Genomic DNA, 96448 nt, shown 5'->3' with positions numbered 1-96448 from the left:
GCGGGCCGCCGAAGGCGAGCGGGCCGCCGAAGGCGAGCGGGCCGCCGAAGGCGAGCGGGCCGCCGAAGGCGAGCGGGCCGCCGAAGGCGAGCGGGCCGCCGAAGGCGAGCGGGTGGGTGGGTGCTGCGCGTCGGGAGGGCGGCTTGGAGATCGGCTTCGGCGACGGCCTGCTCCTCGCCGATCACCCGAGCCTTGGGTTCCGGCCGGTCGTCGGCGGCGGTGGCCGGCCGGGGGGTCGCGGGGGTGTCGAGCGGGGCCGGCGGGGTGTTGCCTGTGCGAGTAGCGCACAAAGGCGGGGCCCCGGTGGCTTGCGCCACCGGGGCCCCGCCCCCTGCTGCTGGTCGTGCTACTCGTCGGCGCCCGCCGCAGCGGTGCCGGCGGCGGTGCCACCGAGGTCGGCGGGGACGGCGTCCGGAACCTCGACCGGCTTGTCCGCACCGTGGAAGACGAGCTTGGACTTGTCGATGTCGTTCGGGTCGCCCTCGCAGTCCACCACGACGATCTGACCGGGGGTCAGCTCGTTGAAGAGGATCCGCTCGGAGAGGTTGTCCTCGATGTCGCGCTGAATCGTGCGACGAAGCGGACGGGCACCAAGCACCGGGTCGAAGCCCTTCGCCGCCAGGTACTTCTTGGCGTTGTCGGTCAGCTCCAGACCCATGTCCTTGTTGCGCAGCTGCGTCTCGATCCGCTGGATCATGATGTCCACGATGGAGAGGATCTCGGTCTGGCGCAGCTGGTGGAAGACGATGGTGTCGTCGATCCGGTTGAGGAACTCAGGCCGGAAGTGCTGCTTGAGCTCGTCGTTGACCTTCTGCTTCATCCGGTCGTAGTTGGACTCGGAGTCCTCCGACGCCTGGAAGCCCAGCGACACCGCCTTGGCCACGTCGCGGGTGCCCAGGTTGGTGGTCAGGATGATGACCGTGTTCTTGAAGTCCACGATCCGACCCTGACCGTCGGTGAGCCGACCGTCTTCCAGGATCTGCAGGAGCGTGTTGAACACGTCCGGGTGGGCCTTCTCGATCTCGTCGAAGAGAACCACCGAGAACGGCCGACGCCGCACCTTCTCGGTCAGCTGCCCGCCCTCGTCGTAGCCGACGTAGCCGGGAGGGGCACCCACGAGGCGGGACACCGTGTACCGGTCGTGGAACTCGGACATGTCCAGCTGGATGAGGGCGTCCTCGCTGCCGAAGAGGAACTCGGCGAGCGCCTTGGACAGCTCGGTCTTACCGACACCGGACGGGCCGGCGAAGATGAACGAGCCCGACGGGCGCTTCGGGTCCTTCAGGCCGGCCCGGGTACGCCGGATCGCCTTCGAGACCGCCTTGACCGCGTCCTCCTGGCCGATGACGCGCTTGTGCAGCTCGTCCTCCATGCGCAGCAGGCGCGAGGTCTCCTCCTCGGTCAGCTTGTAGACCGGGATGCCCGTCCAGTTGCCGAGCACCTCGGCGATCTGCTCGTCGTCAACCTCGCTGACGACGTCCAGGTCACCGGCCTTCCACTCCTTCTCCCGCTGAGCCTTCTGGCCGAGGAGCTGCTTCTCCTTGTCGCGCAGCTGGGCGGCGCGCTCGAAGTCCTGCGCGTCGATCGCGGACTCCTTGTCGCGACGCACCTGGGCGATGCGCTCGTCGAAGTCACGCAGGTCTGGCGGCGCGGTCATCCGACGGATCCGCATCCGGGCGCCGGCCTCGTCGATCAGGTCGATCGCCTTGTCCGGCAGGAAGCGGTCGGAGATGTACCGGTCGGCAAGCGTCGCCGCAGCCACCAGAGCGGCGTCGGTGATGCTCACCCGGTGGTGCGCCTCGTAGCGGTCGCGCAGGCCCTTGAGGATCTCGATGGTGTGCGCCAGCGACGGCTCACCCACCTGGATCGGCTGGAACCGGCGCTCGAGAGCGGCGTCCTTCTCCAGGTGCTTGCGGTACTCGTCGAGCGTGGTGGCACCGATGGTCTGCAGCTCACCACGGGCCAGCATCGGCTTGAGGATGCTTGCGGCGTCGATCGCGCCCTCGGCGGCACCCGCACCCACCAGGGTGTGGATCTCGTCGATGAACAGGATGATGTCGCCGCGGGTGCGGATCTCCTTGAGCACCTTCTTGAGGCGCTCCTCGAAGTCACCGCGGTAGCGGGAACCGGCGACCAGGGCACCGAGGTCGAGCGTGTAGAGCTGCTTGTCCTTGAGAGTCTCGGGCACCTCGCCCTTGATGATCTTCTGGGAAAGCCCCTCCACCACGGCGGTCTTACCGACGCCGGGCTCACCGATCAGGACCGGGTTGTTCTTGGTACGGCGGGAGAGCACCTGCATGACCCGCTCGATTTCCTTCTCGCGCCCGATGACCGGGTCGAGCTTGCCCTCGCGGGCGGCCTGGGTCAGGTTGCGGCCGAACTGGTCCAGCACGAGGCTGGTCGACGGCGCGGCCTCACCCGGCGCGGCACCCGCCGCGGCGGGCTCCTTGCCCTGGTAGCCGGAGAGCAGCTGGATCACCTGCTGGCGGACCCGGTTGAGGTCGGCGCCGAGCTTGACCAGCACCTGGGCGGCGACGCCCTCGCCCTCACGGATCAGCCCGAGCAGGATGTGCTCAGTGCCGATGTAGTTGTGGCCGAGCTGCAGCGCCTCGCGCAGCGACAGCTCCAGCACCTTCTTGGCCCGCGGCGTGAACGGGATGTGCCCGCTCGGCGCCTGCTGGCCCTGGCCGATGATCTCCTCGACCTGCTGACGGACGCCCTCCAGGGAGATGCCGAGGCTCTCCAGGGCCTTTGCCGCGACGCCTTCACCTTCGTGGATCAGGCCCAGCAGGATGTGTTCCGTACCGATGTAGTTGTGGTTGAGCATCCGGGCCTCTTCTTGGGCCAGGACGACAACCCGTCGCGCTCGGTCGGTGAACCGCTCGAACATGCCCTCGTGCTCCTCACGTGCCGTGCGCCTTGATGGTCAAGATCTTGGCGGGGCCGGTGCACGAACGTCCGGGACGGGCGTCCGTGCCTCCTTACTCTATCGTCGCTGACCGACTCAGCTGAGGTCGTGTCTCTCCGGTCTGGGTCAGTTCCACGTCGTTTTGCACAACCGTCCGCGCTCAGGAGGTGTTCCGGTACCCCTGGCGCTACGCGCAGAGCGAAATCCGACCGACCCCACGGAAGGCTCCGCAGGGCCCGGGGAGGGCCTTCGACGGCCTCCAGCGGGTGTCGTGGGGGCGAGCGCCGGTCGTCGGCACCGTTCGGGCTGCCGCACCCGACCCCTTTCGGGAAGTTGTCCACAGGTTGTGGATAGTTACTCCACCGCCTGTGGACAACGCCGGCCGGTCCGGGAAACATTCCGGCCGGCCCGTCCCGGGCGCGGATACGGCGACGCCGGCCCGGAGGATGCTCCGGCCCGGCGTCGGTGTCGCCCTTGCGGTGGCGGCTGCCACCGGTCAGCTGAACGGATCAGCGCTTGGCGTGGTACTCGTCGACGATCTCCTGCGGGATACGGCCCCGGTCCGAGATGTCCTTGCCGGACTTCTTGGCCCACTCCCGGATCGCCTTGTTCTGCTCCCGGTCGGCGGTGGCGCCACCCCGACCGCGGGCGGCCCGCCCACCGATCACCACGCCACCGCGACCCACCTTGGTGCCGGCGCCGATGTACGGAGCGAATACGTCGCGCAATTTCGCGGCGTTGGCACCGGACAGGTCGATCTCGTACTGAACGCCGTCGAGCGCGAACTTGACGGTCTCGTCAGCGTCCCCACCGTCCAGGTCATCGACCAGCTTGTGAATGATCTGCTTGGCCACGTCCCACATTCCTTTCGAGCAGGGCGCTCCTGCTAACGAGAGCACAATAACCCCCGCGCTGCTCGCCCCGTCAATAGGATGCCGTTACGACTCGCTGGGAGTCGGCGGGCGACTACTCCGGGCGGACCAACGGGAAGAGGATCGTTTCCCGAATTCCGAGGCCGGTCAGGGCCATCAACAGCCGGTCGATTCCCATTCCCATACCCCCGGCCGGCGGCATTCCGTACTCCATGGCCCGGAGAAAGTCCTCGTCGAGACGCATCGCCTCGTCGTCGCCACGGGCGGCCAACTGCGCCTGGGCCACCAGCCGTTCCCGCTGTACCACCGGGTCGACCAGCTCGGAGTACGCGGTGCCCAGCTCGAAGCCGAGAACGTAGAGGTCCCACTTTTCGGCCAGCCCCGGCTCGCTGCGGTGCGCCCGGGTCAGTGGGCTGGTCTCCTCCGGGTAGTCGCGTACGAAGGTGGGCGCCTGCAGGCCCGGGACGACCAGTTCCTCGAACAGTTCCTCGGCGAGCTTGCCCGGGCCCCACTTCGGGTCCACGGCCAATCCCACCTTGTCCGCGTACTCCACCAGCCGGGAACGGTCGGTGCGGACGGTGACCTCCTCGCCGAGTGCCTCGGAAAGGACACCGAACAGGGTCACCGATCGCCACTCGCCGCCCAGGTCGAACTCCCGCCCGTCGGCATGGGTCACCACCGTCGACCCGCTGACCGCGATCGCCGCCTGTTGCACGAGATTGCGGGTCAACTCGGCCATCGTGTCGTAGTCGCCGTACGCCTGGTACGTCTCCAGCATCGCGAACTCCGGCGAGTGCGAGGAGTCGACACCCTCATTACGGAAGTTGCGGTTGATCTCGAAGACGCGGTCCACACCACCAACGACCGCGCGCTTCAAAAACAGTTCCGGAGCGATTCGCAGATACAGATCGGTGCTCAACGCATTGCTGTGGGTCACGAAGGGTCGGGCGGCCGCGCCACCGTGCAGGAGTTGCAGCATCGGCGTTTCCACCTCGATGAAGCCCTGGCCGTGCAGTGAATCGCGCAGGCTGCGCACCGCCGCCGCCCGGGTGCGGACCATCTGCCGGGCCTGCGGCCGGACGATCAGATCGACGTAGCGCTGCCGGACCCGAGCCTCCTCGGAGAGCGGCTTGTGGGCCACCGGCAGCGGCCGCAGGGCCTTGGCCGTCATCTCCCACCGCTGGGCGAGCACGGACAGCTCGCCCCGCCGGCTGGTGATCACCTCGCCGGTCACGCCGACGTGGTCGCCCAGGTCGACCAGGCGCTTCCACGCCTCCAGTCCCTCCGGACCGACCCGGTCCAGGGAGAGCATGGCCTGCAACTCGGTGCCGTCGCCGTCGCGCAGGGTGGCGAAGCAGAGCTTGCCGGTGTTGCGTACGAAGATCACCCGGCCGGTGACCGACACCTGGTCGCCGGTGGCGGTGTCGGTGGGCAGGTCCGCGTACTTCGCGCGGATCTCGGCGAGCGTCGTGGTGCGGGGGAAGCCGACCGGGTACGGCTCCACGCCCTCGGCGAGCATCCGGTCCCGCTTCTCCCGGCGGACCTTCATCTGCTCGGGAAGGTCGTCGGCGGGGTCCACTGGCACGGCGTTCTGCTCGGTCACGGCACGCTTCCTCGTCACGAAGACTACGGGGGGTCAGGCCCGAGCGTACTCAAGCGCTCAGGTGGTCGTTATCGGATAACCTGCCCGCCATGGCGGATCACACTCAGGCGCTCTCGTTCGGCGTGGCCGCGGCCGACTATGACCGGTTTCGGCCCCGCTATCCGGTGCCGGCCGTGCGGTGGGCGCTCGACGGGCTGGACGATTCCGCCGAGGTCGTCGACCTGGGCGCCGGCACCGGCATCCTCACCCGGGGAGTGCTCGCTCTCGGCCACCGGGTGACCCCGGTGGAGCCGGACCCCAAGATGCGCGCCCAGTTGGACGCCGCCACCCCAGGCGTCACCGCTCTGGCCGGCGGCGCCGAGTCGCTGCCGCTGCCCGACGGACTCGCCAACGCCGTGGTGGTGGGCCAGGCGTACCACTGGTTCGACCGGGAGCTGGCGCACGCCGAGATCGCACGGGTGCTGCGGCCCGGCGGGACGTTCGCCCCGATCTGGAACATGCGGGACGAACGGGTCGACTGGGTGGCCGAGCTGGGTCGGATCGCCCACCTCGGTGACAACGCCGGCGACGTCGTCGGACGGTACGAGGACTTCGGCACGGCGTTCACACCTGTCGAGCTGGGCGAGTTCACGCACCACACGACGCTCACACCCGACGAGGTGATCGCGATGCTGCACACCCGCTCGTACTGGCTCACCGCCGGACCCGAGCGACGGGAGCGCATCGACCGGGAACTGGGCGACCTCTTCGCGGGCCATCCCGAGCTGGCCGGACGGGAAACCGTCGACCTGCCGTACCGCACGGTCGTGCTGCGGGCCCGGCGGCGCTGAGGGGCCGCCCGCAGGACGGCCCCGGCGGCGGCCGGGGTTCACAGGTTGCGGTCGTAGACCATCCGCAGGCCGATCAGCGTGATCATCGGCTCGTGGTGGGTGATGGTGCTGCACTCGTTGATCACCAGGGAGGCGAGGCCGCCGGTGGCGATCACCGCCTTCACCTCGCCCAACTCCTCGGTCATCCGCTCGACGATCCGGTCCACCTGCCCGGCGAACCCGAAGTAGAGACCGGCCTGCAGGCACTCCACGGTGTTCTTGCCGATCACCGAGCGGGGCTTGGTGGCCTCAACCTTGCGCAGCTGGGCGGCGCGGGCGGCCAGCGCGTCGAAGGAGATCTCGATGCCCGGGGCGAACGCCCCGCCCAGGAACTCGCCCCGGCCGCTGATCACGTCGAAGTTGGTGGTGGTGCCGAAGTCCACAACTATCGACGGCCCGCCGTAGAGGGTGAACGCCGCAAGCGTGTTCACCACCCGGTCGGCGCCCACCTCCTTCGGGTTGTCGATCGCCAGCTGCACCCCGGTGCGCACGCCCGGCTCGACGATCACGCTCGGCAGGTCGGCGTAGTAGCGGCCGAGCATGGTCCGCAGCGACCGCAGCGCGGCCGGCACCGTGGAGCAGGCGGCCACACCGGTGATCTCGACGTTGTCCCCGGCGAGCAGGCCCCGGAACATCAGGCCCAGCTCGTCCGCCGTCGAGCGGGCATCGGTCTTGATCCGCCAGGAGTGCACCAGCTTGTCGCCGTCGAAGGTCGCCAGCACGGTGTTGGTGTTTCCGATGTCGATGCAGAGCAGCACTGTCGCAGCCTAGACAACTACTCGGTGCGCAGGTCCATCGCGATGTCCAGGATCGGCGACGAGTGGGTCAACGCGCCCACCGAGAGGAAGTCGACGCCGGTCGCCGCGTACCTGGCGGCCACCTCCAGGGTCAGCCCGCCGGTCGCCTCCAGCTCCGCCCGGTCGCCCACCGCGGCCACCGCCTCGGCCAGCACCTCCGGCGTCATGTTGTCGCAGAGCAGGAAGTCCGCCCCCGCCTCCACCGCCTCCACCGCCTCGGCGACAGTGGTCACCTCGACCTGCACCGGAACCTCCGGAAACGCCTCCCGGACCCGCCGGTACGCCGCAGTGATGCCCCCGGCCGCCAGCTTGTGGTTGTCCTTGATCATGGCCACGTCGTAGAGGCCCATCCGCTTGTTGGTGCCCCCACCGGCCCGCACCGCGTACTTCTCCAGCGCCCGCAGGCCCGGCGTCGTCTTGCGGGTGTCCAGCACCATCGCCTTCGTGCCGGCCAGGGCGTCCGCCCAGGCACGCGTGTGGGTGGCCACCCCGGACATCCGGCAGAGCAGGTTGAGCGCCGTCCGCTCGGCCGTCAGCAGCAGCCGGGTCGGGCCGGTCACCGTCGCCAGCACGTCGCCGCGCGCCACCCGCTCACCGTCGCGGGCCAGCACCGACACCTCGACGGTACGACCGAAGCCGGTCACCTCGCCCACCAACTCGAACACGGCGGCGGCCACGGCCAGCCCGGCCACCACGCCGTCGGCGCGGGCCACCAGGTCGGCGGTGTCGGTCTGCTCCGCTCCGATGTTGGCCACGCTCGTCACGTCGAGGAAATCGGGCCCCAGATCCTCGACCAGCGCGCCCTCGATCACCCGCCGCACCTGCTCCGGGTCCAGCCCGGTCGCCCGCAACGCCGCCTCGGTCGACCCCGTCAACGCCACCTTGGTTCGCGACTCCGGGGCTCGCGAAACCGGCTCACTCCTCGCGCTCACTGGGCCATCTCCGTTCGCGACTGCGGGGCTCGCAACCCCGGCTCACTCCTCGCGCTCACTGTGCACTCCCCTCCCACTGCTCCGTCACCAGGCCCTGCGCCCCGACCGACCCGACCAGGTGGCCCAGCCACCGTTCGTCGGCCGTCGGGAAGTCCTCCCGCCAGTGGCAGCCCCGGGTCTCGGCGCGGGCGTACGCCGCCGCGACAAGCGACGACGCCACCGTGAGCAGGTTGGTCGCCTCCCAGTCGGCGGTGCGCGGTCGGCCCCGGGCCGCGCCCAGCTCGGTAAGCGTCCCGGCCGTCTCCGCCAGCGTCGCCGCGGACCGGAGCACCCCGGCCCCCCGGGTCATCGCCCGCTGGAGCGTCGGCGTCACCCCGGCCGGCACGACCCAGCCCGCACCGCCGCGCCATGCGCCGACGTCCGCCGGCTGGGCCTGCTCGGGCAGGCCGGCCGCGATGTCGTCGGCGATCCGCCGGGAGAACACCAGCCCCTCCAGCAGCGAGTTGCTGGCCAGCCGGTTCGCGCCGTGCACGCCCGTGCAGGCGACCTCGCCGCAGGCGTACAGGCCGGGGATCGACGTGCGGCCGCGCAGATCGGTGCGGACGCCGCCGGAGGCGTAGTGGGCGGCCGGGGCGACCGGGATCAGGTCGGTGGCCGGGTCCACGCCGATCGCCAGGCAGGACGCCACGATGGTCGGGAACCGCCCGGCCAGGAAATCGCCGCCCAGATGGCGGGCGTCGAGAAAGACGTGGTCCGCGCCGCTGGCCATCAGCACCCGGTGGATGCCCTTGGCCACCACGTCCCGGGGGGCCAACTCGGCCAGCTCGTGCTGGCCCACCATGAACCGCTTGCCATCGGAGTCCACCAGGTACGCGCCCTCGCCGCGCAGCGCCTCGGAGACAAGTGGCTGCTGCGCGTGCCCGGCGCCGGGCACCCCCGCGCCGGGCGGGGTGATCAGGGCGGTCGGATGGAACTGGACGAACTCCACGTCGGTCACCGCCGCGCCGGCCCGCATCGCCAGCGCCACCCCGTCGCCGGTGGAGACCGCCGGGTTGGTGGTGGCCGCGAAGATCTGCCCCATCCCGCCGGTGGCCAGCACCACCGCCCGCGCCAGCAACGCGCCGACGCCGTCCTCGCTGCCCTCACCGAGCACGTGCAGGGTGATCCCGCAGGCCGGACCGAGCCCGTCCGGGCCGTCGCCGGGCGCCCGCAGCAGGTCCAGCACCAGGGCGTGCTCGACCAGCCGGATCCACGGGTCGCGCTGCACGGCGGCGTGCAGGGCCCGCTGCACCTCGGCGCCGGTGGCGTCCCCGCCCGCGTGCACGATCCGGTCCGCCCGGTGTCCACCCTCCCGGGTCAGCATCAGCGAACCGTCCGGGTGGCGATCGAACTCGGCCCCGATCCGCATCAGCTCCCGCAGCCGGGTCGGCCCCTCCTCGACGAGCACCCGGACCGCCGCGGGGTCGCAGAGCCCCACACCGGCGATCTCGGTGTCCCGGGCGTGCGCCGCGGGGGTGTCCGCCGGGTCGAGCACGGCGGCGATGCCGCCCTGCGCCCACCGGGTCGAACCGTCGTCAATGTTGACCTTGGTGACGACGGTGACGTGCAGGCCCGCCTCACGCAGGTGCAACGCGGCGGTCAGCCCCGCGACCCCGGACCCCACCACGATCACGTCGGTGGTCTCCACCCAGCCGGGCTCGGGCGCGGCCAGCAGTCTGGGCAGGGCCGGCAGATCGACCGTCGGAACGTCCATCCCACCAGTCAACCCGAAGGATCCTCGCCGGGGGAGGCGGGGGCTCAACGAGTGGTTTGGGCTACCCCGTCCGGCCCGAACCGTGCCGCGCCGCTCACTTCGTCCGCACCGGCAGGCCGGCCGGACCGGCGCCCTTCAACGACGCGGTCACCGTACGGTCGCTCAGCCACAGGTAACAGCGGACTCCCCGGTCACCGACCCGCCAACGCCCCGCACCCGGCGGGCGCACCACCACCCCGCTGCGGAACCGCAGGTCGGAGTCGTCAGGCACGCCGACATAGCGGCCGAGGACGGTGCGGCAGCCGGTGTAGAGCGGCGCCCAGTCGGCATCCTTGGCCGGGTACGGCCGGTCCGGCGCGCGCCACACCCCGACGAACTCGGCGTCGTGCCGACCGCCGCACTCCACCGGGACCAGCGTCTGCACACCCCGGCCCGCCCCGGAGCGGGTCTGCTGGCAGCCCAACCGCAGCCCGGAGGCCCCCTTCAACGCGTCCCGCAGGCTGCCCGACCGGACCACCACCGTGGCGGCCGCCTCGACGGTCGTCAACTCGGTCAGGTCGCACCGGAACCAGCGGGAACCGGCTGCCCAGCCCGGCCCGGAGGGCAGCGCCACCGACAGCCGCAGCCGCCCGGCCCGCCAGTCGTCGCCCACGTACGCCGAGGCCCGGGTGTCGCACTCGGTGAACGCCCCGCGCAGCTCCACCGACCCGTTGGCCGGGGCGGCAGCCCGCTCCGGCGGGAACACCCCGACGTGCACGGTCTCCACCCGGTGCGGGCCGGCGCAGTCCATCGGTTGATAGGCGGCCAGCGTCACCACCTCGACGAAGTCGGCGGCCTGACACACCCCGACGGCCGGCGTGAACGCCATGGCCGGTGGCAGTGCCGCCCAGTCGTCGGTCAGGTCACCGTCCAGACCACCGGACCCGGCGCAGCCGACCAGCAACACTGCCGTGACGGCAGTGGCGAACAGGGTCGTCATGGCACGGCGCATCGCGGCCTCCCCCAGCCACCTACCGGCTTCCGCCAGCGTGCCCAGGGTAACCGCACATGACCTTCCGGTGACAGACCGGAATCGGCTCGCGCGAGATCAGACTCCGGACACGGCGAACGGGCTCGGCACCGGGTCGCCGGCCGTGCCCGGGGCCGCCACCGCCGGGTTCGCCCCCAGCTCGACGATCCGGTTGTCGGTGTCGACGTGCACCACCCGCGGCCGGTACGACCGGGCCTCGGCGTCGTCCATCTGCCCGTACGAGATCAGGATGACCAGGTCACCGGGGTGCACGAGGTGCGCGGCGGCCCCGTTGATGCCGATCACGCCGCTGCCCCGCTCGCCGGGAATGACGTACGTCTCCAGCCGGGCGCCGTTGGTGATGTCCACGATCGCGACCTGCTCCCCCGGGAGCAGGTCGGCGGCGTCGAGCAGGTCCTCGTCCACAGTCACCGAACCGATGTAGTGCAGGTCGGCCTGGGTCACGGTGGCCCGGTGGATCTTCGACTTGAGCATGGTCCGCAGCATCGGGCTCGCCTTTCGCGCGAAAGAAGTGGTGGTGGGGTGCGGCCGGGTCAGGGGCGAGGGGCGAGGTGGATCGCCGCGTTGTCGATCAACCGGGTGGCGCCGACCCAGGCGGCGATCACCAGTCGGGCCGGCCCGGACACCGGCCCCGGCTCCAGTTCGGGGTCGGTGAGCACCAGGTAGTCGAGCTGGGCGCCGGGCGTACCGGCGCCGAACGCGGCGTGCGCGGCGGACAGCACCTCCCCCGCGTCCAGGCCGTCGTCGGCGGCCCGGGCCCCCGCCCGCAGCGCGGCGGACAGGCTCAGCGCCGCCGCCCGATCGGGCTCGCTCAGGTAACGGTTGCGGCTGGACAGCGCCAACCCGTCCGCCTCCCGGACGGTCGGTACGCCGATCACCTCGACCGGCACGTCCAGGTCCCGGGCCATCCGCCGCACCAGGGTGAGCTGCTGATAGTCCTTCTCACCGAAGAAGGCCAGGTCAGGACGCGTGAGTTGGAGCAGCTTCAGGACCACGGTGAGCACCCCGTGGAAGAAGCCGGGACGGCTCGCGCCCTCCAGCTCCCCGCCCAGCGGACCCGGGTCGAGGCGTACGCGGGGCTGGCCGTCCGGATACATGTCGGCCACCGACGGCGCGAAGACGAGGTCGGCGCCGGCCCGCCGGCACACCTCCAGGTCGGCGTCGAGGGTGCGCGGATAGCGGTCGAAGTCCTCGTTCGGCCCGAACTGCAGCGGATTCACGAAGATCGTCACCAGTACGTGGTCGGCCTGCTCCCGGGCGGCGCGCAGCAGCGTCTCGTGGCCGGAGTGCAGGGCGCCCATGGTCATCACCACGCCGACGGTGCCCTTCAACGCCGCCCGGGCCTCGGCCAACTCGGCGCGCGTGTGGACAAGCTGCGTCATGCGGCCACCTCCCGGCTCGTCCCGGCGAGCACACCGAGCAGCGGCTGGGCGTCCACCGGACGCAGGCGGCCCGCGGCGATCGCCCGGTCGGCGGTACGCCGGGCCAGCGCCAGGTACGCGGGGACCGACTCCGGCGCGGTGGCGGCCAGCCGGGCCAGGTGCCGCTCGACGGTGCCCGCGTCGCCCCGGGACACCGGACCGGTCAGCGCGTCGTCGCCGAGGCGCAACGCGTTCTCCAGGGCGGCCCGCAGCAGGGGGGCGAGCACCTTCTCCGGACGGGCCACGCCGGCGTCGCGCAGCCGGTCGGTCGCCTCGTTCACCAGGGTCACCAGGTGGTTCGCGCCGTGTGCGAGCGCGGCGTGGTACAGCGGGCGATCCCCCTCGGCCACCCACTCGGGGACGCCACCGAGGTCGGCGACCAGCCGGGCGGCCAGCGGACGCAGGTCAGCCGGGGCGGTCACCCCGTACGAGATGCCGGCCAGCCGGGGCAGGTCGTCCGGCGTACCGGTGAAGGTCATGGCGGGATGCAGGGCCAGCGGACGGGCGCCGACCGCGGCGGCCGGCGCCAGCACGGCGAGACCGTGCGCGCCCGAGGTGTGCGCGACCACCTGGCCCGGGTGCAGGGCACCCCGGTCGACGAGGTCGGCTACCACTACGGCCAGCGCGTCGTCCGGCACCGCGATCAGCAGCAGGTCGGCGGCGGCGCGCGCGACGGCGGTGACCGGGCGGCGGGGCACCTCGGGCAGCAGCAGGGCCAGCCGTGCCCGGCTGGTCCCGGAGTCACCCGCCACAGCCACCACCCGGTGCCCGGCGGCCGCGAGCGCGGCGCCCAGGACGGCACCGACCCGGCCGGCGCCGACGACGCCGACAGTGAGCAGGCGGGACGTGGGGGTGCCGGTGACGGCGGAATCCCGCGGTGCGGCAGGCCCAAGCTGGGCGGCCGGACGCGGGCGCAGCGGTGCGCTCATGACGACGATCCAGTCCTCGAGAAGGGGTACCGGTCGATCGCAAGTATGCGCCCGCGCCACAGAGCCGAGACAGGATGTGTGAAAACGTTCACCGCCGAAGCAAGGGGCTCGGCGCAGGTCGGTCGGGCTCAGCCGGAGGCCGACGTGATCGCGCGTAGTTCGGTGGCCACCTCGGCGATCAGGTCGGTGAGCGGAACGTCACCGCCGGGCGCGACCCAGCGGGCGTACGCGACCCGGAAGACCGTGGCACCCGACTCGGTGGCCAGGGTGGCCGTGCTCTCGTCGAGGCCCTTGGCACGCAGGGCGGCGGTGACCGCGGCCACCAGCGAACCCGTCTTGCGCAGCTCACGCTCCTGGAGCTCGGGGCTGCTCTCGATGATGGCCTGTCGTGCCCGGACCAGTTCGAGGCGGTCGGCGAAGATCTCCTCCGCCACCCGGCGGAAGGCGGCGATGACCACCTCGAACGGGCCGGCGTCCGTCTCGGCCACCGTCCTGGCCAGGACCTCCTCCAGGTGCGCGCTGCCGCTGAAGAGCGCCTCGCGCTTGTCTCCGAAGAGCCGGTAGAAGGTGCGCTTGTCGAGGCCCGCGCGGCCGGCGATGTCGGCGACGGTGGTCTGCTCGAAGCCGCGCTCGCGGAACAGCTCGAAGGCGGCCGCCTCCAGGCGGCCGCGCGCGTCGGGTTGCCAGCGGGCCATGCGGCGAATCGTATCCGACGTCACACTGCGACATTACTTCCGCCGCGATGTCGCGCCGCGACATCGTGCGGGGTAGCGTGATGTCGCAAGGTGACATCGGCACTCACGAAGGAACCCGCCATGCGCGTATTCGTCACAGGCGCCTCCGGCCACGTCGGCTCCGCCGTCGTCCCGGAACTCCTCTCCGCTGGGCACGAGGTCGTCGGCCTCGCCCGCTCCGACACGTCCGCCGCCGCCATCGAGAAGCTCGGCGCCCAGGCACACCGCGGCGACCTTTCCGACCTCGACGTGCTCCGGGAAGAGGCGGCTGCCGCCGACGGAGTGATCCACCTGGCGTTCCGCCACGACCTCATGGTCAGCGGCGACCTGGCCAGCGCCGCCAAGGCCGACCTGGACGCCCTCACGGCACTCGCCGACGGCCTGGCCGGCTCCGGCAAGCCCCTGGTCGGCACCGGCGGGACGGCCATGCTCGTGATGGGCGGCGTCGTCGGCCGCCCCGGCACCGAACGCGACATCTTCCCCGGCGGCGGCTACCGGATCGACGCGGAGAACTTCGTGGCCGGCCTCGCCTCCCGCGATGTGCGCTCGTCCATCGTCCGACTCGCGCCCACGGTGCACAGCTCGCTCGACCACAACGGCTTCATCACCGCCGTCATCGCCGCGGCGCGACGCACGGGGTACTCCGCCTACGTCGGCGAGGGCGCCAACCGATGGCCGGCCGTCCACACACTCGACGCGGCCGTGCTGTACCGACTCGCTCTCGAAAAGGCCCCGGCCGGCACGCGCCTGCACGGCGCCGACGACGAGGGAGTTCCCTTCCGGGAGATCGCCGAGGCCATCGGCCACAAGCTCGACATCCCGGTCCGGAGCATCAGCCCCGCCGAGGCCGACGACCACTTCGGCTTCCTCGGATCGTTCGTCCAGCTCGACAACCCGACGTCGTCCGCCCTCACCCGCGAACTGCTGGGCTGGACCCCCACCCACCCCGGCCTGATCGCCGACCTGCACGAAGGGCACTACTTCCGGACGGCATGAGCGAGGAAGCCGCCCGGCGGGGATCGGGAGTCGTCGCCCCGCCGGGTGGCCGTAGGGTCGGCACGGTGACGCCTCCTGAACCCGGAGTGAGCTGATGCCGATCCCGTGGCGGGACGCGATGAGCCACGCCCTCTACGGGCCGGACGGCTTCTTCGTGGCCGGCGGCGGTCCGGCCGATCACTTCCGGACCAGCGTGCACGCCTCCCCCGCCTTCGCCACCGCGCTGCTGCGACTGCTCTCGCAGGTCGACGCGGCTCTCGGCCACCCTCCCCGCCTCGACGTCGTCGACGTGGGGGCTGGGCGGGGGGAACTCCTGCACAGCCTGCTCAGGCTCGTCGCAGCGGCACCGGCCGTCGGGGTTGCGGTGGGGGTTTCCGGGGAGCCCACCCACTCCGGGCGGTCAGGCTTGATCCCTGCGTGGGCGGGCTCCCCGGAAACCCCGACTTCCACGGCCTCCGTCCGTCGGTCGCCCGACGGTCCGTCGTCCGGCACCGTCCGTCGCTCGCTCGCGGAACGCGTGCGGTTCACAGCAGTCGAGTACGCCCACCGCCCCGAGAACCTGCCGGAAGAGATCAACTGGACCGCTGAGATACCCGACGAGATCAACGGACTGTTGATCGCTACCGAGTGGTTGGACAACGTCCCGTTGGACGTGGCGGTGCACACCACCGAGGGCTGGCGATATGTGCTGGTCGACCCCGACAGCGGCGTGGAGACGGTTGGCGAGTTGGTCAACGCTGCCGATGTTGACTGGCTGACCACCTGGTGGCCCAGTCCCGCGAGCCCTTCGAGTGCTACCGGTGACCCGGATCTGGGGTTGACCTGGTCGGACGCGACCAGCCCGGAAACCCCCCACAGCGACTACCAGCGAGCCGAGATCGGCCGAAGCAGAGACGAGGCTTGGGCCAACGCGGTGCGACAGATCAGCCGAGGGCTGGCGGTCGCTGTCGACTACGGGCATCTGCGGGAGGGTCGGCCGGTGGACGGGACGTTGACCGGGTATCGGGGTGGACGGCAGGTGCCTCCGGTGCCGGACGGGTCGAGTGATGTGACAGCGCACGTGGCAATGGACTCGGTCGCCTCCGCCGGTGCGGCGGTCGCCAGGTGTGCGTACTCCCTGATCTCGCAGGCCGAGGCGCTGCGGGCGCTCGGGGCCGACGGTGGGCGACCGCCGCTGAGCCTGGCCGGCACCGACCCGGCCGGCTACGTGCGGGCGCTGGCCGCGGCGTCGGCGGTGGCCGAGCTGACCGACCCGGCCGGGCTCGGCGGACACTTGTGGCTGCACCAACCGGTCGGCATCGGGCTACCGCCGGCCGTGGCACGATGACGGGCATGACCACCGACGCCGGGGCCCTTCGTGAACTGACCGTCGGCACCGGGGCCGGTCTGGTCGCCGGCACCGGCGATCAGCAGCTCGGCACCGACATGGTGCTCAACATCGGCCCGCAGCACCCCTCGACGCACGGCGTGCTGCGCCTGAAGCTGGTGCTCGACGGCGAGCGGGTCATCGCCTGCGAACCGATCGTCGGCTACATGCACCGGGGCGCGGAGAAGCTCTTCGAGGTGCGCGACTACCGGCAGATCATCGTGCTGGCCAACCGGCACGACTGGCTCTCGGCGTTCTCGAACGAGCTGGGTGTGGTGCTCGCTGTGGAACGCCTGATGGGCATGGAGGTGCCGGAGCGGGCCACCTGGCTGCGGATGGCCCTCGCCGAGCTGAACCGGGTGCTCAACCACCTGATGTTCCTCGGTTCCTACCCGCTGGAGATCGGGGCCATCACGCCGGTCTTCTACGCCTTCCGGGAACGGGAGACCATCCAGGCGGTGATGGAGGAGGTCTCCGGCGGCCGGATCCACTACATGTTCAACCGGGTGGGCGGGCTGAAGGAGGAGGTGCCGTACGGCTGGACCGGGCGGGCCCGCGCGGCGATCGGCGAGGTCCGTCGGCGGCTGCCCGACCTCGACCACCTGATCCGGCGTAACGAGATCTTCCTCGCCCGCACGGTGGGCGTGGGCGTGCTGTCCGCCGCCGACGCCGCCGCGTTCGGGGCGTCCGGGCCGGTGGCCCGCGCCTCCGGGCTCGACCTGGACCTGCGCCGGGACGACCCCTATCTGGCGTACGACGAGCTGGACGTGCCGGTGGTGACCAAGACCGCCGGGGACTGCCATGCCCGCTTCGAGGTGCTGCTCGACCAGGTGTACGTCTCGTTGGATCTCGCCGAGCGGTGCCTGGACCGGGTGGACCAGCTGACCGGGCCGATCAACACCCGCCTGCCGAAGGTGCTCAAGGCGCCGGAGGGGCACACGTACGCCTGGACGGAGAACCCGCTCGGCATCAACGGCTACTACCTGGTGTCCCGGGGCGAGAAGACCCCGTGGCGGTTGAAGCTGCGCACCGCCTCGTACGCGAATGTGCAGGCGCTTGCCACCCTGCTCCCCGGCTGCCTCGTGCCGGACCTGATCGCCATCCTCGGCTCGATGTTCTTCGTGGTCGGCGACATCGACAAGTGACCGTCGCCGGTGAGAGCGCCGGCGCCGGCGGTCGGTGACCGGGGCTGGTCGGGGCGTCAGCGCCAGCGGTCGCCGGGCGGGGCGCCGCCGGCACGCGGCACGTCGTCCTGCGGCGGGTAACCGTAGCGTTCCTCGACCCGGCGTCGGCCGGCCCGCTCGGGGGCCGGCTCCGGTTCGTGACCGCGCTGGCGCGGCGGGCGCCACTCGTCCGGCACGGGCACGCCGCCGACCGGCAGCGCGGCCCGGCCGCCCGGCTCGGACCGGTGGTACGACTCGCGCTCGTCCTGCCAGCGGGCTTCGTCGTGCCGGCGCGGGTCCTCGTGGCGGCGGGGATCCTCGTGCCGGCGTGGGTCGTCCTGCCGGCGCGGGTCCTCGTGGCGGCGCGGGTCCTCGTGCCGGACGGACGCCCAACGGTCCGCCATCCGGTACTCGGTCCCCGTGGCGTCGGCGTGCACCTCGGCCCGGCGTTCCCCGACGTGCAGCTCCCTGCCGTTCTCGTCGTCCCGGACGGCCGCCCACCGGTCGCCGGCCCGCAGCTGCGACCAGTACTCGCCGGTGTCGTCAGCTCGCAGGGCCGGACCGGGCTGCGGCGCACCGGCGTGGTCGGGCTCGGCCTGCTCCGACCAGCCACGGTCGTCGCGCGGCGAACGGCCGCCCCAGGCGGGTTGGTCGGCCTGGGCGTACCCGTCGCGCTGCCCGGTCCACTCCGGCTCGTCGCGGCGAGTCGTCCAGCCCGGCTTCTCGTCGCCGCGGTCGGGCCCGTTCCGGTCGGAGCCCGAGCCGTCCCGGGCGCCCCCGAAACCGGACTCACCCCGGGCGGCGGGCTGCTGACCCCAGGACCGGTCGTCGGCTGGGCGGGCACGGTCGTCGGCGTACGTGGACCGGGGGTTCTCCGGGTCGCCCCACGAGCGGTCGGCCGGGCGGGCACGTCCCTCCGTGCCACCGCCCCGGGTCCACTCCTGGGCCGACGGGTTCCACTGGCCGGCGTACCCGCCGCCGTAGCGCCCGCCCGGCTCGGCCGGTCCGCCGTCGACGACTGTGTGCCGGGTGGTGACGTGCACGGTCTCGGTGTGCCGGACCACGCCGACCGGCCGGTGCGCCGGCTCCGGACGGTCGTGCTCACGCGGGCGTTCGTGCTCACGAGGGCGGTCGTGCTCACGAGGGTGGTCGTGCTCACGAGGGTGGTCGTGCTCACGAGGGCGGGGAGTGGCGGCGTACCCGGGCGTGGGCCGTTCGGCGCCGTAGACACCGCCGGCGGTCGGCTCGGGTGGCACGTCGGCGGCGGCGCGGTGGCGGTACGCCGGTTCCTCGTCGGCGCGCTCGTCGCGACCCCACCGACCGGCGACCTCGTCCGGGGCCGGCGCCCGAACCCGACCGGCCACCTCGTCCGGCCCGCGTCCCGGAACCCGGCCGGCGTCATCCGGAGCGGGCACCCGGACCCGGGCGACCGGGGCGTCGCCGGGGACCGGTACGCGGCTGCGGGCGGGCGGAGTCTCGTCCACCTGATCGGCGGCCGGAACCCGCACCCTACCGGCACCGACGGGCTCGGCCGGCGGGGCGGCGCCGGCGAGGGCCGCTCCGGTGGCATCGAGGCGACGGCGGACCGCCGCGATCCCCTCCTGGGCTCGCTGCGCCTGGTCGAGCGCCTGGTTGCCGCGCTGCGCGGCGGCCACGATCTCGGCGCGCAACTCCCGGCGCAGCTCTTCGATCTCGTCCAGCAGCTCATCGGCCCGAGCGTCGTCACCGTCGGGGCGCAACGCGATGGAGAGACCGATCAGGACCACCGCCGCGATGGCGAGCACCGCCGCGAAGCGCAGCGGGCCGTTACCGTCGGCGACCAGAAGGATCAGCGCCGCCACCGGGGCCAGGGCCACGCCGCCCCAGAAGAGCACGGTCAGCAGCAGCGGTTGACGCCGGGCGTCGGGGGTGACCGGGGCTGGCATGGGTGTGCAGCCTACCGACGATCCCCAGCGGAGGGAACGGGTCCCGGGACGCGCGGACGCCCCCGCCCCGAGATGGGGAGGGGGCGTCCGCGGCACAACCGAGGAGGGCCTCAGCTGGTGGCGAAGGCACCGTCCGAGGAGAAGACCAGACCGACGCTGATCTTGCCCTCACGCAGACCGTTCTTGGTCAGCGGCCCGCCCTGGTCCAGCGAGGAGAACGAGCCCACCGAGAGCCCGTACGTCTTCTCCAGGCCCGGCTTGCAGAACGGACGCTGCTGGCACTCCGGCGGGCCGCCCAGCACAGTCGCGCTGCCGGAGCACTTCGCGGCCAGCTCGGAGAGGGTCCGTACGCCGTACTTGTCGGCGAACTGCTGGGTGACCGCGAACGCGTTCTGGTCCTGTGCGGCGGCCGGAGTGCCGAAGGTGATGCCCACCTTGTCGCCCTCGGCCTTGAGCTTGGTCACCGTCGCGTTGATGTCGGGCGAGGACACCGGCTGGGCGTTCTTGCCGTTGGCCTTGGTGTTGAGGAACTCGGCCATGGTCGACGCGTACTCCGGGACGACCTGGATCTCGCCCTTCTCCAGCGCCGGCTCGTACAGCTCCCGGTTGCCGATCTGCTGCACCTTGACCTGGTAACCGGCGGCGGTGAGCACGATCCGGTACAGCTCGCCCAGGGTCTGGCTCTCGCTGAAGTTGCCGGCGCCCACCACGATCTCGCCGCCCGGGCCCTTGGCGATGCCCGCGGTGATGTTGTTGGCGCTGGCGAACTCCTCGGCGGCCACCTTGGGCGTCTTGCGGTCGGCGTCGACGGCCTTGTTGAGCTGGATCAGCTTCGGGGTGTCGAGCGCCGCGGAGACCTTGTCCAGCGCGGCGAGCAACTGCGGGTTGGCCACCTTGCTGTTGACCGCCGGGATGACGTTGTCGGAGTTCTGGAGCTTCTTGTCGTCCGTCAGGGCGATGAGCTGCTGACCGGCGACCGGGGCGCACCCGGCGCCGGAGGCGCTCGTCTGGGGAGCGTCGGTGCCGGACGAGCCGGCATCGCCACACCCGGTGAGGAGTGCTGCCCCGGCGACGGCGCCGATGGCGCCGATGGCCAGACGTGTACGTGCGCGCATGTGCCGCCCGCCTTCCGTGTCCCGGCGCGACCCGTCCCGGGCCGGCCGCGTGTCCGACGGGCGAACCTGACTGTGGCCGCCCGCGACTTTCCACCCAACATCTTCCGGGAGCGACCGACAACCTGGGATGGGCTTCGTCACCGCATCGTCACCGAACGGCCCGCCGCTGGTCGCCGCTTCGGCGTCCACTCACCCGGACGGATCACGAAGGGGTGTCAGGCGCGGCCGGTGGCGTCGGCGGGCCGCGGTCGGCCCGCGCGCTGCCGCCCGCGCCGCAGCGGACGGGGAGTGACCAGGCGTTCAACGATCCCGAGGAGCAGCTCGGCCAGCAGTGCCAGCCCGGCCACCAGCACCCCACCGGCCACGATCTGCCCGCCACCGGCGGCGATGCTCAGACCGAATCCGGTACGGATGATCTCGCCGAGACCGCCACCGTTGACGAACGAGGCCAGCGCGGTCGTCGCGATGACCTGCACGGCGGCGGTCCGGAAGCCGGCAGCCAGATACGGCACCGCGAGCGGCAGCTCCACCCGACGCAGCAACTGCCCGCCGGACAGGCCCATCCCGCGGGCCGCGTCGCGCGCCTCCGGATCGGCCTGACGTACGCCGGTGTAGGCGTTGGCCAGCAGCGGTGGGACGGCGAAGACGGCGAGCGCCACCACCACCGGCGTACGCCCGAAGCCGAGGAAGGTCAGCGGCAGGATGGTCAGCAGCGCCAGGGTGGGAATGGCCAGGGTGGCGTTGGACACCAGCACCACCAGGCCACCGCCGCGGCCGGTGTGCCCGAGCCACAGCCCGACCGGCCAGGCCACCAGGCAGCCCAGCGCCACGGCCAGGGCGGAGATCGTCAGGTGCTCGCCGAGCCGGTCCAGGATGCCGCCCGGGTTGCTCCAGTTCAGGGGGTCGTTGAGCCAGAGCACGGCCTGGTGCACGGGGTTGGCCGCGGCGCTCACCGGACACCCCGGGCGGACCAGGGGGTGATCAGCCGGCCGACGAGGACCAGCAGCAGGTCCAGCAGCACCGCCAGCGCCACGCAGAGCACCGTACCGGTCATGATCTCGGCCTTGTAAAGGTTGTTCTGGAAGCCCGCGAAGATCAGTTGGCCGAGGCCGCCGTGCCCCACCAGCACACCGACGGTGACCAGCGCGACAGTCGACACGGTGGCCAGGCGCAAGCCGGTCAGGATGCCGGGGATCGCCAGCGGCAGGTCGATCCGGAAGAGCCGCCGCCAGCGGCCGTAACCCATTCCGTCGGCGGCCTCGCCGACCTCCGGCGGCACCTGGTTGAGCCCCGCCACCACGTTGCGGACGATCAGCAGCAGCGCGTACAGGACCAACCCGACCAGCACCGTGGTGGCGCCGGTGCCCAGGTACGGCGCGATGAACGCGAACAGCGCCAGTGACGGGATGGTGTAGATCACGCCGGTGACGCCGAGGATCGGGCCGGCCAGCGGGCGGACCCAGTACGCGAGCACGGACAACGGCAGGGCGATCAGCACCGCGATCAGCACCGCGCGTCCCGTGAGGGAGGCGTGTTCGCGCACGGCGGCGAGGATCGTGTCAGAGTTGTCCCGCACGTACTGCCAGGAGAACCAGGGGTTACCCGGGTCGGCCCGGTAGCTCAGGCGGAAGGACATACGTGGACGTTACCCCGGAGGCCGCCAGCGTGGCCGAATCCCCTCGCGCGGCGTCGATCTCCCTGCAGGGCATCCAGAAGCGCTACCCGAACGGCACCGAGGCCGTGCGGGACCTGAGCCTGGACGTCAAGGCCGGCGAGCTGGTGGTGCTGATCGGCCCGTCCGGCTGCGGCAAGTCGACAGTGCTCCGCATGGTCAACCGGCTGATCGAGCCGACGGCCGGGCGGATCATGCTCGGCGACGAGGACGTCACCGACGTCGACCCGGTGCGGCTACGCCGCCGGATCGGCTACGTGATCCAGAACGTCGGCCTCTTTCCACACCAGACCGTCCGCGCGAACGTGGCAACCGTCCCGGGCCTGCTCCGCTGGTCCCGGGATCGGACCCGGGCCCGCGTCGACGAGCTGCTCGACCTGGTCGGTCTGGATCCGAGCCAGTTCGGCCGCCGCTATCCGCACGAGCTGTCGGGCGGCCAGCGGCAGCGGGTTGGCGTGGCCCGCGCGCTCGCCGCCGACCCGGTGGTGCTGCTGATGGACGAGCCGTTCTCGGCAGTCGACCCGATCGTCCGGGCCCGCCTCCAGGAGGAGTTCCTCCGCCTCCAGGCCGAGGTCCGCAAGACGATCGTGCTGGTCACCCACGACCTCGACGAGGCCGTCCGGCTCGGCGACCGGATCGCCGTGCTGTCCCAGGGCGGGCATCTCGAGCAGTACGACACGCCGGCCGCCCTGCTCGGCGCACCGGCCACCCCGTTCGTCCGCGAATTCGTCGGAGCCGACCGGGGCATCCGCCGGCTGGCGGTCACCCCGCTCGACCGGGAGTCCCTGGAGCCGGTGCCCTCAGGCGCCGCCGCGGATCTGCCCACCGTGGCGCTGGACGGCACGGCGTACGACGCGCTGGCGGTGCTGCTCACGTCGGGACGGGACCAGCTCGTCGTGACCGACGACGGCCGTCCGGTGGGCGCGCTCAGCCGCCAACGTCTGCTCGACCTGGGCCGCTCGCCGAGCTGACCCGGGCCCGTGACCCGGCCGGCGTCGGCGGCACCCGCCCGGCCGGGTGTCGCTCTTCTCAGGCGCGACCACCGAGGCTCGCGGTGCCGATGATCCAGCCGGTGAGGAAGCCGTAGCCGGCGCCGCTGCTGGCGTCGCGCAGTGCTGCCAGCAGCGACGGGTCCGGGCCGAGCAGCGCCGCCAGCACGGCGGCGAGCCCGCCGGCCAGCACGTACGCGGCCCAGCCGGAGAAGAACTGGCTGACCGGACCGGGCACCCGGGCCACCTGGGCGGCCGGCAGCAGATAGAGCAGCGCCACCGCGAGGACCACCAGCGCCACGGCCCGCAGGTCGGCGGCGAACAGTCCGCCGGCCTGCCCGTCCGCGTCCAGCCGCCAGGCCGGCCAGGCGAGCAGGCGCAGATAGAAGCCACCTGCCGAGTCCGGGTCGGTGAGCGTGGCGGCGGCCCAGCCGGTGTACGCCGGACTGCCACAGATGCCGACCAGCAGCAGCACGGCGAGCGCGCCGGTGCCGGCGGCCGTCCCGTAGCCGCTCACCGGGCCCGTACGGACGAGTCCCATGATCCGCCCAGGTCCCGTGCCGGCCGGCCGGGCGGACCTGGGCTGCCCCGAACGGCTCAGTGCTTCAGCAGGTAGTCGATGAAGGCGGCCCGCAGCAGCGGCGCCGACTCCTCGTAGCCGTGCCCGGTCAGCTCCCGCCACAGGGCGTTCGCCTCGTCGATGGTCGGGCCGATCGAGTTCGGCGCACCGTCCAGCACCGTGGCCTCGTCCGCGTTCGGCAGGTGCCGCAGCACCGACCAGTAGAAGCCCACGTCGCGACGCTCCCGGGCCCGGGCGAACGCCCGCTCCCGCAGTTCCTCCGTGGACAGCGCGTCGAGTTCCTCGAACGAGGTTCCGCCGGGGGTGGCGGCAGGTGTGTCGGTCATGCGGCGAGCCTAACGGTCGAGATCAGCGCCGGCTCGGCGGACGGGACACGGCTCACCTGCCGTCGGCGTCCCAGTGCCGCGGGCCGGTCTCCCAGCGGGGGTCACGCCACGGGTCGGCCGGTTCCGGTGCGGGCGGTGTCGGCAGCGTCGGAGGCCAGTTTTCGGCCGGCGGTTGCCGGGGCACGTTCCATCCCGTGCTGATCGTGCCGTCGCCCACCGGCTCGATCCTCTCCACGCTGCCCGGCCGGGGTCGCCCGAACGTCTCGACCAGCCGGGTCACCAGCAACCCGACGCCGAGGGCCACGCCACCGAGCGCCCAGCGACTCACCGTCCAGTCGCGCTCCGGCGCGTACGCCTGGAAGACGGTGACCAGGCCGACGGCCAGCACCGTGCCGAACACCCCGCCGCGGCGGCCGTACGCGCTGGTGCCGCCGAGCAGGGACACGCCGATGGCCAGGACGGTCCAGTCCAGCCCGGAGGTGGGCGTGACCGCCCCGGGGCCGTTGGCGGCGAGCAGGACACCGGCGAGCGTGGCCAGCACCGTGGAACCGACAAGCGCGACGGCGGCTACCACGGCTGCCAGCGTGCCCCGGCGACGGGCCGGGTCGGCCACCGGCCGGTACCTACCCACCAGCCGGCGGATCGACCTGATCGTGCCGAACAGACCGCCGAGGACCGCGACGGCTGCGAACCCGACGAAGAGGTAGCCGGCGGTGCGCCTCGGGTCGTAGTCCCCCTGCACCAGAATCGACGTCGAACGGCGCTCGATGTACACCACGACCCCGGCCGCCGCGGCCAGGCTCGCCGCCCAGGCGGGCACCTGTAACACCACCACGGCCAGCGCCAACACGAGACCGCCCACCGCGGCGACCACGACAGCCGACCCGACTGACGCCGTCAGACCCCGGTCGCCCTGCTCCGCGTAGTGCAGCGCTGCGGCGACCGCGACCGGTCCGACGGCCAGGTTGGGGGTGGAGGTGCGCAGGCTCAGCCCGGCGGCGAGAGCGAGCAGCCCGAGGCCGACCGCGCCGACCAGCAACGCACGCAGGCCGGCGCCGCGCAGCGCGTCCGGGTCGACCCGCCAGAGTAGCCAGCCCAGGGCGGCGAGACCGACCAGCAGCAGGAATTCCCAGATCATGTGCACGCCGACGCGGTCCCGGCCCGGCTCGCCGTGGGTGGGATCGTCGAAGACGTTCTCCAGGACGGCGGCAGGAACCCCGGACGAGGGTTCGACCGACCGGTCCCGGCCCGTGTCTTCGTACCCCATGGCACCGCCTCCCCAGTGGCCGGCCGCCCCCGGTCCGGCGCACGGACGGATCGGGGGCGGCCGTTGCTCTCCGATCGGAGGCACCGTACCCGCGCCCGGAGCCGGGCGTAACCCCCTGCTCAGCGCTGGCCGGGACGGCTCTGACGCTGGTCGGGCTCGTGCTCGTCGTCCGGGCGCTCCGGGACCCGACAGGATCGCTCCAGCCAGAGCGCGGCCCCGACCAGCGCCAGCGACGCCAGCAACCCGCCCCCGGCGGCCGGCCGGTCCTCGATGGCGGCCCGGGTGGTCTCGACGAAGAGCCAGCCGCTGAGACCGGCGTAGAAACCGGCGAAGATGGCCCCGGCCAGCGCCGACGCCTTGGCCAGCACCACGAACCGGGCGACCATCAGCGGGTTCACCGGATCCCGGCCGGGCTTGCGCTCGATGCGACCACGGGTGTTGACGGCCGCGTAGGCCTCCAGCACCGCGAGCGCGGCCAGCGTCACCACCGGCAGCCACGGCAGACGGGGGATGCCGCTGTAGTAGAGGGTGCTGATCAGCAGCCAGGCGACAGCCGCCGCGCCCAGGGCGGCCACGACCAGGGTCGAGATGCGGGTGGGGCCCATCCGCGACCGGTCCGGGCCCGGCCCGCCCGGTGGTGGGGACTTCGCCTGCGTCATGCCCGCCGGCTCCACTGGGTCATGCCGTCGACTCTAACGCCAGTTCGGGCCGGGGACGCAGTTCCAGCGCGTCGTCGGCGACCGGACCGGCGGTGAGCAGGTCGGTCAACCAGCCGTGGCCGGGCAGTCGCCCGTACGGCTGGATGTCGATCCACGGTCGCAGCACGAACGCGCGCAGGTGCGCCCGGGGGTGCGGCAGGGTCAGCTCCTCGTCGTCGCTGAGCACCGGCTCGTCGTCGTCGCCCCAGACCGCGATCACGTCCACGTCGAGGGTCCGCGGCCCGAACCGCCGCCCCGGGTCACGGACCCGGCCGGCCGCACGCTCCGCGACCCGGGACCGCTCCAGCCAGTCGCGGGGCGTGGCGGCCGCGTCCTGGGCCAGCAGCACGGCGTTGAGGTACGCGGGCTGGTCGGCGTCCCCCCACGGTGGAGTCTCGTACACGCCGGAGACCACAAGTACGGTGTCGCCGAACGTGGCGACTGCCGTCCGGAGGTGTTCCAGGCGGTCGCCGAGGTTGCTGCCGAGCGAGAGCACGGCCCGGGTCATCGGGTACGCGTCCGGGTCATCGTGACTGCCACGTCGGTGAACGTGTGCGGCACCGGCGCCTCCGGCTTGTGCACGGTGACCGTGGCGGTGCGGACCCGTTCGTCGGCCAGGCAGACGGCGAGCAGCCGGTCGGCGAGGGTCTCGATCAGGTTGACCGGCTCGCCGGTCACCACCGCCACCAGACGTTCGGCCAGCTCGCCGTAGTGGACCGTGGCGGTGACGTCGTCGCTGGCCGCCGCCGGGGCGAGGTCCAACTCCAGGACGGCGTCGACCACGAAGTCCTGCCCCTGGGCCCGTTCGAAGTCGTACACCCCGTGCCGGCCGCGGGCCCGCAGGCCGGTCAACTGGATCCGGTCGCTCATCGGTCTCCCTCTCGTCGGCCGGCGGCTGCGCGCACGGTCGGCCCAGCCGGGCCGGCCGGCACCAGGCGCGGGCTGCCGGTGGCGGCCCAGACGGCGAGCGCGTCCACGGTGGCCCGCACGTCGTGCACGCGTACGCCCCACGCGCCAGCCGCTACGGCGAGCACGCTGGTGGCCACGGTGGCGGCCTCCCGTTCGGCGGTGGGTCGTGGTGTGCCGTCGGCGCCGGCGAGCAGTCGACCGAGGTAGGACTTGCGGCTGGCGCCGAAGAGCAGCGGGTACCCGAGGTCCAGCAGCTCCGGCAGTCGGGCGCTGAGTTCCCAGTTGTGGGCGGCCGTCTTGGCGAAGCCGAGGCCGGGGTCGATGACGATGCGGTCCGCAGTGACCCCGGCGGCCAGTGCCTCGTCGATCCGCTGGGACAGCTCGTCCCGCACATCTGTCACCACGTCGATGTAGCTGGCCAGGTCGCGCATCTGCCGGGAATGCCCCCGCCAGTGCATCAGGACCCAGGGGCAGCCGGCGTCGCGGACGACCCGGGCCATGTCGGGGTCGGCCAACCCACCGGATACGTCGTTGACCACGGCCGCGCCGGCACCCAGCGCGGCCTCGGCAACGCGCGCCCGGCTGGTGTCGATGCTGACCGGCACACCGGCGGCGGTCAGCTCGCGGATGACCGGTAGCACCCGTTCCGCCTCGGTGACCGCGTCGATCCGCTCGGCGCCGGGGCGGGTCGACTCGCCGCCGATGTCGATCAGGTGCGCCCCGGCCGCGCGCAGACGGACGCCGTGTCCGACTGCCGCGTCGAGGTCGGCGTACCGTCCGCCGTCGGAGAAGGAGTCCGGCGTGACGTTGAGGACGCCCATCACCACCGGGCCCGGAGCCCGCACCAGATCGGTCACGACTAGACGGTACCGGTCGCGGCGGCGGCACCCGGCGGCCCGGGTCGACCACCCCTGACGTGCTCATTAGAACAGGTGTACGATCGGTCATCCGGGCAGCATCAGGCAGTCCCTTCGCGGCTTGTCGCATAGCGGGGCGGCCCGTACGCTTTGGAATTGGCCAGCATCGAGATGGCGAAGCTTGGAGGGAGGGCCGAAGCGGGGGAAAACCGCCCAAACCTCGCCACCCTCCGTGGTGAGTAACGAACGCAGGGTCAAGAACGCTGCGCCCTGTGGAGCACATTTCCCGCCAGGCTCGTCCATTGCACCGCTGCGGCACCGCCGGCCGCGCTATGGGGAGGTTCCAGTGATCGCCTTCGAGCTCATGGAGACGGCGTCTTCCGGCGTCGCCCACGCGCTCTCCACTCTGGCGTCGGCTCCACTCGCGGAGCCGGCACCGAAGGGGATCGACACCAGCGGTGTCGTCACCTTCTTCGCCAGCAAGATCGCGCCGATCCTGCTCGCCGTCCTGGGCGTCATCTTCATCGGTCGCGCCAGCCGAGGCGAGATCTCCAAGGTGCTGACCAGCTCCGCGATCGCCATCGTCGGGCTCGCCTTCATCGCCGGCGCGGCAACACTCTTCTTCGTCGGCGATTACCTGATCGACCTGATCTTCGAATAGGCGCGTTCACCAGATGCGGCTACGCACCGACGACGACATCTACCGGGCCCGCCTGGTCTACCTCGGGCCGCCCGGCTACACCCTTCCGGTCCACCTGCCCTACGCCCAGTACGGGCTCTTCATGCTGCTCGTCCCCCTCTACATGTTCATCCACTGGCTGTTCACGTTGACTGTCGAGCTCTTCCCAGCGTGGGAGATCGCGCTAGCCATCGTGACCACGTCGTTCATCTTCCGGCACGTCGACCCCGACCGGCCGGCGCGGGTGGTCATCCGCACCGCGCTGACCGACTGGCGACGCACCCGGGAGCCGGCGATCGAGCAGCGCGACCCGCGTCTGGTCGGCAGCCGGATCAGGATCCGGGAGGAGCTGGCATGACCGGGCGTACGCCGAGCGGTCTGTTGCACGACGCGGGTGAGGCGGTCGCATGAGTCGCTCGTCCCCGCCGGGTCCCCCGGCCGGCCGCCCGGCCGTGCCGGCCAGTCACCGTGCGCAGTCATTTGATTACCCCGACGCCGAGGATGAGGTGGCGCTCGATCCCGCGCTGGTGACCTCGCCCGGCCACGGCGCGGTAGGTGTGTTCCAGGCACCTCGGCCGGTCACCCGCCGGACGCCGCCCGCCGAGCCCAGCACGGTCTCGGCCGGCGAGAACGCCGACATCGACTCGCCGTTCCTGGACCTGTTCGGTGGCGCGCGACCTGGTGGTCCACGGGCCGTGACGGCAGGCCCCGCGACCCGGAGCCAGCCGGCGATCCCGCAGCAGCCGCCCGCGGCCGCCCCGACGCCGGCCCGGCCGGCTCCCGAGTTGGAGCCACCGTGGACGCCCGACGACCGGTCCACCAGCGACCGGCAGGCCGTCGAGCCACGACGGGCGGACGTCTACCCGGCCGGTGAATCCCGGGTGCCGCATCAGGCGGGCGACCGCCACCCGATGCCGCACTCCTCGGACGACCCCGAGCCGAGCGCCGCAGCCATCGGCTCGGCACCTCGGACGTCCAGCACCGCGCCCGTCGCCCCACCGGCGGCATCGGTGCGGCGTCCGACCGCCCCGCAGGACCGGCCGACCGTGCCGGCGGAACGGCCGGCCACCGCCGCCCCGAGCGACCGGCCGGCGCTGGAGCGGGCGCCACGCCGCTCCGGGTCGGAGCGGTCCAGGGAGGCCGGGAAAGAGGTCGCACCGCCCCGTCAGCGGGCCGCGAGCAACCAGGACCGGCCGATCAAGCCGACCCGCGTCCGGGCTCCGAAAATCAAATTCGGCGACCGGGATCCGTCGGTCGAGCTGGCAATCACCGAGATCGCCGGCCACCTGACCTTCACCCCCAACACGGTCACCGCCTGGTACTGGCTGCCCGAGGTCCGCTGGGCCTTCCGCCCGGACGCCGAGCGTGAGGCGCTGTTGTCGGCGATCTCCGAGCAGTACGCGGGCCTGGCCGGCTTCCGGCTGCACCTGCGCCGGACCACCCGACCGTTCCCCGCCGACGAGTGGGCGCGCACCATCGACGCGCACACCCCGGCACCGCTGCCCGACGTGGCCGGCACCACCGGCTGGGCGGACCACCTGGTCGCCGCCCAGCGGCACCTGATGGCCGTCAACCACGCCGAGGGGCAGACCTACCTGGGCGTCACCTTCGCCCGCCGCTCCCTCGGCGACTCCATGACCGAACGCCTGCTCCGCACCTTCGGCCGGGGCACCGCCGAGGGCGAGCGCCGCAAGCTGGGTCGCACCGTGGAACAGTTCGACGAGGTGCTCGGCGCGTTCGGCATGCGCGGCCGACGAGTCACCGCCCAGGAGCTGGAGTGGCTGCTCTACCGCTCGGTGGCGCTGTGCATGGCACCCCCGGGCCGGCTATCTCCGGTGACCGACGGGCACTGGGAGCGCGGTGACCTGCTCGCGCTGACCGAGCAGGTCGAGCGCTACCGCACCCCGTACGGCTCGACAGTGAAACTGGTCAACCGGATGACCGGCGAGGAACGGCACGTGGCCGTGCTCGCCGTCGGCCGGATGGAGCCGCTGGAGATCCCGGAGCGGCACGAGCCCTGGCTGCACTTCCACGAGCGCCTGCCCTGGCCGATGGAGATCTCCACCCGGGTCGACATCCTCGGTTCCGGCGACTCGTTCCGCAATCTCGAACACCGGCTGCGGATGATCCGCTCCCAGCAGCTCGACTACGCCGAGCACGGCATCGACGCACCACCGGAGCTGGAACGCCTCGCCAAGCGGGCGCTGGTGATCGGCGACGAGATGACCACCGGGCTGCCCGTCGACTCGGCCCGCGCCCACGGCTGGCACCGGATCGCGGTCGGCGGCCGGACCAGGGAGGAGTGCCTGGAGCGGGCCCGCCGGCTCATCCAGCTCTACTCCCGGGAGCTGCGCATCTCCCTGCAGCACCCGAAGAACCAGGACTGGCTGGCTCGCGAGTTCATCCCCGGCGAGCCCATCGCCAACACCGGCTACGTCCGCCGGATGCCGGTCCCGCTGCTCGCCGCCGCGCTCCCCCAGGCCGCGTCCACCGTCGGCGACCGCAGGGGCGACCTCATCGGGCGTACCGCCGGCACCTGCCGCCGCCCGGTCTTCCTCGATTTGCACTTCCCCATGGAGGTACGCGAACGCTCCGGGCTCGCGGTCTTCGTGGCCGAACCGGGTGGTGGCAAGTCGACCCTGCTCGGCGCGCTGGGCTATCTCGCCGCCCGCCGAGGGGTCCAGGTGACCCTGCTCGACCCGTCCGGGCCGCTGGCCCGGCTCTGCGCCATGCCCGAGCTGCGGCCGTACTCCCGGGTGTTGAACCTGACCGGTTCGGAGCACGGCACCCTGGCGCCCTACTCGCTCATCCCGACGCCCCTGCGCAGTGAGTTCGCCACCGGTGCCTCCGGTGACCGCGAGTTCGAGATCGCGGTCTCCAACGCCCGGGCCGAGCGGCGCATGCTGGTCCAGGACATCTGCATGATGCTCGTGCCGCCGCAGGTGGCCCGGGAGGCGTCGACCGCCACCCTGTTCCGGCATGCGGTCCGGCAGGTTCCCGCCGAGGAGACGTCCACCCTGGACGACGTCGTGAGCTGCCTCGGGCGGCTCGACGACGACGCCGGCAAGGAGCTGGCCAACCTGCTCCTGGACACCGCGGAAATGCCGCTGGCCATGCTCTTCTTCGGTCGGCCGCCCGAGGGTCTGCTCGGTGCCGACGCAGCACTCACCGTGATCACGATGGCCGGGCTCCGGCTGCCCGACCTCAAGATCGAACGAGAGTACTGGTCGGCCGAGGAGGCCCTCGCCCTGCCGATGCTGCACACCGCGCACCGGCTCGCCGTCCGCCGCTGCTACGGCGGGTCGATGTCGTCCCGCAAGCTCGTCGGCCTCGACGAGGCGCACTTCATGGAGGGCTGGCGGTCGGGCCGGTCGTTCCTGGTCCGGCTCGCCCGGGACTCCCGCAAGTGGAACCTCGCCGCGCTGGTCGCCTCGCAGAACCCCCGAGACATCCTCGGCCTCGACGTGCAGAACCTGGTCTCCACAGTCTTCGTCGGCCGCATCGCCGAGGACGCCGAGATCGCCTCCGAAGCGCTGCGGCTGCTGCGGGTGCCGGTGAACGACGGGTACGAGGCCACCCTGGCCTCGCTCTCCGCCGCCGACACCAACTCGGCCAACCGCCTCGGATTCCGCGAGTTCGTGATGCGCGACGTCGACGGCCGGGTGCAGAAGGTCCGCGTCGACGTCTCGTACGTCGAAGGCCTGCTGGACCACCTCGACACGACGCCCGCCGCGATCGCCGCGGCGGCCGGAGTCCTGCCGAGCATCTCCCTGCCGGATCTGGAGGCGTGACATGGCTGGGCCCCGGGCACGGATCGCGTCGTTCCTGCTCGCGCTCGGCGTGCTGGCCGGGGCCACCCTCAGCTGGCCGCTGATCGGCGCGGAGGCGGCCGCGGCCGCCCCACCGGTCGCCCAGGCCCGCGCCGACCTCTGCACGACAGCCGAATGGCAGGCGGACTTCCGGGCCTGCGTAGGGAAGCTCCAGGCGGTCAGCGAGGACGAGGTCAAGTGCCGCAACGCGCCGACCCCAGGGACGCCGGACTCCGGCCTCGCCGGCTGGTTCGCCGCCGCGCCGCCGGCTGAGGCGGCGAACGGAGTAGCCGGTCGGTACAGCCTCTACGGATACGCGGGTTACAACTACAACACCTACGACATCGACGGCGGCTGCGCGTCGAGTGTGCTGCATCCGGATTACAAGTTCACCACGACGGTCGCGAACGGCGAATTCATGATCGCCACGTCGATCATCGGTGCCTCGAACGCGCTCAGGGAACGCGCCTGGGATCCCGGCTCGATGTGGGGTTGGGCGGACCCCCTGGTCGAGAAGGCCACCAAGTCCGTCTACGAGAAGGTGTTCAGCGTCTTCGGGATCGTCACGCTATGCGTGGTGGGGCTCTATCTGCTCTGGCGGTCCCGGCAGTCGGACATGAGTAACGCCATGACCACCGCCGGCTGGGCTCTGTTGGTGATGGTCGCGGTCACCGCGCTCGCCGCATGGCCGGTGAAATCGGCGAACATCGCAGACGGCGCACTCGTCACCAGCCTCGGGGTGGTGCACGACGCGGTGGGCCCGCAAGCGAAAGAACCCGCACCCGGCCGCTGCATCGATCCAGATCGCTGCAAAGACCTCAGAACCCCGGCCGTCCGCGCGAGCGACACCGCTACCGAGACCATGCTCTATCGGAACTGGGTCCGGGGGGTCCTCGGATCGGCGGACAGTGAGACGGCCCGCAAGTACGGTCCGGCACTTTACGACGCGCGATCTCTGACCTGGGGCGAAGCACAGTCCATGCGCGCCAACCCGGCCACCCGGGAGGCGACGATCAAGGCCAAGCAGCAGCAGTGGGCGCGGGTGGCCGAGCAGATTCAGACCGAGGACCCGGAGGCGTACGAGTACCTCCAGGGTGTCCGGGACATGGACCGGGTCGGGGCCGGGTTCATCGCGGTGCTGGCCTCGATCCTGTTCGCCATGTTCGACCTGACCGCGTCGCTACTGGTCCTGCTGGGCTTCCTGATCTTCCGATGGGCAGTGATCGCGGCACCCATCCTGGGCACTGTCGGGTTGCTCCGACCAGCCAGTGCCGGCCTGCGGCGGCTCGCGAACGCCGTGGTCGCCGCTATCTTCAACATCGCCATCTTCGGCACCGGGGCCGCCATCTACCTGTTCGCGGTCGATCTGATCATGAGTACGCCCACGCTGCCCGGCTGGCTCCAGGTGGTGCTGGTGTGGCTGTGCGGAGTGGTCGGCTGGTTGCTGCTGCGGCCGTACCGGCGGATCACCCAGCTCGGCGGCAAGGACAGCAGCGAGGCGGTCAGCTCGGCCGGGTCCTGGCACCGCCGGTTCTTCCGGGACATGCGGACGGCGGCCCGGCTCGACGTGGCCGAGCCCGGGGGGACGATGGAACCGGTGGGCGGACGCCGCCGATCGCCGGTCGCCGAGCAGACCCGACTGCGCCCGGAGGCCCGCCGGGAAGACCCGGCCCCGACGCCGACGCCAACCCCGGTCGGGGGCGTACGCGCCAGCGACGGTCGACCGGACGGTCAGGAACGCGCCGATGAGGCGCCGGCGAAGGAGACCGGCACCCGAGGTCGTCCGGTGCCGCCGCAGCCCCGTCGACGGCAGCCGGCGACGTGGACCGAACCGGACGTACCGTCGGAGAACCCGTCGTTCGTGGTCTACCGGCCGGGCTCCACCGAACGTGTGCCGGACCGCACCGGACCTCGGGTGCGCTCAGAGGCTCGGTGACAGCGATGCGACGGGCCCTGGAATTCCTCTTCACCCGGGCGTTGCGGTCTCGGCTGGGAGTGGCGGTGGTGATCGCGGTACTGGTCTTCGGGGTAATCGGGGCGGCCCGCCTCGCGTCCGGCCCGATGGACCCGGCGGACGGCTTGAGCAGCCGACCGAACCGGCCGATCACCACCGTCGACCCGACGGCCGGTGACGACGGGGTGATCTCCACCGAGGCTCCGCCGTCGCCGGTCACCCGGCCCGGCGCCCGCACGCCGGAGCAGACCGCCGACCGGTTTGCCTCGGCCTGGCTCGGTCGACCCGGCATGACCACCGAACAGTGGCAGGCCGGCCTGCGGCCGTTGTCGACCCCGGCGCTGACCGAGAAGCTGGCCGGCGCCGAGCCCGGTAGTGTGCCGGACGGGGAGGTGACCGGCCCACCATCGGTGCGATCGCGCACCGACACGTTCGTCGAGGTGCTGCTACCGCTCGACACCGGGCGGCTCCGGTTGGAGCTGGTGGTTGCGGACGAGGGTTGGCTGGTCGACGTGATCGACTGGGAGCGACAGTGACCGCCGGCCGAGCGGGCCGCGCTCTTCGCCGCCCGATACGGGTCGGCGTGATCGCCTCGGTGCTCACCGGGGTGTTGCTCCTGCTCTGCTGCACTGGAGGCACCGCGGCGTTCTTTCTCAGCGGTCTCGGCGGCGATGCGGAGAACGGGGACGCCCTGGCCGGCTGGGGCTGCGGACCAGTGCGCCCGGTGGACATTGTCGGCGAGCTGCCCCGGTTCGCCGAGTATGGCGACGCTCAGGTCCGCAACGCGGCGATCATCATCAAGGTCGGCCAGGACATGGGGGTGCCCTCGCGTGGCTGGGTGATCGCCCTGGCCACCGCCATGCAGGAGTCCGCGCTGCGTAATCTGGCGAACACCGGGGTGCCCGCCTCGCTCGCCCTGCCGCACGAGGGCGTCGGCGCGGACCACGACTCGTTGGGTCTGTTCCAGCAGCGGCCGGGATGGGGCTCGGTCGCCGAGCGGATGACTCCCGCGTACACGGCCCGGAAGTTCTACGAAAAGCTCGTGAAGGTGCGCAGCTGGCAGCGCCGACCGCTGACCGTCGTGGCCCAGCAGGTCCAGGTCAGCGCCTATCCGGACGCGTACGCCAAGCACGAGGAGCTGGCCAGCAAGATCGTGGACGCGCTGGCCGGTGGCGCGGCCCGCACCGTCGAGATCAACGGAAAGGCTGTGTGCGATGCGGCCGAGCGCGGCCAGATCGCCGCCTCCGGCTGGACCGCGCCGATCTCCGGTGACGTGGGCTCCGGCTTCCAGACCGCCGACCGACCCAGCCACAACGGCGTCGACATCGGAGCGGGCAAGGGCACCGAGATCCGTGCCGCGGCCGCCGGCCGGGTGCTCGTAGCCCGCTGCGACCCGGACAAGCGCGGACGGCGGAGCTGCGACGTGGACGGGTACCCCGGCAAGGGCGGCTGTGGCTGGTTCGTCGACATCCTGCACGCCGGCGGCTACATCACCCGGTACTGCCACATGGTGGTCCGCCCCCGGGTCACACCCGATCAGATCGTGCCGGCTGGCGAGGTGATCGGGCAGGTGGGCAGCAGCGGTAACTCGTCCGGTCCCCACCTGCACTTCGAGGTGCACCTGCGAAACGACAGGTCCAGCCGGGGCGCGACCGACCCGATTCCGTTCATGCGCGCGCGGGGCGCCCCGCTGCGCGCCGCGGAGTGAGGCTGTCGCGGGCATGACCGGACCGATGCCGGACCCGTTCGCCGACCAGCCCGACTGGGCGCCCCGGCCACCTCGCCCACTGGCCATCGTGCCCGCGACCGGGCGTGTGGAATTACGCGGGCAGCGGGTGCTCGTCGGGCTACCCGGGCTGGGCTGGCGAGGGGACCTGCGCGCGGACGACCGCGTCGTGCAGGGTGCCCGGACCTACGTGCCGGTCATCCCCGAGCACGAGTGGTACCGGGCCGAGGCCGACCAGGTCGAGGTGTTCGCGCCGCTGGTGCCGGTGGAGCGGGTCTGGGTGGAGACGGTCGGTGAACGGCCCGGATCGGACGACACCGGGGACACCGGCATCCGGCTGGTCTCGCTGGACGGGCCGTCCCACCGGTCCCCCACGCCGGTGTTCGAGGCGGACGCGGTCACCGGCCGCCGGGTGGTGCACGTCGAGGGTGGGCTGGAGCACCGGGACATGCGGGCCGTCACCGAGACCTACTCCGGGGCCGAGGGCGACATCTGCGTGCGGATCACGCCCGAAGTCGAGTGGTACCGCTGGGCCTGGCGTGGCCAGTCACCCACCACCCTGGAGGTGCCCGTACATCTGTTGTGGATCGAATGACTACTGGCTGACCCTGCTGCCGGTGCACACACGCCAGCCATCTCTGTCTTGAACATCGAACCGCCAGGTGTCAGCCAGACTTTGCTGAACTCCGTCGATTGATGCGCTACGGCGGATAACAGCGATAACCGAAGCGTCACGTGAACTGACCTTGGAAACGACGACGCCTTCGATGTTGATCGAAAACGATACATCCAGTTCTCGTTCTCGTTGGACTACCTGTGCGCCGAACTCATCCAGCGCCGGAACTGCACCGTCACAGGTGAATTGCTTGGCCCTGTTGACGTCGCGAGACACAAGCGCCGCCTGTAGGTAGTTGACGACAACCACGTCGGGGGCGCTGCGGTCGGGAGCGGCCGCCCGGTTGTACAACACGTACCCCGTCGCCACCGCACCGAGGCAGAGCAGGGCGAGCACCCCACCGACCACGGTGAGGACGGTTCGCAGTCGGCGACGGCGCGGTTGTGGTGCCGGCGCTGGCGGGGCCGGCGGCAGCTGCCCGGACGGAGTCCGTTGGGCCGGTACGCGGGAGACCTGGGAACCGGCGGGGGGCTGCACTGATTCCACCTCCTGAAGTTATCGGCTGGACGGCCCGGAGCCAATGCCTCAGATCCAGCGGATCGTGACGGACCCCTCCCCACCGGTGAGATCCGCGACAACACCGGCGCACCGCCGTGGTACCTCCCGGAGGAGCGGCTCGGGCTGGGATACCGTCACTGCTCGGGGAGGGGTTGCCAACCTCGGGTGAGGGGGTGGACACGGTGGCCGGTCCGAAGGCACGCACGAACCGAGCGGCGGCGCTGCACCGCCGGGCCGCAGCTGTCGTGACCGCCGCGGCCGGCATCCTCGATGAGACTCGACCGGCCCCCGCGGATCAGCGCCGCCAGTACGAGTTGGCCGACCGGCTGCGGGTGGTTGCCGCGCGGCTGGCGCCGGGCTGGTCGGGCGCCAATCTGGACTCGCTCACCGTGGATTCTCCGGCGGGTGACGGCCCGCCGCCCTTCGTGCGGGTGGGTACGGCGGCGCCGTTGGATGACGCCCGTTTCCCGGCGCTCGTGCCGCTCATCGGGGTCGGGCATCTGAGCGTGGACGCCGATGCGCGGGAGCCCCGGGTGGCGGGGTTGCTGCGGGCCGTGCTGCTGCGGTTGCTGGGCGGGGCGCCGGCCGGTGCGCTGCTGGTGCGCGCGGTGGACGCCACGGGTGCGGTGCTGACGCCGTTCGGCGCGCTGGCCGATGCCGGGCTGCTGCCGCCGCCGGCGGTGGACGTGGCGGGTCTGCGGGCGGTGTTGACGGAGGCGGAGCAGTGGGTGACCCCGGGTGCGAGCGGGCGTCGTCGCCACGACCGCACCCTGCTGCTGGTGGTCGCCGCGTTGCCGGAGCTGACCGGCCCGAACGACCTGGCCCGGATCGAGGCACTGGCCGAGCAGGGGCCCGCGGCCGGCCTGCACCTGGTGGTGGCCGGTTGGCCGCCACCGGGCCCGTACGCGTCCCGGGCGCCGTTGCCGCAGGCGACCTCGCTGGTGCTGCGTAACGCGTACGCGCTGCTCGGCGATCCGCCGGGGGCGTCGTTCGCGAGCCCCGGTGCCGAGCCACCGGGCGGGTTGAACTCACCGGTCTTCGTGGAGACGGACCCGCCGGCGGATCTCGTCGACGCGGTCTGTCGACGGCTCGCCGCCCAGGTGGAGGCGGGTTCCCGACTGGCGTTGGCCGATCTCCTGCCGGCGACGGGTGAGCAACTCTGGGAGGCCGATTCCTCGGACAGCCTCACCACGATGGTGGGTGACGCCGGGGGCCGGCCGGTGCCGTTGGGCTTCACCGAGTTGACCCCGCACTGGCTGGTCAGCGGCCGTTCCGGGGCGGGACGTGCGGCGTTCCTGACCACCGCGCTGCTGGGGCTCGCTGCGCGGTACGGCCCGGACGACCTGGCGCTGTACCTGGCGGATCTGGGCGACGGTGAGTCGTTCGTGGAGTTTCTGCAGACCGAGCGGGACCGCTCCTGGATCCCGCACGTGCGGGCTGCGGCGATGGCGGCCGACCGGGAGTACGTCCGGGATCTGCTCGACCAGTTGACGGCCGAGGTGCAGCGCCGTGCGGAGGCGGCCGGGCGGGCCGGCGGGCAGCGCTTCGCGGAGCTGCGCCAGCACCGGTCGCTGCCCCGCATCGTCTGTGTGGTGGACAATGTGCCGCTGCTCTTCGCTGAGCGCGATCGGCTGGCCGGCGAGCTGACCGCGCAGGTGGACCAGCTGGCCCGCACCGGTCGGGCGTACGGCGTACACCTGGTGCTGGCCGGCGCGGGTGAGTTGGGGTTGAGTGGCCGCGCGGACGCCGGGCACCGGGATTCGGTTCTCGGACAGTTCCCGGTGCGGGTGGCGTTGCCGGGTGGCGGCCCGGTGCTGGAGCCGACCAACGACTCGGCCGCAGGGCTGCCGGTGGGCAGCGCGGTGGTGAACACCGCCGGAGGGCTGGGTGGTCCCCGGGGCGCGATCCGTGGCCACGAGCGGTTGATCCGGCACCCGGATCCGCTGGACCATCCGGAGGTCGTCGAGCAACTGCGGCACGAGCTGTGGGCGGCCCGGCCGGCCGGGTCGGCGCCACCTGTGGTGTTCGCCGGTTACGCTCGCCCGCTGCTGAGCAACGATCCGCGTCACCGGGCGGCCCTGGCGGGCCAGGCGCACGGGCCGGCGGCTCTGCTCGGCCGGGCGGTGGACGTGGCCCGTACGACGGTTGCCGTTCCGATGGGGCCGGCGGCCGGTCGGAACCTCGCCGTGCTGGGCTCGGGACCGGCGGCGGGTGGCCTGTTGGCGACGGCGGCCCGGAGCACCGCGGCTCATCACCCGCCGGGCACCGCCCGGTTCCTGGTGGCCGCGCCGGACCAGGGGGCACGCCCCTTGGCGGAGGAGTTGACGGCCGAGCTGGCCGCCCGCCATCCGGCGTGCCTGGTGGACGTGCCGACGCTGCTCGCGGACACCGACGGGGAGCTGCCGACGTACCTGGTGGTCTTCGGGTTGGATCGGCCCGGGCCGCGGGAGTTGCCGGCCGACCGGTTGCGCGCGCTGCTGCGGGACGGGCCGCCGGCGGGCCGGCACCTGCTGGGCTGGTGGCGGGCGGTGCCGCCGTTCGCCGCGCTGCTGGAGCCGGACGGCGAGGTCGACAAGCTCGCCGCCGTCGTGGTGCTGGACGTGCCGGCGGCGCAGCTCGCCGCCGTCTTCGGCCGGCCGGTCCAGTGGCGGGCGCACCCGGAGCGGGCGGCGCTGTGGGACGGTCCGGACGAGCGGGGCACGGTCCTGGTGCCGTTCGCCGACGGGGTGGGGTGAGCGGGCGGTGCGCGCGGGAGGTGTCGGTGTGGGGTCGAACGCTACGGTGACCGGGCCGGGGCGGCAGCGGACCGCCGGGTCGGACGGCGATGGCACGCCGGCGGCTGCCGAACCCGTCAGCGGGTGGGCCGAGTATCTGGCGGCGGCGCGGCAACTCGATGCGATCCGGCGCGGCGCGGCTGCCGCTGCCGGTGAGCAGGCCCGCTCGGCGGAGGCCGCCCGGGAGGAACTGACTGTCGTGCGTGCCGGGCTGGCGAGTCAGCAGGAGCGGCTGCGGGAGCGCGGCGTACCGGCGATCTCGCTGGTGCCGTCGCCGCCGGAGCTGACCGAGGCGGCCCGGTCGATGGCCGGCGGTCCGGCCGCCGTGCTGGCGGCGCTGCGGGCCGCGCGGGGTCAGGCCGAGGCCGCGGACGCGGCGTTGGCCGCACGTCGCGGCGTCCGGCCGGCCTCCTGGCCCGCGCGGGCGCGCAACCTCCTGGTGTACGGGCCGTTGGCGCTGCTGGTGCCGCTGATCCAGGTCATCGTGTACGCGACGACGGGTACCGGCCCGGCCAGCGTGACAGCCCTGATCGCTGGGCTCCCGATGCCGGCGGTCGCCTTCGTCGTCGGCTGGGTGGGTGTCGGTCGGGTGTTCCACGCCAGCCCCGGCGAGCGGCTGGACCGGACGGTACGCCTCGGTGCGCTGGTCTGTCTGGTGCCGGCTGTGCTGGTCACGGCCGGCCTGCTGCTGGCCCTGCTGGCCGGCTGACCCGCCGCCGCGCAGGTCAAACCGAAGCGAGCGCCGGCCACCGCAGAGGCGACACCCGGAGATGCGACGGCCGGCCACCCCGGGAGGGGACGGCCGGCCGTTGTCGCGTTCGCCAGGTCAGCGGGGGATGATCAGCGCCATCGCCTCGGCCCGCGACTTGGAGTCGGACTGCAGGATGCCGCGCACCGCCGAGGTGATGGTCTTGGCACCGGACTTCTGGATGCCCCGCATCGCCATGCACATGTGCTCGCATTCGAGCACGACGACGACGCCGCGCGGGGCTAGCTTGCTCATCAGCAGGTCGGCGACCTGCGAGGTGAGCCGCTCCTGCACCTGGGGTCGGCGGGCGAAGACCTCCACGAGGCGGGCCAGCTTGGACAGGCCGGTGATCCGCCCGTCCGGGCCGGGGATGTAGCCGATGTGCGCGCTGCCCCGGAACGGCAGCAGGTGGTGCTCGCAGAGGCTCATCACGTCGATGTCCCGGACGATCACCAGCTCTTCGTGGTTAGCCTCGAAGGTGGTGCTGAGCACCTGGGCCGGGTCGACGCGCAGGCCGGCGAAGAGCTCGGCGTACGCGCGGGCCACCCGGGCCGGGGTCTGCTGGAGCCCGTCGCGGTCCGGGTCCTCGCCGACGGCGATCAGGATCTCCCGGACGGCCTTCTCGATCCGGCCGAGGTCGACTGCGTCCTCGACCGGGCGACCGGTCAACCGGCCGCTGATCAGCCGGGCGGCAACGTAGTCCAGCCCGTCGTCGCCGTCGGGCTCGGTCGCGGAAACGGCCAGCTCCCGGTGCGGGGAGCTGGCCGTCGGGTCGTCGCTCAGTGCGTACCGTCCGAGTTGTTGGACGGCGTGCCGCCACCAACGGACGCCTGCGCGCCGTCGGCCTGGGCCTGCGCCTTGAGCTTGTCCTTCTCCGCAGGGGTGAGCACGGGCGGCTCGGTGGACGGCTGGCGCTTGCCGAAGCCGTTGTACGGAGCCAGCGGCGGGCGCTTGACGACCCGCGCGCAGATCCGCGCCATGTCGGCCGTGGAGAGGGTCTCCTTCTCCATCAGCTCGAGCACGATGCTGTCCAGGACGTCCCGGTATTCCACCAGGATCTCCCAGGCCTCGTCGTGCGCCAGCTCGACAAGTGCCCGCATCTCGCCGTCGATCTCGGCGGCCACCGAGTCCGAGTAGTCCCGCTCGTGGCCCATGTTGCGGCCGAGGAACGGCTCGTCCCCGCTCGTGCCGTACTTGATCGCGCCGAGCTTCGAGCTCATGCCGTACTGGGTGATCATCGCGCGGGCCAGCTGGGTGGCCTTCTCGATGTCGTTGCCGGCACCGGTGGTGGGCTCGTGGAAGACCAGCTCCTCAGCGGCCCGGCCGCCCAGCGCGTACGCCAGGGTGTCGATCATTTCGGCGCGGGTCTGGGTGTACTTGTCCTCGGTCGGCAGCACCAGGGTGTGGCCCAGCGAGCGGCCGCGGGACAGGATCGTCACCTTGTGCACCGGCGCGGCGTGCGGCAGCGCCCAGGCGACCAGCGCGTGCCCACCCTCGTGGTACGCGGTGATCTTCTTTTCCTGGTCGCTCATCACCCGGGTCCGTCGCTGCGGACCGGCGATCACCCGGTCGATCGACTCCTCCAGGGAGTCGTTGGTGATCGCCCGCTGGTCCTTGCGGGCGGTGAGCAGGGCCGACTCGTTGATCACGTTGGCCAGGTCGGCGCCGCTGAAGCCCGGGGTACGCCGCGCCACCGAGTCGAGGTCGACGTCGGGGGTGAACGGCTTGCCCTTGGCGTGCACCCGCAGGATGGCCTTGCGGCCCTCCATGTCGGGGGCGTCCACCGGGATCTGCCTGTCGAACCGGCCCGGGCGCAGCAGCGCCGGGTCGAGGATGTCCGGCCGGTTGGTGGCCGCGATCAGGATGACCCCGCCCTTGGTGTCGAAGCCGTCCATCTCGACGAGCAGCTGGTTGAGCGTCTGCTCCCGCTCGTCGTGGCCGCCGCCCATGCCGGCGCCGCGGTGGCGGCCGACGGCGTCGATCTCGTCGACGAAGACGATTGCCGGGGCGTTCGACTTGGCCTGCTCGAAGAGGTCGCGGACCCGGCTCGCGCCGACACCGACGAACATCTCGACGAAGTCGGAGCCGGAGATCGAGTAGAAGGGCACCCCGGCCTCGCCGGCGACCGCGCGGGCCAGCAGGGTCTTGCCGGTGCCGGGCGGGCCGAACAGCAGCACGCCCTTCGGGATCTTGGCGCCCAGGGCCTGGTACTTCGCGGGGTTCTGCAGGAAGTCCTTGATCTCGTGCAGCTCCTCGACGGCCTCCTCGGCACCCGCGACGTCCGCGAAGGTCGTCTTCGGAGTGTCCTTGGTGATCATCTTCGCCTTGGACTTGCCGAAGTTGAGCACCCGGGAGCCGCCGCCCTGCATCTGCGACATGAAGAACAGCAGCAGGAGCACGAGCAGCGCGATAGGCAGCAGGTTGACCAGCAGGCTCACCCAGATGCTGTCCGACGAGACCTTGGCGTCGGCCGGGCCGGTGACCCGGTTGGCCGCCTTGGCGTCCAGCACCTCATTCCAGATCTCGTCCCCAGCCTGGTACGGGAACTGGGCCTCGATCCGGTCGGTGTTGGTGTCACCGAACTTGGTCTTGTTCTTCAGGTCCAGCTGGAGCGTCTGCTCCTTGTCCTGGAAGACGACCTTGTTGATCTGGGCGGTGTGGAGCTGGTCGAGCGCAACGGAAGTGTCCACGCGGTGGTAGCTGGGACCAGCGGTGAACAGCTGACTGAGCACAACGGCGCCGAGGATGACCAGGATGATCCAGACCACCGGTCGGCGGAAGAAACGCGTACGTTCCATACTGTTGTCGAGCGCCGGAGCGCCCGCATCCTCCTGATCGACGTCCTGACCGTCTGATGGTGTCGCCGCCCTGGGCGGCGTCGGAGCCGCCGTGCGGGCCGGCCTCGACCCCGAGGCGCGAAAACTGCCGCGCCGCGGTCATTCGACGGTACACCGTGTACGCGAGGAGTGAGCTTGCGAGCCCCGCAGTGGTGCATCAATCGAAGGCCCGTGCACGTGAGGAGCAGGCCCGCGAGTCCCACCCCCGGCTGTCCGTCGCCATCGACGACGGGCTCCGTGAGCGGCCTCGCCAGCCCCGCACCAGGCGTACGGCGGGTCCGGGCAAGAACCGGCGTGGCGGGGAATCCGGCCCGGCCACCCGCACGCCCGGTCACGCGGTCGAGGGGCCGGGCGCGAAGTTGCCTCCGCGCCACCGGGCTCCACGGTAACCGGAACAGCTGAGAGCCCGCTGAACGTCGGCTTGACGAATACCGATGCGAGTTGCTCTCACTCGGCCGGGGCGCGACCCGTCGGGGCCGGGCCGGGCGGCGCCAGGACCAGGCGAGCGGCAGCCAGAACCGGCTGCCGGCCGTCAGGACCGGGCGTAGACCTCGGGCTTGAGCACCCCGACGTAGGGCAGCTCCCGGTACCGCTCGCCGAAGTCGAGGCCGTACCCGACCACGAACTCGGTGGGGATGTCGAAGCCGACGTACTTCACCGGCACCGGCACCTTGACCGCGTCCGGCTTGCGGAAGAGCGCGACCACCTCGACGCTCGCCGCCGAGCGCGACTCCAGGTAGCGCAGCAGCCAGGAGAGCGTCAGGCCGGAGTCGACGATGTCCTCCACGACCACGACGTGCCGACCGGCGATGTCCCGGTCGAGGTCCTTGAGGATGCGGACCACCCCGGAGGAGGTGGTGCCCTGGCCGTAGGACGAGATGGCCATGAAGTCGAGTTCGGCCGGGGGGCCGTTGCGGCCCAACGCCCGGGCGAAGTCCGCCATGAACATCACCGCACCCTTGAGCACGCAGACCAGCAGCAGTCCGTCGCCCACGTGGGCGTAGTCGGCGGAGACCTGCTTGGCCAGCTCCGCTGTCTTCTCGCGGATCTGCGCCTCGGAAATGATCACGTGGTCGATGTCGGCGTCGTACCAGGAGCCGTCAGCCATGACTCCTAGCCTGCCGTACGTCCGATGGCCTCCGTCGGCGGGGCCGCACCTTTCGGCGCGGTCCCGCCGGGGATCTTCGGCGCAAAGGACATCAAACGCATCAGCTGGTGCGAGACCGCCAGCGGCGGCCGTCCTCGCTGGGCTTCCAGTCGGCCGAGTCGTGGCTGTCCGCGGTGAGGCCGGCCGCCGAGGCGGCGACGAGCAGGACGAGGAACAGGAGGAAGAGCAGGAACTCCATGGCGGCGCTCACTTTCGCATGGTTGCTGTCGGTTTCGCCGCCGGTGCGCACCGGACTGAGACCAGTCTCCGCCGACTCCCGCCGGCCGGACAGTGGCAGAGATGCCACTGGGCATCGATTTACTGCCACCTCTGGGGTTACCCTCGTCACATGCTCCGATCCGTCGCCGTCCTCGCCCTCGACCAGGTCGCCCCCTTCGAGCTCGGCGTGCTGGCCGAGGTGTTCGGCACCGACCGGACGGCCGACGGCTTCCCGGGGTACCGGTTCGACGTGTGCAGCCCCGACGGCGCTGCCGTCCGGACGTCCGCCGGCTTCCACCTCACCCCGAACGCCGACCTCGGCCCGCTGGAGGAGGCCGACCTGGTGGCCGTCCCCGCGCACAGCGCGGGCACCGTCATCCCCGACGCGGTGCTCGACGCGCTGCGCCGCGCCGACGCGCGCGGCGCGCACCTGTTCAGCGTCTGCTCCGGCGCCTTCCTGCTCGGCGCTGCGGGCCTGCTGGACGACCGGGAGTGCACCACCCACTGGCGCTACGTCGACGAGCTGCAGCGCCGGCATCCCCGCGCCCGGGTGCGCTGCAACTCGCTCTACGTCCAGGACGGCCGGCTGCTCACCAGCGCCGGCACCGCGGCCGGCATCGACGCCTGCCTGCACCTGATCCGCCAGGTGCACGGCTCGGCCACCGCGACCCGGCTGGCCCGGCGGATGGTGGTCCCGCCGCACCGCGACGGCGGCCAGTCGCAGTACGTCGAGGCACCCATCCCCCGGGCCCCCGAGGCGCCCACGCTCGAACCGGTGCTGGAGTGGCTGATGGGGCACCTGGACCGGGCGATCACAGTGGAGGAGCTGGCCGCCCGCGCCGGCATGGCCCCGCGCACGTTCGCCCGCCGGTTCCGCGCCGAGACCGGCACCACCCCGCACGACTGGCTCACCAACCAGCGGGTGCTGCTCGCCCGGCGACTGCTGGAGGAGACCCCGTTGAGCGTGGAGGCCGTCGCCGACCAGGCCGGCTTCAGCGACGCCGCCGCGCTGCGCCACCACTTCAGCCGCCGGGTCGGCGCCACCCCGCACAGCTACCGGACCACCTTCCGGGACCGGGCCGACGCCGCCGGGGCGCTCAGCCCGAGCTGAGGGCCGTCAGCCGGTCGCCACGACGGAGTACGCGGACACCCCCGGGCAGGTCGGTGGGACCCTGACCGTGCCAGTCGGTGACCAGGGCGTCCAGCGCGGCGACGTGCCGATGCGACAGCGCCCCGGGCACCGCGCCCAGCTCCCGTGCCCAGGCGTGCAGCACCCGGGTGCGTACGGCGGCGCCCAGACCGGCCAGCTCCGGCACCGCGAGCCCACCGGCGGCGTGCCGGGCCGCCGCCAGCGCCGCCGCCGCCGTCTCGTCGAGGGCGGCGTTGTCCGCCGCCACCAGCCGGGCGGTACGCGCCAGGTTGTCCACCACGCCCGGCCCGAGCGCCCGCACCAACGCCGGCAGCACGTCGGCGCGCACCCGGGAGCGGGCGTACGACGGGTCGGTGTTGTGCGGGTCCTGCCACGGGCTGAGCCCGAGCGCGGCACAGGCGGCGCGGGTCTGCTCCCGACCGATCTCCAGCAGCGGCCGCAGCAGCGGCACCCCGCCCAGGTCACGTCGGCCGGGCATGCCGGCCAGCCCGCGTGGACCGGCGCCCCGGGCAAGCGCGAGCAGCACGGTCTCCGCCTGGTCGTCGCGGGTGTGCCCGGTGAGCACCGCGACCGCCTCGTGCCGCCGAGCCGCCTCGGTCAACGCCTCGTAGCGGGCCTCCCGGGCCGCCGCCTCGGGGCCACCCACCCGGCCGGCCACCTCGACCCGGGCGACGGTCACGGGCGCGAACCCGGACTCGCGGGCCCAGCCGGCCACCGCCTCCGCGCGCTGCGCCGAGCCGGCCTGCAGGCCGTGGTCGACGGTCACCAGACCGGCGGGCCGACCCAGCCGGGGCGCCACGAACACGGCCGCCGCCGCCAGGGCCAGCGAATCGGCCCCACCGGAACAGGCGACCAGCACCGGGCCGCCGGCCGGCAGGTGAGTCAGCGCGCGACGGACCGCCACCCGGATCGCGGCCACCGGCGGCGCGAGCGCGCCCATCGACTGACGGTCAGCCGGCGGCCGGTACGGTGCCGGCCGGCCCGTGCACGCGCGCCACCCAGGCGTCCGGGTCGCCCAGCTCGGACAACCGGGGCAGGGTGAGCGGTGAGTTGAAGATCGAGTTGAAGCCCGGCATGCCGACCCGCTCGACCACACCGTGCACGAACTTGCGGCCCTCGGCGTACTGACGCATCTTGACGTCCACCCCGAGCAGCCGACGGATCGCCTTCTCCAACGGGTTACCTGCCTCGCGACGCCTGTTGAACGACGACCGGATGCGCTCCACGCTCGGGATCACCTGCGGGCCGACGCCGTCCATCACGAACTCGGCGTGCCCCTCCAGCAGGGTCATCAGGGCGGTGAGCCGGTCGAGGACGGCCCGCTGCGCCGGGGTCTGCACGATGTCCAGCACGCTCGTGCGGCTCTCCGGGTCGCGGACCGCCTCGGACAGCGTCGCCACCCCGCGTCGCAGCCGCTCGACGAGGTGCTCGCCGCCGCTGGACGAGGCGTCGACGAACGCCTGCACCTCGCTGAGGAAGTAGGCCCGCATCCACGGCACGGCGGTGAACTGCGTCCGGTGGGTGACCTCGTGCAGGCAGACCCACAGCCGGAAGTCCCGGGGGTCGGCGCCGAGCTTGCGCTCCACCTCGACGATGTTCGGCGCCACCAGCAGCAGTTGGCCCGGGTCGGCGGAGAAGACCTCGTACTGGCCGAGCACCCGGCCGGAGAGGTAGGCCAGCACGGTGCCGGCCTGCACCCCGGTCAGCCGGGACCCGATCGCCTCGGTGAGCGCGCCGGGCGGCTTGTCACCGGACAGCCGGCTGACCAGCGGAGTGATCACCTCACGCAGCCCGGCGATGTTGGTGGCCGCCCAGTCCCGGCGGTCGACGACCCGCACCGGCGGGTGCGCCACCTGCGCCCGCAGCCCCGTGTAGTCGGCCACGTGCCCGGCCGCCTCCTCGGTCAGCCGACGCAGGTCGCCGACCACGTCGGTGGCCTCGGAGTACGACACCCGGGGGCCCGACTTGCTCAACGCCCCCGCGGTCGCGGCGGCCAGATCCCAGTCCACGAACTGCGCCATGAACCCACCGTACCCGCGTCGCGACACCCCGGCCCGGGCTCGCGTCGGCGATCGACGCCGGTCGCGGCCCCCGCACCGGCCGGGTGACCGGCCCGGACGAGGTCAGCGGTAGCCACGGCACGCCATCGCCCGCCGGGGGTGAGACCCGCCCCGACGCCCGTCAGCGGCAACCGCAGCCGGCCAGCGCGGCGGCGATGCGGTCCAGCGCCGGTTGGGCGGTGTCCGTCCCGCCGGGCACCTTGTCGGTGAGCACCGCGAACGTGAGCAGCCGGCCGTCGGCGGTGGTGACCAGGCCCGCGATGGCGTGCACCCCGGTCAGGGTGCCGGTCTTGGCGCGGACGGCGCCCGCCCCGGCGGCGGTGCCGGGAGCACCCCGGTACCGCTCGCCCAGCGTGCCGGACCAGCCGCCCACGGGCAGACCGCCGAAGACGCCGGCCAGCTCCGGGTGGTCCGGGCTGGCGGCCAGCCGGATCAGGTCGGTGAGCAGCGACGGGCTGATCCGGTTCTTGCGGGACAGCCCACTGCCGTCGGAGAGGGTGATCTCCTCGGCGGGCAGGCCCAGCGCCGCCACCTCGGCGTCCATCGCGGCGGCGGCGCCGTCGAACGAGGCCTTCTGGCTGCGGGCCAGCGCCACCTGGCGGGCCAGCGCCTCGGCCAGCAGGTTGTCACTCTCGCTGATCATGATGTCGACCAGCCGGATCAACGGCGGCGACTGCACCGCGCCCAGCTCCGTACCGGGAGGCGGGGTGCCACCGGCGGCGGTGGCCAGGGCCGGGGCCGTGCCCCGCTTGACGGTGCTGGTGGGTACGCCGAGCAGCCGGGCGAACGACCGGCCGGCGGCGAGGTCCGGCTCGGCGACCCGCTCGGCGCCGCCGGGCTCGGCGCCCGGGTCCTTGCGCGCACCGTCGGTCATCAGCGCGGTCACCGCGCCGCCGTACCCGCCGGTCGGGATGTCGTCGTCCCAACCGGGGCCGTACACCGGGCCGGAGTAGATCGTGCCGTCGACGGTGACGCTGGTCGGGGCCGTGCCGCCGAGCGCGGTGCGCACCTGCGCGGCCAGGTCGTCCAGGCGTGCCGCGCCGGGGTAGTAGCCCTTCTTGTCGACCGCGAGCGTGGGGTCGCCACCACCGACGATCACCACCTCGCCGGGCTTGGCGCCGGCCACCGCCCGGGTGGGGATCCGGTACCCGGGCCCGCGGGCGGCCAACACGGTCACCGCGGTCGCCAGCTTCGTCACCGAGGCGGGCACCGTCCCGTCGTCCGCCCCCTTGGCGAACAGCGTCTGACCGGTGGTCACGTCGGCCACCGAGACGTTCACCCGGTCGCCCAGGGCGGGGACACCGACCAACGGGTCCAGCGCGGCCCGTACGCCGTCGGGCGCGGGCAGCGGGGCGTTCGGGTCGGGCCCGTCCAGCACGTCCGCCGGGTCGGGTTCCGCGGCGGGGCCGGCGGCGGCCTGCGTGGACGCCGCCTCCTCACCCAACCAGCCGGCGACCGGGCCGGGCCGGGTCACCACGACGCCGACACCCGTCAGCACGAGCAGCACCACCAGTGCCAGCACGGTCACCAGCCGCCGGCGGCGGCGTGGCGGGGACGGCGCCAGCGGCGGCTCGGCGTCGGCCGGCGCCGGCAGCGCGGAGATCGGCGGGCCCAGCGGCGGTACGCCGGTCGGAATGCGGACAGTCGGGCCGTCACCGGACGGTGCGCCAGCCCGGGCCGGGCTGGCCGGGGCGGAGCCTGCCGGGGCGGGGCTGGTCGGCTGTGCGCCGTTCGGCGGGGCGCTCGTGGGACGGTCTCCACCGCCGAGGACCGGGAAGCGACCGCTGTTCGGCCCGGCGGAATTCGCCTCCGACGGGCGCCACGGCAGCGGCGGAGGCCGCTCGGGCACCGACTCCTCGGGCGGCAGGGGAAGGTGGGCGTCGGGCACCGGCACCCGTCCGGTGGCGCCGCCGGAGCCGGATCGTCCGGTACCACGCGCGGTGCCCCCGTCCGGGCGGTAGTGTGAATCTTCCCTCCCCACGACCCCCTCCTCCCCCAGCGAAAATCGGCTTGGGTGACACTACTTCGGTCCGAAGACTATGCGGCGGCCGGAGTCGGCGGGTGGGCATTCACCTGTCCGGAGGGTCGCCAGTGGTTCCGTTAGCCAGCGTGGGCAGACGAGGGAGCGTGCAGATGGATTTCGACGTGACGGTTGAGATCCCCAAGGGTCACCGGAACAAGTACGAGGTGGACCACAAGACCGGCCGCATCCGGCTGGACCGCACCCTGTTCACGTCCACGCAGTACCCGGCGGACTACGGGTTCATCGAGGAGACGCTGGGCGAGGACGGCGACCCGCTGGACGCGCTGGTGCTGGTCCCCGAACCGACCTTCCCGGGCTGTCTCATCCGCTGCCGGACCATCGGCATGTTCCGGATGACCGACGAGAAGGGCGGCGACGACAAGGTCCTCTGCGTGCCCTACGAGGACCCCCGCCAGGAGCACCTGCGCGACATCCACCACCTGGGTGAGTTCGACCGCCTGGAGATCCAGCACTTCTTCGAGGTCTACAAGGACCTGGAGCCCGGTAAGTCGGTCGAGGGCGCGACCTGGGTCGGCCGCACCGAGGCCGAGGCCGAGATCCGGGCCTCCTACCAGCGGGCCCGCGACGCCGAGGCGCGCGGCGAGTCCGCCCACTGACGATCGCTTACCGACCGGGCCCGGGAGCCGCTCAACCGAGCAGCCCCCGGGCCCGGTCGTACAGGTCGAGCACCGCGCAGGCGACCGGCACCACGGCGACCACCAGGGCCGTGTCGGTGAGGTCCGCGACCCTTGCGAGGTACGGCGAGACCGCTCGCCGGGCGTAGCCGGTGCCGGCGGCCACGGTCACCAGGCCCAGCGCCGCGCCACCGAGGACCAGCGCCAGCCGGCCGGTGTCGTCGGCCCGGTCGAGAAGCACCGCACCCAGCACCGCGTAGCCGGCGAGCCCGGCGAGCACCGTCGGCACCCGGTGCCGCAGCGCCACGAACAGCCGCGAGCGCAGCAGCAGCACCGCCGAGACCACGGCCACCAGCACCGGGCCGGCGGTCCCACCGGCCACCCCGAGGATGACCGCCGCGCCCACCGCCAGCACGGCGTGCCCGAGCAGCATCCCGGTGAGCACCTCCTCGGTGCGGGTGACGGCCGCGTGCACCCGACCCCGGTCCGGCAGGTCCCGGGGGCGCTCCGGCTCGGCACCCGACACGGCGGCCGGCAGGGTGATCGGCGGTAACGGCAGCTTGCCCAACCGGATGGCGAGCAACGGGATCGCCCCCAGGGCGAAGACCAGAGCGCTGAGCAGCACCGCCGCCGTGCCGGCGGGGGTCAGCAGCAGCGCGCCGAGCGCCGCGCAGGCACCCAGCAGACCGACAGTCACGCCGGCCACGAAGACCCGCAGCCGGCTGGCCACCCCGAGCAGACCGACCAGCGCCACCAGCAGCAACGCCACCGAGCCGGTCAGCAGTTCGGGTGCGCCGACCCAGCGCACCGGTCCGAGCGGGCCGACCGGATCACCAGAGCCGATCGCCAGGGCGCCGGCGACGAAGGCGTACGGCAGGGCGTAGCCGCCGAGCGTCGCTCCCGCGGCGCCGTCGCCGTTGGCGCGGGAGGCGACCGCGCCGGCAACCGTGAGCAGCAGCGCCACCACCGCCGCCGCGAACCAGCCGCTGGGCAGCGTCGGACCGCCCGCGAGCAGCGCGAACAGCCCGACGGCGAGCGGCACGGCGGCACCGGCCAGACCGGCCACCCGGGTGGCGTCCGGTGACCACGCCCCACCCCGGCGGCGGGCGCCGTCGGCGATCGCCTCCACCACGTCGTCGTACTCCAACTCGGGCCAGTGGGCGCGGGCCGGCACCAGGTGCAGCACCTCGCCGTCGCGGACCCCCTGCGGCAGCAGCGCCTGCGCCGTCGCCAGCAGCGCCCCGTCGGTACGACGCAGCACCCAGCCGCCGTGCCGCTCGCCGTCGTCGGCCAGGCCCTCGCCGGCGTGTCGCAGCACGTCGGGCAGCAGCTCGGCCAGGGGCACCTGCTCCGGCAGTGCGACGTCGACCCGCCGTTGCGGCGCGCTGATGGTGACGCGGGCCAGCCCGGTTGTCATCGAGGGATCTCCATATCGACGGGGATCGGAGGCTGCGCGGACGACAGGACTTTACCTACGATGAGCCAGGCTCGGGTTACCCAGCGCTGTCAGGAGGCCGAGTGTCCACAGTCGTCATCAAGCGTCCGCCGCGACGGCCGGCGCCGGAGATCCCCGTCGGCGAGCTGCCCGTCGAGGCGCCGCCGGAGATCCCCGCGGTGACCGGCGGCCGGTGGCAGCAGATGCTGATGGTGCTGCCCATGCTCGGCGGCACGGTGGCGATGGCGATGATGTTCGGCCGGGGTGGCGGCGCCTACTCGTACGTGGTGGGCGGGATGTTCGGGCTCTCGTCGCTGGCGATGCTGGTCACCTCGTGGGGCAGCGCCTCGGGCACCCCGAAGAAGTCGGAGATGATGGCGGCCCGCCGGGAGTACCTGCGCCACCTGGCCACACTGCGCCGCCGGGTCCGGCAGACCGCCGGGCAGCAGCGGGCCGGCCTTTACTATCGGCACCCCGACCCGGGTCGGCTGTGGTCGACGGTGGACAGCGGCCGGGTCTGGGAACGCCGTCCCGCCGACCCGGACTTCGCTGTCGTACGCGTCGCCGTCGGGCCGCAGACCCTGGCCACCCCGCTCGTCGGACCGGTCACCCGGCCGCTCGAGGAGTTGGAGCCGATGACCGCCGGCGCGCTGCGCCGCTTCCTGGACGCGTACTCCGTGGTGCCGGAGCTGCCGGTGGCCCTGTCGCTGCGCAGCTTCGCCCGGGTGCACGTGCGGACCGCCGCCGGTGGTCCGGCCGGCGGTGAACCGCCCATCGGCGACCGGGCCGCCCAGGCCCTGGCCCGGGCGGTGCTGACCCAGCTGGCCGTGTTCCACGCCCCCGACGAGCTGCTGATCGCGGTCTGCGCCGGCCCGGAACGCCGGGCCGACTGGGAGTGGGTGAAGTGGCTCCCGCACGCGCACCATCCCTCTCGTACGGACGCGCTCGGGCCGGTGCGGCTGGTGACCTCGTCGGGCGCGGAGCTGGAACGGCTGCTCGGCGACGTGCTGGCCAGCCGGTCCCGGTTCAGCCCTGCCGGACCGGCCACCGACGGCCCGCACGTGGTGGTGGTCCTCGACGGCGGCGACCTGACCGGCGCCACCGACCTGACCGGCGACGGCGGCATCGACGCGGTCACCGTGCTGGACCTGGACACTCCGCCGCCCCGCCTGCTCGACCGGTACGCGCTGCTGTTGGAGCTGCGCGGTCGGCGGCTGCACTCGTGGTCGGTGGAGGGGCACGCGGAGGTCGGCACCGCCGACCACCTCGACCTCGCCGACGCCGAGGCGGTCGCCCGGCGGTTGGCGCCGCTGCGGCTGGCCGGCGCGGCCCGCGGCCCGGACGCCCCGCTCCAGGTCGAGCTGGGCCTGCCGGAGCTGCTCGGCCTCGGCGATCCGGAGAGCTTCACCGCCGAGCAGGGCTGGGCGCCGCGCTCGGCCCGGGACCGACTGCGGGTGCCGATCGGGGTGGGTGTCGACGGCGGCGCCATCGAGCTGGACCTCAAGGAGTCCGCCCAGGACGGGATGGGCCCGCACGGCCTGCTCATCGGGGCCACCGGGTCCGGCAAGTCCGAGCTGCTCCGCACGCTGGTGCTGGGGTTGGCGGCGACGCACAGCAGCGAGCAGCTCAACTTCGTCCTGGTCGACTTCAAGGGCGGCGCCACCTTCGCGCCGTTCGACCGGCTGCCGCACACCGCCGCCGTGATCACCAACCTGGCCGACGCGCTGCCCCTTGTCGACCGGATGGTCGACGCGATCAACGGGGAGCTGGTCCGCCGGCAGGAGCTGCTGCGCCGTGCCGGCAACTTCGCCAGCGTGCGCGACTACGAGCGGGCCCGCGCGGCCGGCAGTCCACTCGCGCCGCTGCCGTCGCTGCTGCTGATCTGCGACGAGTTCTCCGAACTGCTCTCCGCCAAGCCGGACTTCATCGACCTGTTCGTGCAGATCGGCCGCCTGGGCCGGTCGCTGGGCGTGCACCTGCTGCTCGCCAGCCAACGCCTGGAGGAGGGCCGGCTGCGCGGGCTCGACACCCACCTGTCGTACCGGATCGGGTTGCGCACCTTCTCCGCTCTCGAGTCCCGGACGGTGCTCGGTGTGCCGGACGCGCACGAACTGCCCCGCTCGCCGGGCCACGGCTACCTGCGGGCGGGCACCGATCCGCTGGCCCGTTTCAAGGCCGCGTACGTCTCCGGAACGGTGCGCCGCCGCGCCGCGACGGCGGGGGCCTCGGCCGGCGGCGGCGCCCGCCTGCTCACGTTCACCACCCACGCCGTGCCGCTGCCCGAGCCGGCCACCCCGGCCCTGACCATGGTCGCCGAGGACGAGGGCGATCGGGAGACCCTGCTCGACCTGCTGGTCGACCGGCTCGTCGGGCAGGGCCCGCCCGCCCACCAGGTGTGGCTTCCGCCGCTCGGCGAGCCACCGTCCCTGGACGAGCTGGTGGGCCCCGTCGAGGTGGACCAGGCGCGCGGACTCACCGTGGGCAACCCCGAGCTGCACGGCGCGCTGGGTGTGCCGGTGGCGGTGGTGGACCGGCCGTTGGAGCAGCGGCGGGACCTGCTCTGGCTGACCCTGGACGGCGCGGCCGGACACGTCGCGGTCGTCGGTGCGCCGCAGAGCGGAAAGTCCACCGTGCTGCGCACGCTGATCTGCGCGTTGGCGCTCACCCACACTCCCGCCGAGGCGCAGGTCTACTGTCTCGACTTCGGCGGCGGTGGCCTCGCGGCGTTGCGCGATCTGCCGCACGTGGGCGGGGTGGCCGGCCGCGCCGATCCGACCGCCGTGCGGCGCACGGTCGGCGAGATGACGACAGTGCTGGCCGAGCGGGAGCGCCGGTTCGCGGAGCTGGGCGTGGAGTCGATGGCCGCGTACCGGCAGCGTCGCGCCGCGGCGGGTACGACCAGCCAGCCGGGCGCCGACCCGTTCGGCGACGTCTTTCTGGTGATCGACGGCTGGAGCACCGTCCGCGGCGAGTACGACGACCTGGAACCGCTGGTCACGGACCTGGCCACCCGGGGCCTGTCGTACGGGGTGCACGTGGTCGCCACGGCGCTGCGCTGGCTGGACTTCCGCCCGGCGATCCGGGACCTGTTCGGCTCCCGGTTGGAGCTGCGCCTCGGCGATCCGGCCGACTCCCTGGTGGCCCGGCGGGCGGCGGCGAACGTGCCGGAGCGCCCCGGCCGGGGGGTGACGGCGGAGAGCCTGCACTTCCTCACCGCGCTCCCGCAGCTCGCCGCCCCGGGCGGGGGCACCACCGACCTCGTCAAACGGATCGCCGACTGCTGGGCCGGGCCGGTGGCCCCCCGGGTCCGGCTCCTCCCGCCGGTGCTGCCGTACGCCGACCTGGATCTGGCCGCGACGACCGGGCTGCGGCTGCCGATCGGGATCGCCGAGGCGGACCTGCGGCCGGTGCTGCTCGACTTCGCGAGTGAGCCGCACTTCGTGGTCTTCGGGGACGCGGAGTGCGGCAAGTCGACGTTCCTGCGGGCGCTGGCCACCTCGATCACCACCCGGTTCGCGCCGGAGGAGGCCCGGGTGATCCTGGTCGACTACCGGCGCAGTCTGCTCGGCGCCATCGAGACGCCGCACCTCATCGGGTACGGCACGGCCGCCGCGCACACCGCCGACCTGGTCGAGTCGGCCGTCGGATACCTGGAGCGGCGGGCTCCGGGGCCGGAGGTCACTCCGGCCCAGTTGCGGGACCGGTCCTGGTGGTCGGGACCGGAACTGTTCGTGCTCGTCGACGACTACGACCTGGTGGCGGCGGGGCCGGCGAACCCGTTGCGGGCCCTGGAGGAGCATCTGCCGCACGCCCGCGACGTCGGGCTGCACCTGGTGCTGGCCCGCCGCTCCGGAGGCGCGGGACGTTCCCAGTACGAGCCGATCGTGCAGCGGCTGCGGGAGCTCTCCACCGCCGGGCTGGTGATGGCGGGCAGCCCCGAGGAGGGTGCGCTGGTCGGCCCGGTGCGGCCCGGACCGCTGCCGGCGGGCCGTGGTCGGCTGGTCACCCGACGGGAGGGCGTACGCCTCGTGCAGCTCGCACATCTGCCGCCACCATGACCTGTCTCCGTAGTTCCTCCCGTGACGGGTGGGGAAACCGGTAATCTCCGATCGTCGTGGTTCCGTCGGGATGAATGGCTGAGGATGTGACAGGGGTTCGGCACAGCGGTCCTGCAGTGGCCCGACGGGCCGGCCGGGCGCTGCTCGGTGTGGCGGCGATGCTCGCCGTCGCGGTCCCGGCCGCCGCACCTGTCGCCGCGCCCAGCAGCGGCGGGCAACTCGCCGGCGCACCGGTGGCGCTCGCCCCCGGTGACAGCGTGGCCCGCACCGACCAGGTCCGTGACGAGCAGTGGCAGCTCGACGAATTGCGGGCCGACACGGCGTGGCGCAGCTCGACCGGCCGGGGCGTGACAGTGGCGGTGGTCGACTCCGGTGTGGACGCCAACCATCCCGACCTGGCCGGCCAGGTGCTGCCCGGCCTCGACCTGGTCGGGCCCGCTGGCGGCGCCGGTCCGGATCCGGTCGGTCACGGCACCACTGTCGCCGGCCTGATCGCCGGGCGTAACGACGACAAGCGGGGCGTGGTCGGCCTGGCGCCGGATTCCCGGATCCTCCCGGTCCGCGTGCTGGACGAGCGCAACAAGTACGACGACGCCCTGATCGTCGCGAAGGGTGTCCGCTGGGCGGTCGACAACGGCGCCCGGGTGATCAACCTGTCGCTGGGCGGCAGCGGGGACAGCCCGGCCCTGGCCGCGGCTCTGGACTACGCGTTCGCCCGGGACGTGGTCGTGGTCGCCTGCACCGGCAACCTGGCCACGTCGACCGACTCCAAGGTCTGGTACCCGGCTCGCGAGCCGGGCGTGATCGCGGTCGCCGGGCTGGAGCGCAGCAGCGACAACCTGTGGTCCGGCTCGATCACCGGCCGGGCGACGGTGCTCACCGCCCCCGCCACCGGCCTGGTCGGCGCCCGCCCGGCGGACGGGTACTGGCGGGTGCAGGGCACCAGCTTCGCCGCGCCGTTGGTGGCCGCGACCGCCGCGCTGGTCCGGTCCCGTTTTCCGGACATGCCCGCCGGCGAGGTGGTCAACCGGCTGCTGGCCACCGCCCGTGACCTCGGCCCGACCGGCCGGGACGACCGCTTCGGGTACGGGGTGGTCGACCCGGTGGCGGCGCTGACCGCGGACGTTCCCCCGGTCACCGTCAACCCGCTGGACGATCTGACCTCGCCGGGCGTGGTCGGCTTCGGTCCGGCCCCCGGTTCGGAGGACAACGGCCCGGTCAGCGGCGCCGGCAGCGACCCGCTCGGTTTCACCGCCGGACGACAGCAGACCGGGTGGACGGCCCGACCGGCGGGCGCTCCGGCCGAATCGGTGCCGGAGCAACTGTGGACCGGTGTCGCGCTCCTCGCCGCCCTGGTGACCGGTGCGGCGCTGATGGTGCGCCGGTTCCGCCAGCGCAGTCGCTGAGCGTCGCGGACGGCAGGCCTGAAGGCCCGGCGGGTGGGGTAGAACCGTCCGCATGAGCACGCCCGCCGCACGAACCCTCGACACCGACCGGCGCCCGTCCTGGCGGCGTCGCCGCCTCGACCCGGACCACTCGTTGGGTCTGCGGCTGACCCTGGCGGCGACGGCGACGTTCCTGGTGCTGGTGCCGTTCGCCCTGCTCGCACTGCTGGTGCTCGGTGCGTGGGGGCCGCTGCACCGGCTGGACACGACGATCACCGACGCGCTGCACGACCATGCGGTGCGCCACCCGGCCTGGGTCGCGCTGATGGACGTCTGGAGTGCGGTGTTCGCGCCCCTGCCGCTGCGGGTCGTGGCCCTGCTCGTGGTGATTTGGCTGCTGCGCCGCCGGGCCCGCCGGCTGGCCCTCTGGGTGGCCACGACGATGGTGGTCGGCGGGTTGATGGGTCCGCTGCTCAAGTTGCTCGTCGGCCGGGACCGGCCGGAACTGCTCGACCCGGTGGCGCGGGCCGCCGGCTACTCGTTCCCCTCCGGGCACGCCCTGAACGCCACCCTGGCCGCCGGGGTGCTGCTGCTGGTGTTCCTGCCGTACGTCCGGCGCTGGGCCGCGCGGGTCGCGCTCTGGATCGCCGCACTGCTGCTCACCCTGGTGACCGGGCTGAGCAGGGTCTCGCTCGGTGTGCACTTCACCAGTGACGTGCTCGGCGGTTGGCTGCTCGGCGTGGCGGTGATCGCGGCGACCACCGCCGCGTTCACCAGTTGGCGGGCGCACACCGGCCTCCGACCGGTCCGGCCGGTGCGCGACGGCGTCGCGCCCGAGGTCGAGCGGCAGCCGGACAAGACCTGAGGCGTGACGACGACGTCGATCGGGTATTGGCCGGCTCATGTCCGACACCGTGGTCCAGATCCTCCGGCGGGTGCTGCTGCCGGTGTCCCTCCTGTTCGGTTTCATGGTGCTGCTCGGGGTGCTGATCACCCGCGTGTTCGAACGGACCTGGCCGTTCACCGTCGAGGACTCGGTGAATCGGGAGTTCGCGGGTGACCGCACCGGCGGCTGGAACGACGTCTCGCTGGTGTTCAGCACGCTGGCCAGCACCCAGATGATCGTCGTGGTCACCGTGCTGGTGGCCCTGGTGCTGCGACTCTGGCTCAAGCGCTGGCGGGAGCCGCTGTTCCTGTGCGCGGCGGTGACCGCCCAGGCGTTGGTGTTCCTGTTCACCACGATGGTGATCGACCGGCAGCGGCCGGCGGTGGAGCACATGGACACCTCGCCGCCCACGTCGAGTTTTCCGTCCGGGCACACCTCGGCGGCGGTGGCCCTCTACGTCGGTATCGCGGTGCTGATGGCCCTACGGGCACGCAGCACGGGAGCGAAGGTCGCCTGGTGGACGCTGCTGCTGGTGCCGGTGGGTGTGGCGCTGACCCGCATGTACCGGGGGATGCACCACCCGAGCGACGTGGTGGCGTCCTTCATCAACGGCGGCACCTGCGTCGCGATCATGGCCCGGGCGGTGCTGGACCGGGGACTGCGCTGGGGACGCGCCAAGCTGCCGATGGCCGCCACGGCCCGGACCTGATCCGGCGGACCGCTCAGGTGCACTCGCCGGTGGCGACGGCCCGGTTGCGTTCGGCCCCGGCCAGCGCCACCGGCCTGGCCTCGGCGGCGGTCACGGCGAACCCGGTGTTGGGGTCGTCCGCCGCCGCCGCGAAGATCACGCCGAGCACCAGACCGTTGGCCGAGAGCAGCGGTCCACCGGAGTTGCCGCTGCGCACCAGCGCACGAATGGTGTAGATCTCCCGGGTGACGTCGCCGGAGGAGTAGATGTCCGGCCCCTTGATTTTGTCGACGTCACGAACGCGGGCCGACTGCGCGTTGTACGGGCCATCCAGCGGGAAGCCGAGCACGATGGCGTCCGAGCCGCTGCCCGCGTTGCCGGCGGCGAACCGCAGCGACGGGCCGGGCAGCCCCGGCACGAGCAGCACCGCCAGGTCGCGGTTCGGGTCGTAGACCACCACCTGACCGTCGTACCGCTCCCCGCCCAGCTCCACCGCCACCGAACGGGTGCCGGCGACCACGTGGGCGTTGGTCATGACCCGGTCGTCGGCGTACACGAAGCCGGAGCCCTCGATGCGGCGCGAGCAGCTGGGCGCGGAGCCGAGCACCTTGACCACCGAACGCTGACCGTTGACCACCACCTGCGAGCCGGCCAGCGCCGGGTCGGGCGGGTCGACCTGGCGGGCCCGGGTGGGCGTGAGACCACCGAAGACGTCCGGGAACCCGTCGGTGTCGACGGTGTCCTCCAGGGCGGTGGAGAGGCGGTGCGCCTCCTCCGGCAGGACCCCGTTCACCACGCCGATCAGCGCGCTGTTGCGCACCGCGGAGGCGAGCCAGGGCACCGACGACGACCCGAGCGGCACGGCGACCAGCCAGGCCAGCAGGAGCACCGCGAACAGTGAGACGAACGCCCCGCCGATGTCGTCGATCCGCCGACCCACGTCGCTGGTGATCGTCTTGCGCAGGTGCGAGCCGAGCCAGCCGGCGAGCGCCTGCCCGATCACTGCCAACCCGAAGATCGCCACCAGTGAGATCAGCACCCGGGTGCCGGCGTCGACGAACTGCCGGGCGAACAGCGGCCCGAGTTGCAGGCCGAGCAGCAGCCCCAGAAAGAAGCCGGACAGCGACGTGATGCCGATGACGAAACCCTGGCGGTATCCGCTGATCGCGAACACGAGCATGAGCAGCAGCAGGACGAGATCCACGACGGACACGGGGTCCAGCGTACGGGCAGTGCGCCCGCCGGATGACCACCGCTTGCGGAAGGTGACCGCGTGGTCAGCGCAGGGCGGTCTCGTCGACGTCTTCGGTGCCGGCCGACGGCGCGGGAGTGGCCCCCGTGGGCGGCAGATCGACCAGCCGGCCGGGCGACCACGGGCGGGCCCAACCACCCATGTCCAGCAGGGTCGCCAGCACCCCGGCGGTGAAGCCCCAGACGAGCATGCCGCGCGCCGAGAACGCCGGCCCCACCCAGCCGCTGGGATGGCGGACCCGCAGCCGGTTGGCGGGGTCGACCAGCTCGCGGACCGGCAGTCGCGCCACGTGCGCCACCTCGGCGGGCTCGGCCGGGTGCACCGGGTGCGGGTCGTGCCACCAGGCCAGCACCGGGGTGACCACGAAGTCGCTGACCGGGATCCACAACTTCGGCAGCTCGGCAAGCACGGTGACGCTGGCCGGGTCGAGGCCGACCTCCTCGTTCGCCTCGCGCAGCGCGGTGGCCCGGACGTCGGCGTCCTCCGGGTCGGCCGCCCCGCCGGGGAAGGCCGGCTGACCGGCGTGGTTGCGCAGGGTGGCGGCCCGTTGCAGGACCAGCACGTCGGGGCCGAGGTCGGGCTGCTCACCGAGAAGCACCAGCACGGCGCTCTCCCGGCCGCCCTCGGCGGGGGTGGTCAGCCGGGTGAAGTCCTCGGCGCGGGCGGTGCCCAGCCGGGTCAGCAACGGCTCGATCCATTCCGGCGGTCGGCGGGTCATGCCGGCACCGTCAGGCCGAGATGCTGGCGGACCAGCTTGGCGATCTGGGCGTCATCGAGAGCCCCGGTGGCGTCGATGTGCCGGATGCGGCCCTGCGCGTCGACGAAGAGGGTCAGCGGAATGGCGTTGCGCTTCAGTTCGCGCTGTAGCGCCTCGCCCTGGTCGACCAGGATCGGGAACCGGACGCCGAAGTCCTCACCGATGGACTGGGCGCCGCTGCGGCTGTCCCGGCTGTTGACCCCGACCACCTGGAGCTGACCGGCGGCCCGTTCGCTGAGGCGTTGGAAAGCGGGCAACTCCTTGCGGCACGGCGGGCACCAGGAGGCCCACACGTTGATCACGGCCGGCCCGGCCACGTCGCGCAGCGCGACGGGCGCCCCGCCGGTGAAGCAGGAGAGCGTCAGCTCCGGCAGCTGCTGCCCACCGGCGGTGGGGGTCGGCGTGCCGGACGTGCCAGAGGCCGCTGTGCCCGAACCGGGCGACGCAGGGGTCGCCGGGCCGGAGCCGGGTGCCCCGGCCGTGGGTGCCGTGTTCAGGGCGGCGCAGTCCCGGAACGGGGATGGCCGCTCGGCCGCGGCCGGGCGGGTCGCTGGTGCGTCGTCGGCCGGGTTGCCCGTGCAGCCGGCAACGGCCAGCAGCAGCGGCAGGACGGCGAGGGCGAGGCGGCGGTTCACGGCACCTCCGCGGCGACCGCCTGCGCCGGCACCAGCTCCGGGTCGACCCCGGCGGCCACCGCGAGGTCACGCGCGCGGGGGCCCTTGAGCAGCTTGGCGGCGGCGGCCGGCTCGGTCGGGCCGGTGCCGTACGAGGGGCACAGCTTCGCGAGCGTGCACGCCCCGCAGGCGGGCTTGCGGGCGTGGCAGACCCGTCGCCCGTGGAAGATGATCCGGTGCGACAGCATGGTCCAGTCGCGCTTCGGGTAGAGCGCGCCGATCGCGTGCTCGATCTTGACCGGGTCGGTCTCGGTGGTCAGCTGCCACCGGTGCACCAGCCGCTGGAAGTGCGTGTCGACAGTGATGCCGGGGACGTCGAAGGCGTTGCCGAGAATGACGTTGGCGGTCTTGCGGCCGATCCCGGGAAGCGTCACCAGGTCGACGAGCCGGCCGGGGACCTGACCGTCGTACCTGTCGACGAGGGCCTGCCCCAGCTTGAGCAGCGAGTCGGTCTTGTTGCGGTAGAAGCCGGTGGGCCGGATCAGCTCCTCCATCTCGCCCCGGTCGGCCCCGGCGTACGCGGGGGCGCTCGGGTAGCGGGCGAAGAGCTTCGGGGTGACCTCGTTGACCTTCTTGTCGGTGCACTGCGCCGAGAGGATGGTGGCGACGGCCAGCTCCAGGGCGTTGGAGTGGTCCAGTTCACAGTGCGCGTCGGGGTGCGTCTCGGCCAGCACCCGGCCGATCTTGCGGGCACGACGTGTGCGCCCGAGGTCGGTCTCGCTGGCACCGGGAGAGCTACTGGTCACGACGGTCAGCCTACGTCGCGCCCCGGACGTTCCTCCTCGGGTCAACCCGCCGTCGGCGCGGTGATCCTGCCCTGCCCGTCGAACCGGGCCCCACCCTTGGGGAAGTCGGCGCGGCTCAGCTCGGTGACCAGGCCCAGGCCGCGGTCGTCCGGGTCCATCGTCGGCTTGCCTGCGGAGTTCATGTACGTCGAGGTGAACGAGCCGCCGGCCCAGCTCCCGTCGGGCTTGAGCGACACCTTCAGCACCCCGCCCCAGCCGAGCCGGCCGGTATTGATCAACGTGTTGCTACCGCCGGCGAAGTTGCCCAGGCTGTACGCGATCAGGCGGCCCTGGTAGAACTCCATGCCGCGCAGCACGTGTGGCCCGTGCCCGACGATCAGGTCCGCGCCTGCGTCGATCATGGCGTGCGAGAACTTGACCGGGTCCCCCCGGTTCTCACCCAGGAAGATCTCGGTGCCCGGCTTCACCCGGGTCTTGTCCGCGCCCTCGCCGCCCATGTGCACCTGCACCACGACCAGGTCGGCCATGGTGGCCGCCTTGGCGACCACCGTCTTGGCCTTGGCGATGTCGACCAGGCTGTTGGACCAGACGTACGACGAGAAACCCACCACGGCCACCTTGACGCCCTTGACGTCGACCACGGTGGTCTCGTCCGGGGCGCCGGTGTGCTTCAGGTCGTACTTCTCCAGCGCCTTCTGCGTATTCTCGTAGCCCTTCGGCCCGTAGTCGTAGCCGTGGTTGTTGGCCTGGTTGAGCACCTCGAAGCCGGCGTCGCGCAGGTGCGCGGCGTACTCCGGCGGGGCCCGGAACTGGTAGCAGCGGGTCGAGTTGGCCCCGCACTTGCCGGTGCCGGTGTCCACCGTCAGCGGCTCCTCCAGGTTGCCCATCACCAGGTCGGCCTTGAGCGCCTGCTTGACCGAGTCGAAGAAGCCCTTGCCGCCGGCGGCGGGCAGCCGGCTCGGCGCGTTGCCCATGATGATGTCGCCGGTCGCGGAGAGCGAGATGGCGCCGCCCCCGCCCGACGCCGAGGCACCGCCGCTGGCCTTGGGGCCGGCCGTGCTCACCGGCGCTCCGGTGCCACCACCACCGGCGCCGGGCTGCCACACCGGGGCCTCCCCGCTGTCGGCACAGCCGGCGACGAGCAGGGCGGCCAGCAGCGCCGCGAGGCCGATGGCGACGCGGCGGAACGGGCGGGACGCGAGGGGGGCGGAAGCGTACATCGTCCGCGACCCTACCGGCCGCTCAACGCGCCGACGAGGGCCGATCGGTCGGAAGTTCAGCCGGTCACCCGGTCCGACCAGGGCACCACCGGCCGGTCCCCGCCCGCGCGTACGGCGGCGTGCACGGCTCGGGCCAGCGGGGCGCCCCAGGTGGAGCGCGGCCCGCCGTACGCGGCCGGGGGGCCGTCCACCGGACAGAGCACGGTGACCGAGTCGGTGGGGGTGCCGGTCCCGGGCAAGCCCAGCTCGACGATCGCCTGGGTCTTCGCCTCGGTGGCGGTGGCGACGGCGTTGACCAGGGCCGAGTCGGCGAGCCGGACCGGCACGTACACCACGATGTTCACCGTGCCCACCCGCTGGGCGAGGGCGGCCGGTTCCGGCGCGGCGGCGGGCACCGGGGTGCCGAGCCCGACCGTCGCCCAGACCCGCACGCCGCTGTCGGTCCGGGCGACCACCTCGGTCACGTCGACGCCGGTCAGCAGGCCCACCCCGGGCCCGTCGAGGGCCAGGTCCGCGGCGAGCGCGGTCAGGTGGGCGGCGGGGTCGTCCCGGTCGTACGACATGGGCACTGTCGCGTTCAGCACCCAGTGCCGGACGCCGACGCCACCGCCGAGCGGGCCGCTGCTGACCGCTCGCAGGGGCCTGTCGGGCCGCCAGACGAGCAGCGGAATGTGCCGCCCGTCTTCGGCGCGGCTGGTCAGGGTCGGGTCGCTCAGCACGTCGGGCAGGTTACGCCCACCGATCAAGATTCCAGGGCCGACCTCTGATTCGTGCTCACATGCGCCTAGACTTGGCGGCGCGCGAGGGGATCAGCGGACGGCGGCCCCGGCCGACGGACGGCACGCGTAACCGGAGGTGCGCGATGGATGAGGTACTGGCCCGCAGCGGGATCTTCCAGGGTGTCGACCCGGAAGCTGCCGAGGCGCTCGCCAAGGAGATGGAGACGATCGAGGTCCGCAAGGGCGAGATCGTCTTCAATGAGGGCGAGCCCGGCGACAGCCTCTATATCCTGCTGTCCGGGAAGATCAAGGTCGGCCGCCGGGCGGCGGACGGCCGGCAGAACCTGATCGCGGTGATGGGGCCGTCGGACATGGTCGGTGAGCTGTCGCTCTTCGACCCGGGTCCGCGTACGGCGACCGCCACCGCGGTGACCGACACCCGGCTGGTGCGGCTGCGCAAGCAGGCACTGCGGCCGTGGCTCAACAACCGCCCGGAGATCGCCGAGCAGCTGCTCCGGGTGCTCGCCCGGCGACTGCGCCGGACCAACGACTCGCTCGCCGACCTGATCTTCACGGACGTGCCGGGCCGGGTCGCGAAGAACCTGCTCCAGATGGCCGGCCGGTTCGGCACGCGCGACGGCGGCGTGCTGCGCGTGACGCACGACCTCACCCAGGAGGAGATCGCCCAGCTCGTCGGCGCCTCCCGGGAGACGGTGAACAAGGCGCTCGCCGACTTCGCCTCGCGCGGCTGGCTGCGGCTGGACGGCAAGAGCATCATCATCCTGGACCCGGAGCGCCTGGCCCGCCGCGCCCGCGTCTGAGCGGTACGTCCCGTCCCCGCCTTCCGTCATCGACGGAGGCGGGGACGTTTCGTCTGCCCGGCGCAGAAATGCTGGCTCGCGGCGGCTGAAGTGGTGAGGGTGGGGCCATGGTGAACAGAGTTGCGGTGCTCTCCGACATCCACGGCGTACTGCCCGCGCTGGAGGCCGTCCTGGCCGAGCCGGACGTCGCCGCCGCCGACCTCATCGTGCTGACCGGCGACATCGCGTCCGGCCCGCAGCCGGTCGAGGTGCTGGACGTGCTCGCCGACCTGGGTGACCGGGTCTGCTGGGTGGGCGGCAACTGCGAACGTGAGCTGGTTGACGCGCGGGCCGGACGGCCCGCCGCTTTCGAGGTGTCCAACTGGGCGGCCGGGCAGCTCCGCGACGATCAGGTGGCCCGGCTCGCCGCGCTGCCGGCGACCGTGACGGTGGAGATCGACGGCCTCGGGCCGACACTGTTCTGCCACGCGACGCCCCGCGACGACGAGGAGGTGGTGCTCGTCGACTCCCGGATGGCGCGCTGGGAGGAGGTGTTCGCGGGCCTGCCCGCCGAGGTCGGGACGGTGGTCTGCGGCCACACCCACATGCCGTTCACCCGGCTGGTCGACCGGCGCCTGGTGGTCAACCCGGGCAGCGTCGGCATGCCGTACGGGGGTGCGGGCGCGTGGTGGGCGCTGCTCGGGCCGGGCGTACAGCTGCGCCGCACCGCCTTCGACGTGGACGCGGCCTGCGCCCGGGTAACCGCGGAGTCGGCGTACCTGGACGCCGCCGCCTGGGCCGACGAGTACCTGCGCTCCCAGCACAGCGACGCCGACGCCCTCGCCGTCTTCGGCCCGCGCGACGGCCGCTGACCCCCACCGATCCGACGCCGCACATCCCCTCGACCCCGCACGTTTCCTCGGCCGTGCACGTGTCCTCGACCCCGCACGTCCCCTCAACGCGGCGCATCCCTCGCCGCGCAGATAGCCGCTGATCCGGCGAGTCAGCTGAGGCCCGTGGACCCGCTCTCCTACCTGTCGAGCTGCCCCAGGAGTGGGGCAGCTCGACAGGGCACGGGAAGGGGCAGATGGCGCACCGCCGCCGTCCCACTCGTGGGGCAGCTCGACAGGGCACGGGTAGGGCAGTCGAGGTCGGCTCGACCGGAGCACGGCCGCCGACTCGGCCATAAAAAGTCAGTCTTGACTGTTTGTTTCGGAGGCCGCAGGCTGTTGCCGTGTCCGCCACATCAACGTCCGCCACATCAACGTCCGCCGCATCGACATCTGCCGGCGCGACGCGTGTTCCTCAGCAGGAACGCAGTCGTGCCACCCAGGCCCGCCTGCTGGAGGCGACAGTTGACTGCCTGATCGATCACGGCTGGTCGGGCACCACGACCACAGTCGTGGCGGCGCGGGCCGGTGTCTCACGGGGTGCGCAGCTGCACCACTACCCGACCAAGGCCGCGCTGGTCACGGCCGCCGTCGCTCATCTGGCCGAGCGCCGGGCCAACGAGCTGCGCACCGAGGCCGAGGCGTTGCCGGCCGGCCCGCAGCGGCTCGACCGCGTGATCGACCTGCTCGGGGTGGCCTTCACCGGGCCACTCTTCGTCGCCGCGCTCGAACTGTGGGTGGCCGCCCGCACCGACCAGGAGCTGCTCGACGCCCTGGTCCCGCTGGAGGCGACGGTCGGCCGGGAGATGCACCGCCTCACCGTCGCCCTGCTCGGGGTCGACGAGCGCCGTCCCGGCGTCCGCGAAGCCGTGCAGGCCACCCTCGACCTGCTGCGCGGGCTCGGGGTGGCCAACCTGCTCAGCGACGACTCGGCCCGCCGCGCCGCCCTGCTCGCCACCTGGAAACGCCAGCTCGCCACCCTCCTCACGCCCTGACCCCGGCCACACCGGCCCAGCACCGACCGGAGGCATCATGGTCGACCTCAGTGACCTGCTCGCGGATCTGGCCGCCGAGTCCGCCGACCTGGACGCGTTGGTGGCGCCCCTGCCGGCGGCCGACTGGGCCCGCCCGACCCCGGCGGCGGGCTGGAGCATCGGGCACCAGATCGCCCACCTCGCCTGGACCGACCACGTGGCCCTGCTGGCCGCCACCGACGCCGACGCCTTCTACGCGACGGTGACGGCCGCGCCGGACCCGAACCGGATGGTCGACGCGGGCGCCGAGGCGTTCCTCGCCCCGCCCGCCGACCTGCTCGCCCGCTGGCGGGCCGGACGGGCGGCGCTCAACGACGCGCTCCTCGCGGTCCCGGCCGGCGAGAAGCTGCCCTGGTACGGCACCCGGATGTCGGCCGCGTCGATGGCGACCGCCCGGATCATGGAGACCTGGGCGCACGGTGAAGACGTGGCCGACGCCCTCGGTGTCGTCCGCCCCGCCACCGACCGCCTCCGGCACGTGGCGCACCTCGGTGTGCGTACTCTCGGGCACGGTTTCGCCGCCCACGGCCGACCGGCACCGGCGGCACCGGTCCGGGTCGAGTTGACCGGACCCGGCGGGGAGACGTGGACCTGGGGCCCGGCGGACGCCGCCGACCGCCTGAGCGGTCCCCTCCTGGACTTCTGCCTGCTCGTCACCCGCCGCCGCCACCGCGCGGACCTCGCCCTGCTGGCCAGCGGCCCCGTCGCCGACGAGTGGCTCGACGTGGCGCAGGCGTTCGCCGGCCCGCCGGGCACCGGGCGCGAACCGTCGAGCCGACGCGGAGTCACGGCGTGATCCGCATCGGCAACGCTTCCGGCTTCTACGGCGACCGGTTCACGGCCTGGCGGGAGATGCTCGACGGCGGCGAACTGGACGTGCTGACCGGTGACTACCTGGCCGAGCTGACCATGCTGATCCTCGGTCGGGACCGGCTGCGCGACCCCGACCTCGGCTACGCGAAGACGTTCCTGCGTCAGCTGGAGACGTGCCTGGGCACGGCCCTCGACCGGGGGGTGCGGATCGTGACCAACGCCGGCGGGCTGAATCCGGCCGGCCTGGCCGCCGCCATCGAGGCGCTCGCCGGCCGTCTGGGCCTGTCGGCCCAGGTGGGGTACGTCGAGGGCGACGCGCTCCGGCGGCCCGACGCGCTCACCGCGAACGCGTACCTGGGCGCGTTCGGGATCGCCGCCTGCCTCGACGCCGGCGCGGACGTGGTGGTCACCGGCCGGGTCACCGACGCGTCGTTGGTGGTCGGCCCGGCCATCGCCAGGTACGGGTGGGGTCGCGACGATCTCGACGAGCTGGCCGGGGCGACAGTCGCCGGGCACCTCCTGGAGTGCGGCGCCCAGGTCACCGGCGGCAACTTCAGCTTCTTCACCGAACTGCCCGACGGCGGGCACCGCCCCGGCTTCCCGATCGCCGAGGTGCACTCCGACGGCTCATCCGTGGTCACCAAGCATCCCGGCACCGGCGGTGCGGTCACCGTGGAGACCGTCACCGCCCAGCTGCTCTACGAGATCGGCGGGCCGGCGTACCTGGGACCGGACGTGGTCACCCGGCTGGAGTCGGTGACGCTGCGCCCCGACGGGCCGGACCGGGTCCGGATCTCCGGCGTCCGGGGCACCCCGCCGCCGGCGACGCTCAAGGTCGGCGTCAACAACCTCGGCGGCTTCCGGAACTCGATGACGTTCGTCCTCTGCGGGTTGGACATCGAGGCGAAGGCGGCCCTGGTGCGGGGGCAGATCGAGGAGGCGGTGGGCAAGGACGGGCTGGAGTTCACGCTCGCCCGCACCGACCACCCGGACGCGGCCGACACCGAGGTCGCGAGCGCCCTGCTGCACGTACACCTGCGCGACGGCGACAAGGCACGGGCCGGGCGGGCCTTCTCGGCCGCCGCGGTGGAACTGGCCCTGGCCTCCTACCCGGGCTGCACGCTGACCACCCTCCCGGGCGACGCGACACCGTACGGCGTCTTCACCGCCGACACCGTGCCGCAGGACGCGGTGGCGCACGTCGCGGTCCGGCCCGGCGGTGAACGGGTGCCGATCGCCCCGCCGGTCCGTACCGCCCCCACGGTGCGGGACGAGACCGTGCCGGGCGGCGGCGCGGCGGTCGACGGCCCGACCCGGCGCGGGGCACTCGGCGAACTGGTCGGCGCGCGCTCGGGCGACAAGGGCGGTGACGCCAACCTCGGCGTCTGGGCCCGGACCGACGCCGGGTACGCGTGGCTGCGCGCCTGGTTGACAGTCGAGCGGCTGGCCGAGCTGCTGCCGGAGACGGCGTCGCTGTCGGTGCGGCGCTACGAGCTGCCGAACCTGCGGGCGGTCAACTTCGTGATCGAGGGTCTGCTGGGGGCCGGGGTGGCCGCGTCCACCCGGTTCGACCCGCAGGCCAAGGCGCTCGGCGAGCTGCTGCGCGCCCGGATCGTCGACCTGCCCGCCGAGGTGCTGACGGGGGTGGCGCGATGAGCATCGTGGACACCCCCGAACGGCGGCAGCTGCGCGAGCTGACCAGGGCCTTCGTGACCCGGGAGGTCCTGCCGCACCTGGACGACTGGGAGCGGGCCGGCGAGGTCCCCCGGGCCCTGCACGCGACCGCCGCGAAGCTCGGCCTGCTCGGCATCGGCTTTCCCGAGTCGGTGGGCGGCAGCGGCGGTGACCTGCTCGACTCGATCATCGTGACGGAGGAGCTGATCCGCGCTGGCGGCTCGTCCGGCCTGGTGGCGGCCCTGTTCACGCACGGCATCGCATTGCCGCACATGGTCGCCGCGGCCGGCGCCCGCACCGGCGGGTCGCTGGGCGGCCGGCTCGGCGGCACCCCGTCGCCGGCCGACGGCGGCCTGATCGAACGGTACGTCCGGCCCACCCTGGCCGGCACGATGATCGGCGCGTTGGCGATCACCGAGCCGGACGGCGGCTCCGACGTCGCCGGCATCCGTACGACCGCCCGCCGCGACGGCGAGCACTACGTGGTGAACGGGTCGAAGACGTACATCACCAGCGGGCACCGGGCAGACTTCGTGACCACCGCGGTGTGCACCGACTTTCCCGGCAGCGGTGAACTGACCCTGCTCGTCATCGACAAGGGGTCGCCCGGGTTCACGGTGGGGCGCCGACTGGAGAAGCTGGGCTGGCACTGCTCGGACACGGCGGAGCTGTCGTTCGTCGACGTGCGGGTGCCGGTGGCCAACCGGATCGGCGCGGAGAACACCGGCTTCCTGGCGATCATGCAGCACTTCGCCGCCGAGCGACTGTCTCTGGCGACCCAGGCGTACGCGACCGCGCAGCGCTGTGTCGAGCTGGCGGTGCGCTGGTGCCGGGACCGGGAGACCTTCGGGCGTCCGCTGGCCAGCCGGCAGCTGGTCCGGCACCGGCTGGCCGAGATGCACACGCGGGCCGAGGCGGCCCGGTCGTACGTGCACGAGGTGGCCGTCCGGGTGGCCGCGGGCGAGCCGGTGGTGACGGAGGTGGCGATGGCGAAGAACGTCGCGGTGGCCGCCTGCGACCAGGTCGTCGACCAGGCGCTGCAACTGCACGGAGGCTTCGGCTATCTGCGGGACGCCGAGGTGGAGCGGCACTACCGCGACGCCCGGATCCTCGGCATCGGCGGCGGCACCACCGAGATCATGAACGAGATCATCGCGAAGGGCATGGGCCTGTGACCACACTGGACAGCAGGGTGGACCCCGCCGCACCGGGGTACGCCGCGAACCGGACGGCGTTGCTGGAGCGGCTGGCCGAGCTGGACGCCGCGCTGGACCAGGCCCGGGCGGGCGGCGGCGAGAAGTACGTGTCCCGGCACCACAAGCGCGGCAAGCTGCTCCCCCGCGAGCGGATCGAACTGCTGGTGGACGCCGACAGCCCGTTCCTGGAGCTGTCGCCGGTCGCCGCGTACGGCACGGACTTCCCGGTCGGGGCCAGCGTGGTCACCGGCATCGGCGTGGTCGAGGGCGTGGAGTGCCTGATCGTCGCCAACGATCCGACGGTACGCGGCGGCGCGGTCAACCCGTGGTCGCTCGCGAAGACCCGACGGGCCGGCGAGATCGCCCTGGCCAACCGGCTGCCGATGGTGAACCTGGTCGAGTCGGCCGGGGCGGACCTGCCCACCCAGGCGGAGATCTTCATCCCGGGTGGCCGGGTGTTCCGGGACCTGACGCGGCTCTCGGCGGCGGGCATCCCCACGGTCAGCGTGGTCTTCGGCAACGCCACTGCCGGTGGCGCGTACGTGCCGGGGATGTCCGACCACGTGATCATGATCCGGGACCGGTCGCAGGTCTACCTGGCCGGGCCGCCGCTGGTGAAGATGGCGACCGGTGAGGTCACCGACGACGAGTCGCTGGGTGGCGCGGCGATGCACGCCGGCACGTCCGGGCTCGCCGACCACCTGGCCGAGGACGAGCGCGACGGCATCCGGCTGGCCCGGCAGTGCGTCCGCCGGCTCAACTGGCGCAAGCAGGGGCCGTCGCCGCGTACTGCGGTGCCGCAGCCGCCGAAGTACGACCCGGAGGAGCTGCTGGGCATCGTCAGCTCCGATCTGAAGGTGCCGTTCGACCCGCGCGAGGTCCTGGCCCGCATCCTGGACGGCAGCGACTTCGACGAGTTCAAGCCGGCGTACGGGGACGCGTTGGTCACCGGCTGGGGCGAGCTGCACGGCTACCCGGTGGGGGTGCTGGCGAACGCCCGGGGGGTGCTGTTCAGCGCGGAGGCGCAGAAGGCGGCCCAGTTCATCCAGCTCGCGAACGCCTCGGACACCCCGTTGATCTTCCTGCAGAACACCACCGGCTACATGGTCGGCACCGAGTACGAGCAGCGCGGCATCATCAAGCACGGCGCGTTGATGATCAACGCGGTGTCGAACTCGACGGTGCCGCACCTGACGGTGAACCTGGGCGCCTCGTACGGGGCCGGCAACTACGGCATGTGCGGCCGGGCGTACGAGCCGAGGTTCCTGTTCACCTGGCCGAACGCCAAGTCGGCGGTGATGGGCCCGGCGCAGCTCGCCGGCGTGCTGTCGATCGTGGCCCGGCAGGCCGCCGCCGCCCGGGGGCGCGACTACGACGAGGACTCCGACGCGGCGATGCGGATGATGGTCGAGCAGCAGATCGAGTCGCAGTCCGGGGCGCTGTTCCTCTCCGGCCGGCTCTACGACGACGGGGTGATCGACCCGCGGGACACCCGCACCGTTCTCGGTCTCTGCCTCTCGGCGATCCACAACGGACCGGTGAAGGGCGCCGACGGCTTCGGCGTCTTCCGGATGTAGAGAGGCCACTCATGATCAACAGACTGCTCGTGGCCAACCGGGGCGAGATCGCCCGCCGGGTCTTCGCCACCTGCCGCGCGATGGGCGTGCAGACCGTCGCCGTGTACTCCGACGCGGACGCCGACGCGCCGTTCGTCGCCGAGGCCGACCTGGCCGTACGCCTGCCGGGAAGCTCACCGACCGAGACGTACCTGCGGGTGGATCTGATCCTGGACGCGGCCCGCAAGGCCGGCGCGGACGCCGTCCACCCCGGCTACGGCTTCCTCGCCGAGAACGCCGAGTTCGCGGCGGCGGTGACCGACGCGGGGCTGACCTGGATCGGGCCGCCGGCCAAGGTGATCGCCGCGATGGGCGACAAGTTGGCGGCGAAGGCGCTGCTCGCCGAGGCGGGCGTGCCGATGCTGCCGAGCTGGACCGACGCCGACGAGGTCACCGACTTCCCGGTGCTGGTGAAGGCGTCCGCTGGCGGCGGCGGCCGGGGCATGCGGATCGTGCGGTCCGCGGACGAGCTGGCGGAGGCCGTCGCCGGCGCCAGCCGGGAGGCGGCTGCCGCGTTCGGCGACGGCACGGTCTTCATCGAGCGGTACGTCGAGCGTGGTCGGCACGTCGAGGTGCAGATCTTCGGCGACTCGCACGGCACGGTGGCCGCCCTCGGGGTGCGCGAGTGCTCGATCCAGCGCCGACACCAGAAGATCATCGAGGAGGCCCCCGGGGTGCTCCCGGAGGAGTTGCGTCCGGCGCTGCACAAGGCGGCGGTGTCCGCCGGACGTGCCGTCGACTACGTGGGCGCCGGCACTGTGGAGTTCCTGCTGGCTCCGACCGGTGAGTTCTTCTTCCTGGAGATGAACACCCGCTTGCAGGTGGAGCACCCGGTCACCGAGCTGACCGTGCCCGTCGGGCTCGACCTGGTCCGGTGGCAACTGCTCGTCGCCGAGGGCGTGCCGCTGCCGGAGCACCTGCACGAGCCGGGTGTACGCGGCTACGCGATCGAGGTGCGGTTGTGCGCCGAGGACCCGGCGCAGGGCTGGCGGCCCGCGACAGGTGTGCTGCGCCGGTTCGCGGTGCCGGGGGTGGACCGGGAGTTCGGTGGCCTCCAGCACGCCGGCCTGCGGCTGGACTCCGGCGTCGGGACGGGCTCCGAGGTGAGCGTGCACTACGACTCCATGCTCGCCAAGCTGATCGCCTGGGCGCCGACCCGGGCCGAGGCGACCCGCGCACTGGCCGGCGCGCTGACCCGGGCCGAGCTGCACGGGGTGGCCACCAACCGCGATCTGCTGGTCCGGGTGCTGCGCAGCCCGGCGTTCGCGGCCGCGGAGATCGACACCGGTTTCCTGGACCGGCACCCCGAGGTCTTCGCGCCGCTGCTGCCCGCCGATCAGCTTCCGCTGACCGCCCTGGCGGCCGCGCTGGCGGGTGCGGCCCAACGCCGAACGACCGCGCCGGTGCTCGGCAGGCTGCCCTCCGGCTGGCGCAACGTGCCCGCCGTACCGCAGGTCAGCCGCTTCACCGGCCCGGACGGCGAGATTGAGGTCCGCTACCGGCTGGACCGCACCGGCCGACTCGCCGACTGGTCCGCAGCGCCGCCCGGCGACACGGTGGCGTTGGAGGGGAAGCCGCCGACGGTAGCGCTGGCGGAGGTCACCCCGGACCGGGTGGCGCTCGACGTCGACGGCGTTCGGCGCGCGTACCGCGTACACCGGGTGGGGTCGGAGATCTTCGTGGATGGCCCGGACGGGGCGGCGAGCCTCGTCGAGCTGCCGCGCCTCCCGCTGCCCACGGCGGCGGTGGCGGCCGGGTCGCTGCTCGCGCCGCTGCCCGGCGCGGTGACCCGGGTGCACGTCCAGGTCGGCCAGCGGGTCACGGCCGGCGATCCACTGCTCACGCTGGAAGCGATGAAGCTGGAACATCAGGTGCTGGCCCCGACCGACGGGGTGGTCATCGAACTCCCGGTGCCGGCCGGCGCTCAGGTGCGCACCGGCACCGTCCTGGCCGTCATCGACGGCTCCCCCGCAAGCGACGACCCGACGCCGTCGAACCCCGAGGAGGACCCCCGATGACCTTCGACCTCACCCCCGAGCAGGACCAGCTCCGCGACGCCGTGCGGGCGCTGGGCCGCCGGTACGGCCACGGCTACTTCGTCGAGAAGGCGAAGGCCGGTGAGCACACCACCGAGTTGTGGGCCGAGGCGGGACGGCTCGGCTATCTGGGGGTCAACATCCCCACCGAGTACGGCGGCGGGGGCGGCGGCATCACCGAGCTGGCCATCGTCTGCGAGGAACTGGCGGCGGCGGGGTGCCCGCTGCTGCTACTGGTGGTCTCCCCCGCCATCGCGGCGACGGTGCTCGCCCGGCACGGCACCGAGGAGCAGCGCAAACGGCACCTGCCCGGCCTCGCGGACGGCTCGGCGAAGATCGTCTTCGCGATCACCGAGCCGGAGGCCGGTTCCAACTTCCACCGGCTCGGCACGGTGGCCCGCCGCGACGGCGACGACTGGCTGCTCAACGGCCGCAAGTGCTACATCTCCGGGGTCGACGAGGCCGGGCACGTCCTGGTGGTGGCCCGGACCGAGGACTCCTCCACCGGCAAGCTCAAGCCCGCGCTGTTCCTGGTGCCTACCGACGCGGCGGGGCTGACCCGGTCCAAGCTGGACATGGAGATCGTCTCTCCGGAGAACCAGTTCCTGCTCTACCTCGACGACGTGCGGGTGCCCGCCGACGCGCTGGTCGGCGAATCCCTGGACGCCGGGCTGCCGGCGCTCTTCGCCGGGCTCAACCCGGAGCGGATCACGGTGGCCGCGATGGGCGCCGGCACCGGTCGGTACGCCATCGAGCGGGTCAGCGAGTACACCGCCACCCGCAAGGTGTGGGGTGGCCGGAGCATCGGCTCGCACCAGGGGGTGGCGCATCCGCTCGCCCACGCGGCGGTGCAGGTGGAGCTGGCCCGCCTTATGATCCAGAAGGCGGCCACCCTGTACGACGCCGGCCGCGACCTGGAGGCCGGGGTGGCCGGCAACATGGCCAAGTACGCGGCCGGGGAGGCCGCCGCCCTCGCCGTGGACACCGCAGTGCAGGCCCTCGGCGGGGCGGGCATGACCACGGAGTACGGGGTGGCCACCCTGCTCGGCGCGGTCCGGGCCGGGCGGATCGCCCCGGTCAGCCGCGAGATGATCCTGAACTTCGTCGCCCAGCACGTCCTCGGTCAGGACAAGTCCTACTGACCTCAGCCGGGGGCGCGGCAGGCCGCGTCGATGCGGTGCACCGGGCGGACGCGGCGGCCCAACCCCTCCAGCAGCGAATCCTCGATGTGGAAGTCGTGGATCCGCAGCCGGTGCCGGGGCAACTCCTCCTCGCTCGGGCAGAGCACCTGCGCGCGGACGAGGCCGACCGGCACGTACCGGACTCCGCCCCGTTCCTGCAGGATCACCATGTTGACGTCGTCGGTGGTCACCACGTGCCCCCGGACGTCCTCGGTCGGGCCGTTCTCGACGCCCACGGTGGTGACGGTGAGCGGGAGCACCGGTGTGCTGATCACCGGCAGCGCGGCCCAGACCAGCATGGCCAGCACCGCCACCTCGGTCAGCGACGCCAGCGGCCGGATCACCATGCCGGGCAGCGGCCCGGCGATGAACAGCGCCAACACCGGCGGCACCACGAGAAGTGCGAGCACCAGCAGCTCACGCTGCCCACCCGCGTCGCGCAGCGTCGGCAGCAGCAGCCAGCCGTACCCGGCGAGCAGCGCGACGATCGCCAGGAACCGGGGTACGACCCACTCGTGCAGCCGGTCCGGACGAAGCTGGAACGCGGCAGCGAACGCCGGCAGCAGCAGCGGCAGGTAGAGCAGCGGCCAGGTGAGCAGGGCGAGCAGGAAGCTCGCCAGCACCACCCAGGCCGGGGTGAGGTCCGCCCAGCGGGCGAAGAGCGGGCGGCGACGGGTGCCCGGCGGCAGTCGGTCCACGCTCACGGCCAGCACCGCGCCGAGCGCGAAGACGGCGACCAGCCCGGTGGAGAGCAGTCGAGCCGCGGTGGTCAGGAAGCCCGCGAGCAGGTTGACCGGCCCGACGTTGGCGACCAGCAGCAGCGTGGTCTGCAGCTCCCCACCCGCCTCGACGCCGAGCCGGAGCACCGAGAAGATCGCCGGTACGCCCACGACCGCCGTCCAGAACGACTGGCTGGCCCGCGCCCGCCGCTCCGCCGGATCCCACCGCACCGGCACCTGCTCGACGTCGGCGACCGGCACTGCGGGTTCGGCCCGCGGCACACCGGCCGGCCACCCGCCGGGGTCCACCTCGACGTGGTCGGTCGGCACGGCGGGCCGGGGCGGCGGCACCGTGCCATCGGCGCTCGCGTCGCCTGTGGTGATCGGCACCGTGCTCACCGCCGGGGCGCCTTGTCGTCGAAGTCGACAAGCTTCGGCACCTCAAGTGGCTGCGGCTGGGTCTTCTCGACGCGCAGCCACGGGCCCAGGGTCCGGTTGTACGCCGTCAGCCACGGGCTGGCCTGCCCGTTGCGGCCCTGCTGGTAGCTCTTCTGCAGGAAGAAGGCGACCAGGTCACGCAGCGCCGGATCGCCGATCGGCACGCCGATGCCCAACAGCTCGCTCGTGCCGAAGGGCAGATCGACGATCTCGAACTCCTTGGGGTACGTGGCCAGGAAGCCCGCGAGGATCGTCTCGTCCGAGCTGACCACGTCGTACCGGCCGGCGCGGATGCCTGTCACGCAGTCCCAGACGTCCTTCACCACAAGCGCCTTGACCTGGCGCTTCTCCAGCTCGGCCTCGGTGGTGGAGCCGCCGGTGGTGCAGACCTTGTATGCCGGGTCGCGCAGGTCCTCGATGGTGCGGATCCTGTCCTTGAGCCGGACCGGCACCAACACCTCCTGCGTGGTGACGAAGTACGGCCCGGCGAAGCTGACCAGCTTCTTGCGCTCCTCGGTCATCGAGAAGCTGGAGATCACCAGGTCGACGGTGCCGCCCTGCAGGTACGGGATCCGGTCCTCGGTGGCCGCCGACACGAACTCCAACTGCTGCTCGCCCTGGTAACCGAGGGACGCGGCGATGTACCTGCCGATCTCGACGTCGAAGCCGACGTGCTGGCCGTTGCGGAGGTCGCCCATCAACGGCTCGTTGGTGGCGACGCCGATACGCAGCTTCGACTGCCTGTAGATGTGCGACTCGCGCAACTTCTCCTGCACCGACGGCAGGTCCGGTTCCTTGCGGCTCTCGCAGCCGGCGGCGGCGGAGAGGGTGAGGGTCAGGGCGACCGCCAGTGTCGACGCGACCGAGCGGAGCCGGGACTGGGAACTGCGTACGTTCATGGGCGACCTCGCTGACGGAGCAGCCTGCGGAACACCGAGAGTAGCGAGACGAGTCCACTGCGTGTGCACGCCGACCGGTCAGGTCGGATGGTCCGTTCGATCAACACTGATCGGCGCGGCGGATCGCCTCTCCGGTTGACAGCGGGCCAGGCCGCGACATGCTGGAGGGGTGAGTCGACTGTCCAGGATCGATGCGCGGATGGTGGCGGCGGTCGCGGCGCCGGGTGCCGTCGCGCTGCTGGCCCTGCTGGTCGTTCTGCGCCGGCAGGACCTTCTCGGCGTGGTTCTCGCACTGCTCTGCGTGCTGCTGGCCATGGTCGCCGCGGTCGCCGTGTCCGCCGTCCGCCAGCGCGCCGAACCGGAGCCGGCGGACCAGCCACACGCCACCGCACCGCCGGAGTTGATGCCGTACGGGATCGACGCCGACACGCTCGACGCCCTGGACAGCCGGGACGCGTTGCGTGCGGTGCGTGACCGGGGACGGGCGCGCGGCGGGTTCAGCGACCGGTGAGCGTGGGCGCGGTGAGCGCGTCGACGCCCCGCCCCGCCAGGCACCGGTAGACCCGGTCGACGTTGCCGTCCACCGGCGGCAACACCTCCAGGTGCCAGCCGACCGGCTCGGCGATCTCCGTGGTCAGTCGGAACGTCGTGGCGCTGCAGACCTGTCGTACCGGCTCGGCGGCGATCACCTCGTCGTAGGCCGCGCCGACGAGCTGCACCGGCAGGATGCCCTCGGCGTACGTCTCCCAGGTGTGCCGGCCGTCGCACGGGACGCGGGCCGCCTCGGCGCGGGCACCGCGGATGCGTACCGGGCCGAAGCACTCCAGCTCGGGCAGGCAACGGGCGCCGCTGGGCAGCGCGGTCGGCGCCCCGGCACCTGACGCGCAGCCGGGCAGCGGCCCGGTCGCCGGTGCCGCGACCTGGGTCACCGAGGGGGACGGGCCGGGCGGCGGGCCACCGCTCGCCAGCCAGGCCCCGGTGGTGGCCGAGGCGGCGAGCGCCAGCACCCCGGCGCCGCCGAGGAACCAGCGTCGTCGCCACCGCCGGCCGCCGGGAACGCTGGGGCGGGAGTCCTCGACCGGCGGCCGGGGCGCTGGCTGGCCGGTGCCGTACAGGCCGGACCGGCTCGGGCCACCACTGACCGGGGCGCCGCTGATCGGTGAGCCGCTGGTCGGGACGCCGCTAACCGGGGCGGACGGTGAGCCGAACGGCAGGTTGGCGAGCAGGTCGTGCAGTTCGAGGGCGGACGGCCGCTCGGCCGGGTCGTTGGCCATGCCGAGACGCAGCACGTCGATGAGCTCGTCCGGTACGCCCGGGAGGCCGGGAAGCGGCTGGTTGAACATCTCCAGCACGGTGACCAGGCTGGGGTTGCGCTCGGACTGCCAGCGGGGCGGCCGGCCGTGCATCACCGCGTAGAGGGTGGCGCAGAGCGCGTACACGTCGACGGCAGGCGACGGTGGGCTGTGGCTGAACATCTCCGGCGGCGCGTACGCCGGGGTGAGCACCTCCAGGGTGACCGAGGCGTCGCGCGCCTCGGCCAGCACGGCCAGCCCGAAGTCGGCGAGCACCGCCGAGTTGAAGTGCGAGTAGAGGATGTTCGCGGGCTTCACGTCCCGGTGCAGCACCCCGGCTCCGTGTGAGTGCGCCAACGCATCCGCGATCTTGATGCCGAGATCGCGGGCCTCCACCGGGCCGAGCGGCGAGCTGCGCATCCGCTCGGCGTACGACCCGTCACAGAGTTCCATGATCAGGTAGGGGTGCTGGTCGACGGTGACGCCCACGTCGAAGAGGTCCACCACGTGCGGGTGCGACGACATCCGCCCGGCGGCACGCGCCTCGCGCAGGAAACGGGCCTGATCGCGTTCGCTGTCCAGCGTGCGGTTCTCGACCTTGACGGCGACCTCTCGACCGACCGAGATCTGGGTGGCCTGGTAGACGGTGGCGTAGCCGCCTCGGGCAAAGACCCGCAAATCAGTCAGACCGGGCACGATCGGCACCGGCAAGCCGCCGGTCGGGGTGTCGGTCACCGCTCGAAAATACCCAACCCGGCCGGCGGCTCAGCGCGCCGCGTCCGCCGGAGCGGCACCGGCCGCGCCGGGCGCCTCTCCGGTGCCTTCCGGCGCGTCGGCATCGGCCGACGTGGAGGCGGCGGGCGCAGCGGGCGCGGAGGCGGGAGCGGGAGCAGGCGGAGCGGACGCCGCGGCGGGAGACGCGGCGGGAGTGGGAGACACGGCAGCGGTGTCGACGGCGGCCGGCGTGCCCCGACGGGCGTCCATCCGCAGTCCGATCGCCGTGGCAACCGCGCCCAACCCCTCCCACGCGGCCACGCCGAAGAACCGGTCGGGGGCGATGTCGGCCAGCACGGCGATGCTGAACACGGTGAAGGTCACCAGCCGGAAGACCACCGTGAAACGGTAGAACGCCCGCCACTCGGTGACCGTCGCGAGCAGGTAGTAGACGCCCATGTTGAACGACGCCATCGACGACGCCAGCAGGAAGGTGCCGGTGTAGTCGCCAGCGCCACGAGTCGCCGGCACCTCGAACCCGAGCAGACGCAGCTGCGCCTCCGGCCACAGCAACCCGACCGCGCCCATCACCAGCGCCAGCACGCCGAAGACCGCGATGGTCCAGCCCGCGACGGAACGCGGCAGCTTCATGATGGCCTCCCCAGGCACGGCGACGGTCGCCACTGTGGACCACCGCACGGTGGTGACACGCTAGCCCCTCGCCCCGACCACCACATCCCCAGAACCGCCAAAACCGCCCCACCCCACCCCTTGCGGCCCCACCCGCACCGCGCGGTGATCATGAAGTTGTTGCCACCAATGCCGGCGCGTCGGCGCAACAACTTCATGATCAACCGCGGGAGGCCCGGGTAGGGGCCGGGTGGGTGGAGTGGGGTTAGGGGAGGGTCAGGCGGGCTTGTAGGGACTTTGCGGCTGCTCGTTCGCTGCGTTGTTCGGTGGCGTAGGCGAGGCGGACCGCCTCGTCGGCGCAGGACCGGGCTTCCGCCGAGTGGCCGCAGGCCGCCAGCGCCTCGGCGAGCACGCTCGCCGCGATCACCTGACTGCGTACGTCCTCGGCGGGCGCGGTGACCGCCCGTCTCGCCCAGTCCAGCGCCTGCTCCCGCTGACCGTGCGCGAGCAGCGCCGACGCGTACCGGGCCATGGTCTGGCGGCGGGAGAAGAGCAGCGAGGGCGCGTTGGCGGCGGCCGTCGCCACCGGGGCGAGCAGCCCGACCGCGGTCGCGGGGTCACCGGCGGCAAGCCGGGCGGTGGCCAGCAGCACCCGGGGCGCGACCTGCGCCGGCGCCTGCGGGTTGTGCGGTTCGACGGCCGTCAGCACCGCCCGGGCGGCCTGCTCGGCGGTCTCGTGGTCGCCCATGTCCAGCGCCACGAAGCCGCGCAGCGTGCCCGCCATTCCGGTGAGCAGCGGGTGCGAGGTCTGGTCGGCGTACACCAGGGCGTCGGTGAGCAGGTCGGCCGCGTGCTCCGGCTCGCCCAGTCCACGAGCGACGACGGCCCGGACGACGAGCGCGAACCCGCGACCCCAGTCGTCGGACGCGGCGGCGAACTCGCGGTACGCCCGGCGGGCCTCCCGGTCGGCCTCGGCCAGGTCGCCCAACTCGGCGGTGGCGAACGCGGCGACCGCGCGCAGCGTGCCCACCGCCCACGCCTCGCCGACCCGCTCGCCGAAGGGCAGGAAGACCTGCGCCATCCGGCACGCCTCCCGCAGCCGACCGGCGAGCAGCCGGGCGAACGCGGTGGTGCCCCGCAGCCAGGCCCGCCCGTACGGGTCCTTCAGCTCGGCGAAGAGCCGCGCGGCCCGGCCGAGGACGGCATCGGTGCCGGCGAAGTCACCCCGGGTCGTGGTCACCCAGGCCAGGTTCTGCAGCGACCAGGCCTGCCCACGCCGGTCCTGCGCGCCGAGGCTGACCTGGTACGCGGCGGCCAACCGGCTGCTCGCCTGGCTGAGCCGGCCGGCCACGAAGTCGCCCATGCCGAGCCGACGCATGGCGGACGCGCGCAGCGTGGGCAGCCCGCCGGCCGTGGCCACCTGCAACGCCTCCTGCCAGGCGGCCTCCGCCCGACCCTGGTCGCCGAGGGTCTGCTGGGCCTGCCCGGCGAGCAGCAGGGCGCTGGCACGGGTGGCTTCGTCCCCCGCGTTCGCGGCGATCTTCTCGGCGAAGGCGAGCGCGTCGGCGACCCGGCCGATCTGCAGCAGCGCACGGGCGTGCACCACCCGGTCGATCGCCGGTATCCCGTCGCGGGCCAGTTCGCTGGCGCGTTCGGCGTACTCGACGGCGAGCGCGGGCTCCCCGGCGGACAGCGACCGGCGGGCGGCCCGGCCGAGCGCGGCGATCCCGAGCGGGACCACGGCGCGGGCCGGCGCGTCCGGTCGCAGTTTCACCGCGTCGGCGAGCGTGGCGGCCCGCTGGACGTGCACGGCGACGAAGTCGTCGCGTGCCTCTTCGGTGAACCCGCCCACCGCGCCGGCCGTAGCCCCGTCGACGGGCGCCGCCCAGCGGGCCAGCGCGGCGTGCCGCTCGGCCAGTTCCGCCTTGCTCACCCCGGCGTACGCGGCCTCCCGCATGAGCGGGGTGGCGAACGCGTAGCCGGCTCGGGTGCGGTGCAGCATGCGGCGTTGCAGCAGCTCCTCGACGGCCCGGTCGAACTCCACGGCGACCACCGCCGAGGGCCTCCCGTCGCGGCCGGCCCGCTGCTCGCGCAGCGCCTCCAGCGCGCCGGTCGGCACTGTGTCACCGACCACCGCCGCGTCCCGCAGGACGGAACGGGCGTCCGGTGGCAGCGCGTCGATGCGGGCGGCGAGGACTGCCGCGAGGTCCCGGGAGAGCAGCCGGCTGCCCAGCGAACCGGGCACGAGGCGCCAGCCGGCCGGCGTGGCCGGGTCACCGTCACCGGACGCCTGCCGCTCCGCGGTCAGCGCGCCGCGTTCGATCAGCAGGGTGACCAGCTCCGCCAGGTAGAACGGGTTGCCCTGGGCGGTGGCGAGCAGCCGATCCGCGTCGGCCGGTGGCAGCTTCCCTCCGCCGAGGTAGCTGGTGAGCAGCCGGGCGGCGTCGGCGCCGCGCAGCGGCGGCAGGGAGTGCACCTCGGCGTCCGCGACGCGGGTCAGCGCGCCGGCGGTACGGACCAGCTCGGGGCGGCCGAGCAGCAGCACGAGCACCGGACCGGTGAGTCGGGAGAGCGCCAACCCGAGAGCGCGGATGGTCTCGGGGGTGGCGTCGTGCAGGTCGTCCACCACGATGACCAGGGGCGCCTCCGAGGCGAGCCCGCTGAGCAGGTCGGCGACCGCGTTCGGCACCGCCTCGGCATCGGCGGGCGAGGCGGTGGAGCTGCCCCACTCGCCGTTGTCGGCACCGCCGTGCGCGGGCAGTTCGGCGTAACCGAGCAGGGCGAGCAGCTGGTCGGTGGCGATCGGGGGCGACTCGCCGCCGGAGCGGGCGAGCCGCTGACCGAGCCGGCGCAGCCGCTCCTCCACAGCCGGCCGGGTCAGCGCGGTTGCCGCATCACTGGGCAGACCGACCGCGGCGCGGACCAGGTCTGCCAACGGCGCGAGCCTGCGTCGCTCACCGAAGGCGGCGCAACGCACCGAGAGCACCCGGGCGCCGGTGTGCGCGGCGTACCGGCCGGCGCCCACGTCGTACCCGGCGGCGAGACGCTCGACCTCGGCGGCGAACCGGGACTTGCCGATGCCCGCCTCGGCGGTCATCAGCAGCACCCGCGGGTCGCCTTGGTCGATCACCTCGGCGAGTCGGCCGGCGACCCGACCGATCTCGGTCTCCCGGCCCACGTAGGGCGCCTCGTCGCCGAGACCCGACCGGGTGCCCGGCGCGTCCAGCAGGCCCAGCAGCTCGTACGCCTCGACCGGCTCGCGCTTGCCCTTGAGCCGGAGCGGGCGCAGCGCCCGCCAGGAGGCGACGTGCCGGGTCGCTGCGGCGGTCCGCCCGCCGGCGTAGACCGCGCCGACAGCGGCGGCGTCGGCCAACCGGGCGGCGGTGTTCACCGTGTCGCCGATGACCGTGTATTCGATGGCCGCCTGGATGCCGGCGATGACGTCGCCGGTGTTCAGGCCGACCCGCAGGCCGAGCGGTGCGCCGCCGCCGCGCTCGTCGTCGAGCACCCGGCGGACGGCCCGCTGCATGGACAGGGCGGCCCGCATGGCCCGCTCGGCGTCGTCCTCGTGCGCCACCGGCGCCCCGAAGACCGCCATGATCCCGTCGCCGGTCAGCTTGTCGACGTGCCCGCCGAACGTCTTCACCGCCCCCGCGAGGGAGGCGAGCACCCGGTCGGTGACCGCGCCGACCCGTTCCGGGTCGAGGTCCTCCGACCAGGACGTGAATTCCGAGAGGTCACCGAAGAGCACGGTGACGACCCGACGCTCGGCCGCCGGCAACGTGGCGGCGGCCGGCAGCGCGGCACCGCAGTTGTGGCAGAACCGTGCGCCGGGGACAGCGACAGTTCCGCACACCGGGCAGGTCACATGTGCTCCAACCCACTGACCCCAGGCGCAGATTCCCCGGTGTCGACGCCCAGATACTCCAACTGGGCACGGACCGACCATTCCGCAGCCCACCAGAGCGAGCGGTCCACGTCGGCGTAGACCGCCGCGACCACGTCCGCGGGTGTCCGCGCGCCGGCGGCGACCGCCGCGCGGACCTGGTCGAGCCGGGCCCGGCGGTGGGCAAGATAGAAGGTGGCTGCGGCGGCGCAGTCGGCCAGCGCCGGGCCGTGCCCGGGCAGCGCCGGGATTCCGGCGTACGCGGACAGCAGCTCCAGGCTGCTCAGGTAGTCGCCGAGGTGCCCGTCGGGATGGGCCACCACCGTGGTGCCGCGGCCGAGGATAGTGTCACCGGTGAGCACCGCGCGTTCGTCGCCGTGCTCGACCAGGAAGCAGACCGAGTCGGCGGTGTGCCCCGGGGTGGCCAGCAGCCGGATGCCCAGGCCGAAGCCGCCCAGGTGCGCGTCGGTCAGGGGCGTGCCGCCGATGGCGTGCGCCGGGTCGACGGCGAGGACGTGCACCCCGCCGAGCAGTTTGCTGAGCCGGGCGGCGCCCTCGGTGTGGTCGGGGTGGCCGTGCGTGATCAGGATCAGCCCGATCGGGCCGTGTGCGGCGATCGCCGCCAGGTGTCCCTCGTCGGCCGGCCCGGGGTCGACGACCACCGCCGGGTCACCCGGTGCCGCGCGCAGCAGCCAGGTGTTGGTGCCGTCGAGGGTCATCGGGCCGGGGTTCGGCGCGCGCAGCAGTGTCACCCAGCTCGGCAGCCTGTCGGCCAGCGCCGCAGTCGCCCCCGTCACGTGCCCGCTCATGGCTGCGATCGTACGACCCTGCCCGCCACGTCCCGCGATCATGCACGTCCGGCCCCTGATTCGTCCCTGTTCAGGGCTTTCCTCCGGGCCAGCGGCGCATGATCGCGGGACGGTGGCGGTGCGGTCAGGTCAGGCGACCTCGACGATCAGTTCGATCTCCACCGGGGCGTCCAGGGGCAGCTCGGCCACCCCGACGGCGCTGCGGGCGTGGCGACCGGCCTCGCCGAAGACGGTGCCGAACAGGTCGGAGGCGCCGTTGATCACGGCGGGCTGACCGATGAAGCCGGGGGCCGACGCCACGAACCCGGTCAGCTTGACCACCTTGACCACGTTCTCCAGGCCGACCAACGAGTCGACAGCGGCCAGCGCGTTGAGCGCGCACCGCTGGGCCAGGTCCTTCGCCTGCTCGGCGGAGATGCCGGCGCCGACCTTGCCGGTCGCCAGCAGCTTGCCCTCGGCGATCGGCAGCTGGCCGGAGACGTACACGTGCTGCCCGGACTGCACTGCCGGCACGTAGCTGGCCACCGGCGGCACCACGTCGGGCAGTTCGAGGCCCAGCTCGGCGAGCTTCGCGTGGGGACCGTTGCTCATCGCGTCACCCCGTGGCCCGCGACCGCGGTGCCGCGCCGCGCCGCGCTCACGCCTTGGGCCGCTTCAGGTACGCCACCAGCTGGTCGGGGTTGGGGCCGGGGACCACGGCGACGAGTTCCCACCCGTCCTCACCCCAGTTGTCGAGGATCTGCTTGGTCGCGTGGACCAGCAGAGGGACCGTGGAGTATTCCCACTTCTGCATCGCTGGAGGGCTCCCTCGTGGTGCGGACTTCGTCGGGCACAGCCTACGGTCCGCTGGCCGGACGAGGCGCGGGACGCTGCTCCGGCGCGGTCGGCAGCTCTCCACAGGGGCCCTCGTGCTCGTACCCCTGGGGGCAGCGCGACCGGTCGGGCAGCAGCAGGTCGCAGAAAACCCGGTGGCGGTTGTTCTGGTCGTCGGCGTTGGACACGGTGGTCTCGCCGGCGTCCAGCTCCGGCAGGAAGCCCAGCGACTCCGCGACGCGACCGGCCAGCACGGTCGCCGAGGCCAGGTCGGGCACCCGGATCGGCAGGTGGATGACGAACCCGGGCTCGTCGTCGTCCCGCAGCCGCTCGACGGGCTGGCTCGACATCCGGATCACTTCCGGGGGCTCCGGAACCCGACGGTACGACCGCTCGTTGATGGGCAGGCTGCCCAACGGCCCGCCGGCCACCTCGCCCACGGATGCGGGCCGGCGTTGCCGTTCGTTCGTCGGGAATTGGGTGCGAGGGATGTTGTCCGCGTCGCGCATGAACTGCCTCCGGTCGTACCTCTCGGACCACGCTTCCGGCCCGGACCATTCATCCGTTCCGGCCCCCCCGCCCGGACGAAGGTAGGTCTCCGGCGGCGGTCCCGCCAACAGGACGCGCACGATCAGTCACCGAGAGTCACATATGTGACAGATGTCGGGCAGGAATCCCGACTGCGAGTGATCTCACCGTCTGCGTGATGCACGCCATGCCCACACACCGCGCGATAGGGGCGACACCGAACCGTCGGCTGGCCGCTACCCTTCCGGTCGGACGGTCGCACAGCGCCCGGCCGCCCGCTCGATCTCGCTCGGCGCCAGGGGTGGCGGCCGGGCGCCGCACCCCCGGGGGAACGAGATGACCCAACCGCCCAGCGGCGACCAGGCCGGCCCGCGCGCTCTTCCGTCGGCGACCCCGGATTCCGCCGGTCAACCCGAGAAGACGGCAATCCCCGCACAGCCCGACCCGACGGCTTCCGGCCAGCCGGATCCGACGTCCGCCGGCCAGCCGATCCCCGGGCAACCCGACCCGCGCACCCCCGTGGGCGAGCCCGAAGCGGCGACAGTCACTTCACCCGGCCCGGTCGCCCAGCCCGCACTTCCCGCCCCGGCCGCCCCTTCCGGCTCGGCGGTCCCGTCCGGCCCGTCCGCCCAGCCAGGCCAGCTCGCCCTTCCGGGGCAGCCCGCTCTGCCCGGGCAGCCCGCGCCGGGGGGATTCCCCGCGCAGCCGGGCGTGCCGACCCAGCCCGGCCCGCCCGCTGGCCTTCCGCAGACCGATGTTCCGACCGGCACGCCGCAGTCTCCCGGCGCCCCGGGCGCGTTCCCGCCGCCCCCGCCCGGCTACCCGCCGTACCAGGGCACTGCCGAGCCGAAGAAGAAGCGCGGTCTGCTGATCGCGGCAATCGCGCTGGTCGTGATCATGGTGCTCTGCGTGGGCGGCGGCGTCGTGGCGTTCCTGACCCTGCGCAACGCCGAGTCCGGCGAGGGCGCGAAGGAGCCGGCGGTCGCCGTCGACGAGTTCCTCACGGCCGTGTACAAGGACCGGGACGCGACCAAGGCCGCCAAGCACGTCTGCGCTGCCTCCCGGGACGACAAGAAGATCGCGGCGAAGGTGGCCGAGGTGCAGAAGTACGCGTCCGAGTACCAGAACCCCCGGTTCAAGTGGGCCACCCCGAAGGTCGACAACCAGACCGGCGACCGGGCCACCGTCTCCACCCGCATCACCATGACCACCGCCGACGAGAAGGTGGCCGACCAGGACCTGCGCTTCACTGTGGTGCAGAAGACGGGTTGGTGGGTCTGCGAGGTCGCCTGACCGGCGAGCCTGGATAGGCTCGACGGGTGCGTGCAGCTGAGCGGCCGTCCGACCCGGCCGGTACCGGATGGTCGGCCCGCCTCCACGTGGTGACCGGCAAGGGCGGCACCGGCAAGACCAGCGTGGCCGCGGCGCTGGCCCTGGCGCTGGCCGCCGGTGGCCGGCGCACCCTGCTGGTGGAGGTGGAGGGCCGGCAGGGCATCGCCCAGCTCTTCGGCATCGACCCGCTGCCGTACGAGGAGCGTCGCCTCGCCGACGCACCGGACGGCGGTGAGGTGCGCGCGCTCGCGGTGGACGCCGAGGAGGCGTTGCTCGAATACCTGGACATGTTCTACAAGCTGGGCGCCGCGGGCCGGGCCCTGCGCAAGCTCGGCGCCATCGACTTCGCCACGACCATCGCCCCGGGCCTGCGTGACGTGCTGCTCACCGGCAAGGTGAAGGAGGCCACCACCCGCACCACGGGGCAGCGACGCGCGTACGACGCGGTAGTGCTGGATGCGCCGCCCACCGGTCGGATCGGCCGCTTCCTCAACGTCACTGCGGAGACGGCGCGGCTCGCCAAGGTCGGCCCGATCAAGACCCAGAGCGAGGGGGTGTCCGCGCTGCTGCGCTCCCCGATGACCGCCGTCCACGTGGTCACGCTGCTGGAGGAGATGCCGGTGCAGGAGACGGTGGACGCCATCGCCGACCTGACCGCGCTCGGCTTCGGCATCGGGAAGGTGATCGTCAACGGCGCCCGGCCTCCACTGCCGGCCGGCCCGGCGGTCACCGCCGCGGAACTCCGGCGCGGTCTGGTCGCCGCCGGGCTGCCTGCCGATCAGGACATCGTGGCCGGGTTGCACGACGAGGCGCGAGACCAGCTCATCCGGCGCGAACTGGAGGATTCGCTCCGCGCCGACCTGGTGGAGTTGGGGCTGCCGATGATCGAGCTGCCATTGCTGCCCGACGGGGTGGACCGGGCGGGCCTCACGGCACTGGCCCGTGCCCTCGTCAGCGCCGATTGACTCACACCTGAGCTCAGCACGGGCGCATGGACCGACGCGGCCCGATACGCTCGATTGGTGCCTTCCGAAGACGCGGCGCCGCAGCTGGACGTCGACCAGATCCTCGCCGACCCGGGCGTGCGGATCGTCGTGTGCTGCGGTGCCGGCGGGGTGGGTAAGACGACCACGGCCGCGGCGCTGGCGCTGCGGGCCGCCGAACACCACGGCCGGCGCACGGTGGTGCTCACCATCGACCCGGCCCGCCGGCTGGCCCAGTCACTGGGCCTGACCGAGCTGGACAACACACCCCGCCAGGTCAAGGGCATCGACGTCGAGGCCAGCGGCGGTGAGCTGCACGCCATGATGCTGGACATGAAGCGCACCTTCGACGACGTGGTGCTCCAGCACACCGACCCGGCGAAGGCCGCGGAGATCTTCGCGAACCCGTTCTACCAGGCGATGAGTTCGACGTTCGCCGGCACGCAGGAATACATGGCGATGGAGAAGCTGGGCCAGCTGCACGCCCGGGGCGAGTGGGACCTCATCGTGGTGGACACGCCGCCGTCCCGCTCCGCGCTGGACTTCCTGGACGCGCCGGCCCGGCTGTCCCGCTTCCTCGACGGCCGGATGCTGCGCCTGCTGCTGGCACCGGCGCGCAGCGGCGGACGGAGCATGTTCAACCTGGTCACGGCCTCGTTCGGGATGTTCTCGAAGGTGGTGCAGAAGGTGCTCGGCGCGCAGCTGCTCACCGACCTGTCCGGCTTCGTGGCCGCGCTCGACTCGATGTTCGGGGGTTTCCGGCAACGGGCGGAGCAGACGTACCGCATCCTGCAGGCGCGGGAGACGGCCTTCGTGCTGGTCGCGGCGCCGGAGCCGGACGCGGTCCGGGAGGCCGCCTATTTCGCGGGCCGGCTGCGGGAGGAGAAGATGCCCCTGGCCGGCCTGGTGCTCAACCGCGTGCACCGACCGGCGGTCCCGGAGCTGGACGCCGAGCAGAGTCGGGCCGCCGCGGAGCGGCTGGCCGAGCTGGGTGGGCACGAGGCCACCGCCGACGTGCTGCGGGCGCACGCCGCGCTGGCCCGTCAGGCGGTACGCGAGCAGCAGGTCGCCGCGCGGTTCACCGAGGCGTTCCCGGCGGTGCCGGCGGTGTCGGTGACGGCGCAGCCCGCCGACGTGCACGACGTCGACGGGCTGCGGACGATCGGCGCGGCGATCAGCCGGTCGTGACCGGCGTCAGGTGGCCGCGCTGACGAGGATCTTGTCCTTGCCAGCCTTGTCCTTGCTGTTCTTCTTCATCGCTGCCTCGAACATCTTGCGCCAGCTCGTCACCTGGGGGTGACGACGCAGCAACGCCCGGCGTTCGCGTTCGGTCATACCGCCCCACACACCGAACTCGATCCGGTTGTCCAGCGCGTCGGCCAGGCACTCGTACCGAACTGGGCAGCTCCGGCAGATCCGCTTCGCCACGTTCTGTTCGGCGCCCTGTACGAACAACGCGTCCGGGTCCCCGTTCTGACACGCCGCCAGCGACGGCCAGTCAGTGATCATGCCCATGTGTACACGTCCCCCCTTGCAGTACCTACCGACCTCGTTGCACGGCAGCCGGCAATTTCCCCCCGGTCGCCCGGCCGCCTTCCCCAAGGCGGTGCGGACGACATGTGGCGCTGTCGCCGCCATCATCATGCTCTGTAGTCGACTGATTACGCAACGTTGTCGGCGAAATCCATCATTCCGGACACTCCCGGCTTCCCGGGCTCTCGACCGCCGGTTACCCCGCCGAGGTCGGCGAAAACGCTGCGGAGCCTCCGCCAAACGGTGGAGACTCGCGCCAGGTCACACGCAACCTCGTACGGGGGGTCATGCGTTTAGCACAACGAGGGCAGCGCACGCAGGAAATGGGGAAAGACGCCCAGGCGGCCCTCGTTCCCTACTCGCGTACCATGCCGAGGTGACCTGGATGCGGAAACGTGACCACAATGTGCTGACCAACGCCGCATCGCTGCTCATATGTGGCCTGTTGGCTGGCGTGGTGGTCGCTGCGGCGGCCTTCCCCGCGGTGGCGATGTCCGGCTTGGCCGCCAAGGCCGGGGCAGAGACATTCGGCAACCTGCCGACAGAGCTGACGGTGGCCCGCGCGCCACAGATCAGCTATCTGCTGGCGTCGGACGGCAAGACGCCGCTCGCGACGATGTACGACGAGAACCGTCGCGACGTGAAGCTCGCCGACATCTCGCCGTACATGATCAAGGCCATCATCGCGGCCGAGGATCACGACTTCTACAAGCACAACGGCGTCGACATCAACGGTGTCGCCCGCGCGTTCGTCAACAACCAGAGCGAGGGCTCCGGGCGCCAGGGCGCCTCGACGCTGACCATGCAGTACGTCCGGCTGGCCATCGCCTACTCGGCCACCCACCCGGCCGACGTGGTCGCCGCGACCGAGGACACCAGCGCCCGCAAGCTCCGCGAGATGCGGCTGGCCCTGCAGGTCGACAAGGAGTTCTCCAAGGACGAGATCCTGACCCGCTACCTCAACCTCGCCTCGTTCGGCAACGGCGCGTACGGCATCTACGCCGCCAGCCAGGTCTACTTCGGCAAGCCGCCGAGCAAGCTGAAGATCGAGGAAGCCGCGCTGCTGGCCGGCATGGTGAAGGCCCCGACGACGAACGACCCGACCACCAAGAGCGGCTACCCGCTGGCGCTGGACCGTCGTAACTACGTCATCCAGAACATGGTCGACACCAAGGCCATCACCCAGCAGGAGGCCGACGCCGCCAAGGCGGTCAAGCTGAAGGTGCAGGACAAGCGCACCCCGAACGGCTGCGTCGCCACCAACGTCAACAGCTGGGGCTTCTTCTGCGACTACTTCTACCGCTGGTGGATGCAGCAGGAGACGTTCGGTTCGACCTCGTACGACCGTGAGCGGCGACTGAAGAGTGGCGGCTACACCGTCGTGACCTCGATCGACGTCCAGGCACAGAAGGGCGCCGACGCGGCGGTCCGCCGGGCCAAGAAGGAGACCAGCAAGGAAGCCGCCATGGTCGCCGTGGTGGAGCCGGGCACCGGCCGGGTGCGGGCGCTCGCGGTCAACCGGCAGTTCAAGTTGGACGATCCGAAGAGCCCGAAGAACAAGATCTCCAGCGACCCGGCGAAGAGCAAGCGCGGCATCAAGGGCAACTACCCGGCGACGGTCAACCCGCTGCTCACCGGCGGCGACGGCATCGCCGGCTACCAGGCCGGCTCGACGTTCAAGATCTTCACGATCGTCGCCGCCCTGGAGAAGGGCATCCCCCTCAGTTATTCGTTCAACGCGCCGCAGCAGTTCAAGTCGGAATACATCATCGACAGCAACAGCCCTGCCGCCTGCTCCGGCACCCACTTCTACTGCCCGACCAACTCGGGCAAGAAGGCCGGCGGCGTGCAGAACATGTGGAGCGCCTTCGCCCAGTCGATCAACACCTACTTCGTGCCGCTTCAGCAGCAGGTCGGCGCGGAGAACGTGGTCGACGTCGCCAAGCGGGCCGGCATCCAGTTCCGGGCCAGCAACGACGCCAAGTTCGCCGCCACCAAGGACTCGGCCCACCAGTGGGGCGCCTTCACCCTCGGCGTCTCCTCCACCACTCCGCTGGACCTGGCCAACGCGTACGCGACGCTCGCGGCGGACGGCAAGTACTGCGAGCCGATCCCGGTGCAGGAGATCCGCGACCCCGAGGGCAAGAAGCTGGACATCGCCAACCCGCGCTGCGAGAAGCGGTTCAGCACCGACGTGGCCCGCGCCGCCGTGGACGCCGCCCGCTGCCCGGTCGGCGACAACTCCAAGACCAGCAAGTGCGGCAGCAGCCGTACGGCCGGCGTCGTGAAGGGCATCGTCGACGCGCCGGTGGCCGGCAAGTCCGGCACCACCGACTCCGAGAAGACCGCCGCCCTGGTCGCGATGACCAAGCAGTACGCGGTGGCCGGCATCATGGCCGACCCGGACTGGCCGCAGACAAACGTCAAGATGAAGCACGCCGAGAAGGACGGCATCAACCCGCCGGTGTACGAGACGCTGCGAGACGCCATGAAGGGCAAGCCGCGGATCAACTTCGAGCCACCCGGCCAGAAGATCTCCGAGGGTGACCAGCGCAGCATCCCGGACGTGAAGTGCCAGCCGGTGGAGACCGCCAAGTCCCGGATCAAGGGCGCGGGCTTCGAGCCGATCGTCTCCCAGACGAAGGTGACCTCCCCCTGCCCGGCGGGCACCGCCGCCGGTACCAACCCGGACGGGCGCACCATCAAGGGCGGCCCCGTCACCATCGAGATCAGCACCGGCGGCGGCGCCGCCGGCACGCCGCCGGCCAAGAAGCCGGGGCAGCCCGGCAACCCGCCAGGCCGCCCGGGCGGCTGATCAGCAGCAGTACGCACGAACGGGCGGGCACCCTCTGTGGGGGTGACCGCCCGTTCGCATGTCCGGACTGGGCGCTGGGGATCAGAGCCCGAGCTGTCGGCGTACCTCGGCGGCGACCCGACCACCCTCGGCCTGGCCGGCCACCGCGGCCTGGGCCGCCTTCATGGCCGGGCCCATCTGGGCCTTGCCGGTGAAGCCGCCCGCGGCGAGCGCCCCCGCGACCAGCTCGGTCAGCTCGGCGTCCGAGAGCTGCTTGGGCAGGTAGCGGTCCAGCACCTCACCCTCGGCGGTCTCCTTCGCGGCCTGCTCGGCGCGGCCCGCGTCGGCGAAGGCGGTGGCCGCCTCCCGACGTTTCTTGGCCTCCTTGGTCAGCACCGCGAGCACCTCGTCATCGGTGAGCTCGCGCTTGGCCTTGCCGGCGACCTCGGCATTGCCCACGGCGGCCAGGGCCATCCGCAGCGTGGAGGTGGTCAGCTCGTCGCGCGCCTTGAGCGCGGAACGCATGTCGGCGGTGAGGCGGTCCTTCAGCGTGCTCATGGACGGTCAAACTACCCTGAACGCCATGCGAAAGCGCACACTATTCCGCCTCGCCGCCGGAACCGCAGCGGTCGGCGCGACCACACTCGCGTACGCGTCGCTCGTCGAGCGCAACATGTTCACCCTCCGGCGGTACGACGTGCCGACGCTGCCGGCCGACGCGGAGCCGCTGCGCGTGCTGCACCTGTCGGACCTGCACATGATGCCCGACCAGGCGCGCAAGCAGCGCTGGGTGGCGTCGCTGGCCGCCCTCGACCCGGACCTGGTCGTGGTCACCGGCGACAACATGGCGCACCCGGGCGCGGTGCCGGGCGTGCTGCGGGCGCTGCAACCGCTGCTCGACTACCCGGGCGCGTTCGTGTTCGGCTCCAACGACTACACCGGGCCGGTGCTGAAGAACCCGTTCACCTACTTCCTGCCTGACCGGGAGTACACCGAGGGCGTCGACCTGCCCTACGAGGAACTGCGCCAGGTGTTCACCGGCGCCGGCTGGGCCGACCTCAACAACGCCCGGACCACCCTCAAGGCCGGCGGCCGGGAAGTGGACCTCGTGGGCGTCGACGACCCGCACATCGACCGGGACGACTACCCTGTCGTCTCCGGCCGCGTCTCGTCCTCTGCCGATCTGTCCATCGCCGTGACACACTCCCCCGAGCCACGGGTGCTCGACCAGATGGCCGCCGACGGCTTCGGCCTGCTGCTGGCCGGGCACACCCACGGCGGCCAGGTCTGCGTCCCGGGGTACGGGGCGCTGGTGACCAACTGCGGCCTGCCCCGCTCGATGGCACGTGGCCTGCACCGGTGGCCGGGATCGGACTCCTGGCTGCACGTCTCCGCCGGCCTCGGCACCCACCCGACCGCACCGATCCGCTTCGCCTGCCCCCCGGAGGCCAGCATCCTGACCCTCATCCCCCGCTGACCTGTCCCGCCGCGCCTCCCCGACCGCCCCCGACCACCCGCCCCGCCGTCGCCCCGCCCTCGTCCCCGCCGTCGCCCCGCCGCGCCCCAAGATCCGCGCAGTATCGGGGATGTTGCTGCCTCGCCGTGCCGCAAGGCAGCAACATCGGGGAAGTTGCGCGGATCTTGGCGGCTGCGGGCGTGATTCGGCCGGGTCGGGCGGCGGGGGTACCGAGTTTGACCATCGGAGCGGGTGGGCTACTATTTGTCGGCACGCCTCGGGGTGTGGCGCAGCTTGGTAGCGCGCTTCGTTCGGGACGAAGAGGTCGTCGGTTCGAATCCGGCCACCCCGACCAGAGGTAACAGCAGGTCAAGGCCCCTCCACGGAGGGGTCTTGATTCGTTTTCAGGGCTTATCGCTCATCCTGAGGCAGCGAGAAGGCAGCGAATGACGCGAGCACCCTGCGATCGCGGTCGCGGGTCGAGTGCGTGTAGCGGTCTAGGGTCGTGGACGTCTGCTCGTGTCCCATCACCTTGGCAACGTCATTGATCGGCACGCCATCGGAGACGAGCCAGGTCGCATACGAGTGCCGCAGGTCGTGAAACCGGAGCGCGAGGGGCAGCCCGGCCCGTTGCAGCGAAGGCTTCCAGATCCGCGCCCGGAAGGTGCCGCGCTTGAGCGGTTCGCCGGTCCGGGCAACGAAGATCAGATCTTCGGCGCCGGTCTCGAAGGACTGCCGGTGGTCGGCCAGCGCCTGGACCACGAAGGGCGGCAGCGGCACATTCCGCCGGCCAGCTCGTGACTTCGGGTAGGGCTTAAGCGTGACGTGCCCTGACACCTCCTCCGCGACCCGCACCACCCGGAGCAAGCCCGCGGCCAGGTCCACGGCATCCCAGCGGAGTCCCGCGCACTCACCCCAGCGGAGGCCGGTGCCAGCCGCGACGGCGACCAGGGCGCGATACCGGTCCGGGACGGCGGGGAGAAGCCTGTCGAACAGATCCGCGCGGGAGATGACCAGTTCGTCGGTGTCCATGCGCCGCCGGGGCGGGAGACGGACGCCCTCGCAGGGGTTGAAGCCGATGAGCCGGTCACGAACCGCCGATCGGAGCACGCCTGACGTGAGCCGATAGCACTCGCGGACCGTAGCTGGCGACAGCCGCTCCCCCAGCTTGGTCACCCACTCCTGCACGGCCGAGTGTTCGATCTTCGCCAGCGGCACCGCACCCCAACGCGGCACGACGTGGTTTCGCATGATCGAGGCATCGCGGGCAGCAGTCGCCTTCTCGTCGTTGCGATTGCTCAGCCAGCGTTGCGCGTAGTCAGCGAAGCGGAGCCGGCCGGCATCGGGAGCGACGTACGTTCCGCGGTTGAGCGCCGACTCGACTTCGGCCAGGAAGGCATTGGCCTCCTTCTTGGTGCGGAACGTCTTTGATCGCTGCTTGCCGGCCGGATCACGCCAGCACGCCCGGTGGCGCCCAACGGGAGTCTTACGAACGAAGCCCATCAGGCCCACCCCTCCGATGCTCGGTTGTCCTGCTCGTTGGCTTCGTTGAGCCAGTCGTGGAATCTCTTCTTGGGGATGACCCAGCGCCCGCCGAGCTTGCGGGCGGGTATCTCTCCCTCGCGGACCAGGGCGTAGGTGCTGCCCAGGGAGAGCGAGAGCAGTCGGGCGACCTCGCGGACGGAGTAGACGGCGCGGTTGTCACTAGTGCGCAGGGTCCGACCGGGCAGATCCGGACGGGTGGCGGTGGGGATGGTGACGTGTTCCATTGCTCCTCCGGTCAGGACGTGGGGTGGTCGACGGTGGTCGGGGCGGCGGTGGCAGCGCGGTCTCTCGCGGCCAGGAGCGCGGCCTTCCACTGCGCCCGTTGGGACAGGGCGCGCAGGAGCCGGTGTTGCAGGGGTGGGATGTCCGGG

The 96448-nt window shown here is 72.7% G+C and carries 84 protein-coding genes, 1 tRNA gene and 1 pseudogene; 36 read left to right on the top strand and 50 right to left on the bottom strand.

What is annotated here, in order from left to right; translation table 11 throughout:
* Window positions 1-346: 346 nt before the first annotated feature.
* The 3 genes from AB0B97_RS29350 to lysS form a co-directional block, all read right to left on the bottom strand.
* Window positions 347-2890, bottom strand: a complete 2544-nt coding sequence (locus AB0B97_RS29350; RefSeq protein ID WP_234587510.1) for an ATP-dependent Clp protease ATP-binding subunit — start codon at window positions 2888-2890, stop codon at window positions 347-349.
* 527 nt (window positions 2891-3417) lie between these two features.
* Complete coding sequence (locus tag AB0B97_RS29345; protein ID WP_357498213.1) at window positions 3418-3762, bottom strand: Lsr2 family protein; 345 nt, start codon at window positions 3760-3762, stop codon at window positions 3418-3420.
* Between the two features lie 112 nt (window positions 3763-3874).
* Window positions 3875-5383, bottom strand: coding sequence for a lysine--tRNA ligase (gene lysS, locus AB0B97_RS29340; protein ID WP_357498211.1), 1509 nt, complete (start codon window positions 5381-5383; stop codon window positions 3875-3877).
* Window positions 5384-5472: 89 nt separating this feature from the next.
* On the opposite strand from lysS, the gene AB0B97_RS29335 reads away from it, so the two are divergent.
* Window positions 5473-6213, top strand: a complete 741-nt coding sequence (locus AB0B97_RS29335) for a class I SAM-dependent methyltransferase (protein WP_357498209.1) — start codon at window positions 5473-5475, stop codon at window positions 6211-6213.
* A 38-nt stretch (window positions 6214-6251) separates the two neighbouring features.
* Here the strand turns inward: AB0B97_RS29335 and AB0B97_RS29330 are convergent, their stop codons facing one another.
* The 8 genes from AB0B97_RS29330 to AB0B97_RS29295 form a co-directional block, all read right to left on the bottom strand.
* Window positions 6252-7010: a type III pantothenate kinase gene (locus AB0B97_RS29330; protein ID WP_234587497.1), complete on the bottom strand. Its 759-nt coding sequence runs from the start codon at window positions 7008-7010 to the stop codon at window positions 6252-6254.
* A 17-nt stretch (window positions 7011-7027) separates the two neighbouring features.
* Window positions 7028-7924 (bottom strand): carboxylating nicotinate-nucleotide diphosphorylase, encoded by an 897-nt coding sequence (nadC, locus tag AB0B97_RS29325; RefSeq protein ID WP_357498207.1) that lies wholly within the window; start codon window positions 7922-7924, stop codon window positions 7028-7030.
* Between the two features lie 112 nt (window positions 7925-8036).
* A complete protein-coding gene (locus AB0B97_RS29320) occupies window positions 8037-9734 on the bottom strand; it encodes an L-aspartate oxidase (protein WP_357498205.1) in 1698 nt (565 codons plus the stop codon).
* Between the two features lie 94 nt (window positions 9735-9828).
* Window positions 9829-10725, bottom strand: a complete 897-nt coding sequence (locus AB0B97_RS29315) for a septum formation family protein (RefSeq protein WP_234587486.1) — start codon at window positions 10723-10725, stop codon at window positions 9829-9831.
* Between the two features lie 96 nt (window positions 10726-10821).
* Window positions 10822-11250, bottom strand: coding sequence for an aspartate 1-decarboxylase (panD, locus tag AB0B97_RS29310; protein ID WP_234587484.1), 429 nt, complete (start codon window positions 11248-11250; stop codon window positions 10822-10824).
* Window positions 11251-11297: 47 nt separating this feature from the next.
* Window positions 11298-12146, bottom strand: a complete 849-nt coding sequence (panC, locus tag AB0B97_RS29305; protein ID WP_357498202.1) for a pantoate--beta-alanine ligase — start codon at window positions 12144-12146, stop codon at window positions 11298-11300.
* Window positions 12143-13114 carry a Rossmann-like and DUF2520 domain-containing protein gene (locus AB0B97_RS29300; protein ID WP_357498200.1) on the bottom strand — a complete coding sequence of 324 codons (972 nt, stop codon included), beginning with the start codon at window positions 13112-13114 and terminating at the stop codon, window positions 12143-12145. The genes panC and AB0B97_RS29300 overlap by 4 nt, the downstream gene beginning before the upstream one ends.
* 128 nt (window positions 13115-13242) lie before the next feature.
* Entirely contained in the window at window positions 13243-13809 is a 567-nt protein-coding gene (locus AB0B97_RS29295; protein WP_357498198.1) for a TetR family transcriptional regulator, read from the bottom strand.
* Window positions 13810-13929: 120 nt separating this feature from the next.
* On the opposite strand from AB0B97_RS29295, the gene AB0B97_RS29290 reads away from it, so the two are divergent.
* The 3 genes from AB0B97_RS29290 to AB0B97_RS29280 all read left to right on the top strand — a co-directional run bounded on the left by AB0B97_RS29290 (window position 13930) and on the right by AB0B97_RS29280 (window position 17355).
* On the top strand, window positions 13930-14844 hold the full coding sequence (locus tag AB0B97_RS29290; protein ID WP_357498197.1) for an SDR family oxidoreductase: 915 nt from the start codon (window positions 13930-13932) through the stop codon (window positions 14842-14844).
* A 94-nt stretch (window positions 14845-14938) separates the two neighbouring features.
* On the top strand, window positions 14939-16171 hold the full coding sequence (locus AB0B97_RS29285) for an SAM-dependent methyltransferase (RefSeq protein ID WP_357498195.1): 1233 nt from the start codon (window positions 14939-14941) through the stop codon (window positions 16169-16171).
* Window positions 16168-17355 carry an NADH-quinone oxidoreductase subunit D gene (locus AB0B97_RS29280; RefSeq protein ID WP_357498193.1) on the top strand — a complete coding sequence of 396 codons (1188 nt, stop codon included), beginning with the start codon at window positions 16168-16170 and terminating at the stop codon, window positions 17353-17355. The genes AB0B97_RS29285 and AB0B97_RS29280 overlap by 4 nt, the downstream gene beginning before the upstream one ends.
* A 56-nt stretch (window positions 17356-17411) precedes the next feature.
* Here the strand turns inward: AB0B97_RS29280 and AB0B97_RS29275 are convergent, their stop codons facing one another.
* From AB0B97_RS29275 to AB0B97_RS29260, 4 genes are all read right to left on the bottom strand, one after another.
* Window positions 17412-19298, bottom strand: coding sequence for a hypothetical protein (locus AB0B97_RS29275; protein WP_357498191.1), 1887 nt, complete (start codon window positions 19296-19298; stop codon window positions 17412-17414).
* 110 nt (window positions 19299-19408) lie between these two features.
* On the bottom strand, window positions 19409-20413 hold the full coding sequence (locus tag AB0B97_RS29270) for a glycine betaine ABC transporter substrate-binding protein (protein ID WP_357498188.1): 1005 nt from the start codon (window positions 20411-20413) through the stop codon (window positions 19409-19411).
* Between the two features lie 215 nt (window positions 20414-20628).
* Window positions 20629-21366 carry an ABC transporter permease gene (locus AB0B97_RS29265; RefSeq protein ID WP_234587463.1) on the bottom strand — a complete coding sequence of 246 codons (738 nt, stop codon included), beginning with the start codon at window positions 21364-21366 and terminating at the stop codon, window positions 20629-20631.
* Window positions 21363-22049, bottom strand: a complete 687-nt coding sequence (locus AB0B97_RS29260) for an ABC transporter permease (RefSeq protein WP_357498185.1) — start codon at window positions 22047-22049, stop codon at window positions 21363-21365. Before AB0B97_RS29260 ends, AB0B97_RS29265 begins: the two co-directional genes overlap by 4 nt.
* A 2-nt stretch (window positions 22050-22051) precedes the next feature.
* Between AB0B97_RS29260 and AB0B97_RS29255 the strand changes: the two genes are divergently transcribed.
* Window positions 22052-23056 (top strand): ABC transporter ATP-binding protein, encoded by a 1005-nt coding sequence (locus AB0B97_RS29255; protein ID WP_357498183.1) that lies wholly within the window; start codon window positions 22052-22054, stop codon window positions 23054-23056.
* A gap of 58 nt (window positions 23057-23114) precedes the next feature.
* Here the strand turns inward: AB0B97_RS29255 and AB0B97_RS29250 are convergent, their stop codons facing one another.
* From AB0B97_RS29250 to folP, 7 genes are all read right to left on the bottom strand, one after another.
* Entirely contained in the window at window positions 23115-23615 is a 501-nt protein-coding gene (locus tag AB0B97_RS29250; protein ID WP_354861103.1) for a hypothetical protein, read from the bottom strand.
* A 56-nt stretch (window positions 23616-23671) separates the two neighbouring features.
* Entirely contained in the window at window positions 23672-23980 is a 309-nt protein-coding gene (locus tag AB0B97_RS29245; RefSeq protein WP_234587453.1) for a hypothetical protein, read from the bottom strand.
* 52 nt (window positions 23981-24032) lie between these two features.
* Window positions 24033-25247, bottom strand: coding sequence for an ABC transporter permease (locus AB0B97_RS29240; protein ID WP_357498180.1), 1215 nt, complete (start codon window positions 25245-25247; stop codon window positions 24033-24035).
* A 119-nt stretch (window positions 25248-25366) separates the two neighbouring features.
* Window positions 25367-25906 (bottom strand): DUF3180 domain-containing protein, encoded by a 540-nt coding sequence (locus AB0B97_RS29235; RefSeq protein WP_234587449.1) that lies wholly within the window; start codon window positions 25904-25906, stop codon window positions 25367-25369.
* A gap of 19 nt (window positions 25907-25925) precedes the next feature.
* Window positions 25926-26453: a 2-amino-4-hydroxy-6-hydroxymethyldihydropteridine diphosphokinase gene (gene folK, locus AB0B97_RS29230; RefSeq protein WP_357498178.1), complete on the bottom strand. Its 528-nt coding sequence runs from the start codon at window positions 26451-26453 to the stop codon at window positions 25926-25928.
* Window positions 26450-26815: a dihydroneopterin aldolase gene (folB, locus tag AB0B97_RS29225; protein WP_234587444.1), complete on the bottom strand. Its 366-nt coding sequence runs from the start codon at window positions 26813-26815 to the stop codon at window positions 26450-26452. The genes folK and folB overlap by 4 nt, the downstream gene beginning before the upstream one ends.
* Window positions 26812-27711: a dihydropteroate synthase gene (gene folP, locus AB0B97_RS29220; protein WP_357498175.1), complete on the bottom strand. Its 900-nt coding sequence runs from the start codon at window positions 27709-27711 to the stop codon at window positions 26812-26814. Before folP ends, folB begins: the two co-directional genes overlap by 4 nt.
* Before the next feature lie 346 nt (window positions 27712-28057).
* On the opposite strand from folP, the gene AB0B97_RS29215 reads away from it, so the two are divergent.
* The 7 genes from AB0B97_RS29215 to AB0B97_RS29185 are packed head-to-tail and all read left to right on the top strand — an operon-like array spanning window position 28058 to window position 36474.
* Window positions 28058-28372: a hypothetical protein gene (locus AB0B97_RS29215; protein WP_007466099.1), complete on the top strand. Its 315-nt coding sequence runs from the start codon at window positions 28058-28060 to the stop codon at window positions 28370-28372.
* 13 nt (window positions 28373-28385) lie between these two features.
* Window positions 28386-28748 carry a hypothetical protein gene (locus AB0B97_RS29210; protein ID WP_007466101.1) on the top strand — a complete coding sequence of 121 codons (363 nt, stop codon included), beginning with the start codon at window positions 28386-28388 and terminating at the stop codon, window positions 28746-28748.
* Window positions 28749-28797: 49 nt separating this feature from the next.
* A complete protein-coding gene (locus tag AB0B97_RS29205) occupies window positions 28798-32181 on the top strand; it encodes an ATP-binding protein (protein WP_357498173.1) in 3384 nt (1127 codons plus the stop codon).
* Between the two features lies 1 nt (window position 32182).
* Window positions 32183-34135, top strand: a complete 1953-nt coding sequence (locus AB0B97_RS29200) for an MFS transporter (RefSeq protein ID WP_357498171.1) — start codon at window positions 32183-32185, stop codon at window positions 34133-34135.
* Window positions 34132-34689 carry a hypothetical protein gene (locus AB0B97_RS29195; protein WP_357498169.1) on the top strand — a complete coding sequence of 186 codons (558 nt, stop codon included), beginning with the start codon at window positions 34132-34134 and terminating at the stop codon, window positions 34687-34689. The genes AB0B97_RS29200 and AB0B97_RS29195 overlap by 4 nt, the downstream gene beginning before the upstream one ends.
* Complete coding sequence (locus AB0B97_RS29190) at window positions 34686-35861, top strand: M23 family metallopeptidase (protein ID WP_357498167.1); 1176 nt, start codon at window positions 34686-34688, stop codon at window positions 35859-35861. The genes AB0B97_RS29195 and AB0B97_RS29190 overlap by 4 nt, the downstream gene beginning before the upstream one ends.
* A 13-nt stretch (window positions 35862-35874) precedes the next feature.
* Window positions 35875-36474, top strand: coding sequence for a hypothetical protein (locus AB0B97_RS29185; protein ID WP_357498164.1), 600 nt, complete (start codon window positions 35875-35877; stop codon window positions 36472-36474).
* Here AB0B97_RS29185 and AB0B97_RS29180 read toward each other — a convergent pair whose 3' ends face one another.
* Window positions 36475-37032 carry a hypothetical protein gene (locus AB0B97_RS29180; RefSeq protein ID WP_357498264.1) on the bottom strand — a complete coding sequence of 186 codons (558 nt, stop codon included), beginning with the start codon at window positions 37030-37032 and terminating at the stop codon, window positions 36475-36477.
* A gap of 194 nt (window positions 37033-37226) precedes the next feature.
* On the opposite strand from AB0B97_RS29180, the gene AB0B97_RS29175 reads away from it, so the two are divergent.
* Complete coding sequence (locus AB0B97_RS29175; protein ID WP_357498162.1) at window positions 37227-39788, top strand: FtsK/SpoIIIE domain-containing protein; 2562 nt, start codon at window positions 37227-37229, stop codon at window positions 39786-39788.
* A 46-nt stretch (window positions 39789-39834) separates the two neighbouring features.
* The gene (locus AB0B97_RS29170; protein WP_357498262.1) at window positions 39835-40536 is read left to right on the top strand and encodes a hypothetical protein; all 702 of its coding nucleotides are present in this window, start codon (window positions 39835-39837) and stop codon (window positions 40534-40536) included.
* A 117-nt stretch (window positions 40537-40653) separates the two neighbouring features.
* Here the strand turns inward: AB0B97_RS29170 and folE are convergent, their stop codons facing one another.
* From folE to AB0B97_RS29150, 4 genes are all read right to left on the bottom strand, one after another.
* Window positions 40654-41319 (bottom strand): GTP cyclohydrolase I FolE, encoded by a 666-nt coding sequence (gene folE, locus AB0B97_RS29165; RefSeq protein WP_234587526.1) that lies wholly within the window; start codon window positions 41317-41319, stop codon window positions 40654-40656.
* A 35-nt stretch (window positions 41320-41354) separates the two neighbouring features.
* The gene (ftsH, locus tag AB0B97_RS29160; RefSeq protein WP_234587425.1) at window positions 41355-43373 is read right to left on the bottom strand and encodes an ATP-dependent zinc metalloprotease FtsH; all 2019 of its coding nucleotides are present in this window, start codon (window positions 43371-43373) and stop codon (window positions 41355-41357) included.
* Window positions 43374-43944: 571 nt separating this feature from the next.
* Window positions 43945-44520 carry a hypoxanthine phosphoribosyltransferase gene (gene hpt / locus AB0B97_RS29155; RefSeq protein WP_030328005.1) on the bottom strand — a complete coding sequence of 192 codons (576 nt, stop codon included), beginning with the start codon at window positions 44518-44520 and terminating at the stop codon, window positions 43945-43947.
* A 100-nt stretch (window positions 44521-44620) separates the two neighbouring features.
* Window positions 44621-44770: a hypothetical protein gene (locus AB0B97_RS29150; protein ID WP_234587421.1), complete on the bottom strand. Its 150-nt coding sequence runs from the start codon at window positions 44768-44770 to the stop codon at window positions 44621-44623.
* Window positions 44771-44908: 138 nt separating this feature from the next.
* On the opposite strand from AB0B97_RS29150, the gene AB0B97_RS29145 reads away from it, so the two are divergent.
* Window positions 44909-45889, top strand: coding sequence for a helix-turn-helix domain-containing protein (locus tag AB0B97_RS29145; protein WP_357498156.1), 981 nt, complete (start codon window positions 44909-44911; stop codon window positions 45887-45889).
* On the opposite strand, the gene tilS is transcribed toward AB0B97_RS29145, so the two are convergent.
* The 3 genes from tilS to dacB form a co-directional block, all read right to left on the bottom strand.
* On the bottom strand, window positions 45876-46868 hold the full coding sequence (gene tilS / locus AB0B97_RS29140) for a tRNA lysidine(34) synthetase TilS (RefSeq protein ID WP_357498154.1): 993 nt from the start codon (window positions 46866-46868) through the stop codon (window positions 45876-45878). The genes AB0B97_RS29145 and tilS overlap by 14 nt on opposite strands.
* Before the next feature lie 10 nt (window positions 46869-46878).
* On the bottom strand, window positions 46879-47949 hold the full coding sequence (locus AB0B97_RS29135; protein WP_357498152.1) for a zinc-dependent metalloprotease: 1071 nt from the start codon (window positions 47947-47949) through the stop codon (window positions 46879-46881).
* 160 nt (window positions 47950-48109) lie between these two features.
* The gene (gene dacB, locus AB0B97_RS29130) at window positions 48110-49552 is read right to left on the bottom strand and encodes a D-alanyl-D-alanine carboxypeptidase/D-alanyl-D-alanine-endopeptidase (protein ID WP_308195348.1); all 1443 of its coding nucleotides are present in this window, start codon (window positions 49550-49552) and stop codon (window positions 48110-48112) included.
* Between the two features lie 569 nt (window positions 49553-50121).
* On the opposite strand from dacB, the gene AB0B97_RS29125 reads away from it, so the two are divergent.
* Window positions 50122-50628, top strand: a complete 507-nt coding sequence (locus AB0B97_RS29125; protein WP_234583300.1) for an inorganic diphosphatase — start codon at window positions 50122-50124, stop codon at window positions 50626-50628.
* Window positions 50629-50659: 31 nt separating this feature from the next.
* Here the strand turns inward: AB0B97_RS29125 and eccD are convergent, their stop codons facing one another.
* The gene (gene eccD / locus AB0B97_RS29120; protein WP_357498150.1) at window positions 50660-52063 is read right to left on the bottom strand and encodes a type VII secretion integral membrane protein EccD; all 1404 of its coding nucleotides are present in this window, start codon (window positions 52061-52063) and stop codon (window positions 50660-50662) included.
* A gap of 101 nt (window positions 52064-52164) precedes the next feature.
* Here eccD and eccCa point away from each other — a divergent pair, with 101 nt between their 5' ends.
* From eccCa to AB0B97_RS29100, 4 genes are all read left to right on the top strand, one after another.
* Window positions 52165-56139, top strand: coding sequence for a type VII secretion protein EccCa (eccCa, locus tag AB0B97_RS29115; RefSeq protein ID WP_357498147.1), 3975 nt, complete (start codon window positions 52165-52167; stop codon window positions 56137-56139).
* 74 nt (window positions 56140-56213) lie between these two features.
* Window positions 56214-57545, top strand: a complete 1332-nt coding sequence (gene mycP, locus AB0B97_RS29110) for a type VII secretion-associated serine protease mycosin (protein WP_357498145.1) — start codon at window positions 56214-56216, stop codon at window positions 57543-57545.
* A gap of 52 nt (window positions 57546-57597) precedes the next feature.
* The gene (locus AB0B97_RS29105; protein ID WP_357498143.1) at window positions 57598-58389 is read left to right on the top strand and encodes a phosphatase PAP2 family protein; all 792 of its coding nucleotides are present in this window, start codon (window positions 57598-57600) and stop codon (window positions 58387-58389) included.
* Between the two features lie 37 nt (window positions 58390-58426).
* Entirely contained in the window at window positions 58427-59119 is a 693-nt protein-coding gene (locus AB0B97_RS29100) for a phosphatase PAP2 family protein (RefSeq protein ID WP_357498141.1), read from the top strand.
* A gap of 13 nt (window positions 59120-59132) precedes the next feature.
* Here AB0B97_RS29100 and AB0B97_RS29095 read toward each other — a convergent pair whose 3' ends face one another.
* The 6 genes from AB0B97_RS29095 to AB0B97_RS29070 all read right to left on the bottom strand — a co-directional run bounded on the left by AB0B97_RS29095 (window position 59133) and on the right by AB0B97_RS29070 (window position 64466).
* Window positions 59133-60311, bottom strand: a complete 1179-nt coding sequence (locus tag AB0B97_RS29095; RefSeq protein ID WP_234583294.1) for a MarP family serine protease — start codon at window positions 60309-60311, stop codon at window positions 59133-59135.
* 64 nt (window positions 60312-60375) lie between these two features.
* Complete coding sequence (locus tag AB0B97_RS29090) at window positions 60376-61068, bottom strand: CoA pyrophosphatase (protein WP_234583293.1); 693 nt, start codon at window positions 61066-61068, stop codon at window positions 60376-60378.
* Window positions 61065-61742: a redoxin domain-containing protein gene (locus AB0B97_RS29085; RefSeq protein ID WP_357498138.1), complete on the bottom strand. Its 678-nt coding sequence runs from the start codon at window positions 61740-61742 to the stop codon at window positions 61065-61067. The genes AB0B97_RS29090 and AB0B97_RS29085 overlap by 4 nt, the downstream gene beginning before the upstream one ends.
* Window positions 61739-62527, bottom strand: coding sequence for an endonuclease III (gene nth, locus AB0B97_RS29080; RefSeq protein ID WP_234583291.1), 789 nt, complete (start codon window positions 62525-62527; stop codon window positions 61739-61741). The genes AB0B97_RS29085 and nth overlap by 4 nt, the downstream gene beginning before the upstream one ends.
* Before the next feature lie 41 nt (window positions 62528-62568).
* Window positions 62569-63747, bottom strand: a complete 1179-nt coding sequence (locus AB0B97_RS29075) for a CapA family protein (RefSeq protein ID WP_357498136.1) — start codon at window positions 63745-63747, stop codon at window positions 62569-62571.
* A 56-nt stretch (window positions 63748-63803) separates the two neighbouring features.
* The gene (locus AB0B97_RS29070; RefSeq protein WP_357498134.1) at window positions 63804-64466 is read right to left on the bottom strand and encodes an adenosylcobinamide amidohydrolase; all 663 of its coding nucleotides are present in this window, start codon (window positions 64464-64466) and stop codon (window positions 63804-63806) included.
* A 143-nt stretch (window positions 64467-64609) separates the two neighbouring features.
* Between AB0B97_RS29070 and AB0B97_RS29065 the strand changes: the two genes are divergently transcribed.
* The 9 genes from AB0B97_RS29065 (at window position 64610) to AB0B97_RS29025 (ending at window position 75667) form a co-directional block, all read left to right on the top strand.
* Window positions 64610-65287 (top strand): Crp/Fnr family transcriptional regulator, encoded by a 678-nt coding sequence (locus AB0B97_RS29065; RefSeq protein WP_007466162.1) that lies wholly within the window; start codon window positions 64610-64612, stop codon window positions 65285-65287.
* Window positions 65288-65394: 107 nt separating this feature from the next.
* A complete protein-coding gene (locus AB0B97_RS29060; RefSeq protein ID WP_357498132.1) occupies window positions 65395-66138 on the top strand; it encodes a metallophosphoesterase family protein in 744 nt (247 codons plus the stop codon).
* Window positions 66139-66500: 362 nt separating this feature from the next.
* Window positions 66501-67151, top strand: coding sequence for a helix-turn-helix domain-containing protein (locus AB0B97_RS29055; protein ID WP_357498130.1), 651 nt, complete (start codon window positions 66501-66503; stop codon window positions 67149-67151).
* A gap of 37 nt (window positions 67152-67188) precedes the next feature.
* Window positions 67189-67986, top strand: coding sequence for a TIGR03084 family metal-binding protein (locus AB0B97_RS29050; protein WP_234583286.1), 798 nt, complete (start codon window positions 67189-67191; stop codon window positions 67984-67986).
* Window positions 67983-69659 carry an acyclic terpene utilization AtuA family protein gene (locus AB0B97_RS29045; RefSeq protein ID WP_357498128.1) on the top strand — a complete coding sequence of 559 codons (1677 nt, stop codon included), beginning with the start codon at window positions 67983-67985 and terminating at the stop codon, window positions 69657-69659. Before AB0B97_RS29050 ends, AB0B97_RS29045 begins: the two co-directional genes overlap by 4 nt.
* The gene (locus tag AB0B97_RS29040; protein WP_357498126.1) at window positions 69656-70852 is read left to right on the top strand and encodes an acyl-CoA dehydrogenase family protein; all 1197 of its coding nucleotides are present in this window, start codon (window positions 69656-69658) and stop codon (window positions 70850-70852) included. The genes AB0B97_RS29045 and AB0B97_RS29040 overlap by 4 nt, the downstream gene beginning before the upstream one ends.
* Window positions 70849-72450 carry a carboxyl transferase domain-containing protein gene (locus AB0B97_RS29035; RefSeq protein ID WP_357498124.1) on the top strand — a complete coding sequence of 534 codons (1602 nt, stop codon included), beginning with the start codon at window positions 70849-70851 and terminating at the stop codon, window positions 72448-72450. The genes AB0B97_RS29040 and AB0B97_RS29035 overlap by 4 nt, the downstream gene beginning before the upstream one ends.
* A gap of 11 nt (window positions 72451-72461) precedes the next feature.
* Window positions 72462-74507 (top strand): biotin carboxylase N-terminal domain-containing protein, encoded by a 2046-nt coding sequence (locus AB0B97_RS29030; RefSeq protein ID WP_357498122.1) that lies wholly within the window; start codon window positions 72462-72464, stop codon window positions 74505-74507.
* On the top strand, window positions 74504-75667 hold the full coding sequence (locus AB0B97_RS29025) for an acyl-CoA dehydrogenase (protein WP_357498120.1): 1164 nt from the start codon (window positions 74504-74506) through the stop codon (window positions 75665-75667). The genes AB0B97_RS29030 and AB0B97_RS29025 overlap by 4 nt, the downstream gene beginning before the upstream one ends.
* A 2-nt stretch (window positions 75668-75669) precedes the next feature.
* On the opposite strand, the gene AB0B97_RS29020 is transcribed toward AB0B97_RS29025, so the two are convergent.
* A complete protein-coding gene (locus AB0B97_RS29020; protein WP_357498118.1) occupies window positions 75670-76824 on the bottom strand; it encodes a hypothetical protein in 1155 nt (384 codons plus the stop codon).
* Complete coding sequence (locus AB0B97_RS29015) at window positions 76821-77762, bottom strand: transporter substrate-binding domain-containing protein (protein ID WP_357498116.1); 942 nt, start codon at window positions 77760-77762, stop codon at window positions 76821-76823. The genes AB0B97_RS29020 and AB0B97_RS29015 overlap by 4 nt, the downstream gene beginning before the upstream one ends.
* 169 nt (window positions 77763-77931) lie before the next feature.
* On the opposite strand from AB0B97_RS29015, the gene AB0B97_RS29010 reads away from it, so the two are divergent.
* Window positions 77932-78273, top strand: coding sequence for a hypothetical protein (locus tag AB0B97_RS29010; protein ID WP_357498114.1), 342 nt, complete (start codon window positions 77932-77934; stop codon window positions 78271-78273).
* Here AB0B97_RS29010 and AB0B97_RS29005 read toward each other — a convergent pair.
* From AB0B97_RS29005 to AB0B97_RS28975, 7 genes and pseudogenes are all read right to left on the bottom strand, one after another.
* Window positions 78260-79789, bottom strand: a complete 1530-nt coding sequence (locus tag AB0B97_RS29005; protein WP_357498112.1) for a serine/threonine-protein kinase — start codon at window positions 79787-79789, stop codon at window positions 78260-78262. The genes AB0B97_RS29010 and AB0B97_RS29005 overlap by 14 nt on opposite strands.
* A 252-nt stretch (window positions 79790-80041) precedes the next feature.
* Window positions 80042-80419, bottom strand: a pseudogene (locus AB0B97_RS29000) (hypothetical protein); the annotation flags it as partial.
* A gap of 244 nt (window positions 80420-80663) precedes the next feature.
* Entirely contained in the window at window positions 80664-84266 is a 3603-nt protein-coding gene (locus AB0B97_RS28995; RefSeq protein ID WP_357498110.1) for an adenylate/guanylate cyclase domain-containing protein, read from the bottom strand.
* Window positions 84263-85093 (bottom strand): MBL fold metallo-hydrolase, encoded by an 831-nt coding sequence (locus AB0B97_RS28990; protein ID WP_357498108.1) that lies wholly within the window; start codon window positions 85091-85093, stop codon window positions 84263-84265. Before AB0B97_RS28990 ends, AB0B97_RS28995 begins: the two co-directional genes overlap by 4 nt.
* A gap of 129 nt (window positions 85094-85222) precedes the next feature.
* Window positions 85223-85684: a RidA family protein gene (locus AB0B97_RS28985; RefSeq protein ID WP_007466196.1), complete on the bottom strand. Its 462-nt coding sequence runs from the start codon at window positions 85682-85684 to the stop codon at window positions 85223-85225.
* A 46-nt stretch (window positions 85685-85730) separates the two neighbouring features.
* Window positions 85731-85886 (bottom strand): DUF4177 domain-containing protein, encoded by a 156-nt coding sequence (locus AB0B97_RS28980; protein ID WP_007466198.1) that lies wholly within the window; start codon window positions 85884-85886, stop codon window positions 85731-85733.
* 43 nt (window positions 85887-85929) lie between these two features.
* Window positions 85930-86415, bottom strand: coding sequence for a hypothetical protein (locus AB0B97_RS28975; protein ID WP_357498106.1), 486 nt, complete (start codon window positions 86413-86415; stop codon window positions 85930-85932).
* A 730-nt stretch (window positions 86416-87145) separates the two neighbouring features.
* Between AB0B97_RS28975 and AB0B97_RS28970 the strand changes: the two genes are divergently transcribed.
* From AB0B97_RS28970 to AB0B97_RS28960, 3 genes are read left to right on the top strand one after another with little or no spacing between them, the layout of a single operon-like run.
* Window positions 87146-87727: a hypothetical protein gene (locus AB0B97_RS28970; RefSeq protein WP_234583306.1), complete on the top strand. Its 582-nt coding sequence runs from the start codon at window positions 87146-87148 to the stop codon at window positions 87725-87727.
* 26 nt (window positions 87728-87753) lie between these two features.
* A complete protein-coding gene (locus AB0B97_RS28965) occupies window positions 87754-88731 on the top strand; it encodes an ArsA-related P-loop ATPase (protein ID WP_357498104.1) in 978 nt (325 codons plus the stop codon).
* Between the two features lie 54 nt (window positions 88732-88785).
* Window positions 88786-89937, top strand: coding sequence for an ArsA-related P-loop ATPase (locus AB0B97_RS28960; RefSeq protein WP_234583272.1), 1152 nt, complete (start codon window positions 88786-88788; stop codon window positions 89935-89937).
* A 6-nt stretch (window positions 89938-89943) separates the two neighbouring features.
* Here the strand turns inward: AB0B97_RS28960 and AB0B97_RS28955 are convergent, their stop codons facing one another.
* A complete protein-coding gene (locus AB0B97_RS28955; protein WP_007466209.1) occupies window positions 89944-90264 on the bottom strand; it encodes a WhiB family transcriptional regulator in 321 nt (106 codons plus the stop codon).
* Window positions 90265-90667: 403 nt separating this feature from the next.
* Here AB0B97_RS28955 and AB0B97_RS28950 point away from each other — a divergent pair, with 403 nt between their 5' ends.
* Complete coding sequence (locus AB0B97_RS28950) at window positions 90668-93097, top strand: transglycosylase domain-containing protein (protein ID WP_357498101.1); 2430 nt, start codon at window positions 90668-90670, stop codon at window positions 93095-93097.
* Between the two features lie 81 nt (window positions 93098-93178).
* On the opposite strand, the gene AB0B97_RS28945 is transcribed toward AB0B97_RS28950, so the two are convergent.
* Window positions 93179-93634, bottom strand: coding sequence for a GatB/YqeY domain-containing protein (locus AB0B97_RS28945; protein ID WP_234583270.1), 456 nt, complete (start codon window positions 93632-93634; stop codon window positions 93179-93181).
* A gap of 25 nt (window positions 93635-93659) precedes the next feature.
* Between AB0B97_RS28945 and AB0B97_RS28940 the strand changes: the two genes are divergently transcribed.
* Together AB0B97_RS28940 and AB0B97_RS28935 are read left to right on the top strand one after the other, a co-directional pair.
* A complete protein-coding gene (locus tag AB0B97_RS28940) occupies window positions 93660-94553 on the top strand; it encodes a metallophosphoesterase (protein ID WP_357498098.1) in 894 nt (297 codons plus the stop codon).
* Window positions 94554-94810: 257 nt separating this feature from the next.
* Window positions 94811-94887: transfer RNA gene (locus tag AB0B97_RS28935), tRNA-Pro, on the top strand.
* A 56-nt stretch (window positions 94888-94943) separates the two neighbouring features.
* Here AB0B97_RS28935 and AB0B97_RS28930 read toward each other — a convergent pair.
* Both AB0B97_RS28930 and AB0B97_RS28925 read right to left on the bottom strand, forming a co-directional pair.
* Entirely contained in the window at window positions 94944-96035 is a 1092-nt protein-coding gene (locus tag AB0B97_RS28930; RefSeq protein WP_357498259.1) for a tyrosine-type recombinase/integrase, read from the bottom strand.
* On the bottom strand, window positions 96035-96301 hold the full coding sequence (locus AB0B97_RS28925) for a helix-turn-helix domain-containing protein (RefSeq protein ID WP_357498096.1): 267 nt from the start codon (window positions 96299-96301) through the stop codon (window positions 96035-96037). The genes AB0B97_RS28930 and AB0B97_RS28925 overlap by 1 nt, the downstream gene beginning before the upstream one ends.
* Window positions 96302-96448: the final 147 nt, after the last annotated feature.

Source organism: Micromonospora sp. NPDC049004, assembly GCF_040649315.1.
In the GTDB taxonomy this organism is placed as follows: domain Bacteria; phylum Actinomycetota; class Actinomycetes; order Mycobacteriales; family Micromonosporaceae; genus Micromonospora.
The sequence above is the reverse complement of the archived record's forward strand: the minus strand, read 5'-3'. Positions and strand labels throughout refer to the sequence as shown.

Coding starts and splice junctions, on each gene's coding strand:
- AB0B97_RS29075 (WP_357498136.1), bottom strand. CDS start 63,747: ATGTACGCTTCCGCCCCCCTCGCGTCCCGCCCGTTCCGCCGCGTCGCC.
- AB0B97_RS29025 (WP_357498120.1), top strand. CDS start 74,504: ATGACCTTCGACCTCACCCCCGAGCAGGACCAGCTCCGCGACGCCGTG.
- AB0B97_RS29050 (WP_234583286.1), top strand. CDS start 67,189: ATGGTCGACCTCAGTGACCTGCTCGCGGATCTGGCCGCCGAGTCCGCC.
- AB0B97_RS28980 (WP_007466198.1), bottom strand. CDS start 85,886: ATGCAGAAGTGGGAATACTCCACGGTCCCTCTGCTGGTCCACGCGACC.
- hpt (WP_030328005.1), bottom strand. CDS start 44,520: ATGGCTGACGGCTCCTGGTACGACGCCGACATCGACCACGTGATCATT.
- folK (WP_357498178.1), bottom strand. CDS start 26,453: ATGACCCGGGCCGTGCTCTCGCTCGGCAGCAACCTCGGCGACCGCCTG.
- panC (WP_357498202.1), bottom strand. CDS start 12,146: ATGACGCAGCTTGTCCACACGCGCGCCGAGTTGGCCGAGGCCCGGGCG.
- AB0B97_RS29205 (WP_357498173.1), top strand. CDS start 28,798: ATGAGTCGCTCGTCCCCGCCGGGTCCCCCGGCCGGCCGCCCGGCCGTG.
- AB0B97_RS28930 (WP_357498259.1), bottom strand. CDS start 96,035: ATGGGCTTCGTTCGTAAGACTCCCGTTGGGCGCCACCGGGCGTGCTGG.
- AB0B97_RS29090 (WP_234583293.1), bottom strand. CDS start 61,068: ATGACCCGCCGACCGCCGGAATGGATCGAGCCGTTGCTGACCCGGCTG.
- AB0B97_RS29145 (WP_357498156.1), top strand. CDS start 44,909: ATGCTCCGATCCGTCGCCGTCCTCGCCCTCGACCAGGTCGCCCCCTTC.
- AB0B97_RS29295 (WP_357498198.1), bottom strand. CDS start 13,809: ATGGCCCGCTGGCAACCCGACGCGCGCGGCCGCCTGGAGGCGGCCGCC.
- AB0B97_RS28940 (WP_357498098.1), top strand. CDS start 93,660: ATGCGAAAGCGCACACTATTCCGCCTCGCCGCCGGAACCGCAGCGGTC.
- mycP (WP_357498145.1), top strand. CDS start 56,214: ATGGCTGAGGATGTGACAGGGGTTCGGCACAGCGGTCCTGCAGTGGCC.
- AB0B97_RS29240 (WP_357498180.1), bottom strand. CDS start 25,247: ATGGGGTACGAAGACACGGGCCGGGACCGGTCGGTCGAACCCTCGTCC.
- AB0B97_RS29125 (WP_234583300.1), top strand. CDS start 50,122: ATGGATTTCGACGTGACGGTTGAGATCCCCAAGGGTCACCGGAACAAG.
- AB0B97_RS29105 (WP_357498143.1), top strand. CDS start 57,598: ATGAGCACGCCCGCCGCACGAACCCTCGACACCGACCGGCGCCCGTCC.
- AB0B97_RS28985 (WP_007466196.1), bottom strand. CDS start 85,684: ATGAGCAACGGTCCCCACGCGAAGCTCGCCGAGCTGGGCCTCGAACTG.
- AB0B97_RS29235 (WP_234587449.1), bottom strand. CDS start 25,906: ATGACGCAGGCGAAGTCCCCACCACCGGGCGGGCCGGGCCCGGACCGG.
- AB0B97_RS29285 (WP_357498195.1), top strand. CDS start 14,939: ATGCCGATCCCGTGGCGGGACGCGATGAGCCACGCCCTCTACGGGCCG.
- AB0B97_RS28955 (WP_007466209.1), bottom strand. CDS start 90,264: ATGGGCATGATCACTGACTGGCCGTCGCTGGCGGCGTGTCAGAACGGG.
- AB0B97_RS28975 (WP_357498106.1), bottom strand. CDS start 86,415: ATGCGCGACGCGGACAACATCCCTCGCACCCAATTCCCGACGAACGAA.
- AB0B97_RS29275 (WP_357498191.1), bottom strand. CDS start 19,298: ATGCCAGCCCCGGTCACCCCCGACGCCCGGCGTCAACCGCTGCTGCTG.
- AB0B97_RS29100 (WP_357498141.1), top strand. CDS start 58,427: ATGTCCGACACCGTGGTCCAGATCCTCCGGCGGGTGCTGCTGCCGGTG.
- AB0B97_RS28925 (WP_357498096.1), bottom strand. CDS start 96,301: ATGGAACACGTCACCATCCCCACCGCCACCCGTCCGGATCTGCCCGGT.
- tilS (WP_357498154.1), bottom strand. CDS start 46,868: ATGGGCGCGCTCGCGCCGCCGGTGGCCGCGATCCGGGTGGCGGTCCGT.
- AB0B97_RS29065 (WP_007466162.1), top strand. CDS start 64,610: ATGGATGAGGTACTGGCCCGCAGCGGGATCTTCCAGGGTGTCGACCCG.
- AB0B97_RS29300 (WP_357498200.1), bottom strand. CDS start 13,114: ATGAGCGCACCGCTGCGCCCGCGTCCGGCCGCCCAGCTTGGGCCTGCC.
- AB0B97_RS29280 (WP_357498193.1), top strand. CDS start 16,168: ATGACGGGCATGACCACCGACGCCGGGGCCCTTCGTGAACTGACCGTC.
- AB0B97_RS29200 (WP_357498171.1), top strand. CDS start 32,183: ATGGCTGGGCCCCGGGCACGGATCGCGTCGTTCCTGCTCGCGCTCGGC.
- ftsH (WP_234587425.1), bottom strand. CDS start 43,373: ATGGAACGTACGCGTTTCTTCCGCCGACCGGTGGTCTGGATCATCCTG.
- AB0B97_RS29320 (WP_357498205.1), bottom strand. CDS start 9,734: ATGGACGTTCCGACGGTCGATCTGCCGGCCCTGCCCAGACTGCTGGCC.
- panD (WP_234587484.1), bottom strand. CDS start 11,250: ATGCTGCGGACCATGCTCAAGTCGAAGATCCACCGGGCCACCGTGACC.
- AB0B97_RS29350 (WP_234587510.1), bottom strand. CDS start 2,890: ATGTTCGAGCGGTTCACCGACCGAGCGCGACGGGTTGTCGTCCTGGCC.
- folB (WP_234587444.1), bottom strand. CDS start 26,815: ATGAGCGACCGGATCCAGTTGACCGGCCTGCGGGCCCGCGGCCGGCAC.
- AB0B97_RS29210 (WP_007466101.1), top strand. CDS start 28,386: ATGCGGCTACGCACCGACGACGACATCTACCGGGCCCGCCTGGTCTAC.
- AB0B97_RS29015 (WP_357498116.1), bottom strand. CDS start 77,762: ATGAACGTACGCAGTTCCCAGTCCCGGCTCCGCTCGGTCGCGTCGACA.
- AB0B97_RS28950 (WP_357498101.1), top strand. CDS start 90,668: ATGCGGAAACGTGACCACAATGTGCTGACCAACGCCGCATCGCTGCTC.
- AB0B97_RS29135 (WP_357498152.1), bottom strand. CDS start 47,949: ATGGCGCAGTTCGTGGACTGGGATCTGGCCGCCGCGACCGCGGGGGCG.
- AB0B97_RS29290 (WP_357498197.1), top strand. CDS start 13,930: ATGCGCGTATTCGTCACAGGCGCCTCCGGCCACGTCGGCTCCGCCGTC.
- AB0B97_RS29315 (WP_234587486.1), bottom strand. CDS start 10,725: ATGCGCCGTGCCATGACGACCCTGTTCGCCACTGCCGTCACGGCAGTG.
- AB0B97_RS29030 (WP_357498122.1), top strand. CDS start 72,462: ATGATCAACAGACTGCTCGTGGCCAACCGGGGCGAGATCGCCCGCCGG.
- AB0B97_RS29250 (WP_354861103.1), bottom strand. CDS start 23,615: ATGGGACTCGTCCGTACGGGCCCGGTGAGCGGCTACGGGACGGCCGCC.
- eccD (WP_357498150.1), bottom strand. CDS start 52,063: ATGACAACCGGGCTGGCCCGCGTCACCATCAGCGCGCCGCAACGGCGG.
- AB0B97_RS29270 (WP_357498188.1), bottom strand. CDS start 20,413: ATGCGCGCACGTACACGTCTGGCCATCGGCGCCATCGGCGCCGTCGCC.
- AB0B97_RS28945 (WP_234583270.1), bottom strand. CDS start 93,634: ATGAGCACGCTGAAGGACCGCCTCACCGCCGACATGCGTTCCGCGCTC.
- AB0B97_RS29040 (WP_357498126.1), top strand. CDS start 69,656: ATGAGCATCGTGGACACCCCCGAACGGCGGCAGCTGCGCGAGCTGACC.
- AB0B97_RS28990 (WP_357498108.1), bottom strand. CDS start 85,093: ATGAGCGGGCACGTGACGGGGGCGACTGCGGCGCTGGCCGACAGGCTG.
- AB0B97_RS29060 (WP_357498132.1), top strand. CDS start 65,395: ATGGTGAACAGAGTTGCGGTGCTCTCCGACATCCACGGCGTACTGCCC.
- AB0B97_RS29335 (WP_357498209.1), top strand. CDS start 5,473: ATGGCGGATCACACTCAGGCGCTCTCGTTCGGCGTGGCCGCGGCCGAC.
- AB0B97_RS29245 (WP_234587453.1), bottom strand. CDS start 23,980: ATGACCGACACACCTGCCGCCACCCCCGGCGGAACCTCGTTCGAGGAA.
- AB0B97_RS29185 (WP_357498164.1), top strand. CDS start 35,875: ATGACCGGACCGATGCCGGACCCGTTCGCCGACCAGCCCGACTGGGCG.
- AB0B97_RS29260 (WP_357498185.1), bottom strand. CDS start 22,049: ATGTCCTTCCGCCTGAGCTACCGGGCCGACCCGGGTAACCCCTGGTTC.